The organism is Synechococcus sp. A18-25c (genome assembly GCF_014280035.1).
GTDB lineage: Bacteria > Cyanobacteriota > Cyanobacteriia > PCC-6307 > Cyanobiaceae > Synechococcus_C.
Genome location: NZ_CP047957.1, coordinates 2197672 through 2311176 on the forward strand (window position 1 = coordinate 2197672; position 113505 = coordinate 2311176).

Below are 113505 nucleotides of genomic sequence, written 5' to 3' on the forward strand. Positions count from 1 at the left end.
TTCATGAACGGGCGGCGATGCAGATGAGTTCATCTTCTTCCATCCGCGGGGGACCGCCAGTCCAAGGCCAAACTGATCCCATGCAAGGACCCACCCCCAAGCCTCTGAAAGCGACTGATTTGGACGCCTGGCTGAACAACAGCCCTGAACTGACGCTGGTCGACGTGCGCGAAGACCAAGAACTGGCCATCGCGCCGTTTCCCCACACCGTGACGCACCTGCCCCTAAGCCAAGCGGAGGACTGGATGGGCGACGTCAACAGCAAGCTGTCTGGGGATGGGCCCGTTGTGGTGATTTGCCACGCGGGAGTGCGCAGCTGGAATTTCGGCTGCTGGCTGCTTCAGCAGCAGCCCTCAAGGGAGGTTTGGAATCTGGAGGGCGGAATTGACGCCTGGAGCGTGATGATCGATCCGTCCGTGCCCAGGTATTGAGGCCCGTGCGAAGGTTTTGAAGACCACATCTTGGTCATTGAAGGAGCCTTAACCAGGAAATCCTCCGTACGATCACCGCCAACTAAGTGACTGCTGTGGAGCTGCTGCCCCGTCGTCAACAGGAGGTTTTGCAGGCCACGGTGCACCATTACGTTGACACCGGCGAGCCGGTGGGGAGCCGCACGCTCGTGCAGCGCTTCGGCATCAACGCCAGTTCGGCCACCGTGCGCTCCGCCATGGGCGCTCTGGAACAACGAGGCCTGCTCACCCAGCCCCACACCTCAGCCGGACGCGTTCCTAGTCCCCAGGGTTATCGGCACTATGTCGACTGCTTGTTACCGGAGCCTGGTGCTGGGGCCCAGCACCTCGAGCGGGAACTCACACAGATCAGCCTGCGCTGGGCGGCCCTTGACGATCTGCTGCTGCAACTGGCCAGGCGCCTCAGCGACTTCACAGGCCTGATGAGCCTGATCACGCCACCGCAACGCTCCGAAAGCCAACTCCGAGCCATCCGTCTGGTGCCCAGTGAAGACCGTCTGCTGGTGATGGTGGTGGCGGACTGCAGCCAGGCCCATCACCTCAATCTGCGACTGCCCCACGGCAGTGCCCATCAGGTGGAAGCCCTGGAGCGATGGACTGACGCCCAATTGAAGGGAGGTGGCCAGCTCGACTGGAACTGCCTGCCTCAGCAGCTGCAATCCTGCGGCCAGGCCCTCCACGATGCGCTTCAGAGCCGGGATCCCTTGCTCAGCACCGGCGATCAAGGGGCCCTGGTGCATGGCGTGTCGCGCTTAGTGGCCGAACCGGAATTCAGTGAGAGCGACCGGGTCAGACCACTCCTAGAGTTGATGGATAGCAACCCCGCGGCCTTCGCTCCCAGCGATCAAGGCTTGGGCGGCCGTGTCTGGATTGGGGGAGAGCACCCCCAAACGGCCTTACAGCACTGCTCGGTGGTGCAGGCGAGTTACAGAAGCGGCGACGGCAGCACCGGCCAAGTGGCTCTGATCGGGCCGATGCGCATGGCTTATGCAACGGCTCGTGCGGCTGTCCAATGTGTCGCGAGAACTCTCAACCACCTACTGAGCTAGTTGCCGCGTTTCTCAATGCCGTGCCCTGAGCGATGCAAGATTCTCAGAAAGGCAACACCACGACGATTGATTGATGTCATGACCACTGACCCCAGGCGTGAAACACCTGAACAGCTGGGGCCAACGGCACAAGATTCACACCATCAAGGCATTCGATGGATTCTGGTGGAGTGAGTGGCCATCGTGCATCCCTCCAGACTTCAGATTTCAAAGAGCATCGCCGAGACGCTCTGCAACGGCATTGACATCCTTATCGCCGCGTCCGGAGCAATTGATCACAAGTTCTGTGCCCTGGGCCAGGGTGGGACAGAGAGTGTCCAGCCAAGCAAAAGCGTGAGCAGTCTCTAACGCTGGAATGATCCCCTCCAGACGACTGACCAGCTGCAGGGCCTCCAACGCTTGCGTATCGGTGACGGCGCCATATTCAGCCCGACCAATCTCGCGCAAGTAACTGTGTTCGGGGCCGACCCCCGGATAGTCCAGTCCGGCACTGATCGAATGGGCTTCCTGAACCTGACCATCCTCATCCTGGAGCAGCAGACTCATGGCGCCGTGGAGAACGCCGACGCGGCCTTCAGTCATGGTGGCGGCATGACGCCCTGTGGCCACGCCATCTCCAGCCGCTTCGACGCCGATCAGACGCACATCACGACATTCAACGAATGGGTGAAAAAGACCCATGGCGTTCGAACCACCACCGACACAGGCCATCAGCACATCAGGCAGGCGGCCGAAAGCTTCACGGCATTGCGTCCGGGTTTCTTCGCCGATCACGGCGTGAAAATCGCGAACCAACATCGGATAGGGATGTGGCCCAGCCACAGAACCCAGGATGTAATGGGTGGTTTCCACATTGGTCACCCAATCGCGGATGGCCTCGCTGGTGGCATCCTTCAAGGTTGCGGTCCCTGCCGTCACCGGCTGAACCGTGGCACCGAGAAGACGCATGCGGAACACGTTGAGCGCCTGACGGCGCATGTCTTCAGCACCCATGTAGACGACGCATTCCAGCCCGAAACGAGCACAAACCGTGGCGGTGGCCACACCATGCTGCCCAGCACCGGTTTCGGCGATGATCCGCTTCTTGCCCATCCGCAACGCCAGTAACGCTTGACCCAATGCGTTGTTGATCTTGTGCGCACCGGTGTGATTCAGGTCCTCACGCTTCAGCCAGATGCGTGGGCCGCCATCCGCTCTGCGGTAATGGGCCGTCAGACGCTCCGCTTCGTAGAGCGGGGTGGCACGACCCACGTAGGTCTTGAGCAGCCTGTTCAGTTCCGTGGTGAATGCCGGATCCTTCCAGGCCTCTGCCGCGGCCATTTCCAGCTCGGCAAGCGCTGGCATCAGCGTTTCGGGCACATACTGTCCACCGAAGCGACCGAAGCGACCGGAGGGCGCTGGCCGGGAAGTCACGGCCAAATCCTGGGCAGTGGGCTGAGGAGGCAGAGTGCTGGTCACGGGTGCAGCTGACCGCGTTAACGGCCGATGAAGCGTGCGGTCAGCGTAAGCAGGCGATCACGCGATGCCGCGGATCACAGGCGCTGATCTGCAGATCGTGAAAGCCAGCCGCCTTCAGTGCCGCTTCCATATCCAGGTTGAAGTACTGCTCGATGTAAGGCTCAGTGCTCTTCAAAAGCGTGGCCACGGCGGCGGGTAGACGCTGCAGCACGGACGACGCAGGGTCCTGATCAACCATCACCAACGCACCACCCGGACGCAACAGACGTGCGGCCTCAGCCAAGACCGCATGGGTGGCCTCCTGCGGCAGTTCATGGCAGACGAACTGCAGGCTGATCAGATCCAAACAGTCCGTAGGCAGACCTGTGTCCTCCGCTGCCGCATGCAACCAGCCATCGACGACACCCTGCGGATCCCGCACGCGGGCGACGGCCAGCATGTCTGGTGACAGGTCCAGTCCCTGAACGCGCGGACGGGGCTCCTGGCGCTCGTCCGCTCTTTGGTGCAGCCAGCTCGCCAGGTGCTGCGTGCTTACTCCAACGGAACAGCCCAAATCCAGCACCTGCGCAATGGATCCACCAAGCAGGGGAGCTACGGCCCTATGAATCGCATCCCGCAAGCGCGTTTGCGCCAAATCAGGCGAGAGCGCCTCGTCGGGCCAGATGCGCAACGCCATTGCGTCCGTGGCCTGCTCGGCTTCGGCAGCAGCCTGCCAACAGAGGTTCCCCTGCTCATAGGCATGGAAGCGAGCCAGGTAGTAAGGAGGCGGTAAGAGCCCCGGTGTCACGATGCGGGAGCGCCATGACGCAGCCGCCTCATGCAGCTCACGGCGACGGGCGCGCCAGGGAATGCCATTGCGTTCCGCCGTCCGGATGATCAGCTGACGGGCCTGAAAGAAGAGCGGACGCCTTAACAAGGCAATGCTGATCAGGCGTTCGATCCAGCGACCGAGACCCCGACTGGAATCAGCCCATTGGGGAGAAGGTGCGGAGTCGGTCATCACAGGGACGGCAGGATGGAGGACGGATGGATCAAAGCGATGCCTAAAGGAGGCTGGCAGGAATTCAGCAGCGCCGACAGTCTGAAGCGACCGACCAACCCAGCGGCCAACTCCATATCGAAGGCGCAGCAGACGGTGCGCGTTCAGCCCACGCGAGGCGGCAAGGGCGGTAAAACCGTCACCGTGATCCGGGGACTGGAATTGGATGCAGCCGGCTTCAAGAGCCTGCTCAAAAAGCTGAAAACACGAATCGGCAGCGGTGGTACGGCCAAGGATGGCGTGATCGAACTGCAGGGCGATCAGGTGGACCTCGCACTGGAGCTGCTCACCAAGGAGGGCTATCGACCCAAGCGCGCCGGTGGTTGATGGACAATGGCGGACCGAGATGGCGGACCGAAACCGCCGCAACCCATGACCGCTTCCTCCAGTTACGGCAAGCTCACCAACCAGGGCGCGTCAACCAACATCGCATGGCACCAAGCCTCCGTTGACCGGCTGGCCCGTGCTGGCCAGCGGGGACACCGCAGCGCGATTCTCTGGTTCACCGGTCTGAGCGGTGCCGGCAAAAGCACTCTGGCCAATGCGGTCAACCAGGCGCTGTTCGAGCGAGGGCTGGCGACCTACGTGCTCGATGGCGACAACATCCGCCACGGACTGTGCAAAGACCTGGGCTTTTCCGATGCGGATCGAGAAGAGAACATCCGACGCATCGGTGAGGTCTCGAAACTGTTCCTGGATGCCGGAACGATTGTTCTGACCGCCTTTGTGTCGCCATTCCGGGCTGACCGCGACAAGGCCAGGGCCCTGGTAGCTGATGGAGATTTCATTGAAATCTTTTGTTCAGCCGACCTGAGCGTCTGCGAAGAACGCGACACCAAGGGGCTCTACGCCAAAGCCCGCGCCGGTGAAATCAAGGAATTCACCGGGATCTCCAGCCCTTATGAGGCGCCCGAAACACCGGAACTCTCAGTCGACACCGGTGCCGCGGATCTGAAGGACTGTGTAGAGCAGGTGGTGAACGCTCTGATCTCCAGGGGCATCATTCCGACCCAGAGCTGAACTCCCCTGACGCCAGGGGAATCCCCTGGCGCGCGGCCCAGGCATCCACAAGCGTCTTGAAGCTGCTGGCGACAGGCACCGCCAGCAGCAAGCCAAGCAAATCGCCGAATCCATAGAGATCTCCAGCCTTGGCGCCCAAAGGCAGCGCAATCAGCAGCCAAGCCGGCTGCAACCCCACGATGCTTCCCATCAATCGGGGCTGGATCACCTGATCGACAACCTGACCCACCAGGATGGCGGCCACCAGAATTTCAAGTCCTGTGCCCAGGTCTTGGAAGGCCAGCAGACCGCTGACCGCAACGATGGTGAAGGCGCTGGCATAGGGGATCAGCGTCGTGAAGCCGATCAGCACCGCAAACAGAACGCCGTAGGGAATCTGCAGAGCGGTGAAGACGACGATCTGACCCAGGGCCAGGATCACGGCCAACAACACCTGACCGGCGAAATAACCACGGAACGTGCGCACCATGGTGCGCACCACCAACTCACGCCATTCCTGCGGCAACCAGCGGGCAAGACCTGCCGTGATTGCCTCACCACCGAGTAGAAAAAACACCGCCAGCACCAGAACGATCACGGTGTTGATCGTGGTTCCGAGGGTGGCCCCGAGAATGCCCAGCAACCTCTGGCTCAACTGACTGGCCAGACTGCTCAGGCGGGTGAGCAGGTCACTGCTGAGATCACCGAATTCACTGGGCAAACCACGCTCGGCGGCCCAATCCTGCAAACGATTGACAAGAGCCTCCGACGACGCCAAAAACCCGGGTAAGGCATTGATCAGCTGGCCGAGCTGATCGATCAGCAGCGGCACGAGCGTGACACCGGCGAGGGCCAACGCACCGATGGTGAACAAGGTCACCATCACGATCGCGAGCCAGCGGGGCAGCCCTCGCCCCGTGAGCCAGCGGCAGGGGATGTCGAGCAGGAAGGCGATCAGTGCCGCAGTGAGGAACAAACCCGGGAACGGCGCCAGCGGCACCAGCAGCTGACGAAGCACATAGAGGTTGAGGGTGAGCAACGGCAGAGCCAGCCCCCAGCGCATCCAGGCCGGCCAGGTGGTCATTGCTGCAATGCGGCGACGTTCAAGAGGGGCTGAGCTTTGAGGAGGCGTTCACGTCATGGCACCAGAAAGCGAGCCAGGCTGCAATGCCCAGAAATTTCGCCCCCTCCTCGAACAGCTGAACCGTTTCGTAGGACGCCGGAAACACCCCCTGGAACGCATCAATCAGCACTGAGGAACCCAGCAGGATCACTGCGAGAACAAATGAATCGCCTCCAAACCGTCGCAAGGCTCCGCGAAAGCGAACCAGCAACAAAACGCTGAACACCGCATAGGTGACATAGAGGAATGACTCGCCCAGATAACGGTCATGGACCAGGAACATGTCATCGAGGCAGAGCCAGAGCGAGAAGCCACCGCCACAGAACGCGACCTGTCGATTCACCACAGGCCCTTTGATCTGACCGGTGAATGCAGCGAACAGGGCGATCGCCGCTGCAGCCATCCAAAGCAGGTAGCCGACGCTTGAGAGAAATCCCTGGCCAAGAGGCGCACCGCAATCCTGAGCCAGATCACGCAGCACCTTGGTGGAACTGATGCCTTCCGCCGCGCTCCAGCTGAGTGCCACCACGTAGATCACAGCCGCTGGCAGGAGTGCCTTCAGCAGCGAGGGTCGCAAAGTGGATGCTTGGCGACGTCGCATCAGCTCATCTGGTCGAGATAGTCCTGACTGCCCAACTGCATCAGGCGTGAGTCCTTGGTCACCACCATGTCGTGAAGCGACTGGCGATAGGTCTCCAGCCGATCAGCCAACGCCCCACCCTCCACCGCAAGAATCTGGGCAGCCAGCAATCCTGCATTCAACCCGCCGCCGATCGCCACCGTCGCTACGGGGATGCCCCCCGGCATCTGCACGATGGAGTGAAGGGAATCAACGCCAGAGAGCGCACGGCTTTGCACTGGCACGCCGATCACCGGCAAGGTGGTCAGAGAGGCAACCATCCCAGGCAGATGGGCGGCGCCTCCAGCACCGGCCACGATCACCTTGAAACCACGCTCTCGGGCCTGCTGCGCGAAGGCCACCATTTCCAAGGGTGTGCGGTGGGCCGAGAGAACCCGCACCTCGACGGTAATCCCGAGCTGCTGCAGGATCTCAACCGCTGGATGCAGGCTAGGCAGATCGGAATCACTGCCCATGATCACGGCGACCTGTGGCGTGACTTCTGAATCGGAGGAAACGGAGGACGACACGGGAACGAGCAAGAACCGGGTGGACAGCAAGACTGCCATCGTCCCGCACCGGCATCAGCCGGCCCACCTGCATGCGTCGGATCACTGATGTGCGGCTGCCGCAACGTCCGGGACATCGTGACGACACTGGCCTGCACTGGCTCAGCGTCGATGACCAAGGACACATCGCAGCCACGGGTCCCATGCCGTCCGGTCGCGCGATGGCAGGCGAAAGCTGGGCAGGAGATCGCCTCAGTCCCCGGGGCATCGACCTGCAGATCAACGGGGGACTCGGACTGGCATTCCCCGAACTAAACGAACGCGATGTGCCAAAGCTGGAACAGCTCTTGGAGCTGCTGTGGCGCGATGGCGTGGAGGCGATTGCGCCCACGCTGGTGACCTGTGCTGTGGAGCCTCTGCGCCATGCATTGATGGTGCTGCGTCAAGTACGCGACAGGCACCAACCCGGACGATGCCGCCTACTGGGGGCACATCTGGAAGGCCCTTTTCTGGCGCATGCACGGCGTGGAGCTCACCCCGCCGAACACATCGCGGCCCCAAGCCTGCAGGCCTTGGAGGAACGCATTGGTGGTTTCGAAACAGACATCGCCCTGATCACCTTGGCGCCGGAACAAACCGGCAGTCAGCAGCTGGTGCAACGCCTCGGCGCCCTGGGAATTATCACGGCACTGGGGCACAGCACGGCCGATGCCGACCAGGCTGCGCAGGCCTTTGATCAAGGCGTGCGCATGCTCACCCACAGTCTCAACGCCATGCCTGGGCTGCACCACAGAGCTCCAGGGCCGGTGGGAGAAGCCTGCAGGCGAGGCGATGTTGCCCTGGGCCTGATCGCTGATGGCGTGCATGTTCACCCCACCATGGCGGTGCTGCTGCAACGACTTGCAGCGGATCAACTGGTGCTGGTGAGCGATGCGCTGGCGCCCTATGGACTCAATGATGGCGTCCACCGCTGGGATGAACGGGTGCTGCTGGTGCGCAACGGCACCTGCCGGCTCGAGGACGGCACGCTTGCGGGCGTGACGCTTCCGCTGTTGGAAGGGAGCTGCCGTTTAGCCCAATGGAGCGGTGATGCGGATGGGGCGATCTGGGCCGCCACCATGGCGCCACGATTCGTTCTTGATCCAACAGCCGCTGAACCAAAGCTCATCGGCACAGCCTTGAACAACCTGCTCCGCTGGCATTGGAACGAGCAGGACCAACAACTGAGCTGGCAGGAGGCTGCTTAGGGCAGGAGGCTGTTCAAAGCAGAACGCGGCTGAGAAACGACAAGCTGCGTAGGATCCCGCCGACGCAAACCCTTCCGCTATGGCCCCCGATCAACTGCTGGAGCAGAAACAGGCCGAGAAGCGAGAGGTGAAGGGCTACTTCGAAACCACGGGTTTCGATCGCTGGAACCGCATTTACAGCGACAGCGATGACGTGAACAAGGTGCAGCGCAACATCCGCATCGGTCACCAAAAAACCGTGGATGAAGTGCTGGCCTGGATTAAGGAAAGCGGTGAACTCAACGACGTGAGTTTCTGTGATGCTGGCTGCGGCGTTGGCAGCCTCAGCCTGCCGCTGGCATCCATGGGTGCCGGCTCGATTAACGCCAGTGACATTTCCGAAGCCATGGCCCAGGAAGCGGAGCGCCGAGCCCGCGAAGCTGGCCTGGACATGGCCAAGCTCAACTTCTTCGCTAGCGACCTCGAAAGCCTGAGTGGCTCCTTTCACACGGTCTGCTGCCTGGATGTGTTCATTCATTACCCCCAAGAGCCCGCGGAGGAGATGGTGAAGCATCTCTGCGGCCTCACGGAGCAGCGGCTGATCGTGAGCTTTGCGCCTTACACGCCCCTGCTGGCACTGCTGAAGGGGATCGGCCAGCTGTTCCCAGGCCCCAGCAAAACCACCCGCGCCTACACCCTCAAGGAAGACGGCATCGTCAAAGCCGCGGAAGCCTGTGGCTTCAAGTTGGTGCGCCGAAGCCTGAACAAAGCCCCCTTTTACTTCTCCCGCCTGATCGAGTTCCGCAAGGCTTGAGGTCTCGCTCGAGGGCGCAGTTCATCCAAAGGACTCTCCCGGTTCGCAGCACAAAGCCAAACCACCCAGAGACAAGCGCCAGGCATGGAGCCGGTAACCACCGTCTCCCGGCGTGGCCTGCCCGTTGACTTGTTGGTTTTTGAGATAAAGCGGATCGCCGAGAAGAGGTGATCCCAGTTGCGCAAGGTGGATCCGAATCTGATGCGGACGTCCTGTGGTGATGGCCACTTGGAGGCGATCACCGTCGGAACTCCGCTCCAGAAGGCTGACTTCGCTATGAGCTGGAAGACGACGGCGAACGGTCACGTCGGCTGGAGGCTCCGGCCCCCACACCCAGCCGAGGAGCGGGTGAGGCCTTTCAATCACATCGGTATCCACACGCAACGCCGCCCCAGGTTCCAAGTCCTTCACCCGGTGCGCCCAGGCCTGATACAGCTTGCAGCTACCACCATCCGGCCGCAACGCACGCGACAGCTTGGCGCGGGTCTCGCCACGACGGGCGCACACCTGAAGACCAGAGGTGAAGCGTCCCAGCCGATGCACAGGTTTGGGCACCTGCTCCTCACCAGCATCACGGCAGCGCTGAGCTAGCAACCGCTCCAAGGTGTGGTTCAGAAAGCCACCCCCTGGTATCACCGGCAAACCAGAGGGCTTGTGGATCACCAGCACATCACCGTCATCGTGAATCACAGTCCAGGCGTCGGGGATGGCCGGCTCCACCCATGGGGGTCGTGACCAGAGCAACTCAGCCGCAGCGGGCAGTGGCTGGTCACAGACCAGAAGTGCGCCATTGAGGCGAAGTTCACCGCGTTGAATCCTCAGTTTCCAGTCTTCAGCCGACGAATGACGATGACGGTGCGCTAGCAGGGCAGAGACCATGCGTCCCTGGTCGCGCTGACCGGTGCGGTCGCTGTAGGTCCAGCCCTGATTGAGCGCCGCTGGACGCCATCCCGCAGCGGACGCGACCTGCGAGGAGATCACTCCACGAGCCGATGCTGCAACGCGTAGCGCACCAGCTCAGTACGACTGGAGGTGCCGGTCTTGATGAAGAGCCGACTCACGTATTTCTCCACGTTGCGAATCGATGTTTCCAACTGACGCGCAATCTCTTTGTTCATGAGGCCTTCAGCCACAAGTTGGAGAACACTCGCCTCTCTGGGCGTGAAATTGTGCTGCACAGGTTCAGTGGAAGGCAGCGCTTCCGCCTGCGCCAGCAACGATCGAATCTCGGTGATCTGTTTGGCCATCTGCCCCATATCAGCGTCGGCAAAACGCGCAGCCTCCTGAAGCAAGCGTTGCTGCCGTTGGGCCACGTTGCTGACGCGAGCCACCAACTCATCCGGGTCGAAGGGCTTGGGGATGTAGTCATCCACGCCGGCGAGATAGCCCTGAGTGCGATCCGCGGTCATGCCCTTGGCGGTCAGAAAGATCACCGGGGTGCCGCCGAGACGTTCATCAGCCCTCAGCTTGTTGAGCAGTCCGTAGCCATCCAGCCGCGGCATCATCACATCACTGATCACCACATCCGGAAGCATTTGCTGAGCTTTGGAGAACCCGTCTTCTCCATCGACGGCCGTGGTGACATCAAAGCCCTCGTCTTCGAGGTAGGCCTGCACAGCAGAACGCAGACCTGGTTCATCATCCACCAGCAACAGACGCACCGAAGGCTGCTCGGACTGGGATGTGGTCATGGCCAGACCTCGTCTTGGCGGAATCTAAGGGCGTCAGGGTGCTGGCAACCGCAACACTTCCTCAGATTCAATCAGCTGGGTGGAATAACCCAGTCCTCTGGCCTGCTCTCCCAGGGTTTCTGGTTCCTTGCCGGCCAAGGTGGGGTGGCAGGCCGCCCACCACACCAGATGATCCTCACGGGTTGAAAGGCGCAGCGGCCCACCGGGATTGAGTTTCCTGATGTAGATCGCGTCGTTGTCACGGGTCATCCGCAACGGCTCCTCGCGACTGCAGCTCACCGATTCGGAAGGAACCACCAGATCATCGGCGTATTCCTGCCACAACTTGAATCGCCTGAGCTCCGGATCCGTCGGATCCTTGCTGATGGCAAAGATTCCAAGGGTGTACGCATTGGCACCATCACGTTGATCCAGCACCACGAGGTCCACAGGACGCATGGCCTTCATCTGCTCCAGCAACGACTCACGATCAACCGGAACAGCCTGAACGGCAGCAGAACCCATCAGCAGGCTCAGACTGGAGATCCAATAAACGGCACGCATCACGACAGTCAGTGAGTCATCCCATGCTGCCAACCCCTGCCGAAGGATCGCTCAACACCGGTGTGATCAACCTCGACCACCAAGCCACCACCCCCTGCCATCCTGCCGTGATCGAGGCGATGGAGCCCTGGTGGCGAGAGCAATGGGGCAATGCCTCAAGCCGCCAGCATCGCCTTGGGCTGACGGCAGCCGCAGCCGTCAGCTCCGCCAGGAAAGTCCTGGCCGACAGCCTCGGAGTCGAAAGCGACGAGGTGATCTTCACCAGTGGCGCCACCGAAGCCAACAACCTGGCACTGCTCGGCCATGCCCGGTTTCGCGCCCGTGCCGAAGGAGGCCCTGGGCACTTGATCAGCGTGGCCAGCGAGCATCATGCGGTGCTCGATCCTCTGCAGCAACTCAGGCAGGAAGGCTTCGAACTGACGCTGCTCACGCCCAGGCCCAATGGCCTGATTGAGCCGACGCAGCTGGAACAGGCGATCCAAGCGAATACGCAGCTGGTGAGCGTGATGGTGGCCAACAACGAAATCGGTGTGATCCAACCCGTGCAGGAGCTGAGCACGATCTGCCACAACCATGGGATCACCATGCACACGGATGCGGCGCAGGCCTACGGACACCTGGCGCTGAACATGCAACGCCTGGGTTGCTCGCTGCTCAGTGTCAGCGCCCACAAATTCAACGGTCCCAAGGGGATCGGGGCTCTAGTGGCGCGGAAAGGGACCGGTCTTGACCCCCTGCTCTGGGGCGGTGGTCAAGAGCAGGGGCTACGGCCAGGGACCCTGCCGGTGCCGTTGATCATGGGACTGGCTGCCGCCGCAACCCTGGCCACGGCTGATCGGGCGGCGCGGCAGACGCGGCTCGGCGTGCTGCGTGATCAGTTGTGGCATGACCTGAAACAGCGCAACCCTGATCTCCTGCTGAACGGGGCGCTGCACCCACGCCTAGCCCACAACCTCAACATCACTGTGCCCGGGATCTCAGGGAGCCGCCTGCAGCGCGCGCTGAAATCCAAATTGGCCTGCAGCAGTGGCTCAGCCTGCAGCCGCGGGGCGCCCTCCCATGTCCTGCGTGCGATCGGGCGCAATCGCAGCGAAGCGGAAGCCTCGCTGCGCCTGAGCCTTGGCCGCGACACCACAGCCACTGACATCGAAAGCGCTGTGACCATGGTCACAGAGGCGATTCAGGCGGGTGCGATGGGCTGACCTTGAAGCCACCTTCGATCCAAAGTCGGAAAAGCTGCCAAAGCGGCGACGTTCCGCTCAGGATGGAGCGTTCCCCAGGACCGAGACCCTGGCTGGCAAACGACTTGATGTGCTGAAAGCTGTGGAGGATGGCTGGACCGCCTTCTGACAGTCAGCTTGGCCTTTCGTGCTGTTCGCGCTGCTGTACGGAGTGTTGGCAACGCTGTCCCAGCAACTGCCCGAGTTTCTGCTCAAACGCACGAGCAATCCCTCACCCAGCGCTGCGGTGGTCAGCCTGATTGTCTCCATGGTGGGCAGCATCCTGATCAGCCTTTGGGGGGCCATGGGTTTGATCCGAGACGCCTGGAAAGCACTGGACGGCCAAAAGCCTGCCTTTTCAGACATGACGCGTTGGGACGGCGATGCCGCAGGACGCCTCTTCATCAATCAGATCGTTCCGATCATCCTGGGCCTGATCATCGGCGGGATCTGCACCGCCTTGATGGTGGGCTTATCGCAGGAGAATGGGGTTCTCGGCTTGATCCCTTTCATCACGGCAGCCGTGGTGTCCATCTACCTCATGGTGAACCAAACCTTCCTGCCGTTCCTCGTCCTGCTCCCGGATGAATCACCCATGAACAACCTCGGATGAGGCAGGGAGTTGGTGAATCCGTCCAAGGGGTTGGTGCTGCTGTTGCTGATCGTAGAGATGGCGATTCTGTTGCTCGGCGCGGTGTTGTGCGGTGTGGGCCCGCTCGCTGCGTTCCCGGTGACGCTGTGCGTGTCCACGACGGCTTACAGGCAACTCTTTGGCGACACCGACAACACCGCCTTCCTGGGCTAGCAACCGCCTGCTTCAGTCTGGGTGTCGACGCCTGGCCAGTCGCAGCTTGGCGCTGCGACTGCGGGCATTCCGCTCTTGTTCAGCGTCGTTGGCGATCAGGGGCTTGCGTGTGATGCGCTGCAGGCGTTCATCGGAAAGAAAGGCCGTCTTGACGCGCCTGTCTTCCAAGGAATGAAAGCTGATGATCGCCATCAGCCCTCCCGGCTGAAGCCAGCCAGGAGCCTTCTCAAGCAGCTGATCGAGGACCCCGAGCTCATCGTTAACGGCGATGCGCAGGGCTTGGAAGGTCCGAGTCGCCGGATGAATGCGCCCGCGGCGCGCCTTGGGTGGGTAGCAACCCGCGACGGCGTAGGCCAAAGCGGCTGTGCCGGAATAGGCGCCACGATCGTTCAGATCCGCCTTGATGCGACGGGCAATCCGCCTGGACAGTCGCTCTTCGCCGTAGCGATAGATCAGATCAGCCAGGTCCGATTCCTCCAATCGTGAGATCAGATCAGCCGCCGTTTCGCCACCACCTCCAGGGTTCATGCGCATGTCAAGGGGGCCATCCAGGCGGAAACTGAATCCCCGTTCCGCTACATCCAGCTGCGGACTGCTGACCCCAAGATCCGCCAGCAACAGTGCGACCGGTTCGGAAGGGGCGTAATCCGCGAAATTGGTGGCCACGATTGTGACCCGATCGGCAAAGGACTCCAGACGTTGGGCTGCTGCGGCCCTGGCCGTGGCGTCCTGGTCGAGCCCCACCAAATGCAGCGCTGGATAACGATCCAGCAGCAATTGGCTGTGCCCCCCACCGCCGAGCGTGGCATCCACAAACAAACCGCTCTGCCAGTGATCACTAGGGTCTTGAGCCAGCGCTTGGAGAAGCGGTTCCGCCAGAACTGGCACATGGGTGAAGGTCTGATCGGACCTGGAAGGCAGATCGGGCATGGGTCCTTCCTAAGATCTCATCACCAACGTTGTTCCTCGGCCCCATGACGCAGCTGGAAACGCGCACGGAGCCGATGGTGGTCAACTTCGGCCCGCACCATCCGTCCATGCATGGGGTGCTGAGGCTGGTGGTGACGCTCGACGGCGAAGACGTGGTGGATTGCGAGCCGGTGATCGGCTACCTACACCGCGGCATGGAGAAGATTGCCGAGAACCGCACCAACGTGATGTTCGTGCCCTACGTGAGCCGCATGGACTACGCGGCGGGCATGTTCTACGAAGCGGTCGTGGTGAACGCGCCCGAGAAATTGGCCGACATTCCCGTTCCCAAGCGCGCCAGCTACATCCGCGTGTTGATGCTGGAACTGAACCGCATTGCCAATCACTTGCTTTGGCTTGGCCCCTTCCTCGCCGACGTCGGTGCTCAGACACCTTTCTTCTACATCTTCCGGGAGCGGGAGATGATCTACGACCTCTGGGAAGCCGCTACCGGTCAACGCCTGATCAACAACAACTACTTCCGGATTGGTGGTGTGGCCGCCGATCTCCCCTGGGGGTGGCTTGAGAAATGCCGCGATTTCTGTGATTGGTTTGGCCCGAAGATTGACGAATACGAAAAACTGATCACCAACAATCCGATCTTCCGACGGCGAATTGAAGGCCTGGGCGTCATCGGCAAAGAGGATGCAATCAACTGGAGCCTGTCGGGGCCAATGCTGCGGGCCTCCGGGGTGCCGTGGGACCTGCGCAAGGTGGATCATTACGAGTGCTACGACGATTTCGACTGGGACGTGGCCTGGGAGAAGGAGGGTGACTGTTTCGCGCGCTATCGGGTGCGGATCGAAGAGATGCGCCAATCCCTCAAGATCCTGCGCCAGGCCTGCGAGATGATTCCGGGCGGCCCGACCGAAAACCTGGAAGCCAAGCGCATGGCGGAAGGCAAGGACAGCGAATTCGCTGGCTTCGACTATCAGTACGTAGCCAAAAAAGTGGCTCCCACCTTCAAGATCCCCAACGGCGAGCTCTACACCCGTCTGGAATCAGGCAAAGGCGAGATCGGCATATTCCTGCAGGGGAATAACGACGTCACACCCTGGCGCTTCAAGATCCGTGCCGCTGACTCCAACAACCTGCAGATCCTTCCTCACATCCTCAAGGGACACAAGGTTGCAGACATCATGGCGATTCTGGGGTCGATCGATGTGATCATGGGATCGGTGGACCGCTGATTTGCTGACCCAGTCATTCGTTGCCGCTCTCGACCAGTCCCTGCCGTGAGCCAACGAACCCTGGCCAAATCGTCTCGCCCAGAACATCAGGGTTCAGCCGAGAGACAGAGAAAAAAGAAGCAATAAATAAGGCGGAATTGGCCAATACTGCTTCGACAAGAATGCCGGCATTCGCCTGATCCAAACCATTCACTCTGAAGTGCTCAATGTGCCCTTCGGTGTGGCAACTACAACGGACGGGGTTGGCCTGGCCGACCCCGTTGTGACGCCACTCATTGGTCCAGTGGACCCTCTGTTTTGAGCGTTCCTGATCAGGTCAGGCGAGATCAGATCAGCCGCCGGTGCTCATGCCGGCTGAGCCACAACAGCACCACCACCAGCACGGGCGTCTACACCCCTGCGTCTTGCAGCAAAAAGCGCACCAGCCCTGCCATTCGCTTTGTGATGCACTAATGCCAAGGTGACAGTGCGCTGCCGTAAGAACAACAGCCGTGATGACGTCACCCGCCTGGTTACGACTGCGCCGTGTGGTGCGCTTCGGAGACACCGACGCGGCCGGCGTGATGCATTTCCATCAACTGCTGCGCTGGTGCCATGAAGCCTGGGAAGAAAGCCTTGAGGCCCAGGGCATTGCCACCGAATCGGTGTTCCCCGGCTGCCGCGGCCAGGAACGCTGGCCTGACGTGGCGTTGCCGGTGGTGCACTGCCAAGCGGACTTTCTTGGACCCGTGCATGGCGGTGATCAACTCAGCGTGCACCTAAGCCCACAACGGCTGGATCCCAGCAGCTTTGAGGTGCAGTATCGATTTCTGCTGAGGGATCAGGATGTGGCCCGGGGATGCATCCGCCACGTGGCCATCAGCACCGAGACCCGACGGCGTTGCGCTCTGCCCGACACGGTTGAACGCTGGCTAGAAGCGGCCCAGATCGGACGGATCAGCGAACTTTGAGGCGTTGATCGCCAGCCCCTCGACGAGACGAGCGGCCCAAAGCCCACACCAGAGCGGTGATCTGCACGGGCAACATGGCCAGCGCCAGCATCAGAGGATGGAAGCCGGTGTGACCCAGCTGCGACCACAGCGCGCCACTGACGCCCGCCGCCACAACGAGCCACTGGGTTGGAAGTGCAGGGGACAAGCGCTTCGTTGGCATGGTCGGCTCAGAACCATTCCTGCTGGTGATCGAGGTAGGTCTCCTGAAATTCGTCGGGAGTTTTGGTGAGGTAGATGACCCCCTCAATCAATCCGATCAGCGACATCAGACCGGCGGCAATTCCGCAGGTGATGGCACCACCGGCCACCCCAACGATCAACATGATGATGCCGGCGTTGTTGTAACCCAGCACAAACTTGTGCACGCCCAGTGCACCGAAAAAGATGGCCAAAAGTCCTGCAGCAAGCTTCTTGTTGCTGACTTCAGTGTCAGACAACATCGTCATCCTGTCCCTGCTGCTGATCTGATTGTTGCGAGACCAACCAGGTCTGCCAACGCTGACGATCCCACTTCCCTGCCCGCGAAGGCTCCAGGTCCGGACATGACACCCAGCGCCGCGGTCGTTCCGCTGCAGGCCAGTCAGACACCAATGCCCTGAGCGCATCCATCCGGGCTGGATCTCGATCCGACGTCGACCAGCGCACCAGGGCCACCAATCGCGCCCCCCACTCCGGATCGGGCAGCCCAAGGATCAGCACGGCTGAGAGGGGCAGTTCAACCTGATCCACCAGGCCCAGCAGGCGATCCTCCAACTGCTCAGGAAAGACCGTGACTCCACCGGACTGCAAGGCACCATCGCGGCGACCCACAATCTGCAAGTCAGGAACGACCTGAGCGTCGCCCAGTGTCGCCAGATCACCGCTACGCCACCACCCCTCCTTATCCACGAGAGGCTGGAGTCCACCCGATGGATCAAGCCTGGCCGCAGCTAGACGGTCACAGTGCACGGCCAGTGCTCCATCAGGATCCAGCCGCAGACGCACACCCTCGAGAGGTTGGCCGCAGCTGCGATGGCCGGCCAGGAAAGCCTGGGGCGTCTGAACCGTCACCATCGCCGCGGTTTCCGTGGCGCCATAACAAGGGGCCAAGCGCAAGCCTGCCTGGCGAGAGAGCGCCGCGAGGTCCAACGGCAAAGCGGCTCCTCCCACCCAAATGACGTCCATGGCCTGAAGCCAGTTGCAGCCATCGGGGTGGGCCAGCAAGCGCCGCAATTGCGTGGGCACCAGCGACAGCAGCATCGGGCGCTGCCGCCAGCCGGGGTGCTGACGGCACTGCGCCAGCAAAACCGAGGGCTGCTTCATCAATTCAGACGCCAACCATCCATGGCGCGACCCCCACTGACGCGCGCGCCACCAGGGCATCAGTCCGCTCACATGCTGAAAGGGCAGAGGATTCCAGACCAGACACGCCTCGGGATCCAGCCCGAGCCGTTGCAGCCATCGGCCACACACTTCAGCCGAGCGTTCGAAGTTGGCGAGCGGGTGCAGACAAAGCGACCGGCCACCGCTGCTGCCACCAGTCGACAGCACCAGACCGGGTCCTTCAGGCCAAAGCGCCGACGGCTGCTGAAGCCCGAGCACATCCGCCCCCTCTTGAGGCCCCACCAACCGCACCCAGCTCCGGCTCTGCAACAGCTTCAGCAACGCGGTGGCCGTGCTCTCCGGTGCCGCAGGATCGCAGGGCAAGGCCACCAAGTCGTGCATCAACACGCTCCTCCAGCGGCCGCCCAGACCTGAACAGGATCAGCACTGAAGAGGGGACCTTCAGGACACCAGCCTGGTGCCAGTCCAGGCGCTGCGGGTGTTGGCCCCTGCCATTGAAGGCGCGACAGCAGGGCCAGCCAACGAAAACCGATGCCCGTCTCAAAGGCAGTGCTCACCATCAGCCGAGGCCGACCCTGCTGCAACTGCCGCAACAGGGGTCGGGGATCCCCTTCCAGCAGGGGGCGTCGCACTTGCCATCCCTGCCACTGCTCACGCCATACAGGGTGGGCCTGCAAAGACTCATCCAGTGCCACGGGAAGGCGTTCAGCCAGCCTGGTTAGACCATCCAGATCATCCACTGCGAGGGGCTGCTCCAACCATTCCAAGCGCGGATCAGCGGCCAGCACCTCCACCCAGCGGTTCGCCTCCGACCGGTCCCAGCCGGCATTGGCATCCAGGCGAAGACGCGCCGTTGCAGGAAGACGTTCCAGCAGCTGGTGGAGCAGCAACCATTCGAGCTCTGGATCCGCCGCAGCCACTTTCCATTTGACAGTGATCCCCGGTGACGTCACCGCTGAGGCCAGGACGCGTTCGAGCTCCGGCAGCATCAACGATCCAGCGGGCAACAGATGCGCCGCAGGAGGGGCCGGATGCCATGGGCCCAGATCAGCTTCTAGTTCGGCCAAGGCAGCACCGACCGCAAACGCTACGGCTGGCGGCAGCTGCGGCAGCACTACCTCCAACTGATCGCGGCTGACGACAACCTCGGCTGTCGTCAGCCAATCAGCCAGGGCTTGCTCACAAGCCTGGCGCTCCTGTGGCTGCAAAGGAGCCACCTCTCCCCAGCCCTCACGGCCTGTGTTTGGACAGACGATGCGCAGCAGCCAGCCGTCTCGCTGTTGCCAAGAGCCACTGGCGGTCGTCAGCGGACGAGACAGAGCAAAGCCATAAGGACGCAGCGCCAAAGAGAGCCTCATGCGCTCAGACGCTCCCGGCCATGGAGGCACCAAACCAGGGCCCCATCGCCAAACCGATACTCAAGCCAAGTCCATTGAGGCCCTGAAAACGCAAGGCGAGAAACTTGCTGCCCTGAATGCGTTCTGGCTCAGCGTGATGGCTGCGCAGCAAACGAATCAGCGCTGCCGCCGCAGGCAAGCCCAAGGCTCCGAGCAACGCAGTCGGAGGCCAATCGCCATGGAAAACGGGTGTCCACTCCAGCGCCAGGGTTCCTGCGACAAACCAGGGCACTAGGGCCGACGCCCGTGCGGTGCCCAGACGCACCACAGGGGACTGCTTGCCGTGGGCCGCATCCTCATCGACCTGATGGAAGTGCGAACAGAACAGCACCAGGGACGTGGCCAGAGCGGGACCTGACCCCAGCAGAAAAGCCACATCCCATGGCACCACTGCCCAAGCACCGGCCTTTGCTGCAGGAGCCACCACCAACAGCGCAGCTGCTGTGGCGAAGGGACCAAAGGCCAGCCAGCAAAGCGGTTCGCCCAAACCGAGATAGCCAAGGCGGAACGGCGGGCCTTGGTAGAGATAGCCAATGCCGCAGCTCACCAGCACCAGCGCCAGCACCGAAACACTGCTCTGAAGAGCCATCAGCGACATCAGCAGCAATCCAGCCAGGAGCACCAGGGTTGACAGACGACGGACCGGACGGCGACGACCAATCAGGGCCACCACGGAATGAGGCTTCGCTGTGCTGTCGATCCCGGTGTCGGCATCAAACAGGTCGTTGCTGAGGTTCTCCCAGAGCAGCAACAGAACTGCTGCCAGCAGAAATCCAAGCGCCTGGCCCCACCGCACCGGAAGCCCCGCCCCGACGCGCCAGCCAATCGCAAGAAGCAATGGCATCACCGCGACGGAGTACATCGGCCACTTGATTGCGGCTTTCCAAAGACGCCGCCGCTCAGTGCGCGGTGAGTGAAGGGTTGCAACAGCCTGGCGATCTTGCATGGACTGGGCGCACTCAGCCCGCTTCAAGACCCATACATTTGAGCAGTCCCCCGCCTGATCTGCTGTCCGGATGTCGGTCGCACCCCACGACAGCTGCTCTGCGGTGTCCTTCAGCGACTTGCTGGAGCGAGCGCAACACGCCTGGGCTCAGCGATCCCTCGAGGATGGAGTGCTGAGCCTGGCGCTGCCAGTGCAAGGCCTCGACCCCCTGCACCAGCTCGTGGATCTGGAAGCTCACGACCCCTTCCGTTTTCTTTGGGACAGCGCACCGGGCCTTTGCTTAGCGGCAGCAGGACGCTGCCATCACCTGGAACTGTCCAGTGCCAAACGCTTCGAACTGGCGCAGCGATTCAGTGACGTGACCCTGGGACGGATCCTGGATGGCACGCCGGACGCACCAGCTCAGGCACGCTCTCGCATTCTTCTCGCATTTTCCTTCTTTGAACAGACCAGCGAGCAGCAACCCCAAGGAGGCATGCCCTCGGTGCAAGCGGTTCTTCCTCGCTGGCAGCTCAGTCGGCATGGGCGCCAGGGGTGGCTGCGCGTGCATGGAGTGGTGCAACAGGCCAGCGATGTCCGCACGCTCACGGAATCGCTGTGGGTGATGGCAGAACAGTTGCGCTCCCGGCAGCACGCCTGGAGTCCATCCATGGACACCGTGAGCGGCAGCATCACCCCTGGAGCCTGGGAGCAGAACTACACACCTGCCCTGGAACGCGGCCTGGAATTGGTCAACAGCGGTGAACTGCACAAACTGGTCCTGGCGGTGCGCCAGACGGTGAGCCTCACGGAACCCCTCGATCCGCAACCGCTGTTGCAACGGCTCCGTCATCAGCAAGCCGGCAGCTGCCGCTTCCTGTGGCAAAAAGACGCTCAAGACAGTTTCTTCGGCGCCTCGCCAGAGCGACTGCTAAGCCTTCGCAACGGACAACTGCGCTGCGATGCGCTCGCTGGCACCGCAGGCCAGAACGACCAGGCGGCCTCGTTGCTTAGTTCAGACAAAGATCGTCGGGAGCACGAACTGGTGGTGCAAGCGATCACCGACCACCTCATCGATCGCGGGCTGCAGCCACGACGCCCACGGCGCCCGCAACTGGCTCGCCATGGGCAACTGGTGCATTTGCATACGCCCATCACCACCTCAGCCCCGGGACAATCCCCGCTCCCCCTGGCCGGCGTGCTGCACCCGACGCCGGCGGTTGCAGGTCTGCCACGGCGTGACGCCATGCGTTGGTTGCGCAGCCTCGAACCATTCGACCGGCAGGGCTACGCCGCACCGATCGGCTGGATCGATAGTGCGGGGGATGCGGAATTACGCGTTGCGATCCGCTGCGGACATGCCCATGGCACACAACTCGATCTCACCGCAGGTGCCGGGCTGGTGCGCGGCTCCGTGGCTGACCGTGAACTTCAAGAGGTGGGACTGAAACTCACGGTGCTGGCAGGTCAACTGGATCTGATGTCAGGGAATCGGCAGGGAGCGCAATCGCCATTGCATCGATGACTGGTTCAGGGTCGTTCCAAACGGTTCAGCCCTGCCACCGAGATGTTCACTGAGGAAGGCCTCTTGGAGCGCTGTCATCGCCAGCGCATTGCGCGGGTTAGCGAATCCGTGACCTTCATCGGGAAACACCACGAAATCAATCGGCAGATTCCGTTTCGCCATTGCGGCCGCGATTGCCTCACTCTCACTGAGCTTGACCCTGGGGTCATTGGCGCCATGCCCCAGCAGCAGCGGTCGCTGAATCCGTTCCACATGCTGAAGCGGCGAAATGGCATCCAGATCCACTGTCCCCACCCCGATCATCCGCTCGAAATTGATCCGGAGAGATTCCCAGTAAGGAGGGATCGAATCAATCAGGGTGCGCAGATTGGACGGACCCACCTCAGCGATGGCGGCGGCGAACAGCTCAGGATCGCGGGTGAGACCAGCCAGCGCGGCATAGCCCCCGTAGGACGCGCCCATGATCGCGATGCGATCAGGGTCGGCGATCCCCTCATCGATCGCCCAGCGGACGGCATCCACCAGATCGTCCTGCATCGCGGCGTACCACTCGCCTTCGCCTGCCAGGAGATGCTCCTTCCCGAAGCCGGTGGAGCCGCGGTAATTCACGCTAAGGGCGTGATATCCACGATTCGCCAGCAACTGATGGGTGGAGCTGAAACCCCAGAAATCCCGGGCCTGAGGCCCCCCATGCACGAGCAATACCAAGGGCTGGGGCTCCGTTCCTGAAGCCAGCGGTGTGCGGGTCAGATAAGCCGGCAGCCGCCGACCATCTCTGGCCAGCAGGTCCAGGCTTTCCATTGGGGCCAGCACGTAGGCATCGAGCTTGGGCTGAACGGAGAACAACTTGCGGATCTCATCCTGCTCTCGTTCCCAGAGCCAGTACTGAGGCCCCTGACGATCGGAGCCAATGGCCACCAACCAACGACGGCCCTCCAGGTCTTGATCGACCACCGCAAAGTCGTTGGCCCCTGCCAACTGCCTCAGCCGGGCCAGGTCCGTTTCAACGGAGGGATCCAACACCACCAGGCGAGAGCGAAGATCCACTTCCTTCAGGGCGGTGGGAACTCCCGTATCGAGATCACTGAGCGCCACGCCCAGGGCACCGGCTGATGAACGATGCACCACTTCGGGGGTGCAATCGCTGCCGCAGGTCTCCAGCTGCTCGCGGCTCCAGCGCACCAGGCGCGGCAGATCATCACCGGTGCTGAGAACGCCGTAAAGCCATTGGCCATCACGGCTGAACCCTCCAGGGCCCGAGCCGGTGATCGTGTCCTCGAAGTTGAACTGCAGAAAAGAGCGCCACTCCGACTCACCGGGCAAGCGCAACTCATGGGCACTACCACCATCGGGCAGCAGCTGCGAGCGAATGACGGGGTTCCAGGCGCCATCGATCCACAGGATCGAAACGTCGCGACCATCGTCGGTGGATTGGTAGAGGAGGCGACGCTCGCCAGTCTCCACATCAATCACATAGGTGTCGTGATAGCGGGGATCACGATCGTTCAAGGCCACGAGCAGCTCTTTGGGGGCTTCCCGATCGGCCCCAATCCAAACGGCCTTCACCCCCTGGGGTGGCGTGAGGTCCTTGCTCTCACCGGTGCGAGGGTCGATCCGCACCAGAACGGTGTTCTCATCTCCATCGCCATCCCGCGATGAAATCAGGAAGCGGCCGTCGGCCGTCCAGTACCCCGGCATCTGAGGACGATCACGCTGCTGGGTGAGCACGCGAGCTGGGGCTTGGCCATCCAGATCGCGGACCCAGAGATTCAGCACGCCCTGATCCGGGGCCAGATACGCGATCCAGCTCCCATCAGGACTGAGATTGACGCTCATGATTTCCGGGTTGCCAAACAGCACCTCCCGGGGAATGAGCGGTGGCAACGCACGGGAGCGGACTGCAGAGCCAGCGCTCCAAGCGTTTCCAGCGAAGCCGACCAGAAACGCCGCACCCCAGCACAGTCCTCGTTTCAGCACAGCGTCTTTGTCCGGTCAGCCCTTCATTGTGATCACTCAGATCAGATCACGCAGACGCTCGAGCACCTGATCTGCCAAGGGCTGATTCATCAACCGCTCCACCTCGCGAATACCCGTCGGACTGGTGACATTGATCTCGCTCAGCATCCCGCCGATCACATCAATTCCAACGAAGAACAGGCCTTCGGCACGAAGCGCAGGAGCCAGTGCAGCACAGATCTGATGCTCTCGTGCCGTCAGTTCCGTGGCTTCGGCCTGTCCACCCACGGCCAGGTTGCTGCGGAATTCACCGGCGGCCGGCCGGCGGTTGATCGCACCCAGCGGCTCTCCATCCACCAGCAGGATGCGCTTGTCTCCCTCGCTGACGGACGGGAGGAAGCACTGCGCCATCACCGGAAGGCGCTCCTGCTCGGTGACCAATTCCAGGAGAGCTTTTAGCCCCGGGGCCTGCGCCGACACGCGGATCACACCCAGTCCGGCACGACCGCCCAGGGGCTTCAGCACGATTTCGTTGTGCGTTTCAGCAAAGGCACTGAGCTCTTGGACGCGACCCGAAACCAACGTGGGAGCCATCCAGCGGCTGAAGCGAAGGGCGCCGAGCTTTTCGTTCCAACTGCGCAAGGAATCGGGGCGATTGAGAACACGCACCCCGGCACGCTCAGCCACATCCAGCAGATGGGTGGCGTAGAGATATGCCTCATCCACGGGCGGGTCTTTGCGCATCCAGATCACCTGGAAGGTGGCCAGGGGAAGACGCTCGCGCTCACCAATGCTGATCCATGGGTCCGGTTGAACCGGTGACGCCATGGCCAGCGGTTCATCACCCAGAGCAATCAAATCCGCTGGCGTGCAGGCCCAAACCTCCAGAGCGGCACGACTCGCGGCCTGCATCAGGGCAGCCGTGGAGTCCTTGAGCGGATTGATGCGATCCAAGGGATCCAGCACGAACAGGTGACGCATGAGCAACGGTCGTTCAGTGGGATCGAAGAGGGAACTCAGGAGAGAAGCGGATCGAGCTCACCGGCTCGCTCCAGGGCATGCAGATCATCACAACCACCGATGTGGCGGTCATCGATGAAGATCTGCGGAACACTGCGACGGCCATCGCCCCGGGCAGCCATGGCATCACGACCTGGCTCATCACCATCCACGGAATGCTCGGTGTAGGCAACACCTTTGCGATCCAGCAGCTGTTTGGCGCGCACGCAGAAGGGGCAGGTGCGCCATGTGTAGATCTCGACGCTCGGCATAGGGCCTTCAACGGGGGACCTGAATCCTATGCAGCACCGGTGGTCAACTCGGAACGCTGCTTTCCGCACTGATAACGTCGCGAGATCCGTCCAACGCACTCCGTTGCTCGACCTCACCGACTTCAAGCGCGACCTCTCCGAGCTCACTGACCGCCTGGGCAACGCCCAGGACTGTCTTTGACGTTCCTGCACTGAACGCACGCCAACAGGACCTCGAACAGCTCGCCGCACAACCGGATTTCTGGGACGACCAGCAGAACGCCCAGAAGCAAATGCGTCGCCTCGATGAGGTGAAGGCGCAACTTCAACAGCTCACGTCCTGGCAGGGCGCTGTCGGCGATGCCCAGGCCACGCTCGAGCTTTACGACCTGGAGCCTGACGACGACATGCTCGCCGAAGCCCAGGGCGGTTTAGATCAGCTGCGCAGGGAGCTGGATCGCTGGGAGCTGGAACGACTGCTCAGCGGCGACTATGACAAAGAGGGAGCCGTGCTCTCGATTAACGCCGGAGCCGGTGGCACAGATGCTCAGGACTGGGCTCAGATGCTGCTGCGCATGTACACACGCTGGGCTGAGGACCAGGGCATGAAAGTGTCCGTGGACGAACTCAGCGAGGGGGAGGAAGCGGGAATCAAGAGCGCCACGATTGAAATCGAGGGTCGCTACGCCTATGGCTATCTGCGCAATGAGAAAGGCACCCATCGTCTGGTGCGCATCTCTCCGTTCAACGCCAACGACAAGCGTCAAACCAGCTTCGCTGGCGTTGAAGTGATGCCCAAGTTGGAAGAGGAAGTCGACATCGACATCCCCGAGAAGGATCTGGAAGTCACCACCAGCCGCTCCGGTGGTGCTGGAGGTCAGAACGTAAACAAGGTGGAAACCGCCGTTCGCATCCTGCACATCCCCACAGGACTTGCGGTGCGCTGCACCCAAGAACGCTCTCAACTGCAGAACAAAGAGAAGGCGATGGCCTTGCTGAAAGCCAAGCTGTTGGTGATCGCCCAGGAACAGCGGGCGGCTGAAATCGCCGACATCCGCGGCGACATTGTGGAAGCGGCCTGGGGCAACCAGATCCGCAATTACGTGTTCCACCCGTATCAGATGGTCAAGGATCTGCGCACCCAGGAAGAGACCAACGATGTGCAGGCCGTGATGAATGGCGAGCTGGATCCCTTCATCCAGGCGCTGCTGCGCCAGGGTGTGGACAGTCCAGGACACGACGACGAGAGCTGACCATGAGCGACAAGCCTGAAGCGATCGCCACCCCGCCCGATGCCCCAGCGGCCACCACGCCCCCGCCCAGCTTCGTCAAGCAGGCGATGCGCAACATGGTGCGCAAGGGCAGCAAGAGCCTGTTTCACTTCGGACTAACCGCAGCCGGGTTCATCGGCTTCATCCTGGTGGTGGCCTGGCTTGGCAGGCCCACCCTGCCCCAGTGACATCAGCCTTGACATCAGCACCGCTGCCATCAGCCGATGCCCCCAGATTTGCTCTGGATCTGGCCTTCACACCAGCCGACGCAAGCCTGGTGAAGACGACCGCTGGCAGCGCCGCCCATCAACGACTCTGCTGTCGCGAGGTTTGGGACTCCACCCTGCAATTGTGGCTGGGCCACCTTGCCGAGACCGGTGGCCACTCCGTTCCCAAGCCACTGCTGGACTGCGAAGAGGTGTGCCTTGGCCTGCAGTTCGTCAATGACGAACAGATCGCCGAACTGAATCAACGCTGGCGCAACAAAGCCAGTGCCACCGATGTTCTCTCTTTTTCGGCGCTGGAAGCCGAGATGCCCCTGGAGGCCGATCTCAGCGTGGAACTCGGGGACATCATCGTGTCGGTGCCCACTGCGGAACGTCAGGCACTCGAGCAGAACCACAGCCTGGAGCGAGAGCTCTGCTGGCTGGTGAGCCATGGGCTGCTGCATCTGCTGGGATGGGACCACCCCGACGACGCCTCATTGATGACCATGCTGCAGTGCCAGGAGCAGCTGCTTGCCATGGCCGGTATGGTTCTTTCCCATGGTGAGATCGACTGTGAATCAGCAGATGAAATCACTGCTGGACCCTGAAGACGAAACATCGGTGACTGAGGAGATCACCCAACGCGGCACCCGTCGTGCCCATCACGCCGCCCATCGCGGAGCCTGGAAGATCGCCGGTGACCTGCCCTCCAGCTTCCGCTACGCCGCCCAGGGCCTGGTCTATGGCTTCGTCAGCCAACGCAACTTCCGTATCCATGTCTGCATCGGCAGCGTGGTGTTTGGACTGGCGCTTTGGCTAGGGCTGCCCTCCATTCAACTGGCGGTGCTGGTGCTCACGGTGGCCGCCGTGCTGGTGCTCGAACTGCTGAACACCGCCATCGAGTCAGTGGTGGATCTGGCCATCGGCCGACGGTTCCACCCCCTGGCGAGAATCGCCAAAGATTGTGCCGCCGGCGCGGTTCTGGTGGCCGCGATCAGCTCCCTGGTGATCGCGCTGCTGCTGCTGCTCCCTCCCCTGCTCACCCGTCTCGGCCTCTAAGCGATGCTCCTGGTCATCGACAACTACGACAGCTTCACCTTCAACTTGGTGCAGTACTTCGGTGAGCTGGCGGCGCAGCATCCCCTGGCTGCAGAACTGCGGGTGGAGCGCAACGATGCCCTCTCGGTGGCTGAGATTCGAGACCTGAAGCCAGACGCCATCCTGCTTTCACCAGGCCCCGGCGATCCCGATCAAGCCGGCATCTGCCTGCAGGTGCTGAAAGAACTCTCTCCGGAGATCCCCACCCTGGGCGTTTGCCTGGGCCATCAGGCCCTCGCCCAGGCCTACGGCGGTCGGGTGGTGCGCGCAACCGAGTTGATGCATGGCAAAACCTCACCGGTGATGCACGGAGGCGAAGGGGTGTTCGCCGGATTGCCGCAACCACTCACGGCCACCCGATACCACAGTCTGATCGCCGAACGGGAGACCCTCCCGGCCTGCCTGGAAGTCACCGCATGGCTTGAGGACAACACGGTGATGGGACTGCGCCACCGGCAGTACCCCCATCTGCAGGGGGTGCAATTCCATCCCGAAAGCGTGCTCACTGAAGCCGGGCACAAGCTGCTGGCCAACTTCTTGCGTCAGGCCGAAGCCCGAGTTCAACACTGCTAACTTCCTGGGCCAACGGCCTCTCCTCCATGACTCTCCTTCCGCAGCGCCAGGGGCATGGACGCACCGCAAGCGCTCTCGCCGCCGGATTGGCACTGGGCGCACTGGTGGGAGTCCCCAGTCACGCCGCTGGGGTGTCCATCACCAGCTACGGCCACAGCGCCCTGTTGATTCGTGGAGGCGGCCAGTCGGTGCTGGTCAATCCCTTCCGGGCCGTGGGTTGCGCCAAAGGCCTGGCCGAGCCGCGCGTCAGTGCCTCGGTCACGCTGGTCAGTTCAGAACTACCCGATGAGGGAGCCCGCCTCGGAGGTGGCATTTACTTGTCACAGCCAGGCTCCTATCGCGTGGGCGGCCTGGATCTGGAAGGTTTCGCCGCTCCCCATGATCGCGTGGGCGGACGCCGCTTCGGAGATGCCACCATCTGGCGCTGGCAACAAGGCGGCCTGAACTTCGCCCACCTAGGCGGAACAGCAGCTCCCTTGAGTGGAGAAGACAAGGTGCTGATCGGCCGGCCGGATGTGTTGATCCTCGGCGTGGGAGGCGGCGGCAAGGTTTACAACGGCGAAGAGGCCGCTGAGGTGGTGCGTCAACTCAACCCCCGGCGAGTGATTCCTGTTCAGTACGTCAGCGGCGACGCCCCAGCGGGATGCGACCAGGGTGGCGTTCAGCCGTTTCTGGATGCAGTGCGTGGCGCCGAAGTCCGCCGCGTAGGACCGAGCCTGACCCTTCCTGGCACTCTGGGAGACGGCACGATCATTGACGTAATGCGCTGAGCGTCACTCAACCCTCGAGCTGCGCGTAGATCGCCCAGAAACGCTGCATCTGCTCGAGGGTGCCGATGCTCACTCGCAACGCACCATCAATCTGCGGCTTGCCGGCCATGGAACGCACCAGGATGCCAGCACTGCGCAGCTGCTGCTCCACCTCTTCGGCCGATCGCCGCGGCCAGACCAGCAAGTAGTTACCACCATCGCAATGGAAGACGGCACCAGATTGCGTTAGTTGCGTTACGAGATAATCACGTGCTCGTACCACTTCGGCCACATAGTGGTCGGTGTAGACCTGATCGCCCAGAGCCGCGAACGCCGCCGTCACCGCCAGGCTGTTCACGTCATAGGGACCGGTGACACGGCTGATCCGATCGATCACCTCCGCGGAACCGATAGCAAATCCCATGCGCAGGCCTGCCAGCCCGGCGGTCTTAGCCAAGGAGCGCAGCACCAGCAGATTGGCGTGGACGGTGAAGTCCACATGGGGCAGCACACTGTCACCCGTGAACGCCTCATAGAGCTCATCCACCACCACCAAGGTTCCTGGCGCCGCCGTGGCCAACTCCAGCACCTGTTCCGCTGGAATACGCGTGCCCGTGGGGTTGTTGGGGTTGCAGAGCATCAAGATCTTTGGCCTGCGCTGTAAAGCTGATCGCATTGCCTCCAGCGGAAAACGGAACCCCGGAAGTTCATGGGGCAGGGCCTCGATGGCCATCCCCTGCATGCCCGCACACGGGGCGTAGTACCCAAACGTGGGACTGGTGGTAAGCAGGGTGTCACCCGCCGCTCCATAGGCATGGATCACTGCATGAATCGCGGCATCCACACCGTTGAAGAGCCCCACCTGGTCGATGACCAGAGGATGAGCGAGGCCGGCCGGAGAGGCCTGCAGGTTGGCAATCAAGGCCTCACGCAATCCGTCGTATTCCGGATAGACCGCAACCTGATCAGCTGGGTAAGAGCGAATCGCCTCGGTGACCGCCGGACTGGGACCAATGGTGTTCTCGTTGAAGTCGAGCCGCAGCAGACCCCGCCGCCCCTCCAGAGGGGCGCTGTAACCCCGAAGCCGTTCCACATCGGGACGGGCCTCGGGCGCGGGGATCGGGTCAGGCATGGCCATCAGCGATGAATCGGATCTCCTGGAGGGTGGGACTGAGGCAAGGAGGTGGGATGATCCATCCCAAGCTATTCACAGCCGCCCAACTGGGCGCCGCATCGGCCTCTACCCACCGATGATGCAAACACTGCAGCCAATGGCCGGATGACCGCCAGCTCCAGCGCATCGACGCCAGCCACCACCTCCAGCTTCGCTGGCTTCGCCCAGCAGGTCGATTACTCGCTGATGCAGCACCTTCGGCCCGATCCGGAATCCACACCCGATGGACAGGATCACCGCGCAAGGCAAGTGCGTTCTGGCCACTACGTGCCAGTGACGCCGACGCCGCTTCCCAATCCCGAGTACGTCGCCCACAGCCCGGAACTGTTCGCTGCGCTGGGCCTGGACGAAGCACTGGTTCACGATGGTGACTTCCGCAGCGTCTTCTCTGGCGACCTCAGCAACGTGAGCGAGCCAATGCGTCCCCATGGCTGGGCCACCGGCTACGCCTTGTCGATCTACGGCACGGAATACAACCAGCAATGTCCGTTCGGCAATGGCAACGGCTACGGCGATGGGCGAGCCATCTCCGTGGTTGAAGGGGTGTTTGAAGGTCAGCGCTGGGAGATGCAGCTGAAGGGTGGTGGACCGACGCCCTATTGCCGTGGTGCTGATGGTCGAGCCGTGCTGCGGTCCAGCGTGCGCGAATTCCTGGCCCAGGAGTTCATGCATGCCCTGGGCATTCCCACATCCCGCTCCCTAACGCTGTACGTCTCCCACGACGAGACCGTGCGTCGCCCCTGGTATTCGGGCGCCTCGCCCTCCATGGATCCCGACATCCTGGTCGACAACTCAGCGGCGATCACCACACGTGTGGCGCCATCCTTTCTTCGGGTAGGCCAACTGGAGCTGTTCGCACGACGCGCCCGTCGCGAAGCGCATCCTGAGGCCCAGCAGGAGTTGCAAATGATCGTGCAGCATCTGATCGAGCGGAACTACCGGGAAGACATTGATCACTCCCTGCCGTTCCCGGCGCAGGTGGTGCAGCTGGCGCGGTTGTTCCGGGAACGCCTCATCAGCCTGGTGTGCCACTGGATGCGCGTGGGCTATTGCCAGGGCAACTTCAATAGCGACAACTGCGCCGCCGGCGGTTTCACCCTTGATTACGGACCCTTCGGCTTCTGCGAACTGTTCGACCCCCGCTTTCAGCCCTGGACCGGCGGCGGCATTCATTTCTCCTTTTTCAACCAACCGAAAGCGGCTGAAACCAACTATCGGATGTTCTGGTCAGCGCTCAAAACGCTGTTAAGGGATCACCCCGCCGAAACAGCCGAACTCGACGCGCTGCATGCAACCTTCAGCGAAGCCATGAAGGCCGGACTGGATGCCATGTGGGCTCGCAAGGTGGGACTGGCCAACGTAGCTCCGGAGCTGATCGGCGATCTGCTGCAGCTGATGGTGGCTTCGAAGGCGGACTACACGATTGTTTTCCGTGACTTGGCATCACTGCCAACCGAGGTCACGCCGCTGAAACGGGGCTTCTATGTGCCCAGCGATGCAGAGCTCGAGGCGCAATGGAATGCCTGGCTGGCGCGCTGGCACCAGCAGCTCAGCGGCTGTGGAGAGCCTGAAGAGATCACCGCTTCGATGCAACGCACCAATCCCGCCATCACCTGGCGCGAATGGCTGATCGCCCCGGCCTATGAGCAGGCGGCTCGCGGTGACTACAGCCTGGTGCACGAACTGCAAACGGTGTTCCGCAACCCCTACGCACCGCTCTCAGCCAAACTCGCTGGTCGCTACGACCAACTGCGACCACGGGAGTTCTTCGGCGCCGGAGGCATCTCCCACTACAGCTGCTCGTCGTAAGCCAAGACGACGCAGATGGACATCAAAAGCCGAAAGCTAATGCCGTGGCAGCTGCCATGAACCTCCACGCAATGATCTAAACCAAGATGCAGACCTTGCTTGCAGCATCCCCTGGAGATCAACCACAAGCAGTCTTAAAGAGCAATTCCCGAAAACACAATTCCAATAAAGTTAAGCAAGGTTGCTATTGCAAAGCAATTCGACGACAATTCAACAAACAGACCGAACCTCAATGCCTTTATCAACCAACCCAAAAGTATCCAAAACGTTAATGCAGCTCACATGGATTGTTGGCGGCATTGGATTCTGGAATGCTTTCAACTCCATTGGCTCCGGAGATGTTGAGTCTGCCACGCAATGGATATCCGCTTGGGCTGTGGGCGGCGTAGGGCTGTTGTCTTTTGTTCGCCATGCAGTTTTTCACCGAAGCGATGCGAAGCGCATGGGTTGGGACTATGGAGCACGAAACGACTTTCAGCTCGAAGTTGGCTTCGCCAATCTTGCATGGGGCGCTGTAGCCATAGCTGGCATTTACCAAGGATGGGATACGCAAACACTTGGGGGGTTAATATTAGTTGTCGGTATCTATATGTTGCAAGCGGCAGTTTTACACCTTCTAGAACTCAAGGAGGCCAAAAACCCTCGATATGGTAGCAAAATTGCAAGTACAGCCTATGCAGTTTGCCTCTTTTGGTTTGGCATCAAAGCCTTCTCCGGATGAATCCCATCAATTCGCTGACAATTTCAATCTGACCAATTCAAAGCAAGAGTCTGCTGGCAACAAGAAGCCGCGTGGGCGCTTGTGAAAGCAAAACCCGACTCGTGCACAACGTGTACACCGTCGGCAGACTGCCTGAAATTCTGATGTGGCATGCAGCGCTCCATCAACTTGTCGCTTTCGCTTGGTGGTGCCGCTGCGCTGGTCCTCTCCAACGCCCCTCTCTTGCCTGCTGCTGCTCAAGACGCAGACACCGCTGAGAATCTCGGTGGTGTGATGAGCATCAGCCTTAAAGATGTGGTCAAACCCACCATTGGCTTTCAAGGTGCTCTGCAAGGGGCTGGCACTCCCAACCAGGCCGGTATCGGCGGCTTCCTGCCACTCTCGGTTGGCGAGAACAGCGTCTGGTTCCTTGATGCCCTGGTCAACGTCAATTTCGCTGATCGCGATGGTGAGAGCAGCATCATCAACACCGATGTGGATGGTGGCTTCTCCACCTCCACCAGCGGCTCGCTGCCAGCGAGGGGAATTGAATCAGCTGGCATCAACTCCGGCAATGCCAACGATGACGACAGCAGCATGCCGAAAGCCTGATAAGTGCCAGGAGACACTGCAGACATCAGCTCACGTGGTCGCGTTGAGAGATCCATGCTCCCAGCTCTGCGCGATCGAATCCTGCAATCGACGCCAACAACAACAACACCCGCGCTTTCTGGGGATTGAGACTGCCTGCCGGCAACAGCCCAAGCCGTTCATCCTCGGGATGGTGGTGCACCGGTCCAGACCCGCAGCGGTTGGCCCGCAGCATCAAGGGTCGTGGGCCAGCCCACGCCTCCAACACACGGCATTCGCCAGCCGACAGTTGTCCAGCGCCTGTTCCCGTGAACACCAATCCGACAACACCGGCGTTCAGACAGGCGCTGAGCAGGAGCGGCTCGGGCTCCACACAGCCATAGAGGATCGGCACCTGGGGCCATTGTTCCGGTAGCGCGAGTCCAGCGAAGCGCACCTGCCCAGATCCGCTCGCCGTCGGCAGATGAACGCCAACGTCGTCCACCCATCCCAAGGATCCGCTACCAGGACTGGCAAAGGCCCCCACCCCCTGGGTGGCCACCTTGGTGACAGCGCGGGCGCCATGGATCTGGCCATCCATCACCACCAGCACGCCGTGGCCGCGTGCCTCCGGGCTGACTGCGACCTGCACAGCCTGGAACAGATTCAATGGCCCATCGGCACTGAGGGCCGTGGCCGGCCGCATCGCTCCCACCAGGACCACCGGCCGGGGATCGTCGATCAACAACTGCAGCAACCAGGCCGTTTCCTCGAGGGTGTTGGTGCCATGGGTGATCACCACCCCGGCTAGCTCCGGGTCCGTCGCGAAGGCAGCGCGAATGCGCCCCACCAAGGCATGCCAGTGCGCAAACAGCAGGTCGGCGCTGTCGACATTGGCGACTTGCTTGACCGAAATCGTCGCCAGGTCCTGCAGCTGAGGCACACTCTGCAACAGCGCATCAGCGCCCAGCACCCCGGCGGTGTAGTCGTTCAGCGTGGCGCTGTCGGCCGCACAGCCGGCAATGGTGCCGCCGGTGGCGAGCAGCAGCAGCCGGGGCAAGCCGAATCTGCTCACATCCGCTCCAGGGTGGCGATGCCGAGCAGACCAAGACCGGCCTTGAGTGTGTCGGCGGTCAGACGGCACAAGGCCAGGCGTGAAGGCAGCGCATCCGCGTCGGCCTTGAGCACCGGCACCTGGTCGTAGAAGCGGTTGAACACCTGGCTGAGCTCGAACAGATAGCTGCAGAGCCGGTTGGGCAACAACTCCTCCTCCACCTCCGCGATCACGGCATCGAACTTGAGTAGCTCCCGCACCAGGGCCCACTCCTGGGGTTCGCTGAATTGCAGCTGGTCGGCCGCCACATCCAGATCACCACCCTTGCGAGCGATCCCGGCGATGCGCACCACCGCATACAGCAGATAAGGGGCTGTGTTGCCCTGCAGGGCCAGCATGCGATCGAAGGAGAACTGGTAATTCGTGATCCGGTTCTGGCTGAGGTCGGCGTATTTCACCGCCGCCAGACCCACGGTGCCGGCCACGTGGTTGATGAACGCCTCTGGCTCACTGCGTTCCTCCTCCTTGAGGCGCGAGCGCAGATCCGCCTCCGCACGTTCCACGGCCTCATCGAGCAGATCCCGCAGACGCACCGTGTCGCCGGCCCGGGTCTTGAGCTTTTTGCCGTCTTCTCCTTGCACCAACCCAAAGGGCACGTGCTCCAGGCGAGCACCGTCAGGAATCCAGCCGGCCCGTGCGGCAACCTGGAACACCCCCGCAAAATGATTGGCCTGACCGGAATCGGTCACGTAAATCACCCGACGGGCCGCATCGCCATCAGGGGCCTCGGCGAACCGGTAGCGAATCGCAGCCAGATCGGTGGTGGCGTAATTGAAGCCGCCATCGCTCTTCTGCACGATCACCGGCAGGGGTTTGCCGTCCTTGCCGCTGACCCCCTCCAGGAAAACGCACTCTGCTCCGTCGTCGGTGACCAGCAGACCCGTCTGCTTCAGCCCATCGACCACCGCCGGCAGGAAGGGGTTGTAGAACGACTCGCCGCGTTCACTGAGGCGGATATCAAGCCGATCGTAGATCTTCTGGAACTCACGCCGCGATTGGTCGCAGAGCAGACCCCAGGCCTTCAACGACAGCGGATCACCGCCCTGCAGCTTCACCACCTCTTCGCGGGATGTGGTCTGGAACGACTCGTCATCATCGAAGCGCTTCTTCGCTTCGCGATAGAAAGCCACCAGATCACCAAGGTCGATGGCATCCGCGGTGTCGAGCGCTTCGGGAGCGACCTGCTTGAGATGGGTGATCAGCATCCCGAACTGGGTGCCCCAGTCGCCCACATGGTTCAGCCGCAGGACCGGATGACCGCGGAACTCCAGCACCCGCGCCAGGGAGTCGCCAATGATCGTGGAGCGCAAATGCCCCACATGCATCTCCTTGGCGATGTTGGGACTGGAGAAGTCCACCACCACCGGCGCCGCGTTGCTGACCGCCGGCACGCCGAGCCGCTCGTCCCCCAGCCGTGCCAACACCTCCGCCGCCAGCCGCTCCGGACGGATCGTGAGGTTGATGAAACCAGGCCCGGCGATCTGGGGCTCCAAGCACAGATCGGTGAAGGCCGCATCCGCTTGCAGTTGCTCCACGATGGCCGTGGCGATCTGACGCGGCGCCTGCTTCAACGGCTTGGCCAGGGGCAGTGCACCATTGGCCTGGAAATCGCCGAATTCCGGCTTGCTCGCTGGCGCCAACTGGGGATCCAAACCAGCCTCCACCGCCTCAGCCCAAGCCTCGGGAAACGCCCGTTGCAAGGCATCGCGCAACTGGGTTTCGAGGGCGTCGGCGATGCGCAGCATGGACAGCAGCGAGAAATGCAATCCGCCTGATCATCCCCCGGCACGGGACCATCACTCAGCACTCAGCACTGACGAAAAGCCTTCAACCCAGCCGGAAGGCGATGCAACAGTCGCTGAGCGACGTGGAACCGGCTGCAAGAGAAAGACTGACCTTGCTCAGTGAATCGTTGCTCACCACCTTTGCGATCGAAAGCAACACAGAGAGGAAGGAATCAACCAGATGATTCAGGTGATCACCAACACGGACCATGACGGGAAATATTTTGATCACCGTGATCTCTGTGTGGATCCCGTGTGGGTTGGTGAGTTACTTCATTGCTCGATCTAAACGCCAACAAGGCTGGATATGGCTGATCGCGGGGTTGTTGTTCGGCCCCATTGGCCTAGCTGGCGCCGCACTGTCCAAAGACAAGCAGACCACAGGAGCCACAGCGCAGACCAGCACGTCATGACCAGAAACAGTTCGTTCAACCAACCCAACCCACGCCTTGATCGTTGGTGGAAAGAGCGAGTTAGCTTGCTCACCCATCAAAACTTGGCACTAGAGGCAAGAGCTCTTTACCTCGAATTTCAAGACGACGAGGACATTAGAAGCCTGCGATAAATCAATTATCAAAGAAAAGGCCGATTTGAACAATGAGCTCACCAAAAGCAAGAAGAGCCGTAGCAGCTGCGTGTCGACGTCGTATCAAATTTTCCAAGGAGAGACCAACCGAACTGAATGATGCTCAAAACTCGACGCATTATGGCCCTCACAAACTTTGAAATTGCCATTGGAGGCATCTCCTCCATTCCAACAACCGCAGGGCTCGTGTTCCTTGCCTATAAAACGTGGGGTGAAAAACGGCTCGACACCTCAAAGCTCAAACCGAAGAAACCAGCATCCAACAGCAGCAAGACAACCACGGCGAAAAGCGAGCAGGCAACAAAGTCTGCAGCCCAAAACAGCCAAGACAAACCTTCGGAAAACCAGCAGAAGCAAGCAAAAAATCCAACGAGAACTCCTGAGCAAGCTCGCGATGGCGCGAACTCAAAAGGCACCGCCCAAAAGCCCGCAAGCTCCTCGTAGCCAATGCGGAACTTATCGCTTGATCCAACAAGACAAAAGTTTCGGCCACGATGTAAATATGTCACCCTCATCACGAACATTCCAAACCCAGCAGTAAGCAGATTGAGAGCACCCATCAAAAGCAACATGCACGTGTCAAATAAGACAGATCCGCAAAAAGCTGTGTAAACGCCCGAAAAAGAATCGACAGCGCCATTCGTACGGTTTCCACGTCGATTCTTTTTTGACAATGCAGTCTTATGGCAATCCATCAGTCAGCTATGACTGGTGGGCCGGCAATGCAGGCGTTGCAAAACGCTCAGGCTCATTCATCGCAGCACATGCTGCCCACGCCGGTTTAATCATGTTCTGGGCCGGTGCATTCACCCTTTTTGAATTAGCCCGATACAACAGCTCGATCCCCATGGGTGAGCAGGGCTTAATTGTGCTTCCCCACCTTGCCGGCCTCGGCCTCGGGGTAAGCGATGGCGGCGTGATCACAAACACAGAGCCCTACATCGCAATCGCCGCATTCCATCTGGTCTCATCCGCCGTGCTGGGAGCAGCCGGGATCTGGCACACACTTCGAGCGCCCAAAGACCTTTCCGAAGCCGAAGGTCGAGCCAAGAAGTTTGATTTCCAATGGAATGACCCCAAGAAGCTGACATTCATCCTTGGCCACCATTTGATTTTTCTAGGCCTCGGCGTGATCGCCTTTGTGGAGTGGGCAAAGCACCACGGGATCTATGACACAGCCATCGGCGCGGTGCGCACCGTTGAACCCAATATTGATTTCGGCATGGTCTGGGGCTATCAGACCAGCTTCCTGAACATCAGCAGCCTTGAAGACGTGATGGGCGGACACGCCGTACTGGCGTTCATCTTGACCATTGGCGGTGTCTGGCACATCATCAGCAGCCCCTTTGGCCCGTTCAAAAAAGTACTCATTTACAACGGAGAATCCATCCTCTCCTACTCACTGGCAGGGGTGGCACTGATGGGCTTCGTGACCAGCATCTGGTGCGCTCAGAACACCACGATCTATCCCACAGAGCTGTATGGCGAAGCCTTGAAATTGAACTTCGCATTTTCACCCTATTTTAGCGATACCGTCGCCCTGAGTGATAGCAGCTATTCATCGAGAGCCTGGCTGGCAAACACTCACTTTTACCTGGCTTTCTTCTTTCTCCAAGGCCATCTCTGGCATGCCCTGCGCGGAATGGGGTTCAACTTTAAGAGTGTAAGCAAAGCATTTGAATCGATGGATACTGCAAAGATCAGCTAGGCAGAACCTGAATCGAGCCCCATTCTTCATTCAAGAAGAAACCGCCCCTCCCATAATGGAGGGGCTTTTTATGGTTACTCGGCTGAAGGTTCAGCCAAATCAAAACCAGCGAAACATGCTGACGAAGGCGTTCCTAGCTCTCCCAGATCAGACAATTTCAGCGAAGAAAGACTCTTCAATCCATCAAACCAGTCATCCCATGTGCTGAGTTCATCGCAAAACACCAATTCCATAACAAGAGATAAAAATTTAATCCGACACTTCATCTCCAAGCAACAGATTACACGAGGCACCAAAACCCGTTCAATTTGTCGCCAAACAAATCACAAGGCATGCACTGCAGGCGCATCATTAGGCACACACAAGGCTCACAATGAAGCTGACCTCAGGCACTTATCAGAGTCATGGAGTAACAGATCGATCTCCCAGAGAACACATTCATCACCTACGAGTCCCAGCAGAGAATGCAACATCAATGGGTCGCTCTTGGACGGGGTCGACAGGTCACCAACATGCCCATCTCCCGCATTGAGCCCGTGGGAGGTGGGCCTGACCTCAACTGAAGCGCATGCTCAGATCAAGCCAAGCGCTTCGCGTGACAGGAGCACTGGTGGAAATCAGATCGATACCGGTGGCCGCATAAGCCTGCAACTCAGAAGGCTGAATGCCCGAGGCCTCGAGTACCACCGCACCCCCCTGAGACCGCTGCATTGCGAGCTGACGCAAGCGGGGAACCAGGTCGCTCAGCACCTCTGGACGGAACTCATCGAGCAACACACCATTGGCGCCTGCGGCCACCGCCGCGATCGCATCCGCCTCGGTTTCCGCCTCAACAATCACCTGAGCCGGCCAGGGGGATGCAGCACGCACCGCCTTGATCGCCGCCTCCACACCCCCGGACCAAGCGAGGTGGTTTTCCTTGAGCATCGCCGCATCGTCAAGCCCCAGACGGTGATTCACCCCACCGCCACAGCGCACGGCGTACTTCTCCAGCACCCGCAAGCCTGGGGTGGTCTTCCGGGTGTCGGCCAGTTGGACCCCACTCCCCTCCAGGTCAGCCACCAGCCGGGCCGTTGCCGAGGCGATTCCAGATAGACGCATCACCAGATTCAGAGCCGTGCGCTCTGCAGCCACCAATGCCGCGGCCTCCGCCTCCAGGTTCAACAGGCGTTGCCCAGGGCTCACCTGCTCACCATCGGCGACCAACAGCTGCACGCTGGCGGCGGGATCGAGCACACGAAACAGAAAATCCAGCAACGACCCGCCACAAAACACCCCTGACGCCTTGCTGATCCAGTGCGCCTGGCAGCGACCGGGGGGCAGGGCAGGAGCACTGAGATCACCGCGACCGAGATCTTCTTGCAGCCAGTCACGCAGTTGGCGCTGAAGAGCTGGCGTCAAGGGCAGCGATGCGTCGCTCATTCTGAATTCAGCGTGATGGACCCATCAGCAGCTTGGCCCAGCTCATTGCGGTCATTGGTGCTCCAAGCCGCGAGGGCCCACGTTGAAGCGTTCACACACCTGCCTGACCAACTTCGAGGGGGCATCGTCGATAGCGACATCAGAGGCACCAACTTCAACGCCACATCGGGGCGAATCCAGTGATCGCGACTCCTCATGTGCGATCGCCCGCAGCACTGCCAATCCAGCGTTCGCGATGGCCTGGCGCTGCTCAGTGGCATTCCATGCTGAGCGGTGCAAGTGGCCCTGTCAGCCCTACTTGCCGATGCAAAAGCGGGAAAAGATCCGATCGAGCACCGATTCAGTGAGCTCCTCGCCCGTGATTTCACCAAGGCTCTGGATCGCCTGGCGCAGGTCAATCGTCCAGAAATCCCAGGGCAAACCATCGGCCGCCACCTGCTGACTGCGCTGCAATGCGTCGGCAGCCGCGGCCGCCAGATCACCCTGGCGCTGATTGAGCGCCAACAGCAACGCGCCATCCGTGAGGGCACCGCAGCGTTCCAACAGGCCCTGCACCAGCTCTGCCTCGCCAACACCGGTGGCAGCACTGAAGCGCACATCGGCCTGCAGTTCGTCCGCAGTCGCTGCGGCAGCAGCACCCGTCCCCTCCACTAAATCAGCCTTGTTACCAACCCGCAACCAGGGGACCCCTTCAGGAATCAACTGGCGCAAGCTTTCATCGTCAGGCGTCCATCCATCACTCAGATCGAAGAGCAGCACCACCAGATCGGCGCTGACCAAGGCATCGTGGCTGCGAGCAATGCCGATCTGCTCCACCGCATCCTGCGTGGCACGGATACCAGCGGTGTCGAGCAACGTGATTGGCACGCCCTCCAACACGATCTCGCTTTCCAGCAAATCGCGAGTCGTGCCGGGGAGATCCGTCACGATCGCCCGTTCACGCCGACTGAGGCGATTGAGCAAGGAACTCTTGCCCACATTGGGGCGACCAACCAGTGCGACCCGCAACCCCTGGCGCAAAGCGGCACTGCGCTGTCCGTCTTCCACGAGCTGCAGTAACGCGCGGCGCACATCCAGTAGCTCCTCCAACAACGCCTCACCATCGAGAGGCGGGAGGTCTTCCTCGAAATCCACCCTGGCCTCCAGTTCACAGAGCTGGTCGAGCAGCCGTTGGCGCAGCATTTCGATCCGTTGCTGCACACCACCATCCACACCCGCCATCGCCAGCTGAGCGGCGCGCTGACTGCGCGCGGCCACCAGATCGCTGATGGCCTCGGCGCGGGTGAGATCGAGGCGGCCATTCAGCACCGCCCTCTGGCTGAACTCTCCGGGCTGAGCGCGACGAACACCGGGCTGGGCCAACACCCGTTCCAGCACGCGCTGAACGGCCATCACACCGCCATGGCAGTGGATCTCCACCACGTCTTCACCGGTGAAGCTGCGCGGCGCCAGCATCAACACCACCAGCACCTCATCGATCCGCTCAACCCCGCCCTGGGCGAGCACATGGCCATACAGCACCCGATGGCTCGCCCAGGGCTGATCCCCAGGAATGCAGGTCACCGCGCGAACCGCATCCTGGGCCTGAGGACCCGACAGACGAATGACCGCAATGCCGCCCTGACCAGGCGCCACAGCCGTTGCCACGGCGGCAATCGTCAGGTGCTCCCCATTGATCTCCTGCATTGCAGCGGCGCAGCGACCCCGTCTCCCTCCTTCCTACGATCACATCCCATTTCTCGAGGCCAAGACCACTGAGCACTCCTTGGGGCCGGATGCTGCGTCGAACGCAGAAGCGCTTGCAACAAGGGCTGCAGTGGCTTTGGGAGCAGGAAGGCACACCAGGCCAGAGAGCCCGGGGGCTTGCGGCCGGAATCTTCTGTGGCTGCTTTCCGATCTTTGGTCTGCAAACCCTTGCTGGCATCACACTGGCCAGCGTGGTGCGCGGCAATCACCTCCTGGCTGCAGCCGGCACCTGGATTAGCAATCCGTTCACTTATGTGCCGCTGTATTGGTTCAACTACCGAATCGGAGCCCTAGTCCTAGGCCCTGGTAGTCAATGGACGGGCCTGGACAGCCTGCGCCAGGAGGGCTTCGGTGCAACGGGATGGAGCGTGCTCAGCCGATTGCTACTGGGATCCAGCATCACTGGGGCCATCTGCGCAGCTCTGGGCTGGTGGCTGAGCCTGCGATGGCTGCGTCAACAACGTCGCAGCTCTTGATCGACAACGCTGTGGCGATCAGTTGCCACAGTTGCGCGCGATCTCAATCACATCAGCCATCGAACGGATCTGATGCATCGTGCGCTGCAGTTGGTCGGCACTGGCGAGCTCGAGGCGGAGATCAATGCGAGCCGGCCGGCCATAACTGGTCTTCACCCGAGCATCACTGACGTTGATGCGGCCATCAGACAACCGCATCAAGATATCTTTGAGAATTCCCACCCTGTCGATCACTTCGATGCGGAGCTGTGCTGGAAAGCGCTGCCCTTGAGAGGCGACATCGGGATTCCAGCGCACAGGTAATCGCCGTTCGGTCGGAATCACCTCCACGTTGGAGCAATCCTGGCGGTGCACGGTGATGCCGTGGTTGCCCAGAGCGACGGTGCCGACGATTGCCTCGCCCGGCAAAGGGCTGCAACAGCCGCCAAGGCGGTAGTCAAGGCCTTCCACACCGAGGATCGGTTCTTCCTGTTCGGCGCTGGATCGGGGAGTGCCAGTCTCGGCCTGCTCAACCAGTTGACGGGCTACATCTTCGTTGGATAACGGCTCCTGATCAGCAGCCGTTTGCAGACGAATCTCCTCGCGCAAACGGTTGAGCACTTGATGGAGCGTCACGGCACCGAAGCCGAGCGCTGCAAGCAGGTCCTCCGTGCACTGCAGGTTGCAACGTTCAGCGACACGCGTCATCGCCTCACTGTTCAGAAGAGAATCGAACCCACTGCGTCCTAGCTCCCGCTCCAGCAGATCCTTGCCCCGCTGAATCGTTTCATCCCGATGGCTGCGCTTGTACCACTGACGAATGCGATTGCGCGCCGTGGGGGTGCCCACAAAGTTGAGCCAATCGAGGCTGGGATGTGCCGTTTTGCTGGTGAGGATGTTGACGAAGTCGCCGTTCTGCAGGGGGGTTGAAAGGGGCGACAGGCGATCGTTGATTCGCACGCCATGGCAGTGATTGCCCACTTCTGAGTGAATCCGGTAGGCAAAGTCCACCGCCGTTGACCCCTTGCGCAGACCAACCACTTCCCCTTTGGGGGTGAATACAAACACCTCCTCGTCGAAGAGGTCTTCCTTGATGGAGGCCAGGTAGTCGTTGTGATCGTCAGCACCACCTTCCTGTTGCCAATCCACCAGCTGGCGGAGCCAGTTGAACCGCTCGGTGTCTCCCCCCGCAGCCGGTGAACCGCCTTCTTTGTATTTCCAGTGGGCTGCAATGCCGAATTCCGCCACGCGGTGCATATCGAGCGTGCGGATCTGCACTTCGATCGGGCGATGACGGCCAATCACGGCTGTGTGTAATGACTGATAGCCATTGGGCTTCGGCAGACCGATGTAGTCCTTGAAACGCCCAGGAATGGGACGGAAGGTGTCATGCACCACCGCAAGAGCCCGATAACAGGCCTCGACGCTTGGCGTCAGGATGCGCAGAGCGGCCACGTCGTAGATCTCGTGGAACGCCTTCTGCTGACGCTCCATTTTGGTCCAGATGCCGTACAGGTGCTTCGGCCGGCCACTGACCTCGCAGTTCTCCAAACCGACGGCTGAGAGGCGATCACTGAGCAGCTGCACGGTGACGCCCAGGCGCTGCTCCCGCTCACTACGTTTGGTCGCCACCTCTTGCTGAATCTCGCGGAACGCCTCCGGCTCGAGCAGTTTGAAAGAAAGATCTTCGAGTTCCCACTTGAAACGACCGATGCCGAGACGGTTGGCAAGGGGGGCATAGATCTCACGGGTTTCGCGCGCGATGCGCTGACGTTTTTCCTCCTGCAGCGCTCCCAGCGTACGCATGTTGTGCAGCCGGTCGGCGAGTTTGACCAACACCACGCGGATGTCACTGGCCATCGCCAGGAACATCTTGCGCAAGTTCTCTGCCTGGGCCTCCGTACGGGTGGTGAAGTGAATTCCACCAAGCTTGGTCACCCCCTCCACGAGCTCACGCACCTCAGGGCCGAAGTGGCTCTCCAGCTGCTCCGGCGTGACATCGGTGTCCTCCACCACATCGTGAAGGAAGCCCGCTGCAATCACACTGGCGCTGGCTCCGATATCGCGCAGCAAGTCGGCCACCGCCACCGGGTGGACGATGTAGGGATCACCGCTGGCGCGGAACTGCCCCTCATGCAGCTGGAACGCGAAATCAAAAGCCGCCGCCAACAGCGACTCTGCATCCGTGGGGCAACTATGACCAATTCCAGGGGGAACATGGTCGATGCACTCCCGCAACCAGGGAGGCAGCTCAATGCCGTAATCATCTGCGGACCGGATCGGACGGTCCCTCAACGCCACTAGACCGCAGGCGGGGGGGGCGGATCCCTCCGGAATCTGCGATGCAGCCGTCGCGGAGGTGGCGTTCAGCATCCAGCCAGGCAAGTGAATCCATGGTATGTAGCCGTGAGCCCCTGTGCTTCTCCTGCGATGAGTCCCGCACCAGACGTCGTGCTGGAGATGAACCACGTCCGCCTGCGTTACCCGGGCAGCCAGAGCTGGACGCTGGATGGCCTCGACCTGCGCCTGCAGGCTGGAGAACGCTTGGCACTGGTCGGACCCTCAGGCTGCGGCAAGAGCACCATCGCCCGTGCTGCCCTTCAGCTGCTGCCTTCTGGCAGCCACTGTTCAGGAGGCCTAAGCCTGATGGGACGCGATCCACGCAAACTCGCACTGCCGGCGCTTCGATCCCTGCGAGGCGAGTCCGTTGGCCTGGTGTTCCAGGACCCGATGACACGACTCAATCCGCTGATGACGGTGGGGGACCACCTCTTGGACACCCTGCGGGCGCACCGGCCGGACATGGATCCATCGGAACGTCGCCATCGTGCGCAAACACTGCTGGAACAGGTGGGCATCGGCGCCGGCCGCTTCCGCGCTTATCCCCATGAGTTCAGTGGTGGCATGCGCCAACGTCTGGCCATCGCGCTGGCCATTGCCCTGCGCCCTCCGCTGGTGATTGCGGATGAACCCACCACGAGTCTCGATGTGGCCGTGGCCGGCCAGGTGATGGCCGTGCTGCGTGACCTCTGTGATGACCTGGGCAGTGCGCTGCTACTGATCAGTCATGACCTGGCCATGGCGAACCGCTGGTGTGAACGGATGGCGGTGATGGACGGCGGCAAAGTCGCCGAGATCAACCGCAGCGATGTGGTTCTCACCTACCCCTGCTCCAGGGTTGGCCAACGTCTGCTCTCGGCCGCACGCGCACGAGAAGGCAGCAACACACCCTCGGCCCCTGAAGCCGACGTGGTGCTGGATGTGCAGGAACTGCGCTGCTGGCACAACCTGGGGGGTCTGCCCTGGAGGCCCAACTGGCTCAGAGCCGTCGACGGCATCAGCTTTCAGCTTCAGGCGGGCGAAACCCTTGGTGTTGTAGGGGGCTCCGGTTGCGGCAAGAGCACCCTCTGCCGAGCGCTCATGGGGCTGACACCCATCCGTGGCGGTCAGGTCAACCTGCTGGGGCAACCGCTGCTGCGCCTCCAAGGAACCGCAGCACGGCAGGCACGACGAACCATCCAGATGGTGTTTCAAGACCCACTGGCCTGCCTCAACCCTGCGATGACCGTGGCAGAAGCGATTGGTGATCCGCTGCTGATTCATGGGCTGGCCTCGCCAGCCGAAGCAAGCCGTCAGGCTCAGGATCTGCTGGATCGCGTAGGGCTAACGCCAGCAGAGCGGTTCCAAAACCGATTGCCACGGCAGCTGTCAGGAGGGCAGCAGCAGCGCGTGGCAATTGCTCGAGCCCTTGCCCTGGGACCGAAGGTGCTGATCTGCGATGAGAGCGTGAGCATGCTGGACGCCGAAATCCAGACCGAAGTGTTGGCACTGTTGCGCCAACTGCAACAGGAGCTCGGGTTGGCCATGATCTTCGTGACCCATGACCTTTCCGTCGCCAGCGGTTTCTGTCACCGACTGCTGGTGCTGGATCAGGGGCATGTGGTGGAGGAAGGACCGGGAGACCGTTTGCTACATCAGCCGCAGGCACCCATCACCCAGACCCTGGTCGAAGCCTGTCCGCGTTTGCCCGAAGCCTGACAGTCACCCTCGGTCACATCACCCACCACAGGGAGTCACGCGTGAGTCATAAGCCTCGGTTGAACTGAAGGCTGACTGGATTTCTGTGACATGGACAACGTCCACCACGAGCACGCGTCGGCCGGCCATCCACACGACGGCACCGCCGACTCCGGTTTTATCGACATCACTGACTGGGGAAGCTTTCACGGCTCGAATCACAACTCCGAACACAACGAATTGGTCGGCGGCCGGACACCCATCACCACGGAAGCGCTCGTGGCGTACAACGGCCTGCGCGCCTTTGCGGGTCTCGAGGCGGTCGCTCTAGAGGATGTCGGCCGATGGGCCTTTGCCGAAGGACTCACGAACAATTCGCAGGCCTGGGGGAACGATTTACTCGGCGTCGGACTCTGGTACGCCATGCAGGGCGCCAAGGTCGGCTGGATCGCAGACAGCACCTATCAACCCCAGCTGCTTGCCGATCTGCAACGCACCGCACGCCTCGGCAGCAGCGAGGCGGTGATGACCATGGTGCGGGAGGTCAGCCACGACGGTTTCGCCGATTTTCTGATCAGCCAAGGCCTGCAGGAAGCCTTCATCAACACGCTCAAGATGGAGCCCCACTACGGCGGATGGATGCATGGCCGCACCCACGGCTTCCTCCCGATCGAAAGCGGTGCCATCGCCCATGACATCAATCACCTGACCGTTCTCGGCTGGGATCAAAACCAGCCATTCATGAACGACACCTTCGATTGGCCGCAGTGGCCGGCACTGGAAGTGAGCGACAACACGGTGATCAATTACTTCCAGAGCATGGTTGCCCTGGGAGCCCCGCTCGAAAGCAACCTCGATGATCTGGGCACCGGCGCACCTACACCACCAACCCAACCTGAACCTGACAGCCCCCCACCAATCGAGGACAGCGACAGCGAGGTCAGCGAGGACGAGCCCTGGGAGGACAGCAATCCTGAATCCACAACCAATCCAGACCCAGTCACTGGGGTGGATGTGCAAGTGGGAGGTCAACTGTGGTGGGGAGGACTGACCGCATCCCTGGTCGTGACCAACACCAGCGATCAAACCGTGGAGAATTGGGGGGTGCAGTTCAACAGTGACCATCGCTTCAGTGGCGAAGCCTGGGGTGTGAGCGTGGACACTCAAGCCTTGGACGGTGGCGGATACCGCTACGAAATCTCAGGCCTTGACTGGGGACAGACCCTGGCGGCTGGCCAGACGATTCATGTGGGATTCAACGCGCTTACGGGGATCACCGACAACGTCAACATCCCCCTCACCGAAGCCCTGTTGGTCGCCGACGGCAGTGCCGTGATGTTGGTCTGAGGTCTTCACAGTCGTCCGTTGCATGCCGGGAACTGGACTGAGTGACCAGCCGGGGATCCAGCATGCAACCGCTGGCCCCGTGGATGCAATCTGATTTGCCAACCCGCCCGACGCCTTGAATCGCAAAGGCGTTCAGTCAGCACCTGCGAGTCAGCCTCACGCAGCGCGACGCCTGAGCACTGAGAGGAGTTTCTCCATCACCGGCGGGACTGGAGCTTCGAACAGCATCCGTTCGCGCGTGATCGGGTGATCCAGCCCCAGCTGAAACGCATGGAGGGCCTGCCCAGGCAGCTCGATGGGCAATTTGCGGCAACGGCTGTAGGTGGGATCCCCCACCACCGGATGGTTCATGTGCGCGCAATGCACGCGGATCTGATGGGTGCGGCCGGTGTCGAGCTTGAAACGCAGCAGGGAGTAATCGCCGAGTCGCTCCTGCAACCTCCAATGCGTGCAGGCATGACGCCCGTTCTCACCACTGACGACCGCATATTTTTTGCGATCAGCAGGGTGGCGACCGATCGCACCCACGATCGTGCCGCTGTCTCCTGCGGGCACCCCATGCACCACCGCCAGATAGTCACGGGAAGCGATGCGCTTCTGAATCTGCACCTGCAGCCTCACCAGCGCTTCCTGAGACTTCGCGATCACGATGCAGCCCGTGGTGTCTTTATCCAGACGGTGCACAATCCCCGGCCGGAGCTTGCCGCTGATCCCGGGTAGGTCCGGGCAGTGATGCAACAGACCGTTCACCAGGGTGCCGTCCTTGTTGCCAGGCGCTGGATGCACCGTGAGACCTGCCGGCTTGTTAATCACGATGAGGTGCTCATCCTCAAAGAGCACATCCAGCTCCATCGGCTCTGGTTTCAGATAAGGCAGCGGCTCCGGTGGAGGCATCCACAGCTGCACTTCATCACCGGTGCGCAGTGGCGTCTTGGCCTTGCCGGTCTTGCCGTTCACCCGCACGTAACCGGCATCGATGAATTTCTGGATCCGAGCACGACTCTGCTCCGAGCGCTGACTGACAAGCCATCGGTCCAATCGCATCGGCAGGGGCTTGGGGTACGTGAGGCTCACAAGCTCGCCGTCTCCCTCCCCGAATCCATCGGTGAATGATTCCTCAGGCAGAGGCGGCCGTCGCCAGGCCGGGCTCATGCCGGCAACTCCAGGGCGATGCTGCCCAGAGCCGATTTGCGGAAGTCATCCAGCAGCCGCTGCGCCATCCGCGCCGTATCGGAAGAGGTGTGGCGCTCCGCCACAGCCTCGAGCCAGAGGGCCGGATCATCTGTCGCTCCGGCCAGAGCTGTGCCGTAGCGGCTTTCGAGCACCGAGAGGGCCACTCCAGATGCACCCGCCGGCTCCAGCGCTCTGAGTTGACGCAGAAAAGCCTGCGCCACCAGCTCACCGTCATAGGCCGCCTGACCGATGTCATCGCACAGGGCGAGATGAAGTGCCGCCTGCTGATCATCCAGACGCGGAGGCAACACACCCGGTGCATCCAGCAGGTCGAGATCTTGGCCAAGACGCACCCAGCGCAGCGTGCGCGTCACCCCGGCGCGTCGAGCACTAGCCACCACCTTCTGCTTCACCAACCGATTGATCAAGGCCGACTTGCCCACATTGGGAAATCCCAGGGTGAGCGCCCGCACCGGCCTAGGGCGCATGCCGCGGTTGCGCCGCCGTTCGTTGAGTTGGTCACCGGCGCGGATCGCGGCTTGCTGCACCTGCTTGACTCCCGTTCCGGCTTTGGCATCGCACCACACCGTGCGTTGCCCCTTGGCCTTGAACCAGGCCTCCCAAGCCAGGCGAGCATCAGCGGTCACCATGTCACGACGGTTAATCACCAGCAGGTGCTGCTTGCCCTTGATCCAACGACTGAGGTGGGGGTGTCCGGTGGCCAGAGGGATGCGCGCATCCCTCACCTCGATCACCAAATCCACCTTGTCGAGATTGCGGCGCAACTGCTGTTCCGCCTTGGCGATGTGACCCGGATACCACTGAATCGGCGGAGAACTCACGGCACCACCAACACGGGGCAGGGCGCAAGCTGAATCACCCGCGCTGCAGTGCTGCCGGCTTCGGCTTCAAGCTTCACGCCACGCGTCCCCATCACGATCACATCCACATTCAACTCATCGGCCACATCGCAGATCACAAAGGCTGGCTTGCCCTCACGCTCCACCTCGTCGCAAGCCACCCCTGCCTGTTCAAAACGCTCTCGCGTCTGCGACAACAACGCCGCCACTGCCTCGTGGTCGTGCATCTCAGGACGTTCGGGCTGCACCACCGAAAGCAGCACCAGCCGGCTGCTGTGACTGCGAGCCAGCTCCAACGCCTTGCCTGCTGTCTCCAGAGCCTGACGGCTCTGGTCAATGGGAAACAAAACAGTCTCGAACATGTGCAAGTCCTACGGCCAACGCCCCTGCTGTCAGTCCTAGCTCCGGGACTGCAGAACTCGTATTAATCTCTCCCCGTTTTCTTACCGCACGACACAACCCTATGGCGAAGCGTTCCCTGGCCAGCCTCTCCGGCGCCGACCTCAGCGGAAAGCGTGTTCTCGTGCGGGTTGACTTCAACGTGCCCCTGAATGACGCCGGTGCGATCACGGACGACACTCGTATCCGCGCCGCCCTTCCCACCATCAATGACCTGATTGGCAAGGGTGCCAAGGTGATCCTCTCCGCCCACTTCGGCCGCCCCAAGGGCCAGGTGAACGACGCCATGCGCCTCACCCCCGTGGCCGCTCGTCTTAGCGAACTGCTGGGCAAGCCCGTAGCCAAAACCGAGAGCTGCATCGGCCCCGACGCCGAAGCCAAGGTCGGCGCCATGGCCAACGGCGACGTGGTGCTGCTGGAGAACGTGCGCTTTTTCGCCGAAGAGGAGAAGAACGAAGCCGGTTTCGCTGAAAAATTGGCAGGCCTTGCTGAGGTGTATGTGAACGACGCCTTCGGCGCCGCCCACCGCGCCCACGCCTCCACCGAGGGGGTGACCAAGTTTCTCAAGCCCTCCGTCGGCGGTTTCCTGATGGAGAAAGAGCTTCAGTATCTACAGGGAGCCATCGACGCTCCCAAGCGCCCTCTGGCCGCCATCGTGGGCGGCTCCAAGGTGAGCTCCAAGATCGGCGTGCTCGAAGCGCTGATGGACAAGTGCGACAAGATCCTTGTCGGCGGCGGCATGATCTTCACTTTCTACAAGGCCCGCGGCCTGGCGGTCGGCAAGAGTCTGGTGGAAGAGGACAAGCTGGAGCTGGCCAAGGAGCTGGAGGCCAAGGCCAAAGCCAAAGGTGTGGAACTGCTGCTGCCCACCGATGTGGTGCTCGCCGATAACTTCGCGCCCGATGCCAATAGCCAGACTGCGCCTGTGACGGCCATTCCCGACGGCTGGATGGGACTCGACATCGGCCCCGATTCGATCAAGGTGTTCCAGGACGCCCTGGCCGACTGTCAGACCGTGATCTGGAACGGCCCCATGGGTGTGTTCGAATTCGACAAATTCGCCGCCGGCACCAACGCCATCGCCACCACCCTGGCCGATCTGAGCGCGAAGGGCTGCTGCACAATCATCGGCGGTGGTGACTCCGTCGCAGCTGTCGAGAAGGCTGGCCTAGCCGAGAAGATGTCGCACATCTCCACTGGCGGTGGCGCCAGCCTCGAGCTGCTGGAAGGCAAGGTGCTGCCCGGTGTGGCCGCCCTCGACGCCGCCTGATCCCAAGCCAAAACGCGGTGTTAAACCGCCCGCATCCTGCACCAATCCAGCCGCTCCTTTCGGGGCGGCTTTTTGTTGAGCGATCTCGCGTTGGTCAAGCCTTGAACAACAGGCCGAAAACACCTCCCGCAGCTCACAGCGGAGTCACCCAACGACCGTTGAACTGGCCAGCTGATCGCCCCCGAGCGATCCCTGAAAACGGCGTGATCGACGTTCCGGCAACAATGGCAGACCCAGACGACGGCGTTCAGCATTCACCACCTGCTGTCCCTCTTGGAACAGGCGGCGCAAGGCTTGCCGTTGCTCCTGCTTGCAAGCCCGGAAGGCATCTGTCGAACGCGCACGCTCCGTGCAATCCCGTCCCGTATTGAGCAAAGCCAAGCGTCGGTCATAGCTGTCAAGCTCCCACCGTCGACGGGCCTCAAACAACTGCTGCTTCTGCGCGTCGGTGATCGTCTCTTCGCGTTGCCCGGCCACCGAATCGGCAGGCCCCATGCCCTGATGCAGCGTGGCCGCCGCGAACGCCACACAAGGAATCAGCAGCGCCTTACGCCAGCGATGGGTGAGCACCATGAAAAGCCCATGACGAGAACACCCTCAGATTGCTGCTGTCAACCAGCTCAGATCTGACTAATCCGCACGCGAGATGTGACGGAATCCGACCCACAAACCGCCAGGATCAATCGCAGATGGCCTTGACCCATGCCCGCCTCTGACCTGACGCCACCGGCCTCCCTGGCCTGCATCGGCCTGGGGGCGCTGGGACTGCCCATAACGGCAAACCTGCAGGCCGCCGGCTACACCCTGCGCGTTCACACCCGCAGCCGTACTGCCGAGACTGATTCATCCCTGGTTGGCGCCACACGTGCCTGCACCCCCGCTGCAGCCGTGCTCGGCTGCAAAGCGCTGTTGCTCTGCGTCAGTGACGATGCCGCAGTTGAGTCGGTGCTGTGGGGTGAACAGGGCGCGGGGCCGGCACTAACGCCCGGGAGCCTCGTGATCGACTGCTCGACCATCAGCCCTGCCACCGCCCGAGCGATGGCTGATCGACTCGCCAAGCAGGGTGTTCAGTTCATCGATGCCCCGGTGACCGGCGGAACCGAAGGAGCGCATGCTGGCCAGCTCACCGTTCTGTGCGGCGGCGACGTCAGCGATCTGGAGCGCGCCCGGCCGGTGCTGGAGGTGATCGGGGGGTCTATCCACCATTTCGGAGCGGTGGGCAGCGGACAGCAGGTGAAGGCCATCAACCAAGTGCTGGTGGCTGGCAGCTATGCGGCTGTGGCGGAAGCGATCGCTTTGGGGCAGCACCTGCAACTGCCAATGCCCGCCGTCGTTGAGGCCCTCCGCCATGGGGCCGCAGGCTCCTGGGCCCTTGAGCATCGCTCGAGCGCGATGCTCAACGACCACTACCCGCTGGGCTTCAAGTTGGCACTGCACCACAAGGATCTGAGCATTGCCCTGGAGGAGGCAGAGCAAGCCGGGCTGCATTTACCGATCACCCAAGCCGTGCAAGTACAGGAGCAAGCGTTGATGCAGGCCGGTTTCAAAGACGCGGATGTGTCGGTGCTGCGCCGCAGCCTGCCTGAGGTGTGAGCCAACGCGCCAACGGCTGCACTTCAACGAGCCATCACAGAACGCGTGGGTTACTGGCGATCGTCGACCACTTGAACCTGTTTGCTCACGGTGATCACGCCATCGGGATGCACGAGCAGGGCAGCCCAGGTTTGAACGCCAGGTTGAAACGGAGCCTGCACCGACTTGAACAGGCCACCACCACCCAAGGGAGCCAACTGGATGATCGGGCTCTTCTGCGCGAGAACCTGCTCCGGACTCACCGCCGTGAGGCCCCCAGCCAGGAGAGCCTTGCCGAGGGGCTGATCAAGCACCACATCGACGTCGTAACGCGAGCCGGTCAGCACCGTGTCGGGAATCATCAACGAGATCGGCAGCGGCTTCTCGGCGCTGGTCAGCACCGATTGGTCACTCAACACCTCCTGCCCCGTGATCAGCCCGGCAGCGGTGGAGAACGCCAGGCGCTGATGGGCGCTGAAGGAGTAGCTGAGTCCATCCTGTTGACGCGTGCCCGTGACCGCCAGCTTCACGGTGGGTCTGCCATCCGCCGTGGCATCCCCTGGCCTGACCCGCCATCGGGTGACCGGGAACCGGCTGCTGAAACGCTGGAAGCTGTCGAGCAGCGTCGCCGCCTGCTCCGGATCCATCAATACCGACAACGCTTCGACGTTGTCATCGGCATTAAGAGCCTGCTGCAGTTGCGTGCTGAGCGCTGCCGCATCGGCAGTTGCCGACCGGGCGGGCTGGCCGAGCAGCAGGGATGCACCGGCCAGCACCGCAGCCCTCGAAATCCAGGACGCCAGTGAGGCTCGCGAACGCGGAACCATGGAACAGCCTCTGCAGTCGAACTAAGTTAGGCGGCGCTTCCAAGGTCCGCCGCCATGCCCCGGCTTCTGATCGCCGCCAGTGGCACCGGCGGACACCTGTTTCCCGCCCTGTCCGTGGCCGAAGCCCTGCCCAGCCCATGGAGCGTGCGCTGGCTAGGTGTTCCGGATCGGCTGGAAACAGAACTCGTGCCTGATCGCTACGACCTGGTGACCGTGAAAGCCGGCGGGCTCCAGGGTCGGGGCTTGCGCAAGTTGCTTCAACTGATTCGGCTGCTGGCAGCTAGCCGCGATGTGTGTCGCCTGATTCGCCGCGAACACATTGATGTGGTGTTCACCACCGGGGGTTACATCGCCGCGCCCGCGATCCTCGGGGCGCGCTGGTGCGGTGTGCCCGTGGTGCTGCATGAATCCAATGCCATTCCGGGCCGAGTGACCCGCTTGCTGGGACGCCACAGCACCCGAGTCGCCGTCGGGCTCGAGGGGGCCGTTCAACGAATTCCAGGCTGCACAGCCGTGGTCACGGGCACTCCGGTGCGGGAGAGTTTTCTGCGTCCCCAGCCCTTGCCGGACTGGGTGCCAAAGGGAGACGGGCCCCTGTTGGTGGTGATGGGCGGCAGCCAAGGGGCTCTCGGCCTCAATCGCATGGTGCGGGTGCTGCTGCCGGAGCTGCTCAGCCAGGGCTGCCGAGTGGTGCATCTCACGGGCAGCAACGACCCGGATGTGAACAGCATCGAGCATCCCGGCCTGGCAGAACACCCCTTCAGCGATGCGATCCCGGCCTTGCTGCAACACGCGGATCTTGCCATCAGTCGTGCCGGTGCCGGCAGCCTGAGCGAACTGGCAGTGAGCGGAACCCCCACAATTTTGGTGCCCTTCCCCCAGGCCGCCGATCGCCATCAGGATGCCAACGCCGCCTGCGCGGCTGCACTCGGCGCAGCTGTAATCGTGCACCAACACGACCCCGACCACCCCGCGCTGCGCGCAACCTTGCGACGCCTCCTCCGCTCAAGGTTGCGTGACGCTGCAGCCGTTGCGGATCCAGCACCAACCATGGACCCCCTCCCGGCCATGGCCTCCGCCATGCGGGCCTTGGCGGTGAAGGATGCCGATCACCAACTGGCGGATCTGCTGCAAACCCTGGCGGCCTGAAACCAGGCCTCAACTGAGCTCCGCCGCCAAAGCCCGAAGAATGCGCCGGTTGCCGCGGCGATTTTGCAGACCAATACGCAGCCATCGCTCCCCGAGTCCTTCAAAGGATCGGCAGTCGCGCAAGAGCACTCCACGACGGGCAACACGCTCCCGCAGCTTCACCAATGAGGCATCACTACGGATCAAGAAAAAGTTGGTGCTGGAGGGCATCGGGGTGATTTCTGGCAACTGCATCAGTTGCTGCTGCAACCAAGCGCCTTCGTCCGCAACCCAGGTTTCCACACGCCGCGTCCAGCGACTCAGCCCCACCCGATCGGCGATGACGGCCTGCCCAGCAGCCAACGCCAGGCCATTCACTGGCCATGGATCGCGCCAGCGCTGCCAGCGCTGCACACGATCCGCAGCAGCCACGGCATAACCGAGCCGCAAGCCAGCCACGGCCAACAACTTCGTGAGACTTCGGATCACCACCAGATTGGGATGGGTGGCCACCAAGGGCAGCAGCGATTGCCGCTCGCCACCAGGGACCAGAGGGAGGAAGGCTTCATCGCAGATCACCAGGGGATAGCGATCCAGCAAGCACTCCAACGACGACCGGCTCCAGAGCTGCCCCGTGGGGTTGTGAGGATTGGTGAGCCAGAGCGTGCCCACACGGCTTTCAGGATCCAACGGGGTAGGGAAGGCCTCGGGTCCAGAGCCCGCCCAGTCGAGAGGGAGGGGCAAGGAGCAAACCCCTGCGTCCCAGCAGGACAGAGCACGGCGGTAATCGGCAAATCCCGGCTGGGGGAGACCGCTGAGCCCATGCGCCGCTGCATCCCTTGCGGCCCACGTGAACAGCTCCGCTGCTCCATTGCCCGGCAACACGCACGCGACATCCACGCCATGCCAATCAGCGATGGCCTGACGCAACGCAATCTGACTGCGGTCGGGGTAGTCACGCAATGCAGTGCCGGCGATCGCGAGCCGCAATGCCGCGCGCATCACACGAGGCGGCTGAAAAGGCACTAACGATGCACTGGCATCCAGCAGCTGATCCGATCGAATGCCCAGGCGTTTGGCCTCCTGAGTGAGGTTGCCCCCATGCGGTGGAAAGCCGCTGCCCAAGATCAATCCAGCCGACAGGTCTCCATCCTGCCCAGCGACGCTCGACGCAAGCCGCCGGGACCGATACAACCCAAGGGATCACTGAGCTGCTGTTGATGCCAGCCCAGCACGAGACGCCGCTCCGGATCAAAACCATCCGGATCAAGACTTTCCGGATCAAGACCATGGGGGCATCGCTGTTGCTTGGCGGACTGCTCGGTTTTGGAGCAGGGGCCGCTCATTCCAATGAAGCGCTGCTTCAACTCCTGCAGGAACGACGCTGTCAGGGATGCCGGCTCGCCGATGTGGACCTCGTTCACGCCGACTTGCGCGATGCCGATCTGGGCGAAGCCCGGCTGATGCGCGCCAACCTCAGCCAGGCCCAGCTGGACGGCGCTGATCTCAATGGCGCTGACCTCAGCTTCACCAGCCTGCGCGGTGCATCACTGCGCGGAGCGGATTTGAGAGGGAGCAAGCTCTTCGGCACGGATCTGAGAGACGCCGATCTCAGCGGTGCCCAGCTCGACCCGGACGCCCTGGAGCAGGCGCATTGGCAAGGAGCCCAGGGGATTGCAGCAGGAAGCCGCAGCCATGCGGCGTTGCACAACGCAGGCGTGGAAGCGTTTTTAGCCGGAAACTGGTCATCGGCAGAAACGTTGTTCAGCGATGCCATCCGCAGCCAACCGCAAGAACCTTTGAGCTGGGTGGCCCGTGGCATCAGCCGCAGCGAACAGGCCAAAGACGACCTGGCCGCCGCCGATTTCAACTACGCCGCTGCGCTGTATCAACAACAGGGAAGCGCAGCCTGGGCTGATCAGCTCAAGGCGGCAGCTGATGCCATCAGCGAGCGCCGATACGAAAACAACGCAACGGAGGAAGGGAGCGGCGTCGGCAGTCAACTGCTGGGAGGCGCTATCTCAGGGCTTCGCATGATCGCGCCGCTTGCCGCCAAAGCCTTCATGCCATTCGGATTAGGGCTTTAACCGACAGAACCGGTCAGTAGCCACTCATTACCTGGCGAGTCGCTGGAAGCGTTGGTCTGTAGCCATAGCCATAGGTTCCACCCTGGGTGTCGTCGATGATGCGTGGTGTCACCAGAATCACCAACTCCCGCTTGGCTCGGCTTCCCTGGGAAGAACGGAAAAATTGGCCGATGAAAGGGAGATCTCCGAGGATGGGCCATTTGGTCACAGCCTGCACATCTGCGTCCGAAATTACGCCCGTTAAAATTAACGTTTGCCCATCGCGTACACGTATTTTTCCGGTGTCAAGAGAGCGACTGCTAATTATATTGATATTTCCACATCGCTCAACAAAATCCACATCAATAGCAGCCGATATCTGTGGCGACAGGGAGAAAGTCACGAAGCCATTATCATCAATTTTATCAACTCTGGCACCAAAAGTGAGGCCTGCATTCGTTAATTCAGGCTCGCAAAAAATACTGCCATTTTCGCCCTCTCTGACATTATATGACGTCACAAGACGCTCTCCGACAGAGACCAACGCTTCATTCACCCGTTCTCGGCCAACCAATCCATCCGAGCCAATTGCCGTTCCATCAGAGCCGCGCATATCACCTTCACCTTCTTGAATGATCAATGTGGGGCTTGCGAGAATTTTGGTTGAGCTCGACTCAATCTGTGCACTCAAAAAGTCAAAGAACTGATTAACAGGGTATTGGAAGCGCGAAGGAGCCTGATAGGTAACCCTTCCCTCTTCGTCAATTTCAGTGATTCCCGGCTGCAAGGGATTGTCATACGTTCCAAAATCAGGCCGAGCTCCCTCAGACCCCGGCAGTGGATAGGCAGAACTGGGGCTATCAAGAAACACACCACTGCCATCGGTCACGCCCGTCCCTGGAATAGGAGTCGTACCCTCCTGCGCGGAATACCTGCCAGGGAGTCCACCCTCCGAGCTACCTGGAGGCTTGTAGGCACCAAAATTAGCGAGCAGACTTCCATTATCACTGACGATGAATGCATTGCCTGAGCGGAAGGCAAAGCTATTGCTTATTTGAGAATCATTATCCAGTAGAACATCAAGAACGCGCACACTCAAGGCCACCTGACGTTGACGCAGATCAATCTGCTTGAGGTAACTCTCAGCAACAGCCACCAACTGCGAATCACCCACGATCGTGAGTGTTTGCAGACGTGAATCTGTTGTCACCACAAGCCCACGAAGAGGGCCCGTAGAAGCTCCAAAACTCTCGCTGTAAGGGGTCTGTGACGATTGCTGCGATGTGGCATCACTGAGCTGTGTGGTGCCGATGGACGCCGCCTCACCTGTTGTGGTGGTGATGGTATTCGTCAGGTTGAAAGTAGCCCCAAGATTGCCGAGGTATTCAGCGGCCGCTCTCGCAGTCACTTGATTCAACCGAATCACCTTCGACATCTGAGGCCCAAACGTTTTGGAGGCTGCAGCAGGGCCCACCAGCAACGTGCGTCCATCGAGCTTGCCCTGCAGACCCGAAGCCAAAAGCACACCATTTAGCGCGCGAGCGTAGCTTTCATCCTGAAATGCCATCGACACCAAAGCGCCCTGATCGCTTTGACCTGAACCCGCTGAACTCTGGGTGGGATCCGCCACAAATACAAAGCCATACCCCCCCAAACGCGCCAAGGCCATCAAGGCGTCCTTGGGCGGAGCATTATTCAGTGTGAGGGTCACAGGGGGACCACTGACATTCACAAAGCTGCGGTTCTGCAACACCATCGAACCGACGGCCATATCACCCAGGGGCGGCGCGACAGCCCTGGGTTGGAGCGGTGGGGCATAGCTGCTCTGAGGAACGGTGCCCGGCGCCGACAAGTCGAGTCTTCCGGTCTGCAGCAACGCGGGCGCTGCTAAGCCAGAAAACTGCAACACCAAAGCGCGACCGTCAGCGCTCACCACAGGCTCCCTGAGGCTTTGACCAGCGGCAGGCACTACTTCGATGCGATACAAGCTGCCCGAACCACTGATGGCAACACGTTGCAGACCCGACGCAGGATCCGACAGCTGCTGACGACCATTGGGCAATCCAGGAGTTCCCTGAAGTTGCAATTGCCCTTCCCAAACCTGGCCGTTGAGACGCTGCTGCAGCACCGGCTGCGCACCGACACCATCGATGACCACCTCAACGGCCTCCTGCGTGCGACGAATCCGCAAGGCCAGCGTCCCCTGAGCCAACGCGACGGCGGAGCCACCACCGATCAGGGAGTGCAGCAAGCCCACATCACCAACACCGAGGCCAGCCACCAGCATCAATGCGCTCAGCCGGGAAAGGTTGCAAGACATACCCGGGGCTGAACGCCATGCTGCTTGGCGGATGGTATCGATCGCCATCGTGGAGAGCCAGCCCTGACGGAAGAGCTGACATCCAGCCGTCAGAAAGGATCCTCTGCTTGAGCCGCTGCATTGGCTCCTGATGGAGGCTGATCAGCATCAACAACCCCGTCAGCAACAACAGCCTTGTCGAAGAAGTTCAGAGTGAGCTTCAAGCGGGTGCGCGGAGGGGTGATGGGCGCAGCCTGCTCATCACTGGCTCGCTCCTGTTGTTCCAACGCCACGAGCTCCAGATCACCGGGCTGCACCAAGAGCTCTAGTTGTTCCATACGCCTCAGAAACTGCAGCAGGCCCACATAGGGCCCATCCACCTGCAGCAACACCGAACTTTTGTCATAGCCACGCGCCTGCAATGGTCCCGCAGATCCACCGGAGGCTGACTCATCCTGCGCATCTGGACCCGACGGAGACTGGGTGCCTGAGCCTTGGGACTCAGCCATCGACACAGGCACCGGTTCATAGAGCTTGATCAGCACATCCGTGGCGGCGGCTTCACGGCTGAGTTGCGCCAGAAAGGTCTCGATGGAGCCGCGACCAGCGACCAGATCCACCAGCAGGGCCTGCTGTTGTTCGAGCTCGGCAAGGTTCACTTGGGTGGACTTGAGCTGCCCCTGGAGCGAGGGCAGCGAGTTCCCCTTGCTCTCAAGATCCACAAGGCGCTGCTTCTGCACCTGAATCCGGCCCAACATCGGTAGGCCGATCAACAGGATGACCCCTCCCGCGAGTGCACAACCGATCAAGGCTGGAACCAGCAGCAGCACGCGCTCCCGGGTGATCTGGGCTCGCCAGGCTGGCCGATCAGGACTGAGGTTGGTCATGGCGCCACTCCCTGCTGTTCCAGCAAGCGATAGCGCTGAACCAAGCCCGAAGCCCCCAACTGCTGCAGTTGCTGGATTGAAGGTCTGCGTTGAGCATCCAGAGCCCAGTCGAGACTGAAGCTGACCGACGGCTGCTCATCATCCCGGGTTACTTTCACCACCTCCACCCCGCCGGGTTGAGAGATCGGCAAGGCTTCCAGATTGAGCACCAGAGCATTGATCCGCTCCAGCGGTCCCGGGGCGCCGCCGGCGACCGCCGTTCCTGAAACCTGGATGCGATCACCCAGCACGGAGACGTCCTCGAGCCGGACGCCCACCGGTGTGACTCGGCGCAGTTGCTCCAACAGAGGCGACCCAGACGGGACAGCGACCAAGGTCTCGGCAATCTTGAGATTGTCCTTGCGAAGCGAATCCGCGCGACGTCGGTCTGCGCTGAGACGTGCCTCTAACGCTTGCAGCTGCTGCTCCACTGGCTCCAACGCCCGCAACTGCCGCAACTGGCTTGATTCAGACCAATGAAGCAGCACTAGCGACACCAGTGCGATCAGCAGTCCCCCCACTCCGATCAGCGAACCACGCAGTAAGAGGAAACGGCTGGAACGCCATGGCGGAACCTCAGCCGGCAGACCCAGCTCCTGGCGACGCTCCCGCAACAGATTTGGCAACGACTGCTGTTCAGGCTTGGCGCTCATGCCGCTACCTCTTGAGGGGCCGTCAACGCCAGATCCAGGAGCGACATCTCGGCATCCGAGTGCAGTCGTCCTTGCTGAGGGTCGTGCTCAGGCGCCCACCGCCCCTGCCATTGCGGGGACGCGGTCACCCACCAGCCCACCCGCTCCTGTGGCTCACACCAGGCCTGGACCAGCGCCTGGACCTCCTTTCGCAGTGCTGACAGTTCGACGGCTTCAAGCGCGAGATCCACATCCGGACAGCCACCGTGCAGCAATAGCAGCCGCCAGCGACTGCCTTGCTCCACCAGCCAGACCAGTCGCTCCTCGCGATTCCCCCAGGCCGTGGACAGACCACGGAATGCAGCTGACAGCAACCATTCAGCACGACGCACGGAGAGATCAGCAGTTGCCAAGGTCTCAATCCATGACTGCAGCAACAGGCGATCGGTGCCCATGACGAGCGTTCGGTCGGCGCGGGGCAGGGGTAGTAGGTCGAGATAGCTCTCTTGAAGGGACAGCGACCAGCCGAGATCAGGCTGCAACGCCCTCAGAGCGTCCACATCCAGAGCTTGGCCAGGTTCGGCACCCTGAACCACCCGCCACTGACAGCTGGAGAGCGGCAAGAGCAAGTCCACGCTGACCCTGGCAGGAATCAGCCCCCGTTCCAGCAGCAGATCTGCAATCGTTTCCCCTAGCGCAAGATGGTCGAGAGGCTGTCCCATGCGACAGAGATCCGGAGGCAAGGCCAGCGAAGCGATCTGCCGCTCCCCCTGTGAGCACAAGGCGAGATGCAAGCAGTCATCCTCCGGAGCCAGCACAACACGGCTTGGCTCCAGCAGCCCCTGAAACTGCACCAACCAGCCGTCAAGGGCGGGGAAACGATCACGCAGGTCAGCCAGCACCACCATGCAACTCCGAGCCGGTGAATCCATGACTTGATCGCAGAGTATCGATTACTGCCAGGGCGCGCCGCTTCCGACCGCCTCACGAATGTTGCGGAAGCTGTGACGGTCCAGCTGATCCAGCAGTCCCTCCAACACCCGCGGCACCAAATCCGGACCTTCAAAGATCCATCCGGTGTAGAGCTGCACCAAGGACGCTCCAGCGGCGATCCGCTCCCAGGCGGCCTCAGGTGTGCTGATGCCTCCAACACCGACCAGGGGCAAGGCAGGCCCAGCGGTGGCACGCAGACGCCGCAACACCTCAAGGGCTCGTGTCCTGAGTGGATCACCGCTGAGACCACCTGCCTCCTCTTGCAGGGTTCGCCCGGTCTGGCTGATCACCCGACGCTCTAGTCCAAGGCGGTCAAGGCTGGTGTTGACGGCGATCACACCGGCCAGGCCTTCCTCGTAGGCCAGGCGCGCGATGCCATCGATCGCGTCATCCTCGAGATCCGGTGCAATTTTCACCAGTAAAGGAGGACACCCCGGCAGCCGGCGCAACCGTTCCACCAAGCGGCGCAGCTGCGTCGCGTCCTGCAGATCCCGAAGCCCTGGTGTGTTCGGTGAACTGACATTGATGACCGCATAGTCGGCCAGAGGAGCCAGCAGCTCCAGCGACGAGGCGTAATCATCGGGCGCCAACTCCAGGGGCGTGACCTTGGATTTGCCCAAATTGATGCCAAGCACAGCTGGCCGCTGGCCACGAGGCGGCAGCACCTGTCGCTCCAGCGTGCGACGCATCCCTTCTGCACCATTGTTGTTGAAGCCCATCCGGTTGAGCGCCGCCCGCTCGTCGGCCAGACGGAACAGCCGCGGCCGCGGATTACCGGGCTGGGCATGCCAGGTGACGGTGCCCACCTCAGCAAAACCGAATCCGAAACGATCCCAGACCCCCGCAGCAACACCGTTCTTGTCAAAACCAGCAGCCAGACCGACGGGATTGCTGAAGCGGCAGCCGAACAGCACCTGCTCAAGACGCAGATCACGACGCTGGAGCTCCGCGCCTACACCGTCCAAAACACCCGACAGTCCTGGCCACTGCCTGCGAAGACTGAGCTGACCGAGTGCCTGCAACGCTGCGCGGCTGAGCTGCTCGGCATCCACGCCTTCATCCTTGGCCAGCACAGGACCAAGCCAGCGCCGATAAAAACCTGCGGTGCTCATCACCGCGGAGGCTGACGGCTCAGCCATCGGGATTCCTCGACTGTCTTGATCCTGCCTCGGCGCGGCGCAACCGCCAGCGATCCCCATCCATTGGCTCCACCAGCCAATCGCGCCAGCGCCAGCTGTCCTGACGCTCTACCAGACGCGTGAGTGGTTGCTCCACCAGCTGAGCCAACTCCACAGTCGACAGGGCAAAACCTCCCTCCGCGAGACGGTCAGCCAATTCCAAGCGCGTCAGCAACTGCTGCAACGCTGCTGGTGCCGGCGCATTGGCAGAAGTCGGGTCGTCAGCAGTCGGATCAACAGCTTTTACTGGCGTGGATTGACTCCCCCGCTTAAGGCGCGGCGCAGTTCCCTTGGAGTAGGCCACAGCGATCTGATCCACACGATCGTTATCGGGATCACCGCTGTGGCCTTTCACGTAACGCAGCGGCACGTCAGCCAGGCGCGCCTGATCAAGAGCCTGCCAGAGATCCTGGTTGAGCACCGGTTTTCCAGCGGCCGTTTTCCATCCCTTGCGCTTCCACCCGGGCATCCAAGAGCTGAGGCCATCAATCAGATATTTGCTGTCGGTGCGCAGCACCAAATCGGGGTGACGCGGAAGCTCCGCCAACCGCTCCAGCATCTCCAGTGCCGCCTGAAGCTCCATACGGTTGTTGGTGGTAGCCGGATCGGCACCGCCGAACTCCTCCACACTGCCGTCTTCGAAGCGAATCAAGGCTCCCCAACCCCCGGGACCGGGATTGCCGCTGCAGGCTCCATCGGTGGCTGCAGCCACGACACGACCTCTGCCATCGGCCTTAGCCATTGATCACGCCACCCCTTCTCGGTACAACTCGGTTCTTCGACACCCAGGAGGTCTGGGCCATGGGCCGAACCTACTTCCGCAGAGCTGCGCTGGGTGCTGCAGCGCTGGGATTGGCGGTGGCGGCCGGCAGTTTTCCCGGCTGGACCCGTGCCCTCTTCGATAGCCGTCCTCTTGAGGAAGAACGCTTCGCGATCCTGGCTCAACCCGTCGGACAGGACCGCTGGAAGCTCTTGGTGCTGGAGCAGATCAAGGCGCGACCTCTCTGCTGGGAGGAGCGCCGCGACGGCTTGATGAATCCTTCTTTGAATTCCTTTGATTTCACCGGGGTCTGCAGCCGCTATCTCGATAGCAATGGCTACTCCCTGCGCACCTCAGGAACAGACGTTGATCGACGCTTCCGCCTGCGCTTAAACCAGAGCCGCGATGGGCTGATCCTCCAGGCCACCAATCCCGACCGAGGCAGCGCTTTCACCGTGGCTCGAGCTAACAACGTGCGTCGCGACAAAAATGCGTTCGTCAAGCTGACACTGGAGCCTGGCTGGTCGCTCGAGCGTCGGGTGTACCAGGGACGCACCCTCAGTCACGTCTACTTCGCCAATGCCCAGCCGCTCACAACGTTGATCGCCGCGAATCAGACCTCAGAACGCAGAGCGAGAGCCTTCACCGCTGGCCTTCCTCCCATGCCGTCGCAGCCCATGCAATCCAATCAAGGACTGCAACGGGGACCCATTCGCCTGGAAGTCATCCCCTACCGCCCCTGACCAGGGACAGTTGATAATTCGCCCAGCTCCAGACACAACTCGGTAGGTCTTTTTTTATTTTGTGAATGTGTGAGGAGTGATGAGCGCCTCTCCAGGGTCGAAACAAGGACAGACTCCTGAAATGCGCTTCACCTCAGAGCTCTGCCTTTGGCGGAGCTTTTTTAATGCGCCAATAAAAAAGCCGACCCGAAGGTCGGCAGAGTCAACGGACAGTGGACAACAGACGGTGCTGCTGTCCTGAGGTGATCACTTGAGGGTGACCTTGCCGCCTGCCTCTTCGATGGACTTCTTGAGGGCCTCGGCATCGTCCTTGGACGCGCCTTCCTTGATGGTTTTGGGAGCAGCCTCGACCATGGCCTTGGCATCGCCCAAGCCCAGACCGGTGGCTTCGCGCACGGCTTTGAGGACCTTGATCTTGGAGGAAGCTTCGAAGCTCTCCAACACAACATCAAATTCGGTCTTCTCTTCAGCGGCTTCACCACCACCGGCACCAGCAGCGCCGGGAGCAGCCATCACCACACCAGCGGAAGCGGCAGCAGACACACCGAAAGCTTCTTCGATCTGCTTAACAAGCTCGGAAGCTTCAAGCAGAGAAAGAGACTTCAGCGATTCGAGAATTTCGTCGGTTTTTGCAGACATGGTTGGGAATCAGCAACAGATCAGATAGACAGTCAGGTCGAAGGCGTTCAGCTTTCGCCGGATTCGGCGTGCTGCTTGAGCGCTCGAGCAAGACCGGAGGGAACCTCGTTGATGCCCACAGCCACCTTGGTGGCGACGGCATTGATGGAACCAGCGATTTGGGCCATGAGCACTTCCTTGGTGGGAAGGTCGCCGATGGCTTTGATCTCATCCTGAGACAGGAGCTTGCCTTCAAAGAGGCCGCCCTTGGTTTCGGACTTTTTGGTTTCCTTCTGGAAGGCCTGAACAGCCTTCACGGCGCCGCCGACATCGCCCTTAACCAGAACGAAGGCGTTGGTTCCGCTGAGAAGAGAATCGAGGTTGGACCAAGCACTGTCACCATCGATGGCACGACGCATCAAGGTGTTTTTGGTCACCTTGCAAACGCCGCTGCTGGCCTGCAGACGAGTCCGCAGATCAGACATTTCCTTGATGGAAAGACCCTGGTAATCCAGGACCAGTGCCATTTCGGCCTCACCGAGGAGCTGCTTGAGCTCTTCGACGATCTGTTGCTTGCTCTCCAGAGTGCGGCCCATAGGAATTGGATCGGATCGGGGGAACAAGCTGGACACACGGCCGATCAGTGCTCCCGAAAGAGACGAGGCCGCGTGTCGATCCAATCCCATAAGGGAAAACATCGTCGCGTCTGCCTCGGCAGGATTTATGGCTTGAATCAACTCAAGGAATTGATTAAGACAACCCGCTGTCTTAGGCCGGGCGCGTGCCCGTTGTCTGGCTTTCGCCAGCTCTTAAACATACAACAGAGCCCTCACTTGAGTGAGGGCTCTGAAGTGTGATGCACAGTTGAATCATCCACGGTGGTCGTGAATCAACCGTCCTGATTGATGTCCTGCAGAGCAGCGAAATCAACTTCAACCGAAGGGCCCATGGTGGATGTCACATACAGGCTCTTCCAGTAACGACCTTTGGCACCGCTGGGCTTGTTGCGATCGATCGTTTCCTGAAGGGTCTTCAGATTGTCGAGCAGCTTGGCCGCGTCAAAGCTGGCTTTGCCGAAACGCACGTGGACAATGCCGGTGCGATCAGCACGGAATTCAAGCTTGCCGGCTTTGAATTCATTAATGGCGGAAGCCAAATCGGTGGTAACGGTGCCGGCCTTGGGGTTCGGCATCAGACCACGAGGACCGAGTACGCGTCCCAGCTTGGCCACCTTGGGCATCATGTCCGGGGTTGCGATCAGCAGGTCGAAATCCATTTCGCCTTTGCTGATGGCCTCAACCAGATCTTCATCACCGGCGAGCTCGGCACCTGCGGCTTTGGCTTCAGCCACCTTTTCACCGCGGGTGACCACGGCGATACGAACGGTCTGACCGGTGCCATGGGGCAGCGCAACGGTGGTGCGCAGCTGCTGGTCGGTGTATTTGGGGTCGATCCCCAGGCGCACGTGCGCCTCCATGGTTTCGTCGAACTTGGCGTTGGCGTTGTCCTTCACCAGCTGAATGGCTTCGAGCGGCTCGTAGGCGCGCTCTTCAACCTTGGTGACGAGGCTGGCCAGGCGTTTTGAGAGTTTGGGCATGGCTTGGATGGGGTTCAGACGACCGCGAGGTCTCCCCCGAAAAGGAATCAGAGTTGAATGAGAACTGGCGCAAGTGGCGTCAGTCGCTGACGGCAACGCCCATGTTGCGAGCGGTGCCTTCGATGATGCGCATGGCCGACTCAACGCTGGTGCAGTTGAGATCGGGGAGCTTGGTCTTGGCGATCTCCTCGAGTTGGGAGCGGTTGATGGAGCCAACACTTCCCTTGGCGGACTCACCGGAACCCTTAGCGATTCCGGCAGCCTTGGTGATCAGCACCGACGCGGGAGGCGTCTTGGTGATGAAGGTGAAGCTGCGGTCTTCGAAGACCGAGATCTCCACCGGGATCACGAACCCAGCCTTGTCCTGGGTGCGAGCGTTGTACTCCTTGCAGAACGCCATGATGTTGACACCGTGCTGACCGAGGGCAGGGCCCACGGGCGGTGCAGGGTTGGCTTTGCCGGCCTGAAGGGCCAGCTTGATCACAGCTACGACTTTCTTGGCCATCGGCGGACGGAGTTGAACATCTGCGGATCACCTGACCCTCGGGGCAGGTACGGCGGGATGGTGAACCATCCCATAGGCCGCCCTCCGCAGGGAGACGGCCGCCGCCAGCATTAGTTCTGCTTGCTCACTTGAGAAAACTCGAGTTCCACAGGCGTCTCGCGGCCGAAGATCGACAGCAGTGCCTTGAGCTTGCTGCGCTCACCGGATACCTCGATCACTTCGCCCTGGAAATCCTTGAAGGGTCCAGCCGTCACAAGGATCTGATCACCTTCGGTGAGATCCACCTTGACGACGGTCTTCTTCTCAGCGGCACGCTTAAAGATGCGATCCACTTCCTGGCGGCTGAGCGGACGGGGTTTGATGTGACCGCGCGCTTTACCCGTGGCGCGGCGATCCTCAGCACCAACGAAGTTGATGACGTTTGGCGTGCTGCGCACCGCCATCATCGTGTCTTCGTCCAGCACCATGCGCACCAGCACGTAGCCAGGGAAGACCTTTTCTTCAGTGGATTGGCGGCTGCCGTCCTTCTTGACCTTCACGGCGGGGGTCTCTGGGATCTCGATCTCCAGGATGCGATTGCTCACACCCAGGGTCACCGCCCGTTGCTCCAACGTGGCTTTCACCTTTTTTTCACAGCTGGATGCCACTTGAATGGCATACCAACGGGCGACACCGGTGCGGACTGCAGGCGTCTCCAGCGTGCCGTCCTCGCCGTCGTTCGGCGCAGGCAGATCCAGCACCTCGCTGGTATCCGGCTGGCTTTGATCGAGATCAGACACAGGTCAGGACAGAAAAGGGACGAACGAAGCAGGTCACGGCGTCGGCAGGCGAAAACGCTGTCAACGGAAGACCTGAGATGCAGCCCAGCCGTAGAAACGGCTCAGGGCAGCGATGGCAGCAGCAGAGAGGCTGACCATCAGGATCACCGCGATCGATTCACTGAACAGCTGCTGCCGGCTGGGCCAAACGACAAGCTTCAATTCCTCGAAAGTGGCCTGCAGAAATCCGCCCTTTTTCCCAGGCTGTTCAGGGCCGGATGAAGGCGGCGGCGTTACTGCTGCGGTGTCCTCGGAAGTGGGGCTGGTCACGGATGACGGATCACAAACTCGTCTGGGCCGGTGCTGACGCCGGCTCAGATGGCACGTGACAGCAAACGACAATCGTACCGGACGCCTTCAGAGGGTTATTCCGGCTCGAAGCGGAACGGCTCAGACGGATCGCTTCCGGCCAGGACCCGCACCGCTTGCGCACCGCTGAAGCGTTCCTCCAGCAGCTCGGTGGCCAGCGGGTTTTCCAAACGACGACGCAGCACCCGGCGTAGTGGCCTGGCGCCGAACTCCGGTTCATGCCCCTGGGAAACCAGCGCCTCAATCACACTGTCTTCAACGCGCAGTTCTAAGCCCTGCTCGCAAAGCAGCTTGGAGAGATCTGCCAACTGCAGACGCACGATCCGGCCCAAGTCCTGAAGACCCAGCGGCTTGAAGCGGATCACTTCGTCGATCCGATTGAGGAATTCCGGTCGGAAATGACGCCCCAAGGCCTCATCCACGGCAGCCTCGAGGGCTGTGTCGTCGGCCGAAGCCTCGCCCGCCTGTGCCCGACGGGCTGAATCAAGAATGGCGCGGCTGGCCAGATTGCTCGTCATGACCACGACGGTGTGACGGAAATCAACGGTGCGCCCTTGTGAGTCGCTGAGCCGCCCGTCATCGAGCACTTGCAACAACACATTGAACACATCGGGGTGGGCTTTCTCCACCTCATCCAGAAGCAGCAAGGCGTAAGGCCGGCGACGCACCGCTTCAGTGAGCTGACCGCCTTCCTCGTATCCCACATACCCCGGAGGCGCTCCGAGCAGGCGCGCCACCGCGTTGCGCTCCATGAACTCGCTCATGTCGAGGCGCACCATCGCCTCGTCTTCATCGAACAACTGATCGGCAAGAGCTTTGGCCAGCTCCGTTTTGCCAACGCCAGTGGGGCCAAGAAACAAGAACGAACCCACAGGCCGACGGGGGTCCTTCATGCCGGCGCGGGCACGCCGGATGGCCGCTGCCACCGCCTGCACCGCATCCGGTTGACCGATCACACGCTCACCGAGCCGTTGATCCAGTTCCAGCAGTTTCTGACGTTCTCCGGCGAGCAGTCGCTGGATCGGGATTCCGGTCCAGCGGGCGACCACATCGGCGATGTCTTCCGCTTCCACCTGCTCACGCAGGAGGGAGGTGCCATTGGCCTGATCCTGCGCTAAGGCCGCCTCGAGATCACTGCGCCGCTGCTGAAGACGATGCAGCTGGTCGTACTGCAGACGGGCCGCCTCTTCCAGATCGCCCTGGCGCTCCGCCTCGGCAATGGCGTGGCGCAGATCTTCGTCCTCCTGGAGAAGCTGGCGTAACTCCTGAAGCTGTTCCCGCTCAGCCTGCCAGCGCTCACGCAGCTGAGTGAGCTGGGCCGAGGCTTCGAGTCGCTGCCGCTGCAGCTGCACGCGTTCGGCTTCCGGGGCCTGCTCAGCAGCCAGGACCGCCAGCTCCACCCGCCGCAGATCCATCTCAGCGTCCTCCACCACCTGCGGTTTGGAGGTCACGTCCATCTTGAGCTGCGCCGCCGCCTCATCAATCAAATCGATGGCCTTGTCAGGCAGGCAGCGGTCGCTGATGTAGCGATCAGCCAGGCGGGCCGCAGCCGTCACCGCAGCATCCGTGATCGTTACGCCGTGATGGAGCTCGTAGCGCTCCTTGACGCCGCGCAAGATCTCCACGCTGAGATCGATGGATGGCTCCGTGATCGGTACCTGCTGAAAGCGTCGGTTGAGGGCGGGGTCCTTCTCAACGGTGCGGCGATAGTCCTCAGGGGTGGTGGCTGCAATGCAACGCAGGTCACCTTGAGCCAACGCAGGTTTCAACAGACTGCCGGCATCGGCACTGGAGCGGTCGCTGTTGACCACGGTGTGCAACTCATCGATGAACAACACCACACCCGCTTCGGGATCGCTCACCTCTTGCAACACTTCGCGAAGTCGTTCCTCGAACTGACCACGGAACTTGGCGCCAGCGATCAACGCGCCTGCATCCAGAGCCACCAAACGCAGACCCTGGAGTGATTCCGGCACTTCACCAGCAACGATCCGATGGGCCAACAGTTCTGCGATCGCGGTTTTGCCCACCCCCGGAGCACCGATCAGCACTGGATTGTTTTTGCCCCGACGCGACAAGACCTTGATCAAGCGACGGATCTCGGCATCGCGGCCGATCACCGGATCGAGCCGTCCCGCTGCCGCAGCGGCGGTGAGATCACGGCCATAACGATCCAAGGCCGTGGGTTCAGGCGCAGGAGCAGGCTCAAGCCCCACCTCATCGGCTGCTGTCAATCGCTCGCTCCCCCCTGGAGTCGCATCCAAAGAAGCGGAGATGGAAGGCGGCTCGACAGCTGGGGGGGCGGCCATCGAGGGGATGACCGAGGACGGCGCCGCGGCACGAGCCACAGGCTCAGGCTCAGGAACACGGGGGGGAGCGCTCGGCGTGGGGCGACGCAGTTCAGCCTCGAGACGATCGGCGGGCAAGCCATAACGCGCGAGCAGATCCGCACCAATGCGCGGATCACGTCCGATGGCAATCAGCAGATGCGACAACTCGATCAAGCGCGATCCCCAAAGACCGCGGACCCGGTCCGCCGCTTCCAGCAGTGTTTCGAGGTCTTCACCGACGAACAGCTCATCGGCTCGGGCCATGGGTTGTTCAGCCAGAAAGCCCTCGAGTTGATCGAGCAGTTGATCGCGTGGCAACGCCAGAGAATCCACCTCCACCTGAAAGCGTGGATCGGTAAACAGCGCCTGGATGAGGTGCTCCACGTCTAGATCGCCGTGACGCCAACGACGCGCAGAGTCCTGAGCGCAGAGCAGGAGTTCCCAGGCGTCATCGCTGAAGCGATCGGGCTCCACTGTGAGACTGGCAGGAGGCTGTGGCATCACGCCAAAGTCAGACGTCATCGCAGTCGGCCTCACTTAGGCGGAAGCAGAACGGGACGACTGCTCGATCAACTCGACCTTGTATCCATCCGGGTCTTCCACAAACGCGATCACCGTGCTGCCGTGCTTCATCGGCCCGGGCTCCCTCACCACCCGGCCCCCCTTGCCGGCGATTCCAGCGCAGGTGGCATAAATGTCTTGCACTCCAAGCGCAATGTGGCCATACCCATCACCGAGCTCATAACTCTGCGTATCCCAGTTGTGGGTGAGCTCGAGAACGGTGTTGTCCTTTTCATCTCCGTAGCCGACGAACGCCAGGGTGAAACGACCTGATGGGAAGTCCTTGCGGCGCAACAACTGCATGCCCAGCACTTCTGTGTAGAAGGTCAACGAGCGCTCCAGATCACCCACCCGGAGCATGGTGTGGAGCATGCGCATGATCTGGACGTATCGCTGTTACCAGCATGGTGCATCCAGCCTGCTCATGCTCAACCAAAAGGGGACGGTTGGCATTGGTGCAGACCGACACAGTGCCAGGCGGCAGGGCGACTCATAGGATCGCCAGGTCTTCGATCCGCATCACGTGTTCGATTCCCTCGATCTCGTCATCGATACCATCGTGGCCCGTGAGGTGCTCGACTCCCGCGGCAATCCCACGGTGGAAGCTGAAGTGCTGCTCGAGGGTGGTGCCAGCGGACGCGCCATCGTCCCCAGTGGTGCCAGCACCGGAGCCCATGAGGCCCACGAGCTGCGAGACGGCGGTGATCGCTACATGGGCAAAGGTGTGACTCAGGCGGTGAATCACATTGAAGAGCGCATCGCTCCGGCCCTGTGCGGCCTCTCCGCTCTGGATCAAGCCGCCGTGGATGCCGCCATGCTTGAACTGGATGGCAGCGACAACAAGTCCAACCTCGGAGCCAACGCCATCCTCGCGGTGAGCATGGCCAATGCACGCGCCGCCGCCAACGGCCTTGGCATTCCTCTCTACCGCTACTTGGGAGGACCGATGGCATCGCTGCTGCCGGTGCCACTGATGAATGTGATCAACGGTGGCGCCCATGCCGCCAACAGCCTGGACTTCCAGGAATTCATGCTGGTGCCTCACGGTGCGCCCAGCTTCCGCGAAGCCCTGCGCATGGGGACCGAGGTGTTCCACACGCTGAAGAAACTGCTCAGCGACAAGGGCATGAGCACCGCGGTGGGTGACGAAGGGGGATTCGCCCCTGACCTTGGCAATGTGGAAGCCGGCGAAATTCTGGTGGAAGCGATCACGAAGGCGGGTTACAAGCCTGGCGAACAGATCTCTTTGGCCCTTGATGTCGCCAGCACCGAATTCTTCGAGAACGGCCGCTATGCCTTTGATGGCGGCAGCTACGACAGCGCCGAGATGGTCGGGCAGCTGCAGCAGCTGGTGGAGAAGTTTCCGATCGTGTCCATCGAAGATGGCCTCGCAGAGGACGACTGGGAGGGTTGGAAACTGCTGACCGAGCGCCTGGGCAGCAAGGTGCAACTGGTGGGTGATGATCTGTTCGTCACCAACACCAAACGCCTGCAGCAGGGAATCGACAGCGCCACCGCCAACTCCATCCTGATCAAGGTGAACCAGATCGGTTCGCTCACCGAAACCCTGCAGGCCATCGATCTGGCCGGCCGCTCCGGCTACACCAGCGTGATCAGCCACCGCAGTGGCGAAACGGAAGACACCACCATTGCTGACCTGTCGGTTGCCACCCGTGCCGGGCAGATCAAGACCGGCTCCCTGAGCCGCAGCGAGCGGGTTGCCAAATACAACCAGCTGCTGCGCATCGAGGACGAGCTGGGCAGCCAGGCGGTGTACGCCGGTGCTGTCGGTCAAGGCCCCCGCGGCAAGGCCTGAGCGGGCTCGCTTTCCCTACCGTTCAATCCATCCACCCAGGCCTCAGCAACCACTGGGCCATGGGTGGATTTTTGATTGCTGCAACTTCTACTGCCGTCAGCGTTGTTGGGATGACAGCGATTCCAGCCGAGAGTCCTTGCGCAGCTTGACCTGCAACTTCAGCCATCCCATACCCACCGGGACCGCCGCACCCAAAGGCAGCAAAGCCCAGAGGGGTCGGGCACTGGCTCCCATCAAGGCTGCCGCCACAGCCAGTCCACCAAGCAACACGGACTGACCGATGGAGTGCTGCGCGGTGACCATCCGCCGGAACTGACGATCGGATTCACCCATGCGGATCTGCAGTTGCAGATCGCCTTGCTCAAGACGTTCAAGACTTTCATCCAAACGGCGCGGGATCCCCACCGCCCGGGAACTCAAAGCACCGACCTGACGGCCGAGTTCATTGAAGAGATCACTGGAGCCGGATCCACTGGACGTCATGAGAGGCAGCAGATAGGGCTTGGCGATCCCGACCAGCGTAAATCCAGGATCAAGGCTGCGACCGACGCCTTCAAAGGTGGAGAGGGCTCGCATCACAAAAATCAGCTCCACTGGCAAGCGGAAAGGCTGGCCATAAACGAGCTCATACAAATCGGCCGAGAGCTTGTCGATGACTGAGGCACTGAAGGGAGGCGTCAGCGCATCTCTGAGCATCAAGCGCACCAGCCGACGCACCGGGCCGGGGTCAACATCCCCAGCAATCACCCCGGCAGCCTGCATCTCCTCCACCAGCAGGGATGCATCGCGCGCGGCAGCTGCGCTGACCATGGAGCCAAGGCGGCGACGCAGGCGCTCGGATAACTGACCCATCATTCCGAAGTCGTAGTAGATGAGAGCACCATCGCTGGCCACCGCGAGATTGCCGGGGTGCGGGTCGGCGTGGAAAAAGCCATAGCGGACCAATTGCTGCAGATAACTTGCAGCACCGATCTCGGCCACTTCGGAGGGATCAATTCCCGCCTCCAGCAGCGCCGGGCGGTCGTTGATCTTGATCCCGGGCATGTAGTCGAGACACAACACACGACGGGTGCTGAGCTCCCAGATCACCCCGGGCACCCGGATGCGGGACTCATCCAGAAACTGCTGACGGAAACGGGCGGCATGCTGCGCCTCAAGACGGAAATCAAGCTCGCGCAGCAACACCCGCCGACACTCCTGGGCAATAGCCACCCAGTCACGCCCTCGCCCCCACTGGGGATGGCGTTGCAGCACTGCCGCCACTTGTTGCATCACCTCCAGATCAAGGCGGAACAGACCCTCGAGCCCCGGGCGCTGGATTTTGAGCACCACCTGGCGTCCGCTGCGAAGGCTGGCGCGATGCACCTGCGCGAGTGAAGCCGCGCCGAGTGGTTGCTCGTCCAGATCGATGATTTCGGCGCAGCGGGCACCGAGCTCTTCTTCCAGCAAGGCCTGGGCCTGATCAAACGGGAAGGCGGGAACTTTGTCCTGCAGCTCAGCCAGTTCAGCGACCCAGCCAGCAGGCAGAACATCGGGCCGAGCGGACAACAGCTGCCCAAGCTTGATAAAAGCAGAACCCAGTTGCAGAAGCTCTGCCGTCAGCCAGCGAGCCCTGTGCTGCTGGCGGGTCTGACGCCGCTCCGGCGTCATGCCACCGGGATAGCTCCAGCTGCGACTGTCCCACCACAACAACACCAAAAGGACCAGCACGGAGCGCCAGATCCGTAACGCCCTCAGGCCCCTGCGCCAGGGGAGAGAGCGACCCCGCCAGCGGTTCAAGGTCGCTCCTCCAGCCGCATGCTGAGTTCAGCGACCTGCGCACGCAAGCGATCGATGCGTTGCTGAAGGGGCTCAGGAGACTCCGGATCGCTGGCCTGCGCTGAAGTGGACCCCGAAGCGGTTGTTTGTTGGAGGCGTTCTGCTTCAGCCTTGACTTCTTCCTGAAACAGATCCCATTCCTGACGGATGCGATCGGGAGCATCCTGAACTGCCACAGCAACACCTGCTGCCGCGTCGGCCACGCCTTCGCCGACGCGGGCAATGAGGCGATTCATGGCCGCTCTGATCAGGGCGTCCGGGGGAGTCATGGCCATTGATTCAGTGAAGAAACTGTGGCAGATCCCATGGCGCTCACGCGACGGGCATCAAGGATTTGGTGGCGCCATCGGCGGCGTGAGGACGTTTTGCGGATCAAACGTGGGTTGCGGTATGCGGAGGGGTTCTGACACGGGCAACACTGCCGGCGGCCCTGAGTCCGCTTGAACCGGGGCCTCCTGCGCAGGATCAGCCGGGAAGCCAGCATCTGGCTCCTGCACTCCAGGTTCGAGCGTTGGAGAGAGTGGGAGGCCTGGGTCGGGCGCGTTCGTTTCCTCCGCCGCTGGCAGCACAGGAGCCGGTTGGGGACTTAGATCATCCGCTGGCAAAGACGACTCCGGCTCACGCAGAGCCGCCTGCTGCTCCTCGCGTTGTTCATCTTCAGCGGCAATCGCCTCGGCTTCATCAAACATCTGGCGTTTCTCAGCATCACGAGCTTCCTTAGCCGTCACATCGCCCATCAAGGGCTGGTCAGCCCCATAAAAACTTCGCAGGGAATCGAGGGACTGACCGGGAAAACTGCTTTGTTGAAACGATGCCTGCTGCGGGTCTTGCTGACCTTGGCGCAGCATCACGACGCGCTGCGTGATGCCATAACCCAGAGCGAAACACGAACCAGCCACCAGAGGCCCCACCCAGAACCGAGGGCGCTTCGGCCGCTTCTTTTCAGAAGTGGTGGTGGTCATCTCAGGACTCCGCTGAATCGACGCCGAACAATCGGTGGTGGCATCCTCGCGCCTGATCGCAGATGACGCACGAATCAGCGCACGGTTCAAGTGGTGTAATCGGCATTGATGCGCACGTATTGATCCGAAAGATCACAGCCCCAGCCGGATCCAGAGCCTGGCCCCGTGCCGACGTGCAGACGGATGAGGACGACGTCATCGTTCAGATAGCTCCCACAGGCCCGATCGCTCAGGTAGATGGAGGCCGCCGAGCGATCGAAGGCGAGGGGCTGGCCATCGGCCATTAGTTGGTGATCGCCGATCCAGAGGGCCACAGCATCAGGATCAAATGCCACACCGGAACGCCCCGCAGCCGCAACGATCCGCCCCCAGTTGGGATCTCTGCCATGCACGGCGGTCTTGACCAGCGATGACCCGCAAATTGTGCGAGCCATACGCACAGCGTCCTGCTCGCACGGGGCGCCCTGCACCTGCACCTCGATCAGACAAGTGGCTCCCTCCCCATCGCGGGCAATGGCGCGCGCCAGATGTTGCGCCACCTGGGTCAGCCCCTCCTCTAACGCTGCAAAAGCCGTGCCTGGAAGGGGCTCACCAGCGGCAAAGGCCAGCACCGTGTCATTGGTGCTGGTGTCACCATCCACCGTGATGGCATTGAACGAGCGCTGAACAACACGCTGCACCATGGCCTGCCACACATCGGCCGGGACCCCCGCATCGCAGGTGAGATACCCGAGCATGGTGGCCATGTCGGGATGGATCATCCCCGATCCTTTGGCCATCCCCCCGAGCCGGACCCGGCGCCCAGCCAGGGTGGCTTCCAAGGCGATCTGCTTCTCCACCAGATCGGTGGTGAGGATGGCTCCGGCAGCAGCAGCTCCACCCTCGGCATCCAAGGCTTCCACGAGAGGGTTCAGGCCACCAAGCAACACCTCCATCGGAATCGGCACACCGATCACACCTGTGGAGCAGATCAGCACCTGATCAGCGTCCACACCCAAACGATCCGCCAGGGCCTGCGTGGCCCGCTGACTGTCGATCAAGCCACGATCGCCCGTGCAGGCATTGGCCTGACCCGAATTGATCAGCACTGCTCGGGCCTGGCCGCCATTGGAGACCAACCGTTCAGCGCAAAGATCCACGCAGGCGGCACGCACCACTGAGGTGGTGAACGTGCCGGCACAGGCGGCACCCTCCGGCGCCAGAACAAGCGCCAGATCCGGCTTGCCCGATGCCTTCAACCCTGCCGTGATTCCGGCAGCAAGAAAACCGGCAGGAGCAGTAACGCCTCCCTCCACCACAGTCCACTGAGAGGCAGCCCAGCTGTTGTCGGCAACCACGGATCCGCGCGAGACACTGGTGTCATCCTGCCGCCGCGCCATGCCTCGCCAACGCCGCATCGGCCTGACCGGTGGCATCGCCTCCGGCAAAAGCAGTGTGGGCCGCTGGCTGGCCCAGCAACATGTGCCTGTCTTGGACGCCGACCAGTACGCCCATGACGCCCTCGCCCCGGGGGAACCCGCCTGGCAGGCCGTGATCGATCGCTATGGCAGCGCAGTGTTGAAGCAAGGGTCTAACCCAACACAACCTGCGTTAAGCCGAGAGGCGCTCGGCAGCATCGTGTTTGCAAAGGCACCGGAACGGCGGTGGCTGGAACAGCAGGTGCACCCGCTGGTGCGCGCACGTTTCCAAACCGAGCTGCAACGCCTCAACAGCGAGCCGATCACGGTGCTGATGATTCCACTTCTCTATGAAGCTGGGCTGGAAAGTCTTTGCACAGAAGTGTGGGTTGTGCACTGCACAGCCGCGCAGCAACGCGAACGGCTAATCGCCCGCAACACACTCAGTGCCGCAGCTGCTGAGCAGCGCATCCAGGCCCAATGGCCCTTGGAGCGGAAATGCCAACTGGCCGATCAGGTGATTGACAACAGCGGAGCTGCGAATGCCTGGAAGGACCAGGTCCGTGCACTCCTCATGGCTCGCACTTAAACGGCCACACCCAGCCAAAGCCAGGGAGAAGAGCTTTTTATTGACATCATCGCCGAAATCAACCTGTGACCAAGATCACAGCAACAGGCGATTCAGATCATCGACTGACAGCAAAGCCGCAGAGAACATTCACTTACAGGCCAAAACAATCCTCCGACCTGATTGCACGACTCACCACACAATCATCATGCAATTCGCCAAAGCTTCCCTTGCTCTAAGCCTGGTAGCCGCGAGCGGCTTGAGCGGCCTCAGCGCCATGAGCCCTGCGACGAGCGAAGCCTCCACCCGATGCACAGCTGGTACATATCTCGGCCGCTACACCCTCAAGTCAAACCTCACCAATCAATACATCCGCGCAGGAATCGGCTCAGGCGCCTACTTGGGCGCCAAAGCAGACCGCGTCGGTGGGAACACCAGTTGGGAAACCTTTGACGTCTATGACCTGGGCAACCACAATGGCCTCAACGGTGGCACCTATGCCCTGCGCAGCACGCAGGACCCCAACCGCTGGGTCGGCGTCAACAACCAGAAAGCCCTGCAACTCCAGAGGGGTTGCACCACCAACAGCCGCAGCCGCCTGTTCCGCGCCAACAAGATCGGCCGAGTGCTGCAGCTGCAGTCACTGGCCAACGGCCAATGGGTGATTCAACGCTCCAACGGCATGCTCCATGCCAATGCCAATACCACCGGCGGCAATGTCCCGAAGGCATTGCAATTCCGCATGGGCCGGGTCAGCTCGCCCAGCCCAACACCCGCTCCGGAACCCAGCGCTAACAACCTCACTGGCACGTGGAGAGGGAACAACGCCGGCAGCTACACAATCCGGCAAACGGGTTCGATCGTCTCCTGGAACGGACGGGGCCGCAACTTCCGCAATGTGTTCATCGGCCAGCGCCAGGGCAACACCGTGAGCGGATACTGGCAAGACACAGCTGGCAGTCAGACCCAAAACGCAGGTCGACTCACCTTCAAGATCGTGAATGGCTCCGAACTCGTGCGCGTCAGCCACACGGGCGCTCTCGGCAACAGCAGCTGGAGCCGCTGACTTGTCCAACACAGCCCAACCTTCACGGATCAGACAACACTCCACACTTCAACTTGGAACTGAAGGTTGTTGAACCAGCCCAAGCCCGCACAGGCAAGGCAAGAACTAACCCTTCAACTTTTGGCTGAGGATCTGATTGGCCAACTTGGGATCAGCCTTACCGCCGGTCTTCTTCATGAGCTGACCGACAAAGAAGCCCTGGAGCTTGTTCTTCCCGCCGCGGAAGGCTTCCACCTCAGCGGGATGAGCAGCAAGCAACTCCTCAACGATCGCGGTGAGCGCCGCAGGATCACTGATCATGCCGAGGCCTCGCTCATCCACGATCGCCTTGGGTGAACCTCCTTTCTCCAGCAGTTCCGGAAGAATGTCCTTGGCGATCTTGCCGCTGATCTTGCCGCCATCAATTAACTGCACCATCTCGGCCAATTGCTCAGGACGGAAGGGCAACTCGCCATAGGTCAGGCGATTGCTGTTCACATAGGCAGCGATGTCACCCGTGATCCAGTTGGATGCAAGCTTGGCGTCAGCCCCTGCAGCCACGGCGGCCTCGAAGTAATCCGCCATCGGGCGTTCATCGGTGAGCACCCGAGCGTCGTACTGGGACAGCCCCAAGTCATCGGCGTAGCGATGGCGCTTGGCCGCCGGCAGTTCCGGTAATTCCGAACGCCAACCCTCGCGCTGGTCGACACTCACCTCGATCGGTCCCAGATCTGGGTCGGGGAAATAGCGGTAATCGCTGGCGCCCTCCTTGCTGCGCATGCTCTTGGTGAGCTGCTTGCCCTCGTCCCAAAGACGGGTTTCCTGCACGATCGGCTCACCAGTTTCGTAAGCCTTGATCTGACGTTGGATCTCGTATTCACAGGCCTTCTGAATGGCCGAAAACGAGTTCATGTTCTTGATCTCTACCTTGGTGCCGAACGGGGCATCCGGTCCACGGCGGACGGAGATGTTGACGTCACAGCGCAGTGAACCCTCCTGCATGTTTCCGTCACTGACGCCGAGATAGCGCATGATGCGACGGATTTCCGAGGCATATTCCGCCGCCTCACGGCCCGTGCGCAGATCTGGCTTGCTGACAATCTCTGCCAGGGCGACCCCGGCGCGGTTGTAGTCCACCAAGGAGTGGGTGGAGCCGGCCAGGCGATCACTGCCGGCGTGCACGAGTTTCCCTGCATCTTCTTCCATGTGCAGGCGCTCAATGCCGATTTTCTTTAAGTAAGTGTCTTTGCCCTTCTCGGCGACCTCCACTTCGATCCAACCGTCTTCGGCGATCGGTTCGTCGTATTGAGAGATCTGATAGTTCTTTGGCAGATCGGGATAGAAGTACTGCTTGCGGTCGAACTTGCTGTGTTCGGCGATGTTGAGGTTCAAGGCCATCGCCGCCTTGACGGCGTACTCGAGCACCTTCTGGTTCAGCACCGGCAAGGTTCCCGGCAAGCCGCAGACCACCGGATCAATGTGGGTGTTGGGGTCATCTCCAAAGGTGGTTGAAGCCGCTGTGAAGATTTTGCTATCCGTGCCCAGCTGCACATGGGTCTCTAGACCGATCACGGCTTCCCAGGCGCTTTCCGCAGCCATCTCACTTCTCCATGCGTGGGCTGATCCTATGGAAGCGACGCACAATGCAGCTTCACCGGCCATCAGTCATGGGCAGTCTTCGCTGGCGACGGCTTCTGAGGAACATCCTGCTAGCGACCTTGATGGCCATCGCTCTAATCGCCCATCCGGCCACATCCAGCCCGCAAGGCAATCTCGAAGCACTCCGCGTCCAATTGCGCTGGCTGCCGCAGGCGCAGTTCGCAGGGTTTTACGTGGCCCAGGACCACGAGCTGTTTCGAAAAAAAAGCCTCGACGTGACGCTCGAGCCTGGTGGACCCACCGTCAACGGTCTGCAGCGACTGCTTGATGGCGAGGTGGATGTGGCCGTCGCCTGGTCATCGGATGCGCTGGATCTGCGTCGCCGAGAGGGTGATGTGGTGAACATTGCCCAACTGCTGCAACGGCCTGGAACGATGCTGGTCTGCAATGCCGACTCCGGTGTCACCAGGGCCGATGATCTCGCTGGCAAGCGGGTGGGCACATGGAAAATCGGAGATCAGTTCGATGTTGGGTACTGGCTCAGACGACATGGACTTGACCTACAGGCCGTTGAACTGATCCAGCAACGTCCCGCCGCCCAAGACCTGCTCAATGGCAACGTCGATTGCGCCACCGCCATGAGCTACAACGAGTTTCAGACCATCCTCAACGAGGGAAAACTCAAAACAGATCTGTTCACTGTGCGTTTTGGGCAGGAAGGCAGCGGTTTTCTAGAAGACGGCCTGTACGTACGTGCCGAGGATCTGAACGATGCCCGCAAACGCGATCAGCTCGTGAGGTTGTTGCAGTGCCTGGCCGAGGGATGGCGATACGCCGCTCGCCATCCGGATGAAGCGGTGGCCATCACCGAGCGCTACATGGATGGCAGCGACAAGGAACATCAACGGGCAATGCTCAAGGAGATCCTCCAATTAATGGATCTCGACCGGGGCTTTGGGTTGCTGGATCCAAGGACCTTCGCCCGCAGTGCGGAGATCGTCGGCGAAGGCAGCGGTCAGCCCGCGGCCATCACCCATGCAGCCAAGGACGCCTGGAGCCTCAGCATTTGGAGAGCTTCAGAACTCGGCGGCCCACAGCGAGGACCTCTCGGACCCGCAGGACGACAGACCTTCGCCACATTGGTGGCCTCTCCCTGGTTCTATGGCCTTGATCTGATTGGGACCGCAGCCTTTGCGCTCTCAGGCTTCATCCGAGCGCTGCAACGTCGCTATGACCTTTGGGGTTGTTTCATCCTCACGTTGCTTCCCGCTGTTGGGGGCGGCACGCTTCGCGACCTGTTGATCGGCGGGATGCGCTCGCCGCCGTTCATCTTGAAAGACAACAGCTACCTGCTCGTGGTTGCAGTGGTCGTGGTGGCAGGGTCACTCGTGACCAGCGTCTTGAGCTCAGGCGCGGCTGACAGCAAGGGGTTCAACCAGGTGCTGGGGTTGTGCGACAGCGTTGGTTTGGCCACGTTCACCATTATTGGAGCGCAAGTCGCCTTGGAAGCAGACTTGAACTGGTGGTGGATGGCCATCTGTGCTGCACTGACTTGCGCAGGTGGCGGCATGCTTTTGGATGTCGTGACAGGCCGCGAACCACGCACGTTTCAAGGCGAGCCTTATGAGGAAATTGCAGTGTTCGGCGCCTTGGCGCTGAGCCTGGGGCTTTTGATCGCAGATCGGTTCGAGACGCTGCAATGGCCAGTCCTCGCCGCCATGGTCGTGTGTTGGGGCACGGTCTTCTGCTGCCGTCAATTAGTGGTCCGCCACAATCTGCGCTCATGGCGTCCAGGCCTATGACGACCCCCCAACAACCGCGCGCAAACCTGCACCAATCGGCTCCGATCCTGATTCTCGGTGGAGGGCTGATGGGCCTGGCGATCGCTCATCAACTGGCGCGCCGCGGAGAAGCCGTCACCGTGATCAGCCGGCGACGCAGCGAAGCGGCAGGGTTTGTCGCCGCAGGCATGCTGGCCCCCCATGCCGAAGGCCTGAGCGGCGCCCTGCTGCAGCTCGGACAGCTCAGCCTGGGCCGGGTTCCCAGCTGGGTCGCCCAGATCGAAGCCGACAGCGGTCTGCCCTGTGGTCTGCGCTCCACTGGCATCGTGGTGCCCTTCCGGAGCTCTACGGAACGCGATCAGTACCCAACAGCCGCCTTTGGCGAGTCGCTAGATCGCGCACAACTGCATCAGGAAATCCCAGGCCTGGCCCCGGACTGGGCCGCGGGTTTGCTCTTCAGCCAAGACGGCCAAATTGACAACCGTCGCCAGTTGATGCGGGCTCTGGAAAGCGCCTGTGTGGATCGAGGCGTGCACTTCCAGGAGGGGGTGGAAGTGTTGGAGCTGCTGACCGAGAACCATCAACTCCAAGGGGTTCGCACTCGCAACTCCGAGGGAATGCTCAACACCTTGCGCTGTCGCAAGGCAGTGCTGTGCAGCGGAGCCTGGAGTGCCCAGTTGCTGCCGGAGCTGCCGGTGTTCCCCATCAAGGGGCAAATGCTCTCCCTGCAGACTCCGCGGGGTGCCTTGAGACGAGTGGTGTTTGGCCCCGGCACCTACCTCGTGCCTCGCGAGGACGGGCTCGTCGTGGTCGGAGCCACCTCCGAACGCGATGCCGGATTCAGTGAAGGACTGACCCCCCAGGGACAGACCACCTTGAAAGACGGAATTTCCGGGCTGCTTCCCCAAGCCATTGATTGGCCTCCGATGGAGCGTTGGTGGGGCTTCCGTCCCTGCACACCGGACGAGGGCCCTCTGCTGGGCGACAGTTCGGTCTCGGGTCTTTTTCTGGCCTGCGGACACCATCGCAACGGTGTTCTGATGGCCAGTGCCACAGCCGAACTGATGGCGGATCTTTGTTCTGGCACGCCCATACGAGACGACTTGGCCGCTCTCTTACCGCACTTCCGCTGGAATCGATTCAAGCCAACAAAAACCCCCCAAGACCGTCTGGTCTCAGGGGTTGAGTGCTCATAAGCCTGAAGGAACGATCAGCCTTCGACGCGCCAGCCTTGATCGGAAGGCGTCCACTCGCTCAGCTCGGAGGACTGGAACCACAAACCAATCTCGAACTGGGCTGTTTCAGGAGCATCCGATCCATGGATCACATTGCGGCCGATGTTGACGGCCAGATCACCGCGGATCGTGCCGGGCTCAGCCTCGAGAGGTTTGGTCGCACCGATCAGCTTGCGGGCGCTGGCGATCACACCGTCGCCTTCCCACACCATGGCCACCACAGGGCCGGAGGTAATGAAGTCAACAAGACCAGCAAAGAACGGACGCTCCCGATGCACGCCGTAGTGCTGCTCAGCCAGCTCTCGGCTGGGGGTCAGTTGCTTGAGGCCAACCAACTTGAAACCCTTGCGCTCGAAACGCCCCAGGATCTCGCCCACAAGTCCACGCTGAACACCATCGGGCTTGATGGCGATAAAGGTGCGTTCGGCAGCCATAACATTGGATAAAACCGCCGCTATCGTCCGTGGCCGACGGCCCGATTGGCAAGCCACTTGGTGTCTGTGCACTGTTCGGAACGACAACCCTGCCTAGATTCCTGCTGCGAATGCTCCTGGAGCGCTGAGTGACGCTGATGGCCCGCTCCGGTACAGCCGACACCTGGACCATCCAGGACGGAGCAGATCTCTACGGTCTCGATCGATGGGGTGACACTTACTTCGCGGCCAATTCCCGCGGCCATGTGACGGTGCAGCCCCGCGGGGACCGCGGCGGCAGCATCGATCTGATCGAATTGGTGGAGGGCCTGCAGGCCAGGGATCTCGGCTTACCGCTGTTGATCCGCTTTGACGACATCCTGGAAGATCGTCTCGAGCGGCTGCATGCGGCCTTTGACCGGGCGATCGCGCACTACGGCTATGGCGGCCGATACCAGGGCGTGTTCCCGGTGAAATGCAACCAGCAGCGCCATGTGGTGGAACGACTGGTGGATGCTGGTCAACGCTGGCATTTCGGCCTTGAGGCCGGCAGCAAAGCTGAATTGCTAATTGCCCTGTCGTTGTTGAACGATCCAGAGGCCCTACTGATCTGCAATGGCTACAAGGATCAGCGCTACATCGAGACCGCCATCCTGGCGCGAAGACTCGGTCGACAGCCGGTGGTGGTAATCGAACAACCCGATGAAGTGGAGCGGATCATCGCCGCCAGCCAAGAACTGGGCGCCGCACCGATGATCGGAATCCGGGCTCGGCTCTCGACCCGCAGCACAGGCCGCTGGAGCAGCTCTGTAGGCGACCGGGCCAAATTCGGGCTCTCCATTCCGGAACTGCTCGAAACCACCGAACGGCTGAGCCGTGCCGGACTGCTTAACGATCTGAAGCTGCTGCACTTCCACATCGGCAGCCAGATCAACGACATCGCCGTTCTGAAGGATGCCCTGCAGGAAGCCGGGCAGATCTACGGAGAACTGCACCGCCTTGGTGCGCCGATGGGATACCTCGACGTTGGTGGCGGTCTTGGCATCGACTACGACGGCAGTCGCAGCGCGACCGCAGCCTCCACCAACTACTCCTTGCAGAACTACGCCAACGACGTCGTCGCGACGGTCAAGGAGTGCTGTGAACCCTGTGGCGTGCCGTTGCCCACCCTTGTGAGCGAAAGCGGACGGGCCCTCGCCAGTCACTTCAGTGTGCTGGTGTTCGACATCCTGGGTCTCGGTGGTGCCCCCGACGAGCGTCCGCAACGCAGAGACGACGACCCCCTGATCGTGCGCAATCTACATGACACCCTCGACGGCATCACCGAAGCCAACTTGCAGGAGGCCTGGAATGACGCCATCAAGTTCAAGGAGGATGCACTGAGTGCCTTCCGACTCGGTTACCTAAGCCTCCCCGAGCGGGCACGGGCAGAGCAGCTGGCCTGGGCCTGCGCGCGGCGCATCGTCGAGCTCCTTCCCGCAGATGACAACAGCCCTGACGAGTTACGTCGTCTGCGCGCCAGCCTGGCCAGCACTTACTACGGCAACTTTTCCGTGTTTCGGTCCGCACCGGACACCTGGGCCATTGATCAACTGTTCCCAGTGATGCCCATTCATCGCTTGCATGAACAGCCAGAGCAACTGGGCAGCATTGCTGATCTCACCTGCGATTCCGATGGCAAATTGGCTCGCTTCATTCAAGGCGGGCAAAGCAAATCACTGCTGGAACTGCACACCCCAACTCCGGGACAGCCCTACCTCGTCGGCCTATTCCTGGCCGGCGCCTATCAAGAGGTGATGGGCAACCTCCACAACCTGTTCGGCAGCACCAATGCGGTGCACATCCGCTTAGCACCCGGTGGTGGTTACCAACTCGATCACGTGGTGCGGGGTGACACCAACGCCGATGTTCTCAAGGCCATGGAGCACGACCCCGACCAGATGCTGGAACGGCTGAGGCTTGCGAGCGAAGCGGCGATCCGAGACGGACGGTTGGCCGTGAGCGATGCACGACGGCTGATCAATCATGTGACCAGCAGCCTGCAGCAGATCACTTATCTGCAGGCCTGACGCCTCTAACCCGGCAACAGTCCGCGTTTGATCAGCGGCTGCAAATCAGCAATCCGGAGCTGTCCATTGGTTTCCAAAACAGTGCCGCGGTTGCGCAGCTTGCTGAGGGTGCGAGACGCTGTTTCCCTCGCCAGTCCAGCCAGCAAGGCAATCTCCCGTTGGGCCAGCAGCGGGATCTCCGCCTCAGGATTCTGATCGCGGGAACTTTTGCGGGCGAGATACGCCAAAGCGTCCAACAGGCGCGTGGTGGCATCAGCGCTCTGCAATGCGAAGCGTTGATTGAGATCACGCAGACGAGATGACATTAAGCGCGCCAGGGCAAGAGCAAACGCCGCCTCTTGGCCAAGCAGAGCAGCAAACGGCGTCGAGCGCATCTTGATGAGGTGCAATGGCGTAAGCGCCACCACATCGGCGGAACGTGACGCACCATCGAGAGCAGCCATCTCACCGAACACATCGCCCTGGCCGAGCAAGGACATGATCACTTCATCACCATCGGCGGTGTAGGTGCGCACCTTGGCCACCCCATCGCGGATGAGGAACAGCGACTCACCCCAGTCCTGCTCCATCACGATCACCTGGTCAACCTGGTGGCTTGTCTCTCGATGACGATCCAGCAGCAGGATGAGCTGTTGTTCCGCCAGCTCCGCGAACAGAGGCATAGCCCCGAGATCCTCAGGCGTGAGCGCAGACATGATTCAGATCAGAACGACCACAGTGGCCGAGACCAGCTTGCCGAAAAAATGCAGAACTGGGTCGATGCCGAGCTCACAACGAAGGCATGACTTCGACCCGTTGATGATGGCGTACAGAACAAACTCGGCCAGTTCCTGCAGGAACATGCCAATAAAAAAGGCATCACATCAGCAATCAGATTCAGAACATGACGCTGCTGCAGGAGGCGATGCCTGATCCGGCAGAAGCGGCCAGCATGCATGCAGCGGCAATCCGCCACGCATGGAGGAGAACGAGAACCAACGACCCAACCAGATTCGCGATCGCATGCGAATGCTGCTCAGCACGCATCTCTCCACAGTGCGTCATCAAACGCAGATTGCCCCTCTCGGCAAGGTACTGATCCAACAGGACGCTCCTGCCGAACGGGTGCTGCTGGTGCAAACCGGAGAGTTGAAGGTCGAACGCTGCGAAGCGGGTGGCACCCCGCAGGTGATCGCACGGATTGGTCCCAATGAGTTGGTGGGAGAAATGGCCTTGATCGGCGATCAACACCACAGCGCGACCGTCACGGTGAGTCGCGGTCCAGCCGAAGTCCTGGTGATTGAAGCCAACGATCTGCTGCAGACTGCTATCTATGACAGTGATCTGGTGATGGAACTATTGGCTCTGAGCAGCCGTCGCTGCCGTCAAACCAATCGTCACCTAACCCTGATCCTGGAAGCCCTTGAGGCATTCGAGCAAGGACATCACCCCGCCCTAGAGCGGTGCTGCAACGCATTGGAACGCGGATCGGATCCAACCCTCTCCACCGCAGCCCGGCGGTTGAGGGGGCTGATGCAAGCATCGGAAACACCATGAAAGAGCGAACCGCGCTCCGCTGGATTCGCCGTCATGGCGCGATCCTGCTGCTGAGTGGTGCGGTTGCTGCTGCTGGCGGAATCGGTCGGGATTGGTTAGGGCGTATCGACCTGCGCTTTGCCGGTTGGGTCCAGGAGACGCGGGGCTCCAGGACGCCGCCTAATGATGTTGTGATTCTGGCCATCGACGACTTCAGCCTCCAGCAAGCGGCCAACGCAGACCTAAGCGACGACCCCTTGCTCCAAAGTCTGAGCCAATGGCCCTGGCCAAGACGCGTTCACCAGAGGGTGCTGAATCGTCTAATCGAAGCGGGCGCATCCACCGTTGGATTTGATCTGCTGTTCGAAGCCCCCAGTAGCTACGGGCCCGACGACGACATGGCCTTTGCAAGTGCCTTGAAACGCCATCACGACCAAGTGGCACTGGGGGTGCAAGTGCTAAACGGCCGCGGGCCGGTGGCCAGCATGGCGCTGCTGGATCTGACAGCCACGCTGCAGTCATCCAACAAACCGTTGAACCGCGGCCTCCTGAATGGCTCCCCCGATGAAGACGGCGTCATCCGTCAGCGTCCTGGTGACAGCGCCGTAGAGATTCGCCAACAGTTGAACTCCGCCGTACCCGATGGGTTGGCGGTGACCCTGCTCAAGCTTGGGAATGCCGACGCCGACCTCAGTACACGGTCATCCAATCTCTTGGACCCTTATGGACCCCCTGGAACGATTGCCACTCTCTCGATCTGGGAAATTCTCGACACCAGAGCCTTCACCTCCATCAAAAGCAGTGGTCTGCTCAGCAACGCCACCGTGCTCGTTGGGCCAACAGCGGCCGTGTTTCAAGACCTACATCCAGCGGTCTTCTCCGGTGCCCAGGGCATGCCAGGCGTTGAATTGCTTGCCACCGAACTGGCCAATCGCCTGGAAGATCGATCCCTGCACTGGGTGCCTGCTCCTGCAAGCTGGAATTTCCTGATGGCAGGGCTTGTTCTCGTCGCAGGCATCACTGCATCGAAGCAAGAGCGCCCCTTGCCTCGTCTCAATGTGCTCCTCGCCTCCTCAGCAATTCTCGTCGCGGCAGGAGCCGGACTGGTTGTGTGGGGAGGCCTCTTGCTCCCTCTACTTGGCCCAGCCGCCAGCTTGGCGCTGACAGGAATTGTCTCCAGCGCTGACGCCACGATTCGGCTGCAATGGCAACGACGACGACTACGCCGAACCCTGGGTCGCTATCTCTCCCCAGCAGTCGCCGCAGAGATCGCTGATCAACCCGAGGAAGCCGATGAATTGCTGGGTGGAAAAATGATGGACGTGGTGATCTTGATGAGCGATATCCGTGGCTTCACAGCGTTTACCCAGACCATGACCGAACAGGGCAGGGTGAAAGAACTGGTGGATCGCCTCAACGCCTACTTCAGTGAAGTGGTGGATGCGGTGCATGCCGAAGAAGGCACCGTCGACAAATTCATCGGCGATGCCGCCCTCGCCGTGTTTGGAGCCCCAATCGAAAAATCGAGCAGCACGAACGCGCTCGCTGCGGTGAGAACTGCAATCGAGCTGGAGCAACGCCTTGACGATCTCAATCACGCCTGGGCTGCAGAAGGGCATTCACCCTGGAAACAAGTGGTGATTCTTAGCTATGGCTCGGTGGTGAGCGGAAACATCGGTAGCACCAGTCGCATGGACTACACCGTGATTGGTGATGCGGTGAACATGGCCAGCCGCTTAGAGACTATTGCCAAGCAGTGCGATCAAGGAATTGTGATGAGCGCTGCGGTGGCCAAACATCTTCCTGGTGACTGGCCCCTGCTGGACTTGGGAACATTTCCGATCCGCGGCCAGGGTGAGCAACGAGTGTTCGCACTACAAACTGACACCAACAAGGACACCCACCCGGCCATAGATCAGTAACAACCGTCTGTGTCCGACGGTTGATGGCTGTGTTCAAGAAGCTGCTAGCCATCGCTTGTGCGGCAAGTCTGTTGCCTTCGGCAGCAACAGCAGCTCCGTTCGATAGCGCCACGATTCGACGAATCATCGATGGCCGCGAAGTGTTCATCGACCAGCAAGAGGCGTCGGTCGATGACACGGCGGATCGAGGGCAAGAACTCAGCACCGGCAGCAGCCGCGCCGAAGTGCTCTTTGATCGGCGAGCACTCGGATTCTTAGGCACCAACAGCTTAATCCGCCTCGGAGAAGACTGTTTTCGCCTAGATCGCGGCCAGGTCTTGGTCAACGGTCCCCAAAACAGCTGCCTGGGCACCAAGGTGCTGGGGATCCGCGGCACCACGTATGTGTTGAGTGTGCAAGATGACGGGAACTACGGACTCGCCGTTCTAAGCGGTCAAGCCAGCGTAGGGAGTGGCGTTGAAGCGACCGATGACGAGAACAGCCCAGACATCCTCTCGATGTACCCCACGCTGAATCCGGTGATCGGCTTCGGATCAAGTGCCTGGGGCAGCAACAGTTCAGGCACGACCCTCGGCGAAGCCGCTGGACTGATCCTCGGAGACGCCTCCTTTTTCGTGCCTCTCAGCCAAAGCCTCGGCAGCAACCTTCTCTACAGCTACACAACCGCTAGCAGCAATTTCGATGGCGCCTGGGGAGCCAGCACCGAACTGGGATACAAGTGGTTCAATCCTGATGACCGCAGCATCAGCTCCCTGTTAGTGGGCTACGACGGTTGGGACGGAACAGGCTGTTTCCACTCGCAACTCGCGGTAGGTGGCCTTTGGCAGAAAGAACGCTGGCAATTCGGCATCACCGGAGGCATTCCACTCGATCAATGCGACAACAACCTGGGATTTGCGATCGGTCAGGTAGGCATACCTGTGGCTGATGTGGGGGATCAATCCATCACCTTGTCACTCGCTCCCTACGTGCTCCACGGAATCGGCAATTCCTATGGCGGTGGACGCGTTGGCCTGAATGTGCCCATCGGCGATCAGGTGACGGTCGCTGCCTATGGCCAATACGACGAACTGCTCGACACCGTCGTGGGGGGACAAATCAGTTACCGCTTCTCTACCAATGGCAGCTTTGTCAACGACCCGAATCTCCGGCCGCAGTCGCCTGGATCACCAATGCCATGGCAATCCGGCGAATTCAACACCGGAAGACCCATGCAGTTTGCCCTGAATCAGGGCAAGACATCTGAGCCTGCTCAACCAGCTCTGAAAGAAGCAAGTGTCGCCAGCAGAACCGTGCATCAATTAGTCAGCGATGCAGACAGTGTTGTTCGCCTAAAGGCTGGGGAAGAAGCCACCTTCAGCCCAGACGGCGTGCTGTTGAGCCGCCAATTGATCAGCAAGGAACGTTTCTCACAACTGATCATCGAGACGATGAGTGGGCAGAACCTTCTGCCTGAAAGCCATGTGATCAATTTGATTTACCAGGAGCTGTATGGACTTCCCGACCGCACGTTGCTCTCCATCCTGGGCTCTGACTGGCTGATTGCAGCACGAACGCCCTATCCACGGCTGCGGGGCGCGAACAATCTGGTGGTGCCCGACAACAAACTTCCGAAGGAGGACGAAGAAGAAGACGACTTAGAACCAGAGAAAGAAGAAGAAGAGGAAGGAGAGGAAGAAGAGGAAGAAGAAGAAAAAGAAGACGACAACAACGACGCCGAAACGGAGCCTGAACCAGAACCAGAGCCTGAACCAGAGCCTGAACCAGAGCCTGAACCTGAACCTGAACCTGAACCAGAGCCATTGCCAGAGCCCATCGTCTTGACTTACGTCTGCCGCGCCTTAGGAGGTAATCCTGATTTCCCTTATTACACCGGTGGAATGATCGGAGGGCCCCTGAGTCAAGCGGTTCGCTTCCAAACAACCTCACGATCCGAAGCGTCTTGCAGCGGTAAAGGTGCTGGATCCAGCGGGATGGAACCGACCACTCCCCAGTTCCTTTGATGGATCCAGAGCGAATCACACCATCAGATTGGAGTCCTCCGCTCAAAGACCGTGCAGCTCAAACTTCAAGAACGCCTCCAAAGCCTGAGGTTGCTCGCCAGCCTCGCCACATTTTTGAAAAATCCGGGCTCGCTTGACAGCGTGTTTGCTGTCGCCAACAGCGTGAAGGACAGCCCCCTGGCTGAGCAGATGAAGCGGCACCTGCTCATACACCCCCAGTTCAGTGCACTGGTAAAAGAGGGTTGGCGACCAAAGGCAATCGACCTGACCGAGTTGCAAAAACTTCCAGACGGCACTCTCGGACGCTGTTACGCCGATCAACTGATCAGCCAAGGCATCACGCCGAACGCGCTGATCGACCCCTCACCAGTCAGCAATGACGCGGAATACATCACCCACAGGCTTCGGGAAACACACGACATCATCCATGTGCTCACGGGCTTCGGAATCGACGGCGATAGCGAGCTTGGCTTGCAAGGCTTCAACCTCGCTCAGACACGCTCCCCTTTAGCCGTCATGTTGATCTTTGGTGGGATGTTGGCGGCTCTTCAGGACGATGAGCCACTGGCTCCGATGCTGCGCGCAATGGCACGTGGATTTCAGTTGGGCCTCGATGCCGATCTGGTGATCGCGCACAAGCTTGAGGAAGGGTGGGACAGGCCACTGCAGGACTGGCGTCAGGAGCTGAGACTTGCGGTGAACAGTGGCACGTAAACAGAACTTGGGGAAGTCAGCGACCCCACAGCGGGAGGCTCACGGGACAACAACACTCGACCAATGTGGGCGGGTCAACCACAGTTGCAGGCACTGCGCAAACGTGCATCAGGGAAAGAAAGTGCACGCCCTTTCCGTGATGGGGGAGGGGTGAAAGAACTGCTGACCATCCCCTGAACAGAGCTGGTGCAACACATGCTGTTCGAGACGAATTCTGTAGCCGTGATGTTGGTGTTGATGAGTGAGCGGTGACGCCGGAGCAACCGTGCGATAAGCCTGCTGCCATGTGGCATTAGTGCCACCCATCATGACCAGGGGGAACGGCAGCATTACGGAAGCGAACAACTGAGCAGTCGGCACAGTTGCTAAACAGAAGCAAGTCGCCAGCAAAAGCGACTTCACCAGCAACAACGAATTCGATAAAAAGAGACAACAGCGACTGCAGTCAAAACACAGCCCGATCCTCGCAATGCCCTTAATGTTTAGGGGAGCGTGGAGTGTCGATGGACCGGAACGATCTGATCACAACGCTTCAGAATGAAGCAAACCTGAAGGATTGCTTCAACAAGGAAGACATTGCCATCCTGGCGCAACACATGTCGGTCAAAACCTTTGACGATAATGCAATCTTGATGCGCAAAGACGAGCCCGCCGACTGCATGGCTTTCTTAGTCAGTGGAAGGGTACAAATCATCGAAGATGAACGGCAGATTGCACTCCTGACACCCGGTGACTGCTTCGGCGAAAGCATGTTTTCAGAAGAAGCCACGCAGGTAGCAAGCGTTCAAGCACTGGAGACCACCAAAGTCGGCTGGTTCACCATCCACGACTTCCATGACTTGCTGGAAACCAAGCAAAGACTGGCACTGCAATTCAGAGAAGTCTTCAAGGCTGTCGGACGAGCACGCACTGAGCAGCATGCCGCTGAAACCTACACCGACAAGCGCAAATACTTAGCCCTCATTGCCCACAACAATATGAAAGAAAGCCTGATGGAATTCTGCAACATTCACACCCACAAACTGGAACAATTCCCTTTGATTGCAACAGGAACAACCGGCAGCATGTTATTCAAAAAAACAGGTATGTGCCTTAGCCGAAAAGTCGCTTCTGGACCACTGGGTGGAGACCAAGCTGTTGGCACCCTGATTTCGACACAGAACATCATCGGCGTCATCTTTTTCCGAGATCCACTCTCCTCACACCCTCATCACGCCGACATCGAAGCTCTTGGACGACTCTGCGACGTCTACCAAATCCCCTTAGCAACGAACCCTCAGAGCGGAGAGGCCATTCTTGATTATCTGCTCTCCGGAAAAGCTGATCATCAGCCCCTCCCGAATCGCGTATTGGAGTCCTACGTAAAAGGGCAAAAGAAGGTGGTCGAAGCAGGCTGAAAGTCGGACACAATCAGGTCTGTTACCGTAGCTCGGTCGTGCCAATGGAAAATTCAGCGCAGGCTAATCCTAGACACAATAGTCAATCTCCCTACAAGATTATTCCGATCAGCATCAAATACTTAGACCCCAGCTACCGCATTCGAAGCGTCGCAAAAAAGACCGCTGACACAGTTTTATGCCATCTCCTAGCAGAATACGCCGTGCATGCAGGAATGAGTGGCAAAACCAACCACGTTGTTGGATACTGGATCAATCTCTTTAAAAATGTGCGAATCATACTTGCAACAGATGATAGAAGAATGGTCGACCTGGAGGGCGCGCCATGGAGAAGAATGATGAGTGCTACACGTCAAGACAACTGAGCAAAGCAGACGTCTGACAAAGATGATCGATCGACAATTTGAAGACTTGAAAAACCGATAACACACACCAGAAACCAAAACCCATCTTCGGACGTCGGAAGCAATCGCGGATGGTAAAAGTCCAGAAATTGAATACAACTTTTTGCGCTAGAGCACTCAGATCACCAACGATGAGATAACGTCAAGCAAGGAAGTCGCTGAGCAGCCCTTGTTGAGGTAACAAAAAGCTTTGCTATTCTTGGCCAGGCCGGTCACACAAGACCAAAGACAATCTGCAACACCAGAAAGCAAGTAAATCCTCGTGTTTCCTCTCTTCGCCCAACTGGTAGCTCCTCCAATCCAACCAGGGCCAGCAAGACTCCCTGAGAGGCAGAGCCCTGCGGCAAACGACGACGCGGTACAACTCGAGATAGAGAATGAGGCAGGTGAACAAAATGAAGGTGAGTTCAATCTGCAAATAAATAGACAATCCATTGAGATCGAAGGTTCATCCCCGTACAACAGGAAAAGAACACAAGAAATCCTTCGAGACTGCGAATTATCAGTCGACTCGAGTCGCAAAAATAGCTGCGTCAATCAACTCAATGCTCAGCTACAAAAAGACGGATATATCAATACACGCGTCGTTGCCGAAGAACTGAATGGCCAAACCAAGTTAATTATCATCCCCGGCAGGTTGGTTGAGATCAATGTCACCTCAAAAAATAAGGGGCTCACCTCAGAGATCGAAAATGAATTAGCGCCGTTGCTTGATCAAAGCTTTAACATTATCCAAATCAAAAATGCACTGCTGGACCTTGAACGGCAAGGAATCGCCAGCCGCATTTCAGGAAGTATTGGAAAGCTAGGAAGCAATCCAACCAAAGCGACACTCAACATCACAGCAGAAGTGATCCCCAAACCATGGAAAGGGTTAACATCACTTCGAAATGATGGCAATGCGGGAAGCGGACAATGGAGAGGAATTGCAATCCTGCAAAAACCCGATTTGCTGACTCGAGGAGATCAATTTCAGTTTTATGGGGAACTGAATGTTGATAACGATCCTGAACTTGGAGCAGGAATCGGGTCGATCAGTTACACCTACCCACTGACACGCAGATGGAGTGTGACAGGATCACTTGGAGCAAGCAGACGCTATTTGGTGGAATATCCAAAACCATTTCGTGATTTAAGTTTTAGGCAGTATCAAGGGCTAATCCAAACTGACTGGACATTTCTGCAGACAACGTCCACAAACACATATGCATTTTTTGGAGTCAGTTCCAACCACAATAATAGCTACTATAAGAATGAGCCTTTTCCCGTGATCGCTGGTGGTGGCATCGATGGAGACTTAACAAGCGGATATGCTCGATTCGGAATTGGACATCTTGGAGCAAAAAATTCTCTGTCATGGTCAGGTCAGATTTACGGACTACAAGGCATCAATTCCTTCAGTAGCCCTGATGAACTGAAAAACCTCAACGCGCTGGGAATCCATCCAAATAACGCAATGGCTATCGGCGTCTACACAACTGGGCTCTGGGCAATTAACAACACGTTGATCGCAAAAGCTGTGGCTGGCGGACAATATGCTTTCAATCCTTTAACGAGCAGCATGGGGTTTGGTGTTGGAAGCGACAATGGATTGAGAGGATTACCAGGGACATTAATTAGTGGTGATAACGGATGGCTTGGCAATTTAGAATTGGAGTGGTCGTTTCTCAAATTAAAGAACAACCAGTTCAAGCTTGTACCTTTCGGAGGCGCAGGTGGGATTACAACAACACGACTGGGCAGCACTTTCAACGACACCGTTGGGTCCTATGGGGTATTGATGAGATGGCAACATAGAAATCAATTAATCATAGATTTAGGCTGGGCCAATCAATTCAATACAGACGACAATACAGGATTATGGAATGATTGGATTATTGGAAATGGTATTTATTCAAAAGTGACAATCCAATTTTAAGCAGTATTCTCATTACCAAGGAGCGCCAAGCAAAACAAAACCAGACCAAAAGAAAGGATGGCGAAAATCTTGAGGATAATTATATTTTTGTGCTGCAGAGAGTCCTGATAGCAAAACCTCACCGGATCCTAAGACAACATCAGAGCCTTGGATTTTGATCTTGCCAGAAGAAAAATCTCGCTGCGTTTGGGCCAAAGCCGTCGATTTGGCAACACCATCACTGAGATAGCGATAAAACTGAGAGAAAAATGCTGATGTAGCCACATCATCAACGTACCAGAGGGAACCAATGGCACTTTTAGAGCCAGCCTGAAGTGCTAAACCAGCAAGGCCCATTTCACTATCACTGTCTCCCAAAGCACTACGACAGGCGCTGAGAACAAACAAATTCATAGGATTCAATTCTCGATTACGCCGAATTGACTTGAACGATTCAAAAGAGATAAAGCCATCACTGGTGTAAATCATGGATTCGTCAGGCCTACCACCCTTGAAGTCGGCATGAGTTGCCAAGTGGATGAGAGATTCATTCGAAGTGCGTAAGTCAGAGACGACGCGAGACGATGTAAATTGATCACCAATGATGGACTGACCACCATAATATTGAGCAATATTCTCAACTTCTTGATTCACGTATGGGAGTGGAGCCAGTCCTGAAAATTGGGTCGATCCCATAATTAAGATTTGATCAGTCTGAGGACTTGCAAGTGGTATCGACAAATCAGTCAGGGAAAGCGAGGGCGTAAAAGAAAATGAAAGTCTGTCCACAGCAAATTGACCTTGGCGAGCCAAGGCAGAGAACGGGATCGCTTGCAAACCACGATCTGCAGAAATCAACACAGTGGTTACTTCTTCAGTAGCCAATACATCTTGTATGGGCTCCAAAAAGAGTGAATACAACTTCGACGCCTCAGACGATGGAAGCGCTGGGTCCAAAGATCGCTGGCTTGTGATTTTGCCGTAAAAGCCACGGAGGAGGTCTGCAAATTCCGCAAGAGAAAGCTCAGTGCGACGTCCTATCACTGTGCCATCGGAGGTGATCAGGGTAAGATCAATAAAACCTTCAGACGAATCACCAACACCAAGATCAGAATTTTTAGTGAATGAAATATTGAGAAACGCTGGATTAAAAGAGAGATCGCTAAGTTTTGAATCGATGAGTGAAACATCACTAGAGGGATCACTGGCAACGGTAGCGACTGAGTGATTCAGAGAAGACAAACTAAGTGACTGATATACCTGTCGTGCGTCATTCAAACTCTGTGAAATTCCTGCAGGAGTCAACTCGCTAGCAGGGGTAGGGGTGAGGTCGTCGAGGCCGAGAACAGAAAGAACCTCAGCAGTATTGGTATCGATTGAATCCCGTAAGTTCGACGTAACAACACCAGCGTCGAGCGTTGAAATCTGAAAGGAAGGGGTTGCTGCATCACCGGATTCGCTGGACGCCGTTGGTCCGGATTGTGAATCAGAAGTGTCATCATTGGAAGCAGTCGAGGAGGCGCTATCATTGCCACCCTCTTCTGAAGAAGTTTGAGACTCGGAAGCTGATTCTGAATCTGAATCTGATTCCGAGCTCGATTCTGATGTTGATTCTGAACTTGCAGAACTATCACCGCTAGATTCACCGTCTGAATCAGCAGAAGCATCATTCGCCACTGAAGTTGTCTCTTGACTCGTGCCTTGAGTCTGAGAGGAACCGGATGTCTGGGTTTGCTCAGAAGAATTTTGACCATTATTATTGACTGAATCAACAACCGAATTACTTTCAGACTCGGTGGTGGTATTGGATGCAATGGATAATCCGTTCCTGGCATCCATCGAAACATCATCGTTATCACTCATCGAGGATGCCTCAATCAACACTTCATTGCCCGCATCAACAACAAATGTATCCGTACCACTAATTGTAGAAGATTCGATCAAAGCATCACCACCTGCATCAACAACGAAAGTATCAGTTCCTCTAATTGTCGAAGAATCGATCAAAGCATCACCACCTGCATCAACAACGAAAGTATCAGTTCCTCTAATTGTCGTGGAATCAAAGAAAGCATCGCTACCAACATCAACCACAACAAACTCATTACCAGCCAAAGAAGAATCAGCAATCGAGACATCAAAATCTGAAACAAAAGCGACATCTTGATTGTTGAAAAACTCAGAATTCAAAACGTCAATATTGCCAGTCAGTGCTGCGGCTTCGAACACACTTTTGTCAACATTCGACCCAAAAACAACAACATCACCTTTAGCAGACACAGCGAAAACGTCACTATCAAACAGTTCCGAGTCGGCAATCGCTGCATCACCAGTGTCCGATGCAACATCAACCGTAGAATTCACAGCTGTTGAATCCACAATCACCGAATCACCATCTTTGGAGACGACAACAACATCCGTGTCGACAAGATCAGAATCAACAATGCCCGCATCACCCGATTCGGAGTCAACATCTAAAACATTGTTGTCCAAATCGGAGTCAATAATGACAGAGTCACCATCAACAGATGTGGCAACAATAACGTTATCGTTCAGACCTGAACTGGAAATCACTGCGTTCCCCTGCTCAGCACCAATCACAAGGTCGTTGCCAACCACTGACGTGTCGAAAACATAGGCACTACCCATGGCATATGCATCGATGAACGCATTCCGTAAAAGCAATGAACTGGCAATCGTAATATCACCTGTGAGAGACTCCAAATAGGGATAAAGGTTATCGAGAAAATCAGAATTGGTAATCAGAACATCAGACGTCGATGAAACCATTGTAAAGGGACCATTGAAATCAATGCTGGAGTCATCAATATCGATCTTGCCTGCGGCATCAATGGTGAAATAAGGCAGCGCACTAACAGTGTCAAAGTCTGATTGATACTGCACAGATGTATAGGGCAAATTACGAAGAAGCTCGGAACTGAAAAAGACAAAGTCTTGACCAGCGTTAATAGTTATCATCTCATTATCATTAAGACTTGAGCGAAAATAACTAAAGTCACCAATGGTGGTAATTAACAGTGAAGTGTTTTGGTTAATCGAGACACCTGAGCTTGAGAGACCAGAAATACTATCTACGTTTAAAGCTCCACCGACCGTTATTGTGAGTGCAGTATTGCTATCAAGATTAGCGTTAGCAGCATTTAGATTACCAACAGTATTGATCGTTACAGCAGTATTCTCGCTGATTGAAACACCCGTATCAGACGAATTGCTTGGATCTGAAATCCTTAGTATATTTCCTGCATCAATATCAACGGATGAATTACCATCAATCGTTGAATCGTAGATAGACAGGTTTCCTTCCGAGTACAACGAGACAGCAGAATTATTATTAATGGTGGAATTCGACACTGTGAGGTCAGCACCGACATCGAGTGAAGTTGGCGCACTAATTGTGGAATTAGAAACACTAAGATTCGAATTTGCATGCACATACAACGCGCCGTCGACAGACAGTGTCACTCCGCTGATCGTGATTGGAGAGGCAGACGAAGAAAGACTGGTCGATGAACGATTGAGGAACGGGGTTCCGGTCAACAATTGAACTTCACTCAGGCTGGAATTAACTGAAAACTGCCCTGCACCAACCGGCAGTGTGGAGAGATTCGTTAAGGTAAGATCCGTTACATTGGAAAAAGAAGCACCTGTCGACAACGAGATACCATCCGGTGAGACGATGAACAAGTTACCCGATGAATCAAGGCTCAGCGGTACACTGAGGTTAAAACCATTGGATGATGAAGCGACACCGAGAATCACATTACTCTGAGCATCCGTTTCGATCGTCACTCCAGTAATCGAGGATTCAGCGGTCCGATTCGCATCAAACAAAGTAAAGCGATGAAATTTATTACTACCTGCATCCGTTCCACCGCTAATAGCACAAACACCTGATACGCAAGACTGCGTGCCTGAGCCACTATTAATGGATGTGCCCAGGCGGCCTGACGTTTCAATCTGCGACCTTGCTGGCTGGACGGTGGAAGCGACAACAACAACACAAGGAAGTCCCAAAGACAGAATAATCTGCTTAACAGAAGAAACAGACATTTGTTTTCGAGCGAATGAGGGAACGCCCTGAGAGGGCTATTAAGAGTAATTATACACCAATTGAACTAATTGATCATCAAGCAATCATCGATCGAAGTAATCACCCCAGAAAATAAACAACGGATCGCGAAATACTGAGAAAAAGTCGCTCGGCAAAAAGATTCAACGGGAAGACCATCGATCAGCATCAGCACAATCAATGATCTCAATACAAACAAACCACAAAAAAAACTGAAAAGGCATTGATCAATGATTCATGATAAAAAATTATAAATAAAAATGCCAATTATAAAAAACATTCAATGGAGATTTTATAATCCTAAAGGATAAAATCGTCAACAGAGAGAAGGGGACAGACAATTGAGCAAGAAAAACCATCTTCATTCGTTGTCAAAAAGGTGGATGTGACTACAATTAAGAAGGCTCTAGAACCCGATCAAACGGTGTTTGACTTTACAAAAGAGGCAAGCGAGGATCTTCAGTTATGGGTTCGCACCAACGGAACGATTGAGATCAAACAGAGCGGAACACAATTGATTGAAGAAGGCATCGTTAGCAACGATGTTGTGATACTGATGAAAGGCACAGTCGCTGTCAATACAACTGATCACAACGGAGATTCTCAACGTCTCGCCATTCTCAGCCAAGGAACGATCGTCGGTGAGATGAGTTGGCTAGAGAGACGCCCAGCAGTCGCAGAAATTGTGACAGAAACTGAAAGCAAAGTTCTGTTCCTAAGCATTGAACAACTGGATAAAATGCGAAGTGATGAACCTAAGCTGGCTGCTGAATGGCAGCAACTGATTGCTCGAAAACTAGCGTCTCAAATTATAAATCAAAATGCCTGGATCCATCGCTATGAAGGTTCTGGTGCTGAAATAGAACCGTTGAGGAAAGTTCTGGTGATGTTTGCAGAACTCAACGACATTGATCTCGATCAGATCGCAACCATGGGATCACTACGTCGAGTTCCAGCTGGTGGAATTCTGCTCAAGCAAGAAGAAGAAGTAGCATCCATCTTTTTGATCCTTGCAGGGGAAGCTGAAATTTTGATCAATGTCGACGGGAGCACCAAAAAAGTTGGTACATCCCGACGCGGTGAATTACTTGGAGAACTCACCCTCTTAACATCAGAGGCTCAAGGGGCGAGTGCCACAGTGAAAAGCACTAATGGAATGGAACTGCTCGAGCTTGATAAGGTCAAGCTAAAAGAAGCGCTCAGCGACAAACCCGAATTTGCAGATCGGTTTTTCCGCAGTCTGAACTGCATGTTGTCGCAGAGGAGCCGCGACCAGTTGCTGGCACGGCAACTTGCTGCTCGAAGTCGAACTGCAGAAGCTGAGGATGATGAAGACGCGCTTGATTTGACGCAACTCGGAAACATTAATCGAGCGGGCCAACGATTTCATGCCCTATGCCAAAAATTTCAAAATGGGGGAGTCGCAAGGCTGTGAAACTTAAGGCGGGAGAGCGGATCACATGGCCGATCACCAACTTCTTAACCACGCAGGATCACTTACTAGGGGCGATGCAGGGAATGCCATTCATTCGCATTAAGGCAAATCTTGCCTTACCAGGTCTTCCAATTGAATGCATTCAAAAACTAAAACTTGAGTTAATTGCAACACAAGACAATGACTTTATTGAGAACGTCAATTCAACCACTCCCGATGGAATCCATTGGTTAAATAATGAGATTCTTGTTCAATTGGGTCAAGTTATTAATTCACCAGTTGGTTCATCAATAGATGACATCTGTGCACTCCTGGAAGAGCTCTTCAATCACGAACAGTCAAAAAACCAGCAGAAGATCAAGACCCATCAATCTCTCCGATATCAAGCTGAAGTTGCACTCTTTAACGCAATTGAGGGCAACACGCAAATCGGCGCAGAGACACCAAGGCAAAACAATACTAGTGAACTCGCTTGCTTAATAGCGATGATCAAAGACATTAATGTCGAAGAAATTATCGATATCAAAATACAGCAATCAAATACGAGAGATCATCTTCAACAATTGCTTGAAAACAACGAATTAATTGGCCGAGAGGTACTTATTAATGAAGAAAACCTAAGAAGTGATTGCGGAGATTTAATCGCATTCGCTGAAGAAGGAAGTCATTCACCCATCCTGCTAAAAAACACATCACGTGGATATGTGATGCTGGACCCGAAAAAGGGGAGTTCAGTTAAGGATATCAATCAATACCCTGAGGCTCTGAAAAATATTAGCCCGCGAATGATATCAGTAAACCGATCGCTAAGCAAAAAAGACTTAAGTACATTAGGCCTACTGCGATTTGCATTCGGTGAATCAAAAGATTCTACTCAATACGTAATCTCCGGATTGCTCATCGGATTGGCTGTAGGTTTTCTGCTGTCCATTGGACGAGATATTGGTGCTTCACGTTGGATATTCACACTTGGCGCCAGTGGGGTTGTTTTAGGTACTGCTTTGGGATTCGTCAGTCAAGGCTTTCGAAGTGGTATTGCCCTGATGTCGGTCGCGACAGGACTCGCCATGCTGACGCCGACATTCAACACGATCATTACTAACAACGCGCTTCCAGATCAGGATTTAGGGCTCTTACTTCAAATCAGCCTTGTAATGGTCGCAGCTGGCGTGACTCGCGTAGCTTTGGAGTGGCTCCAAAGCCGAGATGTACTCCTCACCCAACACCAAGGCGCAGCAAAAGTGCAGCTCGCTGGGATGTACCGGCTTTTAAGCCTTCCAACGGAGTTTTTCCGAGTGCGCAGTATTGGTGATTTACAACTGCGTTTTGGAGCTTTTGAAGATATCAGGCTTGAAATTCAAAGTCTGATAGAAGGGGGACTTATACGCCTACTTCTTATCAGCACATATGTGCTATTCATGCTCAAGATAAGCGTAAAACTTACGATACTTGCCATCATTTTATCAGCATTCATTGCACTTCCAACGATTCTAATCGCCACTCAGTCAAGGAAACTAAAACGCCGTCAGGAGATCACCGAGTCAGAAGCACAGAGTCGTAATCTTGAGTTAATCAATTCTGTTAGTAAACTACGAATCGCTGGAGCTGAAGCACAAGCAGCACGTTGGTGGGCAGAGCCATACAAGCAAGTAATTAGCTTAGAAAATGCAATTGATGCAAAAGAAGCAGCTGCAGAGCTTATTAAGAGCGTCATGCCCAATCTTGGGACTTTGATGATTTACATCATGATCACAAAATTAATCGCTGAAGCGACTTCCTCGACCATAGTCAATGCTCCCAACATTGGCCAACAATTGGGATTCTTTGCTGCATTCAACACCTATATCGGGGGTATCGCGGGATTAGCCGGTCTCTTGACTGGAGCCTTTGATCTGCCGGTGTTGTACGAGCGAGCAAGACCAATCCTGGATGAAGCACCTGAAGCCAAAGACAACACCAAAGAAGTCGGTGTCCTGCAAGGCGGTTTCCAATTGGATCGCGTGAGCTACCGCTACAAGCCTGAGATGCCCCTAGTTCTGGATGGAGTCAGCTTTGCAGCCAAGGCTGGTGAGTATGTAGCCATTGTTGGACCATCTGGATCCGGTAAATCAACGCTAGTGCGCCTTCTCTTGGGTTTTGCCCAACCAGAAAACGGAACGATCCTTCTCGATGGCAATCCACTATCAGGGCTTGATCCAAAAAGCGTGAGACGCCAAATTGGAACTGTCCTTCAAAGCAATTCTCTTTTCAGCTCCTCGATCATGGAAGCCATTGCTGGAGGAGCCGTGATCCAGGAAGATGAAGCTTGGCATGCTGCAGAGCTCGCCGGACTCGCCGACGACATCCATGCCATGCCCATGGGGATGCACACGATGATTCCTGACGGCGGAGGAACACTCTCAGGTGGTCAGAAACAACGAGTCGCCATTGCTCGAGCCCTGGTACGCAAACCACGATTGCTGATTTTTGATGAGGCCACCAGTGCTCTCGATAATCACAGCCAGGCTGTAGTGGCGCAGAGCTTAGACAAACTGTCCGTGACACGGATTGTGATCGCCCATCGGTTAAGCACGATCCGCCATGCAAACCAAATTATTGTGATGGAACGTGGGCAAGTGAAAGAGAAGGGAACATACGAGACACTCATGGACAAGGGAGGTCTCTTCAAACGATTAATGGAGCGGCAGGTTCAATGAGTCTTTTCAGAAAAACTGCTCTTGATGCACTCTCTACACCAGAACAGCTCAATCAGCCTCTCCAATTGCTGCGACCGTCCCAGTGGCTGCTTCTGATCTCGCTCGGGAGCTTTAGCCTAACGATCCTGCTGTGGTCAATCCTGGGAAAAATTCCAGTCAGAATCAGCGGTAAGGGCGTGCTTATTCGACCAAATAGTCTGTCTGTAGTGCAGAGCGAGACCAGCGGCCAAGTGCTTGACGTGCCAACACAAGTTGGCGATTGTCTGGAAGAAGGCGAGCAAATGGCACGAATTGATCCGGTGAGTCAAGATATCGAAATTAAGGCGGCAAAGACTCGGCTCTATCAAATGATCAGCCAAGACAGTGCTCAAGATGCCCTTGGAGAAAAACAATTGCAATTATTACAATCTGATGTTGAAAGGATCAGACATTTATCGGACATTGGAGCGATTTCAACTGACGAAATTAATCAACGCAATCGCAGACTGACCCAATTGCGATATGACATCAAAGCAGCTAACAATAGACGGGAACAGAACATCCAAGAGCAAAGAAATCAGATCAACTCCCGGCAAGAGGAAATTGAACGCCTAAGCATCATTCGTGCTCCAATCAGCGGATGTGTTGTCGATCGTGGGATCCACATTGGCGAGGTGGTGCAATCCGGAAGCACACTGTTCACCATTCAGAACCAAACTGACTCAAAAACTCTCGAGAGTCTGGTTTTTTTTCCAGCACGAGATGCCAAACGTCTACAGATCGGGCAACGCGTCAGGGTCAGCCCGACGACGACCAAGCAACAACGGCATGGCGGCATCGAAGGCGAGATCACAAGCATCAACGTTTTACCCATTCGTGATGATGCTGTGATCAAACGCTTGGGAGTGAGATCCCTACTGGAGTCCGTTCGGGGCCCACAAGCAGCTCCATTGATTGAAGTGGGCACAAGCCTTCAGCGCGACCCCAACACTGTCAGTGGATATGACTGGGGAGGCGGTGAAGGTCCAAACATTCAAATCACAACAGGAACAACAACCAATGTTCGCGTTCTGGTGGAAGAAAGGCGACCGATCAGTTATGTGATCCCAATCCTGCGCGATTTAACCGGAATTTATTAAAAACTTCCACCATGCTAATCACGACGCTCAAAACCATTCGAAACAGCCATGACGCCAAAACCCAGGGACGTTGGGTTCAGACACCAACGCGGCTGCAAATGGAAAGCACCGAATGTGGAGCCGCTGCCTTGGGTATCATCCTCCAGCATTACGGTCGCTACGTTCCCCTAACGCAACTCAGAGAGCGTTGTGGCGTCTCCAGGGATGGAAGCGATGCTGCAAATTTGATCTTGGCAGCTGAAAGCTACGGACTCAAAGGAAAGGGTTTTAAAAAAGGAATTAAAGCACTTCGAAAAATCAAACCACCTGCCATTGTCTTCTGGGAATTCAATCACTTTCTTGTTTTCGAAGGGTTTATTGGCGACAACATCGCTCTCAATGATCCCGCCCTTGGCCCAAGAATGGTCAGCTTTGAAGAGTTTGAAACCAGTTACACGGGGATTGTTCTCACTCTGGCCCCTAACGAAAGCTTTGTGCGCGAAGGCCAAGTGCCCACAGTGTGGCCGATTGTTTGGCGACGACTGCTGTCAGAACCTGGTGGAGCAACCTTCATCTTGATCTGTGGCTTGCTACTGATCCTGCCGCAATTAGTCATGCCGGTGTATGCACAGATCTACATCGATGAAGTGATTAACAATGGCATGCAGAGCTGGCTGAAACCGATGCTCTGGGCCATGGCCATCACCATCGGTCTGCAAACCGCGCTTCAGTATTTACAACTCCTGGGAACACGCACCTTGGAACGACGCCTGACACGTCGCTTCAGCGTGCGTTTTGAGCATCAGATGCTGTCTCTACCAGAGCGTTTCTACAGCCAACGCTATGCATCCGACATTGCCAGCCGTATGGATGCCAACGCGAGCATTGCTGCATTCATCGGCAGTCGCATGATTCCAATGGCAACGTCAGTGGTGTTGCTGATGTTTTACCTAATTCTCACCATTCTCTACAGCCCCTGGCTCGGTCTTTTGGTGATGACGACAACAGTAGTGAATGCAGCCGTTGTGAAAGCCAATCTTAGAATTCAAAAAGATTCCAATCTCACCTTACAAAAAGATAGCGCCAAAGCAATGGCAACCACAATTGCTGCCATCAGCAGCATTGAAACAGTCAAGGCTTCAGCACTTGAGAACGATATTTTTCGCCGTTACTCGGGCTATCAAAGCCGGCTATTGAACACCTTTCAGCGTTTGCAATTACGCAATGCTCAAATCCGAGTCATCCCCAATGCACTCACAACACTGAACGAGGTTGCAATTTTCATCCTTGGTTTCTTTCTGGTCATTCAAGGAGAACTCACACTTGGCATGCTGCTTGCTGCTCAAACCATCGCCCTGTCGCTAAAGACACAAATCGACAGTGTCATAACCTTCGTTCAGCAACTACCAACCTTTGAAGCCGAAGTACTGCGCTTAGAAGATGTACTTGAGCAGCCCCATGACCCACTGATCAGCCAAGAGCAAAGCCTCGAGTGGAACCAAAGCAGCAACCGATTGAGCGGAGAGATTGTTCTCAACAATGTGAGCTTCGGCTTTACCGCAATCAAAGAGCCTCTCATCCAAAATTTCAGTCTCACCATTCATCCAGGGCAACGCATTGCTTTGATTGGTGGTAGCGGAAGCGGGAAAAGCACATTAGCCAAGTTAATTGTTGGCCTTCATCAACCCTCAGACGGTGAAATTCTGTTTGACGGCGCATCACTCGTCAATATCCCGAGGGCCATCAGCACCACATCACTTGCGATGGTTCAACAAGACGTTCAACTGTATGGATGTTCAGTTCAGGACAATTTATCCCTTTGGAATCCTTCCATCAGTCGATCGGACCTCCAGAGGGCCTGTGAAGATGCAGAAATCGCTGAGGTGATTCAATCGCTTCCTGAAGGTCTCAATTCCGTGCTGAGTGAAGGAGGAAGCAACCTGTCAGGCGGGCAAAAGCAGCGACTTGAACTCGCCCGTGCCTTAGCTCAAGATCCGAGTGTTTTGGTAATGGATGAGGCCACATCGGCACTCGATGCTGAAACCGAGCACCACGTGATTGAAAATCTGAGGCGTCGTGGCTGCACCCAGATCATCGTGGCGCACCGACTCAGCACGATCCGCGATGCCGATCTGATTCTCGTTTTAGATCGAGGTCAGGTGGTCCAACAAGGACAACACCACACCATGATTCAGGAACCTGACAGTCCCTATGCACGCCTTCTGCAGGAGAGCGCATGAATCGTCACGATGGAGAGATCAGGCTTCCAACGTTTCAGGTCAACGTCAGGGGGCCGTTCTGCAACACACATCAAACCAATCTGGGGCCCGTCAGGCTCATCCAGGGGTGAAACGGCGATGAAACACGTCCGCCATCTGATGCAATCCACCGGGCCCTACCTAGCGGCCTTAGGAATCCTGGTACTGCTGCGCAGCACCGGCCTTGCACAAACTCTTGATCTGGTGGTCTACGACCTGATCACCAGTCAACGATCCGAGGGATCTGGGCAAGACCAACCGATCACCCTGGTGGGGATTGATGAAAGCGACATCCAGCGCTTTGGATGGCCCATTGATGACGGCATCTTTTGTGATGCCTTCGATGAACTCAACGCCAAAGGCGTGACCGCTATTGGCTTCGACATCTATAGAGACCAAGGCGTAGGAGCCGAGCAGCAATGCCTGCGTGATCGCTTCCGTGGTCAGCCCACCTTGGTGTCCATTTTCAATGTGGCTGCAGGAATTGCAGCAGTACCGGGCACACCCATCGAACGTCAGTCGTACAACGACCTCAGCCTGGATGCTGATGGAGTTGTGCGTCGTGACCTGGTGCATGTCACCGGACAAGACGAAGCCACAGTGGCATTCCCCTTGCGCGTACTGGAAGTCGCCACCGGTGATCGATCCTTACGGGACTCCCTGGATGCGGGCACGAATCCAGGTCCATGGTTATCGGCGGATGGTGGGGGCTACCACAACGAAATCGATGCAGGACTCGGGCTGCAGCGGTTGCTGCGCTTTCGCGAACCGCGCAGTTACGCGACCTACACCCTCGCTGAAGTGGTCGATGGTGCCGTGCCCGAAGACGTCCTTCGAGATCGTGTCGTGTTGATCGGCAGCACAGCACCCTCCCTACGCGATCTTTTCGAGGTGCCTCACACGCGATTCGATCGTGGTGAAAGCCTGTTCACCATTTCGGGGGTGGAGGTGCATGCCAATCGGCTTGCCAGCCTGATGGATGAACGCAGCGGAAGCTTTCAACCAGGTTGGCTGATGCCTGGCTGGGGCAATCTGCTGATGGTGATTGGCTTCGCCGGCACAGGACTGCTATTCGGGGAGCGCATCCCCAAACAACGAATCAGCATCCTTGTTGTAGGCCTTGTGGCCACTGGAGCTGCTGCAGGGCTCGGAGCGCTGCTCTGGAACCACATCTGGATCGGTATGGCCATGCCGCTGACAGGGCTATTGAGTTTCAGCGGTGCAGCTTGGCTGCGCCGTGGGATGGAAAGCCAACAACACACCCAACAGATTCAACAACTACTCGGCCAGACCACCTCGCCAGCGGTGGCGCAACAACTGTGGGAACAACGCGACTCTTTACTCAGTGATGGGCGTTTCCAAGGGCAACAACTCCCGATTACCACGCTATTCACAGACACGGCCTCATTCACCAGCGTGTCGGAAGGCATGAGTCCACGGGAATTGATGAACTGGCTAAACCGCGGCATGGAGATCTGTGTGCCCGCAGTCACTGAACGAAATGGCATGGTGAACAAGTTCACCGGCGACGGAATGCTGGCCGTGTTCGGTGTTCCATTGCTAGGAGATCCATCCGCAGAAGCCCAGGCAGCAGTTGAAGCCGCATTCCAAATCAAAGAGGGGCTGGTGACACTCAACGAACAGCTCAAAATTGAAAGTAAACCCATCATGCGCGTGCGCATGGGCATTCACTCCGGCGAAGCACTGGTGGGTTCGATGGGCAGTGCAGAGCGGATTGAATATGCCGTGATCGGCGATGCTGTGAACTGCGCATCGCGCCTAGAGAGTTATGACAAGAATCGCCATGAAGGAGTGCTGAGAGTTCTGCTCTCAAGTACCACATTGAAACTCCTGCCAACAGTGTTCCGCGAATCGTTGAACTTGAACCACTGGGGACCGGTCCACGTGAAAGGTCGCGAAGAGCCACTGGATGTCAGTGAGTTGAAGTTTGACACCAAACAAAATGAAGGCTTTTAAAAAGTGGGGATTAGCAAACCTTCAAACGTAGAATATGGCACTGCAGAATCCTGTAATCCTGGAGAAACTTGAGTAAAGACGTCAAAGCCAAAGTCATTAGATATTGATACTCGCCGGCAATATGAATAACATTCCAATTAATACAAGAGCCTCCGATGATTCTACACCGTTGAGTCCTCTGGCTGCTCTCAAGCGATGGCTGAACTCCAAAAGAACAAAGGGGCGATAGGGATACTTCAATCAAGACTCAAGAGATTCTAAGAAGCTCAATTATCACACCTCAAAATCATTATCTCTGGCAAATCTAGAAGAGAATAAAAGCATAACTGAAGTTTTACAGCATAACGCTAAGCGAAGAGAGGACAATTCAATGATTCATACAATATTGACAAATAAGGTTTCACAACTTAGAGGCCAATATGACGGCGAATTAAATAAAGATGTTTCAACGTTCACGAGTCACAACGAATCGGTAGCGTCTTAGGCCAAGCCTCCGTGACCAAATCTGCAAATCCAAATTGAGACATGGTCTCTGCAGTTGACACATTGGATCCACACTTGGCGAGCAGGCCTCTTAACAGTGCTTGCAATGACTGATCGGTGGGCTCAGCATCCGACACCAACAAACTCAATGCCGGAGGGGAGGATGATTGGACAAAGGCCATGGGGTCGGGGCTATCTCCCTCGTCTCCAGACTCGCAATTGAAACTCGTTTCCCAAACAACAGGACGCGTCCCTTCCACATCAAACAGCACGACGCTTGCCGGACCTGCAGCAAGGGTGCGGGTGCTTTCGGTAGTGCCGTCCTCAGGCTTCAGGATGACCTGCAGGCTCACTGGACGATCAGATGGACCCTGCAGAATGCCCACAAGACCCGACGCATCGGGCGCGTAGACACTGGTCTCAGGAACCAGATGAATCAGGGAACGAGCGCTACACTCGCCGCGGGTCCCTCCGCCCACACGCCGCCCAGGGAAGGTGCTGCGCGGATCGGGTTGAGCTTCCACCATCACTGCAAAGCCGCTACTGATCACCAAACCAGCAACAGCTGAGAGCAACATTGATTGGGCTGAAAAGCGGCCCATATTCCGAGGGGTGTCCACTATCTCTCCAGCCTGGCAACAATCCTGTCAACTGTCCAAAACGAAATCTGAAACACCAACGAAATTGATGTTGTGTCAGCTTGCTGAGAACAGTCGAGCAAAGGTCTTGCGCATGCGCTCAATTAAATCAAGCTCAAAGGTCTGGGTCTGGTCCAGCGAGAATTCGCGGCGGCGTGATTCACGATTCGCCATGACAGCTGCGAAAGCTTCCATGGCATCACCGTTTTTCAAGAACTGATCATTGATTGTGCGCTGACTAATTTTCTGAACCATCACATGCCCCTTAGCCAATACTGATGCCTTGCGAGGCTCATCAGTGAGAGCAGCCATTTCACCAAAAACAGCTCCCTGACACAATTCGGCTAGCTGTATCTGCCCCTGTTGGGCACCACTCGCCTTCACATGTACAGAACATGTCCCCTCGAGGACGACGTACATCGAACCACCCACATCGCCTTCACGAACAATCGTCTCAGCATCACCAAACGACAGAACTGGATCGTGTACGACAATGTCCCTGATTTGAGCATCGTTAAGCGACTCAAACAGCAGCTCACTCCGCAGAACAGCAAAACTCTCATCTTGCAATTGCTGTTCAAGCTCCCCCTCTCTCCGTTCGGTATCAGCAAACGTTCTGGTATCCTCAACCGGATATGGGAATGAGTAACCCGCACGATGCACAGCATACCAAGCATCAGCAAAAAGACTTGACTTAATAACAGCCCTTTGCATGTAGTCTTCAATGAAAAACCATAATCGATAGTTAATCGATGAATCACTAAATTCTTCGACCAAAATGTACGAATCTTGCGCATCTACAACACTAGGGTGTTGATCTAAAACAGCCGATAAAATTGCAATAATCTTCCCAGGCGGCGCCTCGTAGGGAAGGCCCATAACGATGTCTAGTTGATAACGACGTGCAGTGGGCCTGGAAAAATTAATCACTTTTCCAGTGTCAATCACAGAGTTCGGAAGAATGATCATCCGATCTCGCGCGTTGTCATAGAGGTAGGCACTGTTCCATGACACAGTCTCAACACGGCCAACACAACCATCAATCTCCACCCAATCGCCAACTGAAAATTGCCGCTCCACCTGAAATGTGAGAGCAGAAGAAATATTGCTGATCTGCGAGGCGGTGCCGGGACCCACAACAAAAGCCAGGCCTCCCAAAACTGCTGCTGAACCAAGGGTGGTCAACAATCCTTGGCTTTGAAGCTGAGCTGCTACCACCACCATTACCGCCCCAACAAGAAGCAGATCCTTCAAAATCCTTGGAGGCGCAACTTTGCGCCGACTGAATCTGGCGAGTACGATCCAAAAAAAATCAAGGACAACCTCAACGAGGGCGACATAGAGCGCACCGATCTCAACCAATCGGAGCCAGATCAGTGCCTCACCCTGCTGCTCGAACAACAGCACCAAACGACTCAAAATTGCAGCCGTCAATGACACCCGAAAAAACAACATCCCGGGGATCCAACGTCCATACCGAAACGAATGCGATCGACGAGCACGACCCAACACAAAGGTCAGCAGCCATAGCAACACCAACAAAAACAAGGGCATCACAGCACTTCAGGCATCATCAACGTCTTACAGCCACTCTGTCAGAACCATGACCCAAAGCACCTTGCAGGCCCCATGCATCAGCTGATCAGCAGCAAGGGTGTATCGGAAACGACACTTGCCATAATCAATAACGGCATGGAAGAACATTTCCGCTAAGCCAAGAATCGGAACACCCGTCAGCAAAGCGACCACAAAACCGTGGGTTCCCGCGTGGGCAGACAACCACCAACGCCAATCCAAAACAACATCTTTCCCTGGACACTTTTCAACTGCCATCCGATCCCCTTGGAGGGGAAAGTCAGCAACAAAATGCCCAAGAATGAGCAAGATCAGCAGTTGAAAGGGTTGATCCGCAGGAAAGGCTATCTCAAGCATCTGCGGAAAGCGACCATCACCCTTTTATCGTGACTCATCCGCAAAAGATTTCAACAGAACAACGTGAGCCGTTACGTGCAAGAAGGAAAGGGCTGGCATGGGGCAATCTGCAATCAACACGTCACAGCCATACTCTTGTGCAACAACGCCGTGCGATGGATTCCATTGCTCTCCAGCTGAACGAGCGCAAAAGCAAAGGGCCTGAAAACTCCGTCATCAACCCTGCAACGACGTCTTCCTCTTAGACCTCAGGCGCCAGGTTCGGCCGACAACCACCATCCCACCGTTAACAAGCAGCTCAAAGTCGCCCAACGCAGAAGAAACCGACATCAGCGATGAACGATCTAACAGCACAGCGAAGCGCCTGATGAATGACCTCGAAGGCAGTCAGCGGCAGACCACCTACCTCGAAGACCAACGCCGCTGCTTAAAACGACCCACTCATCGGTGTTTCGTCTGATCGCTTCAGACGCTTGGCCAGTTGACGCAGCAAGCCGTGCGTGAAATGGCTCGAGCGCTGCATCAACTCATCAAAGGCGTGAACAGGAAACACAAAAACGGTAAGGCCATCGGAGCAAGCCTGAAGCTGGCTCATGGATGGCTCTCCGGTAATCACCTCCATTGCACCGATGACGGAGCCAACGCCATGCTGCAGGAGTTGGCCACCATCGGTTATTTCGGTTGCACCACCACGAAGAATCAACAGGATTAAATTCTTGAGGTTCACAGCATCACTGGCTGACCACGATTTCAACCAACCATTCTCAGCAACCCATAGCAATCCAGACGGCAACAAATCACCGAACAAGCTTGAATTTGCTAAGCAAGGAAATTCATCGAGATCACGATGCTTTTGACCCTTGATCTGACTCTCCAAAAACATTGATGTCCCAAGCTCAAGTCGACCGGACTGCAATCTCAATGCAACAACCTCAGGCCGAATGAGTCGCTCGACCATCAAGACCCAACCAGCTGTATCGGGGTCAGGATCCATCCATAGCGTCTCAAGCGCTTGATCCAAAGAAGCGCTCTGGTCTGGTTGTTGCTGCAACTCCTTTTCCAATACATCAGGAGGAAAAACCTCAGCAATTCCATTCAAACGCTGCTCCATCGCTAACGCCAAAGGATGCAGCAACACCTGATCGGTTGCATGCTCTTGCAAAACCAACAAGTAGGCGCGCTCTTGCTTGAATTGCTGCAGGCGTGTCTGCATCCTCAACCGTGCCAAATCACCCGTGCTACTGAATCGGCCAAGCACGCGCTCAGCATCAGCATCCTCCAAACCTGAATCCAACTTCAACCGTTCCAGGCGAGACTGCAATTGCGCAGGGAGAGCAGCGACTTCAAGAGTCTGCAAGC

At 58.7% G+C, this 113505-nt stretch carries 109 protein-coding genes and 1 pseudogene (2 of these 110 cut by a window edge); 51 read left to right on the forward strand and 59 right to left on the reverse strand.

Annotated elements, in window-relative coordinates:
• Nucleotides 1–5, reverse strand: partial view of a DUF3352 domain-containing protein gene (locus SynA1825c_RS12025; RefSeq protein ID WP_186469501.1) — the 5' end (the start) only. The gene continues 1633 nt to the left of window position 1, outside the view; only the first 5 of its 1638 coding nucleotides appear in the window; it begins with the start codon at nt 3–5; its stop codon lies beyond the left edge, outside the window.
• Nucleotides 6–80: 75 nt separating this feature from the next.
• Here SynA1825c_RS12025 and SynA1825c_RS12030 point away from each other — a divergent pair, with 75 nt between their 5' ends.
• Together SynA1825c_RS12030 and hrcA are read left to right on the forward strand one after the other, a co-directional pair.
• On the forward strand, nt 81–431 hold the full coding sequence (locus tag SynA1825c_RS12030; protein ID WP_186469502.1) for a rhodanese-like domain-containing protein: 351 nt from the start codon (nt 81–83) through the stop codon (nt 429–431).
• 95 nt (nt 432–526) lie between these two features.
• Complete coding sequence (hrcA, locus tag SynA1825c_RS12035; RefSeq protein ID WP_186469503.1) at nt 527–1519, forward strand: heat-inducible transcriptional repressor HrcA; 993 nt, start codon at nt 527–529, stop codon at nt 1517–1519.
• A gap of 207 nt (nt 1520–1726) precedes the next feature.
• Here hrcA and trpB read toward each other — a convergent pair whose 3' ends face one another.
• Both trpB and SynA1825c_RS12045 read right to left on the reverse strand, forming a co-directional pair.
• A complete protein-coding gene (trpB, locus tag SynA1825c_RS12040) occupies nt 1727–2977 on the reverse strand; it encodes a tryptophan synthase subunit beta (protein WP_186469504.1) in 1251 nt (416 codons plus the stop codon).
• A gap of 40 nt (nt 2978–3017) precedes the next feature.
• A complete protein-coding gene (locus SynA1825c_RS12045) occupies nt 3018–3977 on the reverse strand; it encodes a class I SAM-dependent methyltransferase (protein WP_186469505.1) in 960 nt (319 codons plus the stop codon).
• 39 nt (nt 3978–4016) lie between these two features.
• Here SynA1825c_RS12045 and SynA1825c_RS12050 point away from each other — a divergent pair, with 39 nt between their 5' ends.
• Both SynA1825c_RS12050 and cysC read left to right on the forward strand, forming a co-directional pair.
• Nucleotides 4017–4343, forward strand: coding sequence for a translation initiation factor (locus SynA1825c_RS12050; RefSeq protein ID WP_186469506.1), 327 nt, complete (start codon nt 4017–4019; stop codon nt 4341–4343).
• A gap of 45 nt (nt 4344–4388) precedes the next feature.
• Nucleotides 4389–5036, forward strand: coding sequence for an adenylyl-sulfate kinase (gene cysC, locus SynA1825c_RS12055; protein WP_186469507.1), 648 nt, complete (start codon nt 4389–4391; stop codon nt 5034–5036).
• Here the strand turns inward: cysC and SynA1825c_RS12060 are convergent.
• The 3 genes from SynA1825c_RS12060 to purE are packed head-to-tail and all read right to left on the reverse strand — an operon-like array spanning nt 5017 to nt 7326.
• Entirely contained in the window at nt 5017–6099 is a 1083-nt protein-coding gene (locus SynA1825c_RS12060; RefSeq protein ID WP_186469508.1) for an AI-2E family transporter, read from the reverse strand. The two genes, cysC and SynA1825c_RS12060, sit on opposite strands and share 20 nt — an antisense overlap.
• 19 nt (nt 6100–6118) lie before the next feature.
• Nucleotides 6119–6739: an oxidoreductase gene (locus tag SynA1825c_RS12065; RefSeq protein WP_186469509.1), complete on the reverse strand. Its 621-nt coding sequence runs from the start codon at nt 6737–6739 to the stop codon at nt 6119–6121.
• Nucleotides 6739–7326, reverse strand: coding sequence for a 5-(carboxyamino)imidazole ribonucleotide mutase (purE, locus tag SynA1825c_RS12070; RefSeq protein WP_255476960.1), 588 nt, complete (start codon nt 7324–7326; stop codon nt 6739–6741). The genes SynA1825c_RS12065 and purE overlap by 1 nt, the downstream gene beginning before the upstream one ends.
• Before the next feature lie 32 nt (nt 7327–7358).
• Here purE and SynA1825c_RS12075 point away from each other — a divergent pair, with 32 nt between their 5' ends.
• Entirely contained in the window at nt 7359–8513 is a 1155-nt protein-coding gene (locus tag SynA1825c_RS12075; RefSeq protein WP_186469510.1) for an N-acetylglucosamine-6-phosphate deacetylase, read from the forward strand.
• Between the two features lie 79 nt (nt 8514–8592).
• Complete coding sequence (gene bchM, locus SynA1825c_RS12080; protein ID WP_186469511.1) at nt 8593–9306, forward strand: magnesium protoporphyrin IX methyltransferase; 714 nt, start codon at nt 8593–8595, stop codon at nt 9304–9306.
• 21 nt (nt 9307–9327) lie between these two features.
• On the opposite strand, the gene SynA1825c_RS12085 is transcribed toward bchM, so the two are convergent.
• The 3 genes from SynA1825c_RS12085 to SynA1825c_RS12095 are packed head-to-tail and all read right to left on the reverse strand — an operon-like array spanning nt 9328 to nt 11540.
• Entirely contained in the window at nt 9328–10287 is a 960-nt protein-coding gene (locus SynA1825c_RS12085; RefSeq protein ID WP_255476961.1) for an RNA pseudouridine synthase, read from the reverse strand.
• A complete protein-coding gene (locus SynA1825c_RS12090; protein ID WP_186469512.1) occupies nt 10284–10997 on the reverse strand; it encodes a response regulator transcription factor in 714 nt (237 codons plus the stop codon). Before SynA1825c_RS12090 ends, SynA1825c_RS12085 begins: the two co-directional genes overlap by 4 nt.
• Before the next feature lie 33 nt (nt 10998–11030).
• Nucleotides 11031–11540, reverse strand: coding sequence for a hypothetical protein (locus SynA1825c_RS12095; RefSeq protein WP_186469513.1), 510 nt, complete (start codon nt 11538–11540; stop codon nt 11031–11033).
• A gap of 23 nt (nt 11541–11563) precedes the next feature.
• Here SynA1825c_RS12095 and SynA1825c_RS12100 point away from each other — a divergent pair, with 23 nt between their 5' ends.
• The 3 genes from SynA1825c_RS12100 (at nt 11564) to SynA1825c_RS13720 (ending at nt 13565) form a co-directional block, all read left to right on the forward strand.
• Nucleotides 11564–12742, forward strand: a complete 1179-nt coding sequence (locus SynA1825c_RS12100; protein ID WP_186469514.1) for a cysteine desulfurase family protein — start codon at nt 11564–11566, stop codon at nt 12740–12742.
• A gap of 166 nt (nt 12743–12908) precedes the next feature.
• Nucleotides 12909–13373, forward strand: coding sequence for a hypothetical protein (locus tag SynA1825c_RS13715; RefSeq protein WP_255478386.1), 465 nt, complete (start codon nt 12909–12911; stop codon nt 13371–13373).
• Nucleotides 13374–13382: 9 nt separating this feature from the next.
• Complete coding sequence (locus SynA1825c_RS13720) at nt 13383–13565, forward strand: hypothetical protein (protein WP_255478387.1); 183 nt, start codon at nt 13383–13385, stop codon at nt 13563–13565.
• Nucleotides 13566–13577: 12 nt separating this feature from the next.
• On the opposite strand, the gene rsmH is transcribed toward SynA1825c_RS13720, so the two are convergent.
• Nucleotides 13578–14495 carry a 16S rRNA (cytosine(1402)-N(4))-methyltransferase RsmH gene (gene rsmH / locus SynA1825c_RS12110; protein WP_186469515.1) on the reverse strand — a complete coding sequence of 306 codons (918 nt, stop codon included), beginning with the start codon at nt 14493–14495 and terminating at the stop codon, nt 13578–13580.
• A 44-nt stretch (nt 14496–14539) separates the two neighbouring features.
• Here rsmH and SynA1825c_RS12115 point away from each other — a divergent pair, with 44 nt between their 5' ends.
• Entirely contained in the window at nt 14540–15724 is a 1185-nt protein-coding gene (locus tag SynA1825c_RS12115) for an NAD(P)H-quinone oxidoreductase subunit H (protein ID WP_186469516.1), read from the forward strand.
• Between the two features lie 13 nt (nt 15725–15737).
• On the opposite strand, the gene SynA1825c_RS12120 is transcribed toward SynA1825c_RS12115, so the two are convergent.
• A complete protein-coding gene (locus SynA1825c_RS12120; RefSeq protein ID WP_186469517.1) occupies nt 15738–15908 on the reverse strand; it encodes a hypothetical protein in 171 nt (56 codons plus the stop codon).
• 113 nt (nt 15909–16021) lie between these two features.
• Here SynA1825c_RS12120 and SynA1825c_RS12125 point away from each other — a divergent pair, with 113 nt between their 5' ends.
• Nucleotides 16022–16177 carry a hypothetical protein gene (locus tag SynA1825c_RS12125; protein WP_186469518.1) on the forward strand — a complete coding sequence of 52 codons (156 nt, stop codon included), beginning with the start codon at nt 16022–16024 and terminating at the stop codon, nt 16175–16177.
• 41 nt (nt 16178–16218) lie between these two features.
• The gene (locus SynA1825c_RS12130; protein ID WP_186469519.1) at nt 16219–16674 is read left to right on the forward strand and encodes a thioesterase family protein; all 456 of its coding nucleotides are present in this window, start codon (nt 16219–16221) and stop codon (nt 16672–16674) included.
• Here the strand turns inward: SynA1825c_RS12130 and SynA1825c_RS12135 are convergent.
• Genes SynA1825c_RS12135 through menA form a run of 5 tightly spaced genes read right to left on the reverse strand, consistent with a single transcriptional unit; the run spans nt 16661 to nt 20382 of the window.
• Complete coding sequence (locus tag SynA1825c_RS12135; protein ID WP_186469520.1) at nt 16661–16876, reverse strand: hypothetical protein; 216 nt, start codon at nt 16874–16876, stop codon at nt 16661–16663. The genes SynA1825c_RS12130 and SynA1825c_RS12135 overlap by 14 nt on opposite strands.
• A gap of 7 nt (nt 16877–16883) precedes the next feature.
• Nucleotides 16884–17162, reverse strand: coding sequence for a TM2 domain-containing protein (locus SynA1825c_RS12140; protein ID WP_186469521.1), 279 nt, complete (start codon nt 17160–17162; stop codon nt 16884–16886).
• On the reverse strand, nt 17146–18420 hold the full coding sequence (locus SynA1825c_RS12145) for an AMP-binding protein (RefSeq protein ID WP_186469522.1): 1275 nt from the start codon (nt 18418–18420) through the stop codon (nt 17146–17148). The genes SynA1825c_RS12140 and SynA1825c_RS12145 overlap by 17 nt, the downstream gene beginning before the upstream one ends.
• A complete protein-coding gene (gene menC, locus SynA1825c_RS12150) occupies nt 18420–19397 on the reverse strand; it encodes an o-succinylbenzoate synthase (protein WP_186469523.1) in 978 nt (325 codons plus the stop codon). Before menC ends, SynA1825c_RS12145 begins: the two co-directional genes overlap by 1 nt.
• Nucleotides 19398–19401: 4 nt before the next feature.
• Nucleotides 19402–20382 carry a 2-carboxy-1,4-naphthoquinone phytyltransferase gene (gene menA, locus SynA1825c_RS12155; RefSeq protein WP_186469524.1) on the reverse strand — a complete coding sequence of 327 codons (981 nt, stop codon included), beginning with the start codon at nt 20380–20382 and terminating at the stop codon, nt 19402–19404.
• A gap of 70 nt (nt 20383–20452) precedes the next feature.
• On the opposite strand from menA, the gene SynA1825c_RS12160 reads away from it, so the two are divergent.
• On the forward strand, nt 20453–21886 hold the full coding sequence (locus tag SynA1825c_RS12160; RefSeq protein ID WP_186469525.1) for an isochorismate synthase MenF: 1434 nt from the start codon (nt 20453–20455) through the stop codon (nt 21884–21886).
• On the opposite strand, the gene SynA1825c_RS12165 is transcribed toward SynA1825c_RS12160, so the two are convergent.
• The 3 genes from SynA1825c_RS12165 to grxC are packed head-to-tail and all read right to left on the reverse strand — an operon-like array spanning nt 21845 to nt 25113.
• Entirely contained in the window at nt 21845–23863 is a 2019-nt protein-coding gene (locus SynA1825c_RS12165; protein ID WP_255478388.1) for a S9 family peptidase, read from the reverse strand. The genes SynA1825c_RS12160 and SynA1825c_RS12165 overlap by 42 nt on opposite strands.
• Nucleotides 23864–23899: 36 nt before the next feature.
• Nucleotides 23900–24823, reverse strand: a complete 924-nt coding sequence (gene gshB / locus SynA1825c_RS12170) for a glutathione synthase (RefSeq protein WP_186469526.1) — start codon at nt 24821–24823, stop codon at nt 23900–23902.
• A gap of 35 nt (nt 24824–24858) precedes the next feature.
• Entirely contained in the window at nt 24859–25113 is a 255-nt protein-coding gene (grxC, locus tag SynA1825c_RS12175; RefSeq protein ID WP_186469527.1) for a glutaredoxin 3, read from the reverse strand.
• A 103-nt stretch (nt 25114–25216) separates the two neighbouring features.
• Between grxC and prfB the strand changes: the two genes are divergently transcribed.
• The 6 genes from prfB to SynA1825c_RS12205 all read left to right on the forward strand — a co-directional run bounded on the left by prfB (nt 25217) and on the right by SynA1825c_RS12205 (nt 29010).
• Nucleotides 25217–26345 (forward strand): peptide chain release factor 2 gene (gene prfB, locus SynA1825c_RS12180; protein ID WP_186469528.1). Its coding sequence is split into 2 segments (ribosomal slippage): nt 25217–25291 and nt 25293–26345, totalling 1128 coding nucleotides; the frame shifts between segments, so codons are not numbered across the junction.
• A 2-nt stretch (nt 26346–26347) separates the two neighbouring features.
• Complete coding sequence (locus SynA1825c_RS12185; protein ID WP_186469529.1) at nt 26348–26551, forward strand: DUF3285 domain-containing protein; 204 nt, start codon at nt 26348–26350, stop codon at nt 26549–26551.
• A complete protein-coding gene (ybeY, locus tag SynA1825c_RS12190) occupies nt 26548–27177 on the forward strand; it encodes an rRNA maturation RNase YbeY (RefSeq protein WP_255478389.1) in 630 nt (209 codons plus the stop codon). Before SynA1825c_RS12185 ends, ybeY begins: the two co-directional genes overlap by 4 nt.
• Nucleotides 27155–27628 (forward strand): diacylglycerol kinase family protein, encoded by a 474-nt coding sequence (locus SynA1825c_RS12195; RefSeq protein WP_186469530.1) that lies wholly within the window; start codon nt 27155–27157, stop codon nt 27626–27628. Before ybeY ends, SynA1825c_RS12195 begins: the two co-directional genes overlap by 23 nt.
• Nucleotides 27629–27631: 3 nt before the next feature.
• A complete protein-coding gene (locus tag SynA1825c_RS12200) occupies nt 27632–28240 on the forward strand; it encodes an aminodeoxychorismate/anthranilate synthase component II (RefSeq protein WP_186469531.1) in 609 nt (202 codons plus the stop codon).
• 26 nt (nt 28241–28266) lie between these two features.
• Complete coding sequence (locus SynA1825c_RS12205; RefSeq protein WP_186469532.1) at nt 28267–29010, forward strand: MBL fold metallo-hydrolase; 744 nt, start codon at nt 28267–28269, stop codon at nt 29008–29010.
• 7 nt (nt 29011–29017) lie between these two features.
• On the opposite strand, the gene SynA1825c_RS12210 is transcribed toward SynA1825c_RS12205, so the two are convergent.
• Complete coding sequence (locus SynA1825c_RS12210) at nt 29018–30127, reverse strand: histidinol-phosphate transaminase (protein ID WP_186469533.1); 1110 nt, start codon at nt 30125–30127, stop codon at nt 29018–29020.
• A gap of 141 nt (nt 30128–30268) precedes the next feature.
• Here SynA1825c_RS12210 and SynA1825c_RS12215 point away from each other — a divergent pair, with 141 nt between their 5' ends.
• The 3 genes and pseudogenes from SynA1825c_RS12215 to SynA1825c_RS12225 form a co-directional block, all read left to right on the forward strand.
• Nucleotides 30269–31972 carry a protein adenylyltransferase SelO family protein gene (locus SynA1825c_RS12215; RefSeq protein WP_186469534.1) on the forward strand — a complete coding sequence of 568 codons (1704 nt, stop codon included), beginning with the start codon at nt 30269–30271 and terminating at the stop codon, nt 31970–31972.
• Nucleotides 31973–32204: 232 nt separating this feature from the next.
• Nucleotides 32205–32693, forward strand: coding sequence for a DUF6790 family protein (locus SynA1825c_RS12220; RefSeq protein ID WP_186469535.1), 489 nt, complete (start codon nt 32205–32207; stop codon nt 32691–32693).
• Nucleotides 32694–32843: 150 nt separating this feature from the next.
• Nucleotides 32844–33245: pseudogene (locus tag SynA1825c_RS12225) on the forward strand (carbamoyl-phosphate synthase); the annotation flags it as partial.
• A 64-nt stretch (nt 33246–33309) separates the two neighbouring features.
• Here SynA1825c_RS12225 and SynA1825c_RS12230 read toward each other — a convergent pair.
• Nucleotides 33310–34302, reverse strand: a complete 993-nt coding sequence (locus tag SynA1825c_RS12230; protein ID WP_186469536.1) for an asparaginase — start codon at nt 34300–34302, stop codon at nt 33310–33312.
• A gap of 11 nt (nt 34303–34313) precedes the next feature.
• Entirely contained in the window at nt 34314–36101 is a 1788-nt protein-coding gene (argS, locus tag SynA1825c_RS12235; RefSeq protein ID WP_186469537.1) for an arginine--tRNA ligase, read from the reverse strand.
• Nucleotides 36102–36349: 248 nt separating this feature from the next.
• On the opposite strand from argS, the gene SynA1825c_RS12240 reads away from it, so the two are divergent.
• The 3 genes from SynA1825c_RS12240 (at nt 36350) to SynA1825c_RS12250 (ending at nt 38434) form a co-directional block, all read left to right on the forward strand.
• Complete coding sequence (locus SynA1825c_RS12240) at nt 36350–36553, forward strand: hypothetical protein (RefSeq protein WP_186469538.1); 204 nt, start codon at nt 36350–36352, stop codon at nt 36551–36553.
• 272 nt (nt 36554–36825) lie between these two features.
• Entirely contained in the window at nt 36826–37170 is a 345-nt protein-coding gene (locus SynA1825c_RS12245) for a hypothetical protein (protein ID WP_186469539.1), read from the forward strand.
• 229 nt (nt 37171–37399) lie between these two features.
• Nucleotides 37400–38434, forward strand: a complete 1035-nt coding sequence (locus SynA1825c_RS12250; RefSeq protein WP_186469540.1) for a chlorophyll a/b binding light-harvesting protein — start codon at nt 37400–37402, stop codon at nt 38432–38434.
• Between the two features lie 555 nt (nt 38435–38989).
• On the opposite strand, the gene nadC is transcribed toward SynA1825c_RS12250, so the two are convergent.
• From nadC to mnmE, 3 genes are read right to left on the reverse strand one after another with little or no spacing between them, the layout of a single operon-like run.
• The gene (gene nadC, locus SynA1825c_RS12255; protein ID WP_186469541.1) at nt 38990–39856 is read right to left on the reverse strand and encodes a carboxylating nicotinate-nucleotide diphosphorylase; all 867 of its coding nucleotides are present in this window, start codon (nt 39854–39856) and stop codon (nt 38990–38992) included.
• 51 nt (nt 39857–39907) lie between these two features.
• On the reverse strand, nt 39908–40135 hold the full coding sequence (locus tag SynA1825c_RS12260) for a hypothetical protein (protein WP_186469542.1): 228 nt from the start codon (nt 40133–40135) through the stop codon (nt 39908–39910).
• A 15-nt stretch (nt 40136–40150) separates the two neighbouring features.
• Nucleotides 40151–41542, reverse strand: coding sequence for a tRNA uridine-5-carboxymethylaminomethyl(34) synthesis GTPase MnmE (mnmE, locus tag SynA1825c_RS12265; protein WP_186469543.1), 1392 nt, complete (start codon nt 41540–41542; stop codon nt 40151–40153).
• An 89-nt stretch (nt 41543–41631) separates the two neighbouring features.
• Here mnmE and SynA1825c_RS12270 point away from each other — a divergent pair, with 89 nt between their 5' ends.
• The gene (locus SynA1825c_RS12270) at nt 41632–42078 is read left to right on the forward strand and encodes a DUF2062 domain-containing protein (protein ID WP_186469544.1); all 447 of its coding nucleotides are present in this window, start codon (nt 41632–41634) and stop codon (nt 42076–42078) included.
• 18 nt (nt 42079–42096) lie between these two features.
• Here the strand turns inward: SynA1825c_RS12270 and SynA1825c_RS12275 are convergent, their stop codons facing one another.
• Complete coding sequence (locus tag SynA1825c_RS12275) at nt 42097–44430, reverse strand: bifunctional (p)ppGpp synthetase/guanosine-3',5'-bis(diphosphate) 3'-pyrophosphohydrolase (protein ID WP_186469545.1); 2334 nt, start codon at nt 44428–44430, stop codon at nt 42097–42099.
• Between the two features lie 57 nt (nt 44431–44487).
• On the opposite strand from SynA1825c_RS12275, the gene SynA1825c_RS12280 reads away from it, so the two are divergent.
• Both SynA1825c_RS12280 and SynA1825c_RS12285 read left to right on the forward strand, forming a co-directional pair.
• Nucleotides 44488–46095, forward strand: coding sequence for an ABC transporter ATP-binding protein (locus SynA1825c_RS12280; protein ID WP_186469546.1), 1608 nt, complete (start codon nt 44488–44490; stop codon nt 46093–46095).
• Nucleotides 46096–46185: 90 nt separating this feature from the next.
• Nucleotides 46186–47421, forward strand: a complete 1236-nt coding sequence (locus SynA1825c_RS12285; protein ID WP_186469547.1) for a cellulose binding domain-containing protein — start codon at nt 46186–46188, stop codon at nt 47419–47421.
• 156 nt (nt 47422–47577) lie between these two features.
• On the opposite strand, the gene SynA1825c_RS12290 is transcribed toward SynA1825c_RS12285, so the two are convergent.
• Genes SynA1825c_RS12290 through SynA1825c_RS12300 form a run of 3 tightly spaced genes read right to left on the reverse strand, consistent with a single transcriptional unit; the run spans nt 47578 to nt 49816 of the window.
• Nucleotides 47578–48573 (reverse strand): RluA family pseudouridine synthase, encoded by a 996-nt coding sequence (locus SynA1825c_RS12290; protein WP_186469548.1) that lies wholly within the window; start codon nt 48571–48573, stop codon nt 47578–47580.
• Nucleotides 48570–49436, reverse strand: coding sequence for a ribosome biogenesis GTPase YlqF (gene ylqF, locus SynA1825c_RS12295; RefSeq protein WP_186469549.1), 867 nt, complete (start codon nt 49434–49436; stop codon nt 48570–48572). Before ylqF ends, SynA1825c_RS12290 begins: the two co-directional genes overlap by 4 nt.
• Nucleotides 49433–49816, reverse strand: coding sequence for a universal stress protein (locus tag SynA1825c_RS12300; RefSeq protein ID WP_186469550.1), 384 nt, complete (start codon nt 49814–49816; stop codon nt 49433–49435). The genes ylqF and SynA1825c_RS12300 overlap by 4 nt, the downstream gene beginning before the upstream one ends.
• A 101-nt stretch (nt 49817–49917) precedes the next feature.
• Between SynA1825c_RS12300 and pgk the strand changes: the two genes are divergently transcribed.
• Entirely contained in the window at nt 49918–51123 is a 1206-nt protein-coding gene (gene pgk, locus SynA1825c_RS12305; protein WP_186469551.1) for a phosphoglycerate kinase, read from the forward strand.
• Between the two features lie 144 nt (nt 51124–51267).
• Here pgk and SynA1825c_RS12310 read toward each other — a convergent pair whose 3' ends face one another.
• The gene (locus tag SynA1825c_RS12310; protein ID WP_186469552.1) at nt 51268–51696 is read right to left on the reverse strand and encodes a hypothetical protein; all 429 of its coding nucleotides are present in this window, start codon (nt 51694–51696) and stop codon (nt 51268–51270) included.
• 129 nt (nt 51697–51825) lie between these two features.
• Between SynA1825c_RS12310 and SynA1825c_RS12315 the strand changes: the two genes are divergently transcribed.
• Nucleotides 51826–52716: an NAD(P)-dependent oxidoreductase gene (locus SynA1825c_RS12315; RefSeq protein ID WP_186469553.1), complete on the forward strand. Its 891-nt coding sequence runs from the start codon at nt 51826–51828 to the stop codon at nt 52714–52716.
• Between the two features lie 50 nt (nt 52717–52766).
• Here SynA1825c_RS12315 and SynA1825c_RS12320 read toward each other — a convergent pair whose 3' ends face one another.
• The gene (locus tag SynA1825c_RS12320; protein WP_186469554.1) at nt 52767–53522 is read right to left on the reverse strand and encodes a hypothetical protein; all 756 of its coding nucleotides are present in this window, start codon (nt 53520–53522) and stop codon (nt 52767–52769) included.
• 54 nt (nt 53523–53576) lie between these two features.
• On the opposite strand from SynA1825c_RS12320, the gene SynA1825c_RS12325 reads away from it, so the two are divergent.
• Nucleotides 53577–54671 carry a glycosyltransferase gene (locus tag SynA1825c_RS12325; RefSeq protein ID WP_186469555.1) on the forward strand — a complete coding sequence of 365 codons (1095 nt, stop codon included), beginning with the start codon at nt 53577–53579 and terminating at the stop codon, nt 54669–54671.
• Between the two features lie 9 nt (nt 54672–54680).
• Here SynA1825c_RS12325 and SynA1825c_RS12330 read toward each other — a convergent pair whose 3' ends face one another.
• On the reverse strand, nt 54681–55775 hold the full coding sequence (locus SynA1825c_RS12330) for a histidinol-phosphate transaminase (RefSeq protein ID WP_186469556.1): 1095 nt from the start codon (nt 55773–55775) through the stop codon (nt 54681–54683).
• Nucleotides 55776–55870: 95 nt separating this feature from the next.
• Between SynA1825c_RS12330 and SynA1825c_RS12335 the strand changes: the two genes are divergently transcribed.
• Nucleotides 55871–56737, forward strand: a complete 867-nt coding sequence (locus tag SynA1825c_RS12335) for a pentapeptide repeat-containing protein (protein ID WP_370593752.1) — start codon at nt 55871–55873, stop codon at nt 56735–56737.
• Between the two features lie 13 nt (nt 56738–56750).
• On the opposite strand, the gene SynA1825c_RS12340 is transcribed toward SynA1825c_RS12335, so the two are convergent.
• From SynA1825c_RS12340 to SynA1825c_RS12365, 6 genes are read right to left on the reverse strand one after another with little or no spacing between them, the layout of a single operon-like run.
• On the reverse strand, nt 56751–59084 hold the full coding sequence (locus SynA1825c_RS12340; RefSeq protein ID WP_370593753.1) for a type II secretion system protein GspD: 2334 nt from the start codon (nt 59082–59084) through the stop codon (nt 56751–56753).
• 41 nt (nt 59085–59125) lie between these two features.
• Nucleotides 59126–59902: a hypothetical protein gene (locus SynA1825c_RS12345; protein WP_186469557.1), complete on the reverse strand. Its 777-nt coding sequence runs from the start codon at nt 59900–59902 to the stop codon at nt 59126–59128.
• Entirely contained in the window at nt 59899–60594 is a 696-nt protein-coding gene (locus SynA1825c_RS12350; RefSeq protein ID WP_186469558.1) for a PilN domain-containing protein, read from the reverse strand. The genes SynA1825c_RS12345 and SynA1825c_RS12350 overlap by 4 nt, the downstream gene beginning before the upstream one ends.
• The gene (locus tag SynA1825c_RS12355; RefSeq protein ID WP_255478391.1) at nt 60591–61505 is read right to left on the reverse strand and encodes a hypothetical protein; all 915 of its coding nucleotides are present in this window, start codon (nt 61503–61505) and stop codon (nt 60591–60593) included. The genes SynA1825c_RS12350 and SynA1825c_RS12355 overlap by 4 nt, the downstream gene beginning before the upstream one ends.
• A 21-nt stretch (nt 61506–61526) precedes the next feature.
• Nucleotides 61527–62705, reverse strand: coding sequence for a quinone-dependent dihydroorotate dehydrogenase (locus SynA1825c_RS12360; protein WP_186469559.1), 1179 nt, complete (start codon nt 62703–62705; stop codon nt 61527–61529).
• A complete protein-coding gene (locus tag SynA1825c_RS12365) occupies nt 62698–63486 on the reverse strand; it encodes a ribonuclease H (protein ID WP_186469560.1) in 789 nt (262 codons plus the stop codon). Before SynA1825c_RS12365 ends, SynA1825c_RS12360 begins: the two co-directional genes overlap by 8 nt.
• Before the next feature lie 59 nt (nt 63487–63545).
• On the opposite strand from SynA1825c_RS12365, the gene SynA1825c_RS12370 reads away from it, so the two are divergent.
• Nucleotides 63546–64247 carry a DUF3747 domain-containing protein gene (locus SynA1825c_RS12370; protein ID WP_186471211.1) on the forward strand — a complete coding sequence of 234 codons (702 nt, stop codon included), beginning with the start codon at nt 63546–63548 and terminating at the stop codon, nt 64245–64247.
• Between the two features lie 246 nt (nt 64248–64493).
• On the opposite strand, the gene rplL is transcribed toward SynA1825c_RS12370, so the two are convergent.
• From rplL to gloA, 8 genes are all read right to left on the reverse strand, one after another.
• Nucleotides 64494–64886, reverse strand: coding sequence for a 50S ribosomal protein L7/L12 (rplL, locus tag SynA1825c_RS12375; RefSeq protein ID WP_186469561.1), 393 nt, complete (start codon nt 64884–64886; stop codon nt 64494–64496).
• A 47-nt stretch (nt 64887–64933) separates the two neighbouring features.
• Complete coding sequence (rplJ, locus tag SynA1825c_RS12380) at nt 64934–65461, reverse strand: 50S ribosomal protein L10 (RefSeq protein ID WP_186469562.1); 528 nt, start codon at nt 65459–65461, stop codon at nt 64934–64936.
• Nucleotides 65462–65754: 293 nt separating this feature from the next.
• The gene (gene rplA / locus SynA1825c_RS12385; protein ID WP_186469563.1) at nt 65755–66462 is read right to left on the reverse strand and encodes a 50S ribosomal protein L1; all 708 of its coding nucleotides are present in this window, start codon (nt 66460–66462) and stop codon (nt 65755–65757) included.
• 79 nt (nt 66463–66541) lie between these two features.
• Nucleotides 66542–66967 carry a 50S ribosomal protein L11 gene (gene rplK / locus SynA1825c_RS12390; protein ID WP_186469564.1) on the reverse strand — a complete coding sequence of 142 codons (426 nt, stop codon included), beginning with the start codon at nt 66965–66967 and terminating at the stop codon, nt 66542–66544.
• A gap of 110 nt (nt 66968–67077) precedes the next feature.
• A complete protein-coding gene (nusG, locus tag SynA1825c_RS12395) occupies nt 67078–67746 on the reverse strand; it encodes a transcription termination/antitermination protein NusG (RefSeq protein ID WP_186469565.1) in 669 nt (222 codons plus the stop codon).
• 60 nt (nt 67747–67806) lie between these two features.
• The gene (gene secE, locus SynA1825c_RS12400; RefSeq protein WP_186469566.1) at nt 67807–68055 is read right to left on the reverse strand and encodes a preprotein translocase subunit SecE; all 249 of its coding nucleotides are present in this window, start codon (nt 68053–68055) and stop codon (nt 67807–67809) included.
• A 95-nt stretch (nt 68056–68150) separates the two neighbouring features.
• Nucleotides 68151–70946, reverse strand: coding sequence for an ATP-dependent Clp protease ATP-binding subunit (locus SynA1825c_RS12405; RefSeq protein WP_186469567.1), 2796 nt, complete (start codon nt 70944–70946; stop codon nt 68151–68153).
• A gap of 15 nt (nt 70947–70961) precedes the next feature.
• Nucleotides 70962–71363, reverse strand: a complete 402-nt coding sequence (gene gloA / locus SynA1825c_RS12410) for a lactoylglutathione lyase (RefSeq protein WP_186469568.1) — start codon at nt 71361–71363, stop codon at nt 70962–70964.
• Nucleotides 71364–71508: 145 nt separating this feature from the next.
• On the opposite strand from gloA, the gene eno reads away from it, so the two are divergent.
• Nucleotides 71509–72801 carry a phosphopyruvate hydratase gene (eno, locus tag SynA1825c_RS12415; RefSeq protein ID WP_186469569.1) on the forward strand — a complete coding sequence of 431 codons (1293 nt, stop codon included), beginning with the start codon at nt 71509–71511 and terminating at the stop codon, nt 72799–72801.
• 96 nt (nt 72802–72897) lie between these two features.
• On the opposite strand, the gene SynA1825c_RS12420 is transcribed toward eno, so the two are convergent.
• The 4 genes from SynA1825c_RS12420 to argJ all read right to left on the reverse strand — a co-directional run bounded on the left by SynA1825c_RS12420 (nt 72898) and on the right by argJ (nt 76960).
• Nucleotides 72898–74580 (reverse strand): AarF/ABC1/UbiB kinase family protein, encoded by a 1683-nt coding sequence (locus SynA1825c_RS12420; protein WP_186469570.1) that lies wholly within the window; start codon nt 74578–74580, stop codon nt 72898–72900.
• Nucleotides 74577–74888 (reverse strand): hypothetical protein, encoded by a 312-nt coding sequence (locus SynA1825c_RS12425; RefSeq protein WP_186469571.1) that lies wholly within the window; start codon nt 74886–74888, stop codon nt 74577–74579. Before SynA1825c_RS12425 ends, SynA1825c_RS12420 begins: the two co-directional genes overlap by 4 nt.
• A gap of 57 nt (nt 74889–74945) precedes the next feature.
• Nucleotides 74946–75581 carry a hypothetical protein gene (locus tag SynA1825c_RS12430; RefSeq protein WP_186469572.1) on the reverse strand — a complete coding sequence of 212 codons (636 nt, stop codon included), beginning with the start codon at nt 75579–75581 and terminating at the stop codon, nt 74946–74948.
• Between the two features lie 86 nt (nt 75582–75667).
• Entirely contained in the window at nt 75668–76960 is a 1293-nt protein-coding gene (argJ, locus tag SynA1825c_RS12435) for a bifunctional glutamate N-acetyltransferase/amino-acid acetyltransferase ArgJ (RefSeq protein WP_186469573.1), read from the reverse strand.
• Here argJ and coaE point away from each other — a divergent pair.
• Both coaE and SynA1825c_RS12445 read left to right on the forward strand, forming a co-directional pair.
• Complete coding sequence (gene coaE / locus SynA1825c_RS12440; protein WP_186469574.1) at nt 76959–77567, forward strand: dephospho-CoA kinase; 609 nt, start codon at nt 76959–76961, stop codon at nt 77565–77567. The two genes, argJ and coaE, sit on opposite strands and share 2 nt — an antisense overlap.
• Before the next feature lie 187 nt (nt 77568–77754).
• The gene (locus tag SynA1825c_RS12445) at nt 77755–78612 is read left to right on the forward strand and encodes a hypothetical protein (protein ID WP_186469575.1); all 858 of its coding nucleotides are present in this window, start codon (nt 77755–77757) and stop codon (nt 78610–78612) included.
• Between the two features lie 105 nt (nt 78613–78717).
• On the opposite strand, the gene gatB is transcribed toward SynA1825c_RS12445, so the two are convergent.
• Nucleotides 78718–80190 (reverse strand): Asp-tRNA(Asn)/Glu-tRNA(Gln) amidotransferase subunit GatB, encoded by a 1473-nt coding sequence (gene gatB / locus SynA1825c_RS12450; RefSeq protein ID WP_186469576.1) that lies wholly within the window; start codon nt 80188–80190, stop codon nt 78718–78720.
• 68 nt (nt 80191–80258) lie between these two features.
• On the opposite strand from gatB, the gene SynA1825c_RS12455 reads away from it, so the two are divergent.
• Both SynA1825c_RS12455 and thiO read left to right on the forward strand, forming a co-directional pair.
• The gene (locus SynA1825c_RS12455) at nt 80259–81992 is read left to right on the forward strand and encodes a TRIC cation channel family protein (protein ID WP_186469577.1); all 1734 of its coding nucleotides are present in this window, start codon (nt 80259–80261) and stop codon (nt 81990–81992) included.
• Nucleotides 81989–83167, forward strand: coding sequence for a glycine oxidase ThiO (thiO, locus tag SynA1825c_RS12460; RefSeq protein WP_186469578.1), 1179 nt, complete (start codon nt 81989–81991; stop codon nt 83165–83167). The genes SynA1825c_RS12455 and thiO overlap by 4 nt, the downstream gene beginning before the upstream one ends.
• Before the next feature lie 14 nt (nt 83168–83181).
• Here the strand turns inward: thiO and ndk are convergent, their stop codons facing one another.
• A complete protein-coding gene (gene ndk / locus SynA1825c_RS12465) occupies nt 83182–83640 on the reverse strand; it encodes a nucleoside-diphosphate kinase (RefSeq protein WP_186469579.1) in 459 nt (152 codons plus the stop codon).
• 137 nt (nt 83641–83777) lie between these two features.
• On the opposite strand from ndk, the gene speA reads away from it, so the two are divergent.
• Nucleotides 83778–85688 carry a biosynthetic arginine decarboxylase gene (speA, locus tag SynA1825c_RS12470; protein WP_186469580.1) on the forward strand — a complete coding sequence of 637 codons (1911 nt, stop codon included), beginning with the start codon at nt 83778–83780 and terminating at the stop codon, nt 85686–85688.
• Nucleotides 85689–85693: 5 nt separating this feature from the next.
• Here the strand turns inward: speA and SynA1825c_RS12475 are convergent, their stop codons facing one another.
• Together SynA1825c_RS12475 and SynA1825c_RS13555 are read right to left on the reverse strand one after the other, a co-directional pair.
• Nucleotides 85694–86383 carry a Crp/Fnr family transcriptional regulator gene (locus SynA1825c_RS12475; protein WP_186469581.1) on the reverse strand — a complete coding sequence of 230 codons (690 nt, stop codon included), beginning with the start codon at nt 86381–86383 and terminating at the stop codon, nt 85694–85696.
• A 3-nt stretch (nt 86384–86386) separates the two neighbouring features.
• Entirely contained in the window at nt 86387–86530 is a 144-nt protein-coding gene (locus SynA1825c_RS13555) for a hypothetical protein (RefSeq protein ID WP_222930008.1), read from the reverse strand.
• A gap of 115 nt (nt 86531–86645) precedes the next feature.
• Between SynA1825c_RS13555 and SynA1825c_RS12480 the strand changes: the two genes are divergently transcribed.
• From SynA1825c_RS12480 to SynA1825c_RS12510, 7 genes are all read left to right on the forward strand, one after another.
• On the forward strand, nt 86646–87224 hold the full coding sequence (locus SynA1825c_RS12480) for a Crp/Fnr family transcriptional regulator (protein WP_186469582.1): 579 nt from the start codon (nt 86646–86648) through the stop codon (nt 87222–87224).
• Nucleotides 87221–89125 carry a CHASE2 domain-containing protein gene (locus tag SynA1825c_RS12485; RefSeq protein WP_186469583.1) on the forward strand — a complete coding sequence of 635 codons (1905 nt, stop codon included), beginning with the start codon at nt 87221–87223 and terminating at the stop codon, nt 89123–89125. Before SynA1825c_RS12480 ends, SynA1825c_RS12485 begins: the two co-directional genes overlap by 4 nt.
• A gap of 23 nt (nt 89126–89148) precedes the next feature.
• The gene (locus tag SynA1825c_RS12490) at nt 89149–91128 is read left to right on the forward strand and encodes a hypothetical protein (RefSeq protein WP_186469584.1); all 1980 of its coding nucleotides are present in this window, start codon (nt 89149–89151) and stop codon (nt 91126–91128) included.
• A gap of 51 nt (nt 91129–91179) precedes the next feature.
• Nucleotides 91180–91842, forward strand: coding sequence for a Coq4 family protein (locus SynA1825c_RS12495; protein ID WP_186469585.1), 663 nt, complete (start codon nt 91180–91182; stop codon nt 91840–91842).
• Between the two features lie 503 nt (nt 91843–92345).
• The gene (locus SynA1825c_RS12500; protein WP_222930010.1) at nt 92346–93239 is read left to right on the forward strand and encodes a methylglyoxal synthase; all 894 of its coding nucleotides are present in this window, start codon (nt 92346–92348) and stop codon (nt 93237–93239) included.
• Nucleotides 93240–93283: 44 nt separating this feature from the next.
• Complete coding sequence (locus tag SynA1825c_RS12505) at nt 93284–93604, forward strand: hypothetical protein (RefSeq protein ID WP_186469586.1); 321 nt, start codon at nt 93284–93286, stop codon at nt 93602–93604.
• 301 nt (nt 93605–93905) lie between these two features.
• Nucleotides 93906–95561, forward strand: coding sequence for a ShlB/FhaC/HecB family hemolysin secretion/activation protein (locus tag SynA1825c_RS12510; protein ID WP_186469587.1), 1656 nt, complete (start codon nt 93906–93908; stop codon nt 95559–95561).
• A 12-nt stretch (nt 95562–95573) separates the two neighbouring features.
• Here SynA1825c_RS12510 and SynA1825c_RS12515 read toward each other — a convergent pair whose 3' ends face one another.
• Complete coding sequence (locus tag SynA1825c_RS12515; protein ID WP_186469588.1) at nt 95574–99611, reverse strand: CHAT domain-containing protein; 4038 nt, start codon at nt 99609–99611, stop codon at nt 95574–95576.
• A gap of 398 nt (nt 99612–100009) precedes the next feature.
• Between SynA1825c_RS12515 and SynA1825c_RS12520 the strand changes: the two genes are divergently transcribed.
• The 5 genes from SynA1825c_RS12520 (at nt 100010) to SynA1825c_RS12540 (ending at nt 109093) form a co-directional block, all read left to right on the forward strand.
• Nucleotides 100010–101065 carry a cyclic nucleotide-binding domain-containing protein gene (locus SynA1825c_RS12520; protein ID WP_186469589.1) on the forward strand — a complete coding sequence of 352 codons (1056 nt, stop codon included), beginning with the start codon at nt 100010–100012 and terminating at the stop codon, nt 101063–101065.
• Nucleotides 101026–103761, forward strand: coding sequence for an ATP-binding cassette domain-containing protein (locus SynA1825c_RS12525; protein ID WP_255478392.1), 2736 nt, complete (start codon nt 101026–101028; stop codon nt 103759–103761). Before SynA1825c_RS12520 ends, SynA1825c_RS12525 begins: the two co-directional genes overlap by 40 nt.
• The gene (locus SynA1825c_RS12530) at nt 103758–104879 is read left to right on the forward strand and encodes an HlyD family efflux transporter periplasmic adaptor subunit (RefSeq protein WP_186469590.1); all 1122 of its coding nucleotides are present in this window, start codon (nt 103758–103760) and stop codon (nt 104877–104879) included. Before SynA1825c_RS12525 ends, SynA1825c_RS12530 begins: the two co-directional genes overlap by 4 nt.
• An 11-nt stretch (nt 104880–104890) precedes the next feature.
• A complete protein-coding gene (locus SynA1825c_RS12535) occupies nt 104891–107098 on the forward strand; it encodes an NHLP family bacteriocin export ABC transporter peptidase/permease/ATPase subunit (RefSeq protein ID WP_186469591.1) in 2208 nt (735 codons plus the stop codon).
• 117 nt (nt 107099–107215) lie between these two features.
• Complete coding sequence (locus SynA1825c_RS12540; protein ID WP_186469592.1) at nt 107216–109093, forward strand: CHASE2 domain-containing protein; 1878 nt, start codon at nt 107216–107218, stop codon at nt 109091–109093.
• 452 nt (nt 109094–109545) lie between these two features.
• Here the strand turns inward: SynA1825c_RS12540 and SynA1825c_RS12545 are convergent, their stop codons facing one another.
• The 4 genes from SynA1825c_RS12545 to SynA1825c_RS12565 form a co-directional block, all read right to left on the reverse strand.
• The gene (locus SynA1825c_RS12545) at nt 109546–110196 is read right to left on the reverse strand and encodes a hypothetical protein (RefSeq protein WP_186469593.1); all 651 of its coding nucleotides are present in this window, start codon (nt 110194–110196) and stop codon (nt 109546–109548) included.
• A 75-nt stretch (nt 110197–110271) separates the two neighbouring features.
• Nucleotides 110272–111768, reverse strand: coding sequence for a mechanosensitive ion channel family protein (locus SynA1825c_RS12550; RefSeq protein ID WP_186469594.1), 1497 nt, complete (start codon nt 111766–111768; stop codon nt 110272–110274).
• A 27-nt stretch (nt 111769–111795) separates the two neighbouring features.
• Nucleotides 111796–112146 (reverse strand): DUF3307 domain-containing protein, encoded by a 351-nt coding sequence (locus SynA1825c_RS12555; RefSeq protein ID WP_186469595.1) that lies wholly within the window; start codon nt 112144–112146, stop codon nt 111796–111798.
• A gap of 427 nt (nt 112147–112573) precedes the next feature.
• Nucleotides 112574–113505, reverse strand: the final stretch of a protein-coding gene (locus SynA1825c_RS12565; RefSeq protein WP_186469597.1) for a 4Fe-4S binding protein. The gene runs 1648 nt beyond the window's last position; the window shows 932 of its 2580 coding nt (coding positions 1649–2580); the start codon falls outside the window, past its right edge; its stop codon occupies nt 112574–112576.

What these genes read in the sequence shown, in the direction of transcription:
- SynA1825c_RS12030 (WP_186469502.1), top strand. Translation starts at nt 81, where the DNA reads ATGCAAGGACCCACCCCCAAGCCTCTGAAAGCGACTGATTTGGACGCC.
- SynA1825c_RS12045 (WP_186469505.1), bottom strand. Translation starts at nt 3,977, where the DNA reads ATGACCGACTCCGCACCTTCTCCCCAATGGGCTGATTCCAGTCGGGGT.
- SynA1825c_RS12050 (WP_186469506.1), top strand. Translation starts at nt 4,017, where the DNA reads ATGCCTAAAGGAGGCTGGCAGGAATTCAGCAGCGCCGACAGTCTGAAG.
- cysC (WP_186469507.1), top strand. Translation starts at nt 4,389, where the DNA reads ATGACCGCTTCCTCCAGTTACGGCAAGCTCACCAACCAGGGCGCGTCA.
- SynA1825c_RS12060 (WP_186469508.1), bottom strand. Translation starts at nt 6,099, where the DNA reads ATGACCACCTGGCCGGCCTGGATGCGCTGGGGGCTGGCTCTGCCGTTG.
- SynA1825c_RS12065 (WP_186469509.1), bottom strand. Translation starts at nt 6,739, where the DNA reads ATGCGACGTCGCCAAGCATCCACTTTGCGACCCTCGCTGCTGAAGGCA.
- purE (WP_255476960.1), bottom strand. Translation starts at nt 7,326, where the DNA reads ATGGCAGTCTTGCTGTCCACCCGGTTCTTGCTCGTTCCCGTGTCGTCC.
- SynA1825c_RS12075 (WP_186469510.1), top strand. Translation starts at nt 7,359, where the DNA reads ATGCGTCGGATCACTGATGTGCGGCTGCCGCAACGTCCGGGACATCGT.
- bchM (WP_186469511.1), top strand. Translation starts at nt 8,593, where the DNA reads ATGGCCCCCGATCAACTGCTGGAGCAGAAACAGGCCGAGAAGCGAGAG.
- SynA1825c_RS12090 (WP_186469512.1), bottom strand. Translation starts at nt 10,997, where the DNA reads ATGACCACATCCCAGTCCGAGCAGCCTTCGGTGCGTCTGTTGCTGGTG.
- SynA1825c_RS12095 (WP_186469513.1), bottom strand. Translation starts at nt 11,540, where the DNA reads ATGCGTGCCGTTTATTGGATCTCCAGTCTGAGCCTGCTGATGGGTTCT.
- SynA1825c_RS12100 (WP_186469514.1), top strand. Translation starts at nt 11,564, where the DNA reads ATGCTGCCAACCCCTGCCGAAGGATCGCTCAACACCGGTGTGATCAAC.
- rsmH (WP_186469515.1), bottom strand. Translation starts at nt 14,495, where the DNA reads ATGCCCGATCTGCCTTCCAGGTCCGATCAGACCTTCACCCATGTGCCA.
- SynA1825c_RS12115 (WP_186469516.1), top strand. Translation starts at nt 14,540, where the DNA reads ATGACGCAGCTGGAAACGCGCACGGAGCCGATGGTGGTCAACTTCGGC.
- SynA1825c_RS12130 (WP_186469519.1), top strand. Translation starts at nt 16,219, where the DNA reads ATGACGTCACCCGCCTGGTTACGACTGCGCCGTGTGGTGCGCTTCGGA.
- SynA1825c_RS12135 (WP_186469520.1), bottom strand. Translation starts at nt 16,876, where the DNA reads ATGCCAACGAAGCGCTTGTCCCCTGCACTTCCAACCCAGTGGCTCGTT.
- SynA1825c_RS12140 (WP_186469521.1), bottom strand. Translation starts at nt 17,162, where the DNA reads ATGACGATGTTGTCTGACACTGAAGTCAGCAACAAGAAGCTTGCTGCA.
- SynA1825c_RS12145 (WP_186469522.1), bottom strand. Translation starts at nt 18,420, where the DNA reads ATGCACGACTTGGTGGCCTTGCCCTGCGATCCTGCGGCACCGGAGAGC.
- menC (WP_186469523.1), bottom strand. Translation starts at nt 19,397, where the DNA reads ATGAGGCTCTCTTTGGCGCTGCGTCCTTATGGCTTTGCTCTGTCTCGT.
- menA (WP_186469524.1), bottom strand. Translation starts at nt 20,382, where the DNA reads ATGCAAGATCGCCAGGCTGTTGCAACCCTTCACTCACCGCGCACTGAG.
- SynA1825c_RS12160 (WP_186469525.1), top strand. Translation starts at nt 20,453, where the DNA reads ATGTCGGTCGCACCCCACGACAGCTGCTCTGCGGTGTCCTTCAGCGAC.
- gshB (WP_186469526.1), bottom strand. Translation starts at nt 24,823, where the DNA reads ATGCGTCACCTGTTCGTGCTGGATCCCTTGGATCGCATCAATCCGCTC.
- grxC (WP_186469527.1), bottom strand. Translation starts at nt 25,113, where the DNA reads ATGCCGAGCGTCGAGATCTACACATGGCGCACCTGCCCCTTCTGCGTG.
- SynA1825c_RS12185 (WP_186469529.1), top strand. Translation starts at nt 26,348, where the DNA reads ATGAGCGACAAGCCTGAAGCGATCGCCACCCCGCCCGATGCCCCAGCG.
- SynA1825c_RS12195 (WP_186469530.1), top strand. Translation starts at nt 27,155, where the DNA reads ATGAAATCACTGCTGGACCCTGAAGACGAAACATCGGTGACTGAGGAG.
- SynA1825c_RS12200 (WP_186469531.1), top strand. Translation starts at nt 27,632, where the DNA reads ATGCTCCTGGTCATCGACAACTACGACAGCTTCACCTTCAACTTGGTG.
- SynA1825c_RS12205 (WP_186469532.1), top strand. Translation starts at nt 28,267, where the DNA reads ATGACTCTCCTTCCGCAGCGCCAGGGGCATGGACGCACCGCAAGCGCT.
- SynA1825c_RS12210 (WP_186469533.1), bottom strand. Translation starts at nt 30,127, where the DNA reads ATGGCCATGCCTGACCCGATCCCCGCGCCCGAGGCCCGTCCCGATGTG.
- SynA1825c_RS12215 (WP_186469534.1), top strand. Translation starts at nt 30,269, where the DNA reads ATGACCGCCAGCTCCAGCGCATCGACGCCAGCCACCACCTCCAGCTTC.
- SynA1825c_RS12220 (WP_186469535.1), top strand. Translation starts at nt 32,205, where the DNA reads ATGCCTTTATCAACCAACCCAAAAGTATCCAAAACGTTAATGCAGCTC.
- argS (WP_186469537.1), bottom strand. Translation starts at nt 36,101, where the DNA reads ATGCTGCGCATCGCCGACGCCCTCGAAACCCAGTTGCGCGATGCCTTG.
- SynA1825c_RS12240 (WP_186469538.1), top strand. Translation starts at nt 36,350, where the DNA reads ATGACGGGAAATATTTTGATCACCGTGATCTCTGTGTGGATCCCGTGT.
- SynA1825c_RS12245 (WP_186469539.1), top strand. Translation starts at nt 36,826, where the DNA reads ATGCTCAAAACTCGACGCATTATGGCCCTCACAAACTTTGAAATTGCC.
- SynA1825c_RS12250 (WP_186469540.1), top strand. Translation starts at nt 37,400, where the DNA reads ATGCAGTCTTATGGCAATCCATCAGTCAGCTATGACTGGTGGGCCGGC.
- nadC (WP_186469541.1), bottom strand. Translation starts at nt 39,856, where the DNA reads ATGAGCGACGCATCGCTGCCCTTGACGCCAGCTCTTCAGCGCCAACTG.
- mnmE (WP_186469543.1), bottom strand. Translation starts at nt 41,542, where the DNA reads ATGCAGGAGATCAATGGGGAGCACCTGACGATTGCCGCCGTGGCAACG.
- SynA1825c_RS12270 (WP_186469544.1), top strand. Translation starts at nt 41,632, where the DNA reads ATGCTGCGTCGAACGCAGAAGCGCTTGCAACAAGGGCTGCAGTGGCTT.
- SynA1825c_RS12275 (WP_186469545.1), bottom strand. Translation starts at nt 44,430, where the DNA reads ATGCTGAACGCCACCTCCGCGACGGCTGCATCGCAGATTCCGGAGGGA.
- SynA1825c_RS12280 (WP_186469546.1), top strand. Translation starts at nt 44,488, where the DNA reads ATGAGTCCCGCACCAGACGTCGTGCTGGAGATGAACCACGTCCGCCTG.
- SynA1825c_RS12285 (WP_186469547.1), top strand. Translation starts at nt 46,186, where the DNA reads ATGGACAACGTCCACCACGAGCACGCGTCGGCCGGCCATCCACACGAC.
- SynA1825c_RS12290 (WP_186469548.1), bottom strand. Translation starts at nt 48,573, where the DNA reads ATGAGCCCGGCCTGGCGACGGCCGCCTCTGCCTGAGGAATCATTCACC.
- SynA1825c_RS12300 (WP_186469550.1), bottom strand. Translation starts at nt 49,816, where the DNA reads ATGTTCGAGACTGTTTTGTTTCCCATTGACCAGAGCCGTCAGGCTCTG.
- pgk (WP_186469551.1), top strand. Translation starts at nt 49,918, where the DNA reads ATGGCGAAGCGTTCCCTGGCCAGCCTCTCCGGCGCCGACCTCAGCGGA.
- SynA1825c_RS12310 (WP_186469552.1), bottom strand. Translation starts at nt 51,696, where the DNA reads ATGGTGCTCACCCATCGCTGGCGTAAGGCGCTGCTGATTCCTTGTGTG.
- SynA1825c_RS12315 (WP_186469553.1), top strand. Translation starts at nt 51,826, where the DNA reads ATGCCCGCCTCTGACCTGACGCCACCGGCCTCCCTGGCCTGCATCGGC.
- SynA1825c_RS12320 (WP_186469554.1), bottom strand. Translation starts at nt 53,522, where the DNA reads ATGGTTCCGCGTTCGCGAGCCTCACTGGCGTCCTGGATTTCGAGGGCT.
- SynA1825c_RS12325 (WP_186469555.1), top strand. Translation starts at nt 53,577, where the DNA reads ATGCCCCGGCTTCTGATCGCCGCCAGTGGCACCGGCGGACACCTGTTT.
- SynA1825c_RS12335 (WP_370593752.1), top strand. Translation starts at nt 55,871, where the DNA reads ATGCCAGCCCAGCACGAGACGCCGCTCCGGATCAAAACCATCCGGATC.
- SynA1825c_RS12340 (WP_370593753.1), bottom strand. Translation starts at nt 59,084, where the DNA reads ATGGCGATCGATACCATCCGCCAAGCAGCATGGCGTTCAGCCCCGGGT.
- SynA1825c_RS12345 (WP_186469557.1), bottom strand. Translation starts at nt 59,902, where the DNA reads ATGACCAACCTCAGTCCTGATCGGCCAGCCTGGCGAGCCCAGATCACC.
- SynA1825c_RS12350 (WP_186469558.1), bottom strand. Translation starts at nt 60,594, where the DNA reads ATGAGCGCCAAGCCTGAACAGCAGTCGTTGCCAAATCTGTTGCGGGAG.
- SynA1825c_RS12355 (WP_255478391.1), bottom strand. Translation starts at nt 61,505, where the DNA reads ATGGATTCACCGGCTCGGAGTTGCATGGTGGTGCTGGCTGACCTGCGT.
- SynA1825c_RS12360 (WP_186469559.1), bottom strand. Translation starts at nt 62,705, where the DNA reads ATGGCTGAGCCGTCAGCCTCCGCGGTGATGAGCACCGCAGGTTTTTAT.
- SynA1825c_RS12365 (WP_186469560.1), bottom strand. Translation starts at nt 63,486, where the DNA reads ATGGCTAAGGCCGATGGCAGAGGTCGTGTCGTGGCTGCAGCCACCGAT.
- SynA1825c_RS12370 (WP_186471211.1), top strand. Translation starts at nt 63,546, where the DNA reads ATGGGCCGAACCTACTTCCGCAGAGCTGCGCTGGGTGCTGCAGCGCTG.
- rplL (WP_186469561.1), bottom strand. Translation starts at nt 64,886, where the DNA reads ATGTCTGCAAAAACCGACGAAATTCTCGAATCGCTGAAGTCTCTTTCT.
- rplJ (WP_186469562.1), bottom strand. Translation starts at nt 65,461, where the DNA reads ATGGGCCGCACTCTGGAGAGCAAGCAACAGATCGTCGAAGAGCTCAAG.
- rplA (WP_186469563.1), bottom strand. Translation starts at nt 66,462, where the DNA reads ATGCCCAAACTCTCAAAACGCCTGGCCAGCCTCGTCACCAAGGTTGAA.
- rplK (WP_186469564.1), bottom strand. Translation starts at nt 66,967, where the DNA reads ATGGCCAAGAAAGTCGTAGCTGTGATCAAGCTGGCCCTTCAGGCCGGC.
- SynA1825c_RS12405 (WP_186469567.1), bottom strand. Translation starts at nt 70,946, where the DNA reads ATGACGTCTGACTTTGGCGTGATGCCACAGCCTCCTGCCAGTCTCACA.
- gloA (WP_186469568.1), bottom strand. Translation starts at nt 71,363, where the DNA reads ATGCGCATGCTCCACACCATGCTCCGGGTGGGTGATCTGGAGCGCTCG.
- SynA1825c_RS12425 (WP_186469571.1), bottom strand. Translation starts at nt 74,888, where the DNA reads ATGACTCCCCCGGACGCCCTGATCAGAGCGGCCATGAATCGCCTCATT.
- SynA1825c_RS12430 (WP_186469572.1), bottom strand. Translation starts at nt 75,581, where the DNA reads ATGACCACCACCACTTCTGAAAAGAAGCGGCCGAAGCGCCCTCGGTTC.
- coaE (WP_186469574.1), top strand. Translation starts at nt 76,959, where the DNA reads ATGCCTCGCCAACGCCGCATCGGCCTGACCGGTGGCATCGCCTCCGGC.
- argJ (WP_186469573.1), bottom strand. Translation starts at nt 76,960, where the DNA reads ATGGCGCGGCGGCAGGATGACACCAGTGTCTCGCGCGGATCCGTGGTT.
- SynA1825c_RS12445 (WP_186469575.1), top strand. Translation starts at nt 77,755, where the DNA reads ATGCAATTCGCCAAAGCTTCCCTTGCTCTAAGCCTGGTAGCCGCGAGC.
- gatB (WP_186469576.1), bottom strand. Translation starts at nt 80,190, where the DNA reads ATGGCTGCGGAAAGCGCCTGGGAAGCCGTGATCGGTCTAGAGACCCAT.
- SynA1825c_RS12455 (WP_186469577.1), top strand. Translation starts at nt 80,259, where the DNA reads ATGGGCAGTCTTCGCTGGCGACGGCTTCTGAGGAACATCCTGCTAGCG.
- thiO (WP_186469578.1), top strand. Translation starts at nt 81,989, where the DNA reads ATGACGACCCCCCAACAACCGCGCGCAAACCTGCACCAATCGGCTCCG.
- ndk (WP_186469579.1), bottom strand. Translation starts at nt 83,640, where the DNA reads ATGGCTGCCGAACGCACCTTTATCGCCATCAAGCCCGATGGTGTTCAG.
- speA (WP_186469580.1), top strand. Translation starts at nt 83,778, where the DNA reads ATGGCCCGCTCCGGTACAGCCGACACCTGGACCATCCAGGACGGAGCA.
- SynA1825c_RS12475 (WP_186469581.1), bottom strand. Translation starts at nt 86,383, where the DNA reads ATGTCTGCGCTCACGCCTGAGGATCTCGGGGCTATGCCTCTGTTCGCG.
- SynA1825c_RS13555 (WP_222930008.1), bottom strand. Translation starts at nt 86,530, where the DNA reads ATGTTCCTGCAGGAACTGGCCGAGTTTGTTCTGTACGCCATCATCAAC.
- SynA1825c_RS12480 (WP_186469582.1), top strand. Translation starts at nt 86,646, where the DNA reads ATGGAGGAGAACGAGAACCAACGACCCAACCAGATTCGCGATCGCATG.
- SynA1825c_RS12485 (WP_186469583.1), top strand. Translation starts at nt 87,221, where the DNA reads ATGAAAGAGCGAACCGCGCTCCGCTGGATTCGCCGTCATGGCGCGATC.
- SynA1825c_RS12490 (WP_186469584.1), top strand. Translation starts at nt 89,149, where the DNA reads ATGGCTGTGTTCAAGAAGCTGCTAGCCATCGCTTGTGCGGCAAGTCTG.
- SynA1825c_RS12500 (WP_222930010.1), top strand. Translation starts at nt 92,346, where the DNA reads ATGGACCGGAACGATCTGATCACAACGCTTCAGAATGAAGCAAACCTG.
- SynA1825c_RS12505 (WP_186469586.1), top strand. Translation starts at nt 93,284, where the DNA reads ATGGAAAATTCAGCGCAGGCTAATCCTAGACACAATAGTCAATCTCCC.
- SynA1825c_RS12515 (WP_186469588.1), bottom strand. Translation starts at nt 99,611, where the DNA reads ATGTCTGTTTCTTCTGTTAAGCAGATTATTCTGTCTTTGGGACTTCCT.
- SynA1825c_RS12525 (WP_255478392.1), top strand. Translation starts at nt 101,026, where the DNA reads ATGCCAAAAATTTCAAAATGGGGGAGTCGCAAGGCTGTGAAACTTAAG.
- SynA1825c_RS12530 (WP_186469590.1), top strand. Translation starts at nt 103,758, where the DNA reads ATGAGTCTTTTCAGAAAAACTGCTCTTGATGCACTCTCTACACCAGAA.
- SynA1825c_RS12535 (WP_186469591.1), top strand. Translation starts at nt 104,891, where the DNA reads ATGCTAATCACGACGCTCAAAACCATTCGAAACAGCCATGACGCCAAA.
- SynA1825c_RS12540 (WP_186469592.1), top strand. Translation starts at nt 107,216, where the DNA reads ATGAAACACGTCCGCCATCTGATGCAATCCACCGGGCCCTACCTAGCG.
- SynA1825c_RS12550 (WP_186469594.1), bottom strand. Translation starts at nt 111,768, where the DNA reads ATGCCCTTGTTTTTGTTGGTGTTGCTATGGCTGCTGACCTTTGTGTTG.
- SynA1825c_RS12555 (WP_186469595.1), bottom strand. Translation starts at nt 112,146, where the DNA reads ATGCTTGAGATAGCCTTTCCTGCGGATCAACCCTTTCAACTGCTGATC.